Origin of the sequence: Rhodococcus sp. 14-2470-1a (assembly GCF_002259425.1) — a bacterium.
In the GTDB taxonomy this organism is placed as follows: domain Bacteria; phylum Actinomycetota; class Actinomycetes; order Mycobacteriales; family Mycobacteriaceae; genus Rhodococcoides; species Rhodococcoides fascians_E.
This window is the reverse complement of the sequence record NZ_NPFZ01000033.1, coordinates 230,685-344,862: the sequence shown is the minus strand read 5'-3', so window position 1 is coordinate 344,862 and position 114,178 is coordinate 230,685. Positions and strand designations below refer to the sequence as shown.

The following is a 114,178-nucleotide window of genomic DNA, read 5'->3' as shown; positions in this document are numbered from 1 at the left end:
ACTGTCTTCTCTTGCGCACTACTCCAACTTCGGAGACTTCGTGCCGGAGACCACGTCGGTCCTCGCCGAGCGTCTCGCCGAGATCGCACCGGTCGCAGGCAGCAAGATCTTCTTCACCTCGGGCGGATCCGACTCGATCGATACCGCGGCCAAGCTGGCTCGGCGCTACTGGCACGAGGTGGGCAGGCCCGAGAAGACGCTGATCGTGGGGCGGCAGAAGGCATATCACGGTATGCACGTCGCAGGTACCTCTCTCGCCGGCATTCCGGTCAACCACGAGAACTACGGCACGCTGATGCCCGACGCCAGGACTGTCGCGTGGGACGACGCAAAGAGCCTGTTGGCGCTGATCGAGGAAGTGGGGTCCGACAAGGTCGCTGCCTTCTTCTGCGAACCCATCATCGGCGCCGGTGGCGTCTACCTGCCGCCGGACGGCTACCTGGCGGAGGTCAGGCAGATCTGCCGAGACAACGACGTGCTGTTCGTCGCGGACGAGGTCGTCACCGGGTTCGGCCGGATCGGCGGATCGTGGTTCGCGTCCTCTCGGTTCGATCTCGCACCGGATCTGATGACCACCGCCAAAGGGCTCACCTCGGGATACGTTCCGATGGGCGCAGTGTTCATCGCCCCACAGATCGCCGAGCCGTTCTTCGCAGGCGGAGCCTGGTGGAGGCACGGGTACACCTACGGCGGCCACGCCGGTGCGGCCGCCGCGGCCCTCGCCAACCTCGACATCGTCGAACGCGAGAACCTCCTGCAGGAATCCGCCCGCCTGGAGTCGTCGTTGCACACCTACCTCGCGCCGCTCGCCGATCACCCGCGTGTTCAGGAAGTGCGCAGTGGGCTCGGTGCGGTGGCGGCGATCCAGCTCGCCGATCCAGCCGAAGCATTGCCGTTCGTCAAGACACTCCGCGAGCACGGAGTGTCCGGCCGCGCAGCCGGACAGGGAGCCATGCAGATCTCGCCGGCGTTCGTCATGACCGACGCCCAGGTGCAGGAGCTCGCGACTCGAATTCTCAGCGCGCTCGGCTGAATTTCGCCCGAAGGCGCTGCCCGCGAGTCGGTGTGGGCAGCGGCGGTGGCGGTTCGGTTTCCGCAGCCTCGGCGAACCGACGGTGCAACTGCGAGCGCACCTCGTCCGGTGCGTAGGCGCGGCGAGTGCGCTCCGACTTCACGACGAGTGCTCCGGTTGCCGCAACACCGACGACGCCCGCAAGGCCGAGTACCTTCCACAGCTTCATCGCCTCACCGTACTGGGATCGGGGGCCGGGAGTGGAGCCGGCAGGAACGACCCAGGAAGACCGGGAGTGGAGCCGGCAGGAACGACCCAGGAAGGCCGGGAGTGGAGCCGGCAGGAACGACCCAGGAAGGCCGGGAGTGGAGCCGGCAGGAACGACCCAGGAAGGCCGGGAGTGGAGCCGGCAGGAACGATCCCTTTACGCTGGGTGTCATGACTGTTTCGTCGATTTCGCTCGACACTGCTGTCGATGCCACTCGGACCGGTGACATCTGGATCTTCCGTGGGCATTCGGCGGCCGATCGTGCGATACAGACGTTGACCAACAGTCCGGTGAACCACGTCGGAATGGCCGTGGTCGTCGACGATCTACCCCCGCTGATGTGGCATGCCGAGCTGGGGAAGACGCTGCAGGACATGTGGACGGGCAACTTTCAGCGCGGGGTCCAGTTGCACGACCTACGGGCGGCGGTGCTGCAGTGGTCCGACAAGTACGCGCAGCGATGCTGGCTGCGGCAGTTGAGTGAGCCCGTGACCCGCGAGCAGGAGGATGCGCTGATGCGCACCATCGCGCGGATGGACGGAACAGCGTTCCCGACGACGGCGAAGTTGGCGGGCAGTTGGTTCAAGGGACGGGTACCGACGTTTCGTCGCCGATCCCGCGAGGACGAGGCCGCCGGATCCGCGGCCCTCGAAACCGCGTATTGCGCGGAAGTGGTTGCGATGACGTACGACTCGATGGGGTTGCTGACGGGCAACAAGAAGGCGAACTGGTTCGACCCCGGAAAGTTCTGGAGCGGCGATCGGCTCCCTCTCGTGCCCGGCGTCACGCTGGGCGACGAGATCTTCGTCGACGTGTCCGCTGTCACACGGTGATGGTGTTCTCCGAAACGGTGCGGCCGCCCAGCTCGATCCAGTCACCGTCGCGACCGGTGACGAGAACGGAACCGCGTCCCTGAGCGACGACGAGTCCTCGTCCGAGTACTCCGGTGATCCAGACTGCCGCCGAGCCGGTGGCCTCGTCCTCGGCAATTCCCATGCTGGGTGCGAACATTCGTGACCTGATGTGCCCTGCGCCTTCGTCCGTCCAGGCCCAGGCGTAGTGGTGATCCTCGGTGAACGACGCGGCATCGAGTTCGTCGACGTCGGCAGCGGAGTCCAGGTGATGCTCGACGAAGTGGGGCGTCCACTCGGGCTTGGCTCTGACCCAGGACACGTCACCGTCGTAGCGGACCGCGAGATCGGAAGCGGGAACGGTCAACACGTTGATCGGGGTGCCCTGTGCGCGCAGCCACCACGACAGTCCGACCGTGGGATGCCCGGCGAACGGCAGTTGCTGCGCCGGGGTGTAGATGGTCGCCTCGGCGCGAGCCGGATCGCTGGAACTGCGGCTGTAGAAGACGGTTTCGCTGAATCCCAATCGATGCGCCAGTGCCTGTCGTTCGTTCTCGGGGACGTCCTGGGCGTCGACGATTCCCAGGGGATTGCCGTGGTTGCCGTCCTGATCGGTGAACACTCGCACTACCGACACGTCGATACCCATGGCGGCAGAGTCTACGCGAGCGCCGACGAGGACTCCGGGCGAAAGGTGTTGCCGATGAGTTGGCCTAGACTGATCGGTATGTCCGATCAGAGTTATCAGCCGACGCTGTCGCAGTTGCGCGCATTCGTGGCGGTGGCCGAGCACCGTCATTTCGGTACCGCGGCCGCACGGCTGAAGGTCAGCCAGCCGACGCTCTCGCAAGCGCTCGCATCGCTGGAGCAGGGACTCGGCGTCCAGCTGGTCGAGCGCAGCACGCGAAAGGTTCTGGTGACCACTGCAGGCAATCAGCTCCTGGGGCGGGCACGCGCCACTCTGGAAGCGGCCGACGGCTTCGTCACCGAAGCGTCCGGCTTGGGCAGCACGTTGGCGGGCCCGCTCAGGTTGGGCCTCATTCCCACCGTCGCGCCGTACGTTCTGCCTGCCCTGCTGCCGGCGATCGCCGCCGAGTATCCGGATGTCGTGCCGTTCATCGTGGAGGACCAGACCGAACGACTGCTCGCCTCGCTGCGGAGCGGTGCGATAGAGGCTGCCGTCGTCGCCTTGCCGACCGAAGAGAACGGTCTGGTCGAAATCCCTGTGTACACCGAGGACTTCGTCCTGGTCGTGCCGCCTGCCCACGACCTTGCGGGCCGAACCGGGCTCGCGCTGAACGTACTCGCGGGGCAGCCCATGTTGCTCCTGGACGACGGGCACTGCCTTCGCGATCAGACACTCGATCTGTGTCGATCCGTCGACAGCGCGCCGATGTCGAGCGACACGAGAGCCACGTCTCTGGCCACCGTCGTGCAGTGCGTCGCAGGCGGTCTCGGCGTGACACTCGTCCCGCGTTCGGCGGTGCACGTGGAAACGGGCAGGGGAGCACTCGGTATCGGAGAGTTCGCGGACCCCAAGCCCGGTCGCACCATGGGACTGGTCCACCGAGCCTCGAGTGCGCGCGGCGACGAGTATCGAGCGATCGCAGACCTCATCTCTCGCATCGGTGCTCGGGTAGCCGGCCCGAATCAGCCCGCCTGAACCACGATCTCGTCGAACACGATCTCACCCGCGGCATTCGATTCCTCGAGGTCGATCGTCCCGACGAGCGACCATCCCTGGTCTCCGTTGGGATCTTCGATGATCTGTCGCACCGTCGTCTCGTCCTTGCCGACGACGAGATCGAACAGGGCCGGGCCCCGCGCCGACGGGCCGGTGCCCATCTCGCCGTACTCCTCGAAGTACGGTTCCAGATCGAATTCCCAGTCGGGGCCGTCGTCGAGCTCGTCGAGAGCATTCCATCGGCGCCCGGCAGCGAGTTCGATGCGCTTGAAGACGGCGTTGCGGACCATGACTCGAAAAGCCCTGGGGTTGGCGGTGATCGGTTTCGGAGAATCCCCGCCGTACGCCTCCGGCCTGGTCTCCGGTTCCTCACCGGGGTCGGTCAGGTTCTCCCATTCGTCGAGCAGGCTGGAGTCGACCTGACGGACCAGCTCGCCCAACCATTCGGTGATGTCCTGCACCTCCTCGGTCCTGGCCTCGGGGGGAACCGTCTGGCGCAGTGCCCGATAGGCATCGGCGAGGTAGCGGAGAACGAGTCCCTCGGAGCGGCTGAGCCCGTAGTGACTGATCAGTTCCGCGAACGTCATGGTCCGTTCGATCATGTCGCGGACGACGGATTTCGGTGACAACGCAACGTCGTTCAACCAGGGGTGGCCTCCCCGGTAGATCTCGAACGCGGGGACGAGGAGCTCGGCCAAGGGCTTGGGCCACGTCACCTCTTCGAGGAGTTCCATCCGCTCGTCGTACTCGATGCCGTCGGCTTTCATCTGCGCTACTGCCTCACCGCGTGCGGCGTGCTGCTGAGCCATCAAGATCTGGCGTGGGTCGTCCAACGTCGATTCGATGATCGACACGACGTCGAGGGCGTGTGTTGCGGATTCCGTGTCGAGCAGTTCGAACGACGCCAGCGCGAACGGAGACAGCGGCTGATTGAGCGCGAAGTCCGGTTGCAAATCCATCGTCAAGCGGGCGTACTTCCCGTCGGCATCCGGCTCGGCCGATTGCTCGACGATCCCGGCGGCAACGAGCCCTCGGTAGAGGGTGATCGCCCGAAGGATGTGTTTGCGCTGGGCGGGGCGAGTCTCGTGACTGTCCTCGAGCAGATGGCGCATCGCGGTGAAGCAATTGCCGGGCCGAGCAATGACATTGAGAAGCATGGAGTTGTTCACCGAGAATCGGGACGTCAGCGGTTCCGGGCTTGCCGCGACGATTCGCTCGAACGTCGGCTCGCCCCAGGACACGAACCCGTCCGGTGCCTTCTTGCGTTGAACGCGCTTGAGCTTCTTGGGGTCGTCACCGGCTTTGGCGACCAGACGCGCGTTCTCGATGTCGTGTTCCGGCGCCTCGACGACGACGGTACCGAGGGTGTCGTATCCCGCGCGGCCCGCGCGGCCTGCGATCTGATGGAACTCGCGGGCGCGGAGTTGGCGGGTGCGAATTCCGTCGTACTTGGTCAGCCCGGTGAACACCACCGTTCTGATCGGGACGTTGATGCCGACGCCGAGAGTGTCGGTCCCGCAGATGACCTTGAGCAGGCCGTCCTGAGCGAGTTTCTCCACGAGTCGTCGATACTTGGGGAGCATCCCTGCGTGGTGGACCCCGATGCCGTGGCGGACCAGCCGAGACAGCGTCTTGCCGAATCCCGTCGTGAAGCGGAACTGGCCGATCGCATCGGCGATCTGGGCCTTCTCCTGCTTGGACGCGACGTTGACGGACGTCAGAGCCTGAGCGCGTTCGAGAGCAGCTGCTTGTGTGAAGTGGACAACGTACACCGGGGCGAGGTGTGTCTCGACGAGTTCCGCGATGGTCTCGCTGATCGGTGTGGTGACGTACGAGAACATCAGGGGCACCGGTCGTTCCGTCCCGGACACCACCGTGGTGACCCGGCCCGTGCGCCTCGTCAGATCGTCCCGGAAGAACGAGACGTCACCGAGGGTGGCGGACATCAGAAGAAACTGTGCGTTCGGCAGTTCGATCAGGGGGACCTGCCAGGCCCAACCGCGATCCGGCTCGGAGTAGTAGTGGAACTCGTCCATGACGACCTGCCCGATGTCCGAGTCCGCGCCCTGGCGTAGCGCCAAATTCGCGACGATCTCCGCGGTGGCGCAGATGATGGGCGCTCCCGCGTTGACCGAGGCGTCACCTGTCATCATCCCGACGTTCTGAGCTCCGAAGATGTCGCAGAGCGCAAAGAATTTCTCGCTGACGAGAGCTTTGATGGGTGCGGTGTAGAACGTTCGCCGCCCTGCTGCCACGGCCGCGAAGTGAGCACCGACGGCGACCATGGACTTGCCCGATCCGGTAGGCGTGGCCAGGATGACGTTGGATCCCGACACCAGCTCGATCAGCGCCTCTTCCTGCGCCGGGTACAGCGTCAGGCCGCGCTCGGCCGTCCACTCCTGAAAGATGTCGAACAGGGTGTCCGGATCCTGCGCCTCGTCGGTGGTGGGATCGGGGACGAGATCGAAGAGGAGCACCCCTACAGGTTATGGGTCGACGGGGACGTCGATGTCACCGGAGTCCTTCGAGCCCGGCCGTCACGTGGCGCTGCGCTCGTCCGAGCCCATCGCGCCGAGCACGGCCAGACGCGTACTCGCACTGCCGGAAATCATGTCCTCTCCGACCCCGGTCGCGAGAAGGTGTCGCCACCGCGCCTCGTCGAACTCGAGCGTCGTCGTCTCCTCGAAGAACGCTTCGAGGACGCGGAGAAATCGAATGGGGTCGTCCCGAAACGGGAAGTGACCGGATCTGCGGAACACTTCGAGCTTCGACCCGGGCATCGCTGCGTGAGCGAGGCGCGCGTGGCTGATCGGAATCACCGAATCCTCGTCACCCCAGACCAGGAGGACAGGCAGGTTCTCGGTGAGATAGCAACGATCGAGCATCGTCACCACCTGTCCTCGCCAGTCGACGACAGCGCGAAGGGTGCGTAGATACGCCTCGGACGCAGTCGGATCCGGGAGTCCGCTCAGTACACGGACGAGGTCCGGTGTGTCGTGCAGCAGCCCGCCCGGTCGAAGCGGTGATCCGTTGACTCGGCCCACGACCGACCCCGCGAGCTTCACCAGCGACAACGCACCGGGGATGCGCAACAGCTTCACGGCCTCGCTGACGAGGGGGAGCGACGCGATCCTCAGGATCGGATGCACGTCCTTCGTCACGCCCCCGGACGCCACCAGGACGAGACGGTCGACCATGTGCGGGAACTGGTACGAGAACTGCATAGCGACGCCGCCGCCGAGCGAATGCCCGACCACCGTCACGTGCTCGATGCCGAGCACCGACAGGAGATCCCGCATTCCGTTGGCGTACGCGGCGACCGAATAGTCCGCGCGCGGTTTGTCCGATCGACCGTGCCCGAGCAGATCGGGTGCGATGACGGTGTAACTCTGAGCGAGGTGGGGGATGACGTCGTTCCACGTCTCGGAGTTGTCGCCGATGCCGTGAATGAGCAACAGCACCGGGCCCTCGCCCGCGATCCGGTAGGCGCGCCTGTATCCGTGCACGGTGCGGAAGGCGAGCCGCGGTGCAGTGTCCGGCACCGGACGCAGCTTGCGTGTGCGCGGATTGCTCATCTCGCCTCCTTCGTCCGACGAACTCCGTCCTGCCGGGGCAGGGATGTCGCTTAAGACTCTCGCACGAGTTCGCGGCATCGGCGAGATATCGAGCGGATTTACAGTTACAGGTATGTTTCGGCTTGTCGGGGGCTGTTCGTTACACCGAAAAGGGCGGCGTCAGGCGTGAAACATCACACCCGACACCGCCCGTGAAGAATCGATCACCGACAACCGGTCAGGGGTTGTCGTGGCCCTCGTCCGAGGAGTCCGCGTCGGTCGGGGAGCCGGACTCGGTGCCGAAACCGGTCTGCTCGGCGAGGAACTTCTCGAATTCAGCACCCAGTTCGTCACCGCTCGGAAGGTCCTGATCCTTCGCCAACAACGTCGACTGCTGCTCCTGGGCTGCGACGTACGTGTCGTACTGACGCTCGAGCGCGTGGACGACCGACTGGACTTCCTCGTTGCCGGTGATGTGCTCGTCGACCTGTTCCTTGACGCGAGCCGCAGCCTGCCCCAGCGCGACGAGGGGGAGGTCGAGCTCGCCGGCGGTGCTGACGTTCTCGAGCAAGGTCTCCGCGGCCGCCGGGTAATCCGTCTGCGCGAGGTAGTGCGGAACGTGAACGGAGAAGCCCATGGACTCGTGACCGTGCTGGGCCATCCGTAGTTCGAGCAGCGAGGAGGCGCTACCGGGAACCTGCAGCTCACCGGACCAGCTCTGATCCTCGGGAACCAAATCCTTGTTGGACGAATGGGCCGTCACACCGAGCGGGCGGGTGTGCGGGATCGCCATCGGGATCGAACCGAGACCGATGGTGCGACGGACCCCGAGTTGCTCGGCAAGAAGGCGTACCGCAGTGGTGAACTTCTCCCACCGCAGATCCGGTTCCATCCCGGACAACAGGAGGAACGGCGTGCCGGTGTTGTCCTTGACGGCGTACAGATTGAGCTCGGGAGCGTCGTAGTCCGAGAAGTGATCGGACTTGAAGGACATCGTCGGGCGCCGCGACCGATAATCGATCAGCTCGTCCACATCGAACGACGCGACCAACTCCGTTTCCAGCGTCTCCCGCAGATGCTTCGTCGCCAACTTCACCGCATGACCGGCGTCGGAGAATCCTTCGAGACCGTGGACCAGGATCGGCCCCACTCCGTCGCTGGAAGAGATCTGTGGAGCCGGAAACTCCAGCTCGTACATACTCGACTTCTCGTCCATGCCGGACCCCTTTCGCTAGTTCGTTCGAGGCCCGGTGCGCGAGGAGGACGCCGAAACCGACTTCGAGACAGGATACTCGTGCGGTTCGGGCAGTAGCACCGGAAGTCGCTTTCACGACACCCACTCCCCAATGAACACCTCCCGTCGTGTCGTTCATTCCCTGTGACCGCTGGATGAGACTTCGGTCAGCCCTCGAAACTCTCGAGCGCGCGGATCTTGTTGGTGACGTCCAGGGCCGCGACCTTGTACGCCTCCGACAAGGTGGGGTAGTTGAACACGGCGTCGACCAGGTAATCGACGGAGCCACCGCACCCCATGACTGCTTGGCCGATGTGGATCAGGTCGGTGGCTCCCGAACCGAAGATGTGCACCCCCAGCAGCGACCTGTCCTCCGTCGACACGAGCAGCTTGAGCATGCCGTAGGAGTCGCCGGCTATCTGGCCTCGCGCCAGCTCCCGATAGCGCGAGACACCTACCTCGTACGGGACGGAGTTCTTCGTCAGCTCCACCTCCGTGGCGCCTACGTAGGAGACTTCGGGAATCGAGTAGATTCCGATCGGCTGTAGGTCCATCAGCCCTTTGCTCGGTTCACCGAACGCGTGGTACGCGGCCAGTCGTCCCTGATCCATCGATGTAGCGGCCAATGCAGGAAAGCCGATGACGTCCCCGACCGCATAGATGTGATCGACCTTCGTCTGAAAGTTGTCGTCGACGAAGATGCGGCCCCGCGCGTCGGCTTCGAGTCCCGCGTTCTCCAGTGACAGTGCATCGGTCAAACCCTGGCGTCCCGCCGAGTACATGACGGCCTCGGCCGGTATGCGTTTTCCGCTGGCCAGTGTGGTCACCGTGCCGGACGGTCCGACGTCCACTGCCGTGACTGCTTCACCGAAACGGAACGTCACCGCCAGATCACGCAGATGGAACTGCAGCGATTCCACGATCTCGCGGTCGCAGAAGTCCAGCATGGTGTCTCGTTTCTCGACGACGGTCACCTTCGTGCCGAGTGCCGCGAACATCGACGCATATTCGATACCGATGACACCCGCACCGACCACGACCATCGAAGCGGGTATGAACTCGAGGTTCAGAATTCCGTCGGAATCGAGGACTCGGTAGTCGTCGAACTCGATGTCCGCGGGACGCGCCGGGGCGGTGCCCGTGGCGATCACGACATTCTTCGCCTTGACGGTGATCCGCTCGCCACGCTGGTCGTCGTCGATGTCGACGGTGTGGGCGTCCAGGAAACGACCCGTGCCGGTGATCAGTTCGATTCGGTTCCGCAGGAGCTGCGAGCGGACGACCTCGATCTCCTTGCCGATCACGTGGGCCGTGCGAGCAAGCAGATCCGCCGGAGTGATGTTCGCCTTGACACGGTAGCTGGCACCGTACAGCTCTCTCTGATTCATTCCGGTGAGGTACAGGACGGCCTCGCGCAGGGTTTTCGACGGGATGGTCCCAGTGTTCACACAGACACCGCCGAGCATCTTTCCCTTCTCCACCATGGCAACCCGTTTGCCGAGCTTTGCCGCCGCGATGGCGGCCTTCTGCCCACCGGGTCCCGAGCCGATCACCACGAGGTCGTATTCCATCGATGCAGACATGGGTCATGAATACTCCGCGTGCGCGAAGTTCGGATGCCGCTCCGGTCACAAGCACGTGAACACCGAACAGTTCGGCATGTACGAATGTCGCTACTCCTGCATGGGTTGTGGAAGTGTGATGTCAGGACATTTCAACCCGAGTGTGGAGGAAGCAATGCCGCAAACAGTGCGTGCCGTGGTCGCGAAGGCGAAGGGTGAGCCGGTCTCGATCGAGCAGGTCACCATTCCTGATCCCGGGCCCAACGATGTCGTGGTGAGGATCGCCGCGTGCGGGGTGTGTCATACCGATCTGCATTACCGCGAGGGTGGCATCAACGACGAGTTCCCGTTTCTGCTCGGCCACGAGGCCGCCGGCACCGTGGAAACGGTCGGGGACGCGGTCACCCACGTGGAGGTCGGGGATTTCGTGGTGTTGAACTGGCGCGCGGTGTGTGGTGAATGCCGGGCCTGCAAGAAGGGCAAGCCGTGGTACTGCTTCGACACCCATAATGCGTCGAAGAAGATGACCCTGGCCGATGGCACGGAGCTTTCGCCGGCGTTGGGTATCGGTGCGTTCGCGGACAAGACGTTGGTGCACGAAGGGCAGTGCACGAAGGTGAATCCGGAGTCCGATCCTGCGGTGGTGGGGTTGCTCGGGTGCGGTGTGATGGCCGGGCTCGGTGCGGCGATGAACACCGGCAACGTCTCGCGTGGTGATTCGGTGGCGGTCATCGGGTGTGGTGGTGTCGGTGATGCGGCGATCGCGGGTGCGAAGTTGGCGGGGGCGACGACGATCATCGCTGTCGATCGGGACAAGGGAAAGCTCGAGTGGGCGAAGGATCTCGGTGCCACGCACACCGTCGATGCGTCGGCGGTCGATGCGACGTCGGCGGTGCAGGAGCTCACCGGTGGGTTCGGTGCGGATGTGGTGATCGATGCGGTGGGTCGTCCGGAGACGTGGAGGCAGGCGTTCTATGCGCGTGATCTGGCGGGGACGGTGGTGTTGGTGGGGGTTCCGACGCCGGAGATGACGCTGGAGATGCCGTTGATCGATTTCTTCTCCCGTGGTGGGTCGCTCAAGTCGTCGTGGTACGGCGATTGTCTGCCGGAGAGGGATTTTCCGTTGTTGGTGGATCTGTACGAGCAGGGTCGGTTGCCGCTGGAGAAGTTCGTGACCGAACGGATCGGGATCGAGGACATCGAGGCTGCGTTCGAGAAGATGCACAAGGGCACCGTCCTGCGATCGGTGGTCGAACTGTGAGCCTGCGTATCGACAAGGTGGTGACCTCGGGAACCTTCGCTCTCGACGGAGGTGAATGGGATGTCGACAACAACATCTGGCTGATCGGCGACGACAGCGAAGTGGTGATCGTCGATGCGGCTCACGACGCTCGCCCGATCATCGAGGCCGTGGCGGGCCGGACGGTGAAGGCGATCGTGTGCACACACGGCCACAACGATCACGTCACCGTGGCGCCGGAGCTCTCCCGCGAGCTCGACGCGCCGATCCTGCTCAACCCGGCCGACGACGTGTTGTGGGAGCAGACCCATCCCGGACTCGCGCACTCCACGCTCGAGGACGGTCAGCGAATCTCCGTGGCAGGTACGGAGATCCTGGCGCTGCACACACCGGGACACTCGCCGGGCTCGACGTGCCTCCACGTGCCCGAGGCACGTCAGTTGTTCTCCGGGGACACCCTGTTCTCCGGCGGGCCCGGTGCCACCGGACGGTCGTACTCCGATTTCCCGACCATCATCGGCTCGATCCGGGATCGGTTGTTCGCGCTGCCCGCCGACACCCGTGTGAACACCGGACACGGTGACGGAACGAGCATCGGCGACGAGTCCCCGCACCTCGAGGAATGGATCAAACGCGGAAGCTGAGCCCCCGCCGTGTTCTCCCGGGTATCTCGGCGGACACGGGCGTGCCTTACGTCCGGTTCCACCCTCCGAATGAGAGGGTGGATCCGGACGTCTTGCCTGAGGTGAACCGGCGAGATTTCCGGTACTTTCCGTGGCCAAAGTCTGGAGGCTCTTCCCGTGGTGCGTCGTAACGCAGGACATCGACCGACTCTTCTCGGGATCGGCATCTGCGCCGCCGTGACACTGGCTGCGTGCGGGTCCGACGTGTCCGGTACCGCCGAGCCGGCCGGCACCAGCGGGTCACCGTCGGTATCGGCCGAGGCCACGGACCTGAACGCGCTGTTGGTCGATCCGTCGGTGTTCCCCGCCCCGTACGAGGCCATCGTCCTTCCGCCACAGGCAATTGCGCAGGCATCACCGGACCTGACGGGAATCCCCGCCGGCGCCGAGGTGAGTCCGGCCGGTTGCAAACCGAAGGAAGTCCGACCGGGCGAAGCCGCCCTGATCGTCGGCACCGACAACACCGATCGCGCCACGATCTCGGTGGAACTGACCGCAACCGACGAGCCGTTGTCGGTACGGGAATCGCAACTTGCCGAATGCGCCGAGGTCCAGGCAACGAAATCCGGTGCAACGTCCACCATCCGCTCGACGGTCGTCCCAGCCCCGCCGATCGACGCCGACGACACCCTCGCTGTCCGCCAGACAGTGTCGTCGGGAACGGGTTCGGACACGGTGACACAGTCGATGTTGACGTTGCTCGCCCAGGTCGGAGATGTCAGGATCGCAGCGACCTACATGTCCTTCGAGCAGGGCGCGACCGACGGCGCGACGTTGGACGAGGTCTTCACCGCAGCGGTGCAGAAGGTGAAGGCCGGCTAGCACATCCCACCGACGTCACCCGTGCCGTCCCTTCTCGGATCGGCCCTCGACGCAGGTGGTTGTCCACAGGGTGCCCGTCATCCACAGGCTGTCTTTCGCCCCAGGTCGGAACCGAGACTCGGAGTTCGGCCCGGGCACGCTGTGCAGCATGACAACCGACTCCGGAACCCACCGACACCCGCCGATACCCGAGCGCATCGTCGGGCCGGGTGAACTCATCGCCGCGATCCCGGCCTTCCTTGGATTCACGCCCGAGCGTTCGCTGGTGTTGATGTGCCTCGACGTTCTTGCCGGGTCGACCCTGGAAGTCCAGACCGTGATGCGCCACGACCTGACCCTGCCGGACCGGTCCGAAGGGCAGTCGCTCTTCGAGTCGGGTGTGACCGAGGACATGCAGAGCGTTATCGAGCACTTCGCTGAGATGTGTGCCCAGTATCAGGTCAGGGCCGCACTGGCAGTCATCGTCGACGATCGCGGTGTCACCGTGGACGGACGGTTCAGGGGCCTCGCACATCGATTGTCCGACCAGCTGCGAGCTCGGGGGGTCGAACTCACCGAAGTGTACCTGATCGCAGAGGTGACCCGGGGGAGCCGGTGGAGGTCCGCGATCGGCGTCATGGAATACGGGTACCTCACCGACCCCAGAACATCGCCCGTTGCACTGGCATACATGCTCCAGGGTCGCGGAGTACACGAATCCCGCACCATGCTGGCAAGAACCGTTCGGCCGGTGGACGATCCGCTGTCGCGGACAGTCGCACGGACACTGGCGTCGGGCGCTGTCGTCGACGTCGGCAGCGACCGCGGACGTCTCCACTCGATCGTCGAACAATTGGAGGAATGGTCGGGGTACTCTCCCGACAACCCTGCCGTGGTCACTCTGCCGCCGGAACGGATCGCGGAGTTCGGAGCGGCGGTCCAGCACGTCATGGTGCGCGACAGCGTCCTCGCACTGGCGCTCACCGGTGTCGCCGGGCTGGCCGAACAGTTGTGGACTCTGCTGATGCGCACGTTGCCCGCGCCGGAACGGGCATGCCCGGCAACGCTGTTGGCGTTCAGTGCCTATACGCGGGGCGAAGGCGCGCTGGCGTCCGTTGCGCTCGACATCGCCCACCAGGCGGACGAGAACTACTCGCTCGCTCACCTGCTGAGCCGCTCGCTCGCCGCAGGCGCGCGGCCCTCGATGATCCGGGAGGTGGCGCTCAGCGGATATGCAGTGGCCGAGCTGTGCGGAGTCGCGCTCCCGCCGCCGGTGGACTGACCTGTACCGAAATGCCCCTACCGGATGTTACGACCGTGCCGAATGCGCTCGATCGCCCAACTTCTGGAGGAAGTTCCACGCATCGGCGACGATGACATCGAGGTCGGTCCTCTGCGGCGACCATCCGAGTTCGGTGGTGGCGCGTTCGCTCGAAGCGATGAGAACCGCCGGATCACCTGCCCGGCGCGGCGCGTTCTCCACCGCAATGGGCAGTCCGGTGACGCGCTCGCAGGCGTCGATGACCTCGCGTACCGAAAAACCTTGACCGCTGCCCAGATTGAGGATCGTGTGCGATCCCGGCGTTGCCGACTCGAGTGCGAGGATGTGGGCATCGGCAAGATCGAGGACGTGGATGTAGTCACGCACCGCGGTGCCGTCGGCAGTCGGCCAATCCGTTCCGAACACCGAGATCTTGGCCCGCTGACCGAGGGCGGTCTGCAGAACCAGCGGAATCAAATGCGTTTCCACGACTCGGTTCTCGCCGAAACCCGCATACGCGCCCGCGACATTGAAGTACCGCAGGCTGGTCGCGGCCAGGCCGTAGGCGTTCGAGTACGACGTGATGGCGTGGTCGATGGCCAGTTTGGTTGCGCCGTACGGATTGGTGGGCGCGGTAGGCATCGACTCCGTGATCGGAGTTCGCTCCGGCTCACCGTACGTCGCGGCCGTGGACGAGAAGACGAGCTTCGGTGTGCCCGACTCCCGGATCGCCTCGAGCAACGCGAGCGTGGTCACCACATTGCCCGACCAGTACCGATCGGGCGCCACCACGGACTCTCCGACGAGAGACTGCGCAGCGAAGTGCAGAACTCCGTCGAACCGGCCGTCGCCGAGAATCGACGACGCGACATCCTTGATGTCCGCCTCGACGAACTCGGCGCCTGCCGGAACCGCATCCCGATTGCCGGTCGACAAGTTGTCCACCACCACGACCTCGTGGCCGCGTTCGATCAGGACGGCAGCGCACACGCTGCCCACGTACCCGGCTCCACCGGTCACCAACAACTTCACGTCCGTGACTCCGCTCAGACCTGCTTCACCTGGACGGCGTGAGCCATCTCCTCGGAAATATCGATGCCGTCGTGGCCCGGGACCGTGATCGTCACCGTGCCGGGCTTGGCCTCCACCGTCACACGCGCGTCGGGCACGACGCCTGCATCGCGCAGCTGCGCGATGACCTCGGGGTCGGACTGGACGTGCTCCGCGAGACGACGGACGACCACGGCCGTTGCGTTCCCGTGGGGCAGATCGGTCAACCTGATCAGGTCCTCCGGCGCGGCAGCCGGCTGACCGAGCCCGAGTTCGGCCAAGCCGGGGATCGGATTCCCGTAGGGCGAGGTCGTCGGGTTGTTCAGCACGGCCACGAGCCGACGCTCGACTTCCTCGCTCATGACGTGCTCCCAGCGGCACGCCTCGGCATGGACGTCTTCCCAGCGCAGACCGATCACATCGACGAGCAGCCGCTCGGCGAGCCGATGCTTGCGCATCACTGCGACGGCAAGGCTGCGGCCCTTCTCCGTCAGTTCCAGGTGGCGGTCACCCGCGACCGAAAGCAGCCCGTCTCGCTCCATTCGAGCGACGGTCTGGCTGACGGTGGGACCGCTCTGTTCGAGGCGTTCGGCGATACGTGCCCGCAGCGGTACGACGCCCTCTTCTTCCAAGTCGTAAATCGTCCGGAGGTACATCTCCGTGGTGTCGACCAGATCCTTCACACTCAACCCCTTCGTCGCAACGGATTCTACCGTTGATCGGCGCATAGTGGCGCCGTAGGCCATGTGCCCGCGTGCCGCGAATTCGTACCCGCCGGTAACCGACTACAACACCGAGGGACGCTCGCACAGTCCCGGCGGGACAAGTAGCGTTGCGTTTCATGGCAGATCAGGCGACGGCATCGCCACCACGAACTCCGGTGGCAGGCGACGACATCGTCGTCTGGAGCGCGGATTACCTCTCCTATCGGTGGAGTGCGGATCATCCGATGAACCCCACGCGTCTGGATCTGACGATGCAGCTCGCGCGCCAGATCGGTGTTCTGGACGGAATAGAACTCGTCGAACCCACTGCGGCTCCGGACGAGGAGCTGCTCCGAATTCACACACCCGCCTACATCGAGGCGGTCAAACGTGCGCCGGAGAAGGGTACGGCGTTGGTGGACCCGGATCACGTGGAACACGGACTGGGATCGGACGACAACCCGGTGTTCGAGAAGATGCACGAAGCATCCGCGATGCTCACCGGTGGGTCACTGACCGCGGCACGGGAAATCGCGGCCGGACGGGCACGGAGGGCCGTGAGCATCGGCGGCGGCATGCACCACGCCATGGCCGACTGGGCGTCCGGATTCTGCGTCTACAACGACGCTGCGGTCGCCATTTCGTGGTTGCTCGACAACGGTTTCGACCGTATCGCCTACATCGACGTCGACGCCCACCACGGTGACGGTGTGCAACAGGCGTTCCTCGGTGATCCCCGAGTGCTGACGGTGTCTCTTCACCAACATCCCGCGACGCTGTGGCCCAACACCGGATGGTCGAGCGAAGTCGGCTCGGGACCGGCCGAAGGGACCGCGATCAACATTCCGCTGTTGCCTGGAACCGGAGACCGGTTGTGGCTGCGCGCGTTTCATGCGATCGTGCCGGGGGCCATCTCGGCGTTCCGCCCGCAGATCATCGTCAGCCAGTGCGGCGTGGACAGCCACCGGGAGGACCCGTTGGCCGACCTGGCGTTGACCGTCGACGGTCAGAATGCGGCATTCCTCGCCATGCGTGACCTCGCGGACAGGTACTCCGAGGGACGGTGGCTCGCGGTCGGCGGAGGTGGTTACGGTCTCGTGCGCGTCGTGCCCCGTGCGTGGACGCATCTGATCGCTGCCGCTCTGGGCCGAAGCATCGACCCCGGCCTCGCTCTGCCCGAGCGGTGGCGTGACCGTGTGCGCGCCATCGCTCCGAGTGTCGATCTACCGCAAGTGATGGGAGACGGTGGCGACATCGACTATCCACCGTGGGACGGCCCGGGCGGCGCCGTGGCGGGGAGCGTCGAGGCCGCCGATCGTGCTCTCGAGCGTGTCGACTCGGCGATCATCGCCACCCGGCGAGCAAGCTTTCCCCTGCTCGGCCTCGACCCGGAGGACCCTCGTGACTGAACCCACCGCCAAAGAGCGCGAACGAGAACGTGCCGAGACATCCTTTCCCAAGCACTGGGTCGCCGACGTGTTGGCATCCGACGGGGGAGTGGTCCACCTGAGGCCGATCGTCCCGTCGGACGCGGATGCTCTCGTCGCCTTCCATGGGCGCCTCTCCGAACGCACGCGCTACCTGCGTTACTTCGGCCCCTACCCGACGATGCCGCAGCGAGACGTTCTGAACTTCACGACGGTCGATCATCACGCCCGAGTCGCGTTCGTGGCGATTCTCGGTGACGACATCATCGCCGTCGGTCGCTACGAGCGTCTGCCCGAAGGTGACGGCAATTCCGCCGAGGTCGCCTTCGTCGTCGCCGATTCCCACCAGGGCCGCGGACTCGGACCGATTCTGTTGGAGCATCTCGCCGGAGCGGCGGCCGAGAACGGAGTGACGATGTTCGTCGCCGAGGTTCTCGCCGAGAATCGAAACATGGTCACGGTGTTCCGTGAGGCCGGGTACCAGGTCTCACGCAGCTTCGAAGGCGGCGTTCTGCGGCTCGAGTTCGCGATCGACCCCAGTGAAGCTCTTCTCTCCGTGCGAAATTCACGCGAGCGAGCAGCCGAAGCACGCAGTGTGAGAAACGTGCTGAGCCCGACGTCCGTTGCCGTGATCGGCGCGTCGACCGACAGTTCGAAAGTCGGCAACGCGGTGCTCGCGAACCTGCTCGCCGGCGGTTTCACCGGGCCGGTCTACCCGGTCAACGCCGACCACCGATCGGTTCGCGGAGTTCGGGCCTACCCGACGGTCCACGACATTCCGGATTCGGTGGACCTGGCGATCGCTGCGGTGCCTGCGGATTCGATCGACGAGGTGCTCGACGACTGTCTCGACAAGGGCGTGAAGGCGCTCGTGGTCGTATCCGCCGGATTCGGAGAGTCCGGTCCGGAAGGGCAGGAGAACGAACGTCGGCTCGTGCGCTCCGCGCGGGCCCACGGCATGCGGCTGGTCGGACCGAACGCTCTCGGTGTCGCCAACACCGACCCCGAATTCGCGCTGAACGCGACGCTCGCACCGTCCCTTCCCATGCCGGGTCACGTGGGGTTCTTCTGCCAATCGGGCGCACTGGGAATCGCTATTCTGGATCAGGCGACGAAACGCAGTCTGGGGTTTTCCACCTTCGTCTCGGCAGGAAACCGTGCCGACGTCTCCGGTAACGATCTACTCCAGTACTGGGATTCCGATCCAGCGACGGAAGTCGTTCTGCTGTATCTCGAAAGCTTCGGTAATCCAAGGAAATTCACCCGAATCGCGCGGCGGGTGGCGCGGTCCAAGCCCATCGTCGCCGTCAAGAGCGGGCGCGGTGCGATCCCCCCGGCACTCGCCACCGGCCCCGACATCGACGATTCGATCGTGAAAGCGCTGTTCGAACAGGCAGGCGTCATACAGGTCGACACCATTGCGCAGCTGTTCGACTGCGCAATCCTGTTCGGTTTCCAGCCTCTGCCCACCGGGCCACGTGTTGCGGTCGTCGGCAATTCCACCGCACTCGGTGTCCTCGCCGTCGATGCTGCACGAGCCGAAGGACTGCACGCGGGAGCGCCCATCGATGTCGGACCTCAAGCGGGCCCACAGGAGTTCGCGGCGGCTGTGTCCGGCGCGTTGCAGGCGGGAGACGTCGACTCGGTGATCGTGGTCTTCGTGCCTCCGGTCGCAGTGACCGTCGAGCCCTTCGCCGAAGCGCTGGGCGACGCCGTCCGCGGCGCAGACAAGCCTGTCCTGACGACTTTCCTTGCAACCGAGGGTATTCCCGACGTGCTGGCGGTCCGAGGAGAGCAGGGGCAACCCGTGCGGGGATCGGTTCCGTCGTACTCCAGCCCGGAGCGTGCCGTGACAGCACTCGCGAAGGCGTGGCGCTACAGTGCGTGGAGAAGTAGGCCGGCGTCCACGCCGATCCGACCGAACGGCATCGACTCCGAACGCGCCTCGGCGTTGGTCCGTGGCTGGATGTCCGCCGACAAGGATCGATGGCTGTCGGATTTCGAATCTGCAGAACTGCTGTCCTGCTACGGAATCGAGGTCGTGGATTTCCGATCCGTCACCGACGAGGCCGAGGCGGTCGCCGCAGCGGAAGAACTCGGCTATCCCGTGGCCGTCAAGGCAACCGGGGAACTGTGGAAGCACCGGCCGGACCTCAGCGGAGTTCGTCTCGATCTTGCCGGCGCGGACGCGGTGCGTATCGCGTACCACACCCTCGCGCACGAGACGGGCGAACCACTCCTGCAGGTGCAGCGTATGGCGCCCAAGGGAATCGGCTGCGTGGTGCAGGTTCAGGACGACCCCAGCTTCGGGTCGCTCATCTCCTTCGGGCTGGCCGGCGTCATCTCGGACCTGCTGGGAGACCGTGCGTATCGCGTGCTCCCACTGACCGAGGACGAAGCCGTACAACTGATCGACGCGCCCAAAGCCGCGCCCCTGCTGTCCGGTTACAGAAATGCGGTCCCCGTGAACAAGAGCGCGCTCGTCGACCTCGTTCAGCGGGTCTCGGCAATGGCCGACGACATCCCCGAACTGCGGGAACTCGTCTGCGAGCCGGTCCTGGCGTCGGCGCGCGGGGCGGAGATCATCGACACACGACTGCGCGTCGGACCCGAACCCACCCGAGCAGATCTGGGCCCGCGTCGCCTGCGGTGACCACCGCGAGGTGAACACAAGCAGTAGCCGCTCCGAATGCACGAGCATTCGGAGCGGCCACTGCTTTGGGTGAGTCAGCGGGGCGACTCACCGCTGCACCACCTGACTTGGGGCTGGAGATCAGCTCGCGTAGGAGCGCAGCTTCTCGGCACGATCTCCTTGACGCAGTTTCACCATGACCTCACGCTCGATCTGGCGAACACGCTCCCGCGAAAGACCGAAAAGCTTACCGATCTGGTCGAGAGTGCGCGGCTGACCGTCGTCGAGGCCGTAGCGAAGCCGAATGACCTGCTGCTCGCGTTCGTCGAGCGTTCCCAGCACAGTCCGCACGTCGGTGTGAAGGAGCCCGGCGATGACAGCGTTCTCGGCCGACGTGGCCTCGGAATCTTCGATGAAGTCGCCGAGTGGCGCCTCCTCGTCGGTACCGACCGGCATGTCCAGGCTGACCGGGTCACGGCTGTGATCGAGAAGGTCTGCGATCTTCTCCGCGGGAATTCCGGACTCGTTCGACAGTTCCTCGTCGGTAGCCTCGCGGCCGAGCTGCTGATGCAGCTCGCGCTTGATCCGGGCCAGCTTGTTCACCTGCTCCACCAGGTGAACAGGAAGCCGGATCGTGCGGCTCTGATCAGCCATGCCGCGCGTGATGGCCTGGCGGATCCACCACGTGGCGTACGTGGAGAACTTGAACCCCTTGGCATAGTCGAACTTCTCCATCGCTCGAATCAGTCCCAGGTTGCCTTCCTGGATGAGGTCGAGCAGAGGCATACCGCGTCCGGTGTATCGCTTGGCGAGCGACACGACCAGGCGGAGATTGGCCTCCAGAAGGTGGCTACGGGCTGCACTTCCGTCGCGCACGATGATGGCGAGATTCCGCTTCTTGGCGGCGGTCAACCGCTTGGTGTTCTCCAGCACGTTCTTCGCGTACAACCCCGCCTCGATCCGCTTGGCGAGATCCACTTCCTCATCCGCGGTCAGCAGAGCTGTGCGGCCGATTCCGTTGAGGTAGACGCGGACCAAATCTGCGGCCGGGCTCTGGGCGTCGAGGTCGGCATCGCTGGGGCGCGGGCGGGTCGTGGTGCTGGGGCTGGTCATGACTTGCCTCCTGATCGGTGGTGTCTCATAGTGCTCAACGTCCGGAAGACTTCGATAAGTTCCCGCGCTCCACCCTCTGATACCCGCCTGACCAGGCTCTATCCCTTACTCGTCCTGAGAAGTTGCTGAGAAGCTTCTCTCGGTCGGAACTTGCCCCGACACGGCCCGAAAGCTTCGGGGCCTGATCAGGCCGTGACGAAAGAGATCGACCACCAAAGCCGTGGCTGCAGGCGTCAGGTCCTCCGGTTCCGCGTCGTGCGCGATCGCGAGCAGTTCGACCAACTCGGCCAGCGGCAATCCGCCCGGTGACATTCCAGCGAGCAGGGCAGCGCCCAGGTCGTCGATCTCGTGTTGCCAGTTGGGTCCGTTGCCGCGGTGCACGCGGGTCACCACCGGCGACCACCCCTCGTCTCCGGGCAGCGACACCTTCTCCAGTGCCGTCGCCGGATCCAGCTCGAAGACGGCAGTCTGGACGTCGTTCTCGCGTAGCCACGTCAATCGAGCGAAGTAGTCGATCGCCTCGTCGCCCAGCGGATCGTCGAACGCGTGCCGCAGGTCCTCGGCGAGAACATCGGTGGGAAGGTCGGTTCGGCGTAGATAGACGAACCCGAACCCGATGCCCGTCACGTCGGCCGATTCGAAGTGATCGAGCCACGCCTCGGCCTGGACCGCTCCGGCTCCATCTCGCGGATCGACGCCGCCGTCCTTCATCCACGTCCCCACGTACAGAGCCGGATCGGCGACGTCACGTTGGAGGATCCACGCGTCGACGCCGTGCTCGGGCAACCAGGACGCCACCCGCCGTCGCCAGTCTTCGCCGTCGACGTGAATCCACGACGCGAGGACGGCAGCCGTGCCTCCGATGACGAGATGCGTCGGGGCCTGCTCGATCATGAGCCGGCTCGCGCCGTCCAGGTCGATCCCCGAGTCCCGATAGCTGTGGCTGACCGTGCCGAGCCCGACGACGAACGGCGGATTGGCGACGATTCGATCGAAGACACGTCCCTTCACCGGTTCGAACCACGACCCGCGAAGAAGCTCGACATCCATGTCGTTGAGAGCGAACGTGGCCGCGGCCAACAACATCGACCTTTCGCTGATATCGGTCCCGGTCACCGAGTCCGCATAGTGTGCCGCGTGGACGGCCTGCACCCCGCAGCCTGTTCCGACATCCAGAACCGACGGGACCGGTGTCGTCGGAGTCCCGCGCAACAGGGACAGAGACGCCTGGCCGACTCCGAGGACGTGGTCGGGTGCAGTCGGGGCGTCTCGCATGCTGCCGTCGAGATCGGACACGACCCAGCGGGTGCCCGATCCGGTGTCGAGCGGCCTGATGTCCACGGCAGCCCGAACCAGACCCGGGCCGCTGCGCCCGACGATCCCCGCCGCGACAGCGTCGTCCAGCGGCAGTGGTGCCAGTGCCGCCGACGCATCCGCCTCGGGAACGTCGTCGACGAGAAGAAACAGACGAATGAGCACGCCCAGATCCCCGAGCGCACGGGACGCCCGCCGAACCGGAACCGGCTCACTGCGACCGAGTGCGGAGTGAGCGTCGACGCCGAGGGCGTCGAGCAGGGCATCAGCGGAGTACCCGACCCGCAGGAACGCGTCGCGCAGCGGTGGGCAGGCCGAGAGCAGCGGTGCAGTCACATCGCTCAGTCTCTCAGGACGGAGCGAGCGTTCAGTCCTCGCCTGCCTCGATCACGTGGTGCGCGCGCGCCTCGATCGCGGGGTCCTCCTGTCGGTGGCCGTCGTAGCGACTCACCTCGTCCTTCGTGCGAGGCGGTCGATCGTTGGCGATCAACACCGCCATCCACGGAAGCGGGATGGACACACCGACGATCGCCATGGCAATCCACGGGTTGGCCCAGATGCTGTAGGAAACGGCGGCGAGCACCAGCGCGGGGATCCGAAACGACATGATGAACATGTACTTCTTCACGCGAGCACGATGCTGTTCTTCCACCGACGTTCGTGCTTCGGTGATCAGTGCGGGGTGACGGGCCGAGCCGCTGTCCGCCGGGTCGGAGAACCCGGATGTTCGCGTCATACCTCCACTGTGTCACTACGTTGCTCGGATTGCACTGAACGGTAGGTGGTCGTGGCTCGCTCCGGTGCGGAATAATCGGGGCATGAGCACTCAGACCAAGGAACGTCCCGATATCGCGCCGGACGAGACCACCGACGACGACCGGCCCAAATTCTTCCACTACGTCAAGAAGAACAAGATCGCCGAGAGCGCGGTCATGGGTACCCACGTGGTCGCGCTGTGCGGCGAGGTGTTTCCCGTCACCAAGTCGGCCAAGCCTGGTTCGCCGGTGTGCCCCGACTGCAAGAAGGTCTACGACGGCTTGAAGAAGGGCGACTGATCCGACCTTTCCGACCCACCGTTCTGCTGTGCAGACGGATGGGTCGGGCCGGTCTCGGGCGAGTCCGCGTGCGGCTCGGGTTCTGCTTGGGAGAACCCGGCCCGCTTGGGTCGTGACCGGTCGCCGGTCAGGCGGATGGGGCCGGTGGCGAGACGCCAGGCGACGGCGGACACTGCCCCCGACTCCTCGTAAGCGGCCTGTGCGGCGAGCCACTCCCTCATCTGCTCGATTCTGGTGGCGCGCGCCGGAAAGAACTCCTGGATGGTCGCGTTGAATTCGGCGCCGAGCACCACGGCGAAGCCGAGAAAGAACGTGAAGAGCAGGAATGCGATCGGGGTCGCCAGCGCGCCGTAGGTGTAGCCCGTCCCGGTGACCCAGGTGAGATAGAACCGCAGCACGGCGCTCGCGATCATGAAGAAGACACCGGCCAGCAACGCGCCGCCCAGAAGTCGATGCCAGGGCAGAGACGTGTGCAACGCGACCTTGTACAGCGTGGTCAGCCCGGCGATCAACAGCAGGCCGACTGCCGGGTAGTAGAGGATGTCGATCAGTTCGCTACCGATCTCGAACCACGAATCGGGTAGCAACGCTTGAACGTACGTCGGCCCCAGTGCAACGGGCGGAAGCACGAACACCGCGACGATCAGGAAGGCGACGTACAGCAGGAGCGCGAAGATGCGCTGCCACACCGGATTGCGGGCGTCCTGCTGACCGTGGGCCTCGACGATGGAATCGACGAACGTCGAGATGGCCGACGACCCCGCCCACAGCGACAGAACGAAACCGCCCGAGACGATCTCGCCCCGACCTTGCTGCAGAATGTCCTGCACGGTCGGTTCGATGATGCCGTCGACGACGCTGTCGCTGAACAGCGTGCTGCTGAACGTGATGATCTTGGACTCGATGATGTCGATGGTGTTCGGACCGAACCATCCCGCGACGAATCCGAGACTTCCCAGGACGCCGAGCAGCAGGGGCGGCAGAGACAGGGTCTGCCAGAAGGCCGCGGTCGCGGACTTGCTGAATATCGAGTCGTCCCATGCCTTGCTCAGTGTGCGCAAGGTCACCACCCACACCAGCCGCACGGGGTGGCGTGCCGACAACTGCTCGGTCGGCGAGGGGGAAGCCGTCGATTCGCTCATGGTCACTCCAGCATTCCTGACGCCGGGCACGAGCGCTCGTTCCACCCCGCCCGCAGCCCTTCGGCGTGTCGTACGACTCCCTCTAGCTCGGCGATGAGGAATCGGTCGGTGCCGAGAGTTAGGCTCCACGGCGGACACTGCAAGGCGAGGCGAGAGCGCGAGGACATTCATCGATGCCAGGAATCGGCGGCCAGTGAGCGCTGACATGACCGACACGACAGACCCGATCGACGCCTCGACGGCACCCGCAGCAGGTGGTGCGCCGCTGCGCGCGTGGCAGAGGCGTGCTCTGACGAAATATCTGGTGTCCTCTCCGAAGGACTTCTTGGCGGTCGCGACGCCCGGTGCAGGTAAGACGACGTTCGCGCTGCGTGTGGCATCGGAGTTGCTCGCTCACCGGACGGTCGATCAGGTGACCGTCGTCGCACCGACGGAGCATCTGAAACATCAGTGGGCCGAATCCGCGGCACGAGTCGGCATCGCGCTGGACTCGCGGTTCTCCAACTCGACCGGTCAGACGTCGAGCGATTACCACGGTGTCGTCGTCACGTACGCGCAGATCGCGTCGCACCCGTTCAGGCACCGGGTCCGCACGGAGAGTCGTAAGACGCTCGTCATCCTCGACGAGATTCACCACGGCGGCGATGCGAAGAGTTGGGGTGAGGGCATTCGGGAGGCGTTCGGTGACGCCACTCGTCGCCTCGCGCTGACCGGAACTCCGTTCCGCAGCGACGACAGCCCCATCCCGTTCGTGAACTACGAGCCGGATCAGGACGGTCTGATGCGCTCGCGCGCGGACCATGCGTACGGCTACTCGGACGCGCTCGCCGACGGCGTCGTGCGGCCCGTGGTGTTTCTGGCGTACTCGGGCGAGGCGCGGTGGCGCGACAGCGCGGGCGAGGAGTACACAGCCCGTCTGGGCGAGCCTCTGAACGCCGAGCAGACCGCTCGTGCGTGGCGTACCGCGTTGGATCCTCAGGGTGACTGGATGCCTGCGGTCCTGCTGGCGGCCAACACTCGTCTCGGCCAGTTGCGCGCCGGTGGCATGCCCGACGCGGGCGGCCTGGTGATCGCGACGGATCAGACGGTCGCTCGCGCGTACGCGAAGTTGATCGAGGTCATCACCGGCGAAACTCCGTGCATCGTGCTGTCCGACGACCCGACTTCCTCCGCTCGGATCGCGGAATTCGGCAAGAGCGATCAGAAGTGGATGGTTGCGGTGCGGATGGTGTCCGAGGGTGTGGACGTTCCGCGTCTTGCCGTCGGGGTGTACGCCACCAGCGCGTCCACGCCGCTGTACTTCGCACAGGCCATCGGTCGATTCGTGCGATCCAGGCGGCCGGGGGAGACGGCCAGCGTCTTCCTCCCCTCGGTGCCTGTTCTCCTCGATCTGGCGAGCCAGCTCGAGGCGCAACGTGACCACATCCTGGGCAAGCCGCACCGCGAGAAGGACGGTCTCGACGACGACCTCCTGGCGGACGCGAACAAGCAGAAGGACGAGCTCGGCGAGGAAGAGAAGGCCTACACGTCACTCGGCGCCGACGCCGAGCTGGACCAGGTCATCTACGACGGATCCTCGTTCGGGACGGCGACGTTCTCCGGCAGCGACGAGGAAGCCGACTACCTCGGGCTTCCCGGATTGCTCGACGCCAAGCAGATGCGAGATCTGCTGCGGCAGCGGCAGCAGGAACAGATGGAGAAGCCGGCGGCTCCGGTTCCGGCGGTCCCACCGCCGGTCGTGTCGGACCGTGTGTCGACGGCGGGGCAGCTGGCCGCGCTGCGGCGCGAACTCAACTCTCTGGTTGCGGTGTACCACCACCGCACCGGGAAGCCGCACGGCGTCATTCACGGCGATCTACGACGTGTGTGTGGTGGCCCTCCGACGGCCATGGCCACGGCGGATCAGTTGAGCGAGCGGATAGCTCAGTTGCGCAAGATGTGACGAGACCGGTGAACCTGCGACCTGGACCGAGAAGAACGGGTGGCCGCTGATGCGGCCACCCGTTCTCGGTGTCGATGTTGTTGTCGGCAGTTTTTACCGGCCCTACACCGTGGAGCCCGATTCGGTCATCACCGTTGCGTTCACTTCACGCAGACGGTCTTCGTGCTCCTTGGCGTGGTGACCGCAGAAGAGAAGCTCTCCTCCGGTCGCGAGCACAACACGTGCGCGAGCCCCTGCACCGCACCGGTCGCACCGGTCGGCAGCTGTCAACTGTGGGCTGGTCAATGTTCCGGGCATGACTCCTCCGTACTGGCGTTCGGTGTCACCCGATTGCCTGGGGCCGGTCCGCCGCGTCGGTATGGCGCGGTCCGTACACTCTTTCAGACGATTGGCAGTCACGTGTTGTTCCCGCGCGCGTTTCTTTGTGTTGTCACTAACACGAAACACGAGGAAACCTGCTGGCCGTGCGTGTGCAGCCTCGGACTGTTCGCTCACAGCTGATTTCGGTACCCCGCAGAACGGCCGCGCCTGGAACAATCGTCGATCGTGAGTGACACCTCGGAAACCTTGCTGCACATCTGCACTCTGGCGGACTGGCTGTCGGTTCGAGAGTCGCCGGGGATCGAGCCGGAGTCGCTGTCGGCCGTCGGTTTCGTGCACCTGTCGACGCCCGCACAGGTGCACTTGCCGGCGAACCGACTGTTCGCCGGCCGAGACGATCTGATTCTGCTCGTTCTCGATCCGGCACGACTGGGGTCACCGGTGCGCTGGGAGCCGGGCGTCCCGGGTGACCCGGACGCCATGGTCTTTCCTCACCTGTACGGGCCGCTGCCCACGTCGGCCGTGACCTCCGTCGTCGAATACCTGCCGGGCGACGACGGCACCTTCACACCGCCGCACCTGTAGATCTGCCGGACCAGGGAATCACTGCGCCGTTCACCGTGGCCGTGACCGGGCGAGGATTGCAGCCTGCACGCGCGAGGTGACTCCCAGCTTGGTGAGCACTCTCGACACGTGCGTCTTGACCGTGGTCTCCCCGATGAAGAGCTCACGGGCGATCGCCGCATTGGACATGCCGTCGCCGAGGCACCGCAGCACATCGTGTTCGCGCTCGGTCAGCTCGGTCAACCCAGGAGGTCCGACCTTCGGAACATCGCGGCCGCCCGCTGCGAACGCGTCGATCACCGTCCGAGTGACTTCGGGCGCCAGCACACCGTCGCCGGCGTGAACGGCAGCGATGGCGTCGAGCAACGCGTCGGCGGACACCGATTTCAGAACGAAGCCCGACGCGCCCGCCTCCAGAGCACGGAACACGTAGTCGTCGATGTCGAACGTCGTGAGGACGAGAACACGGGCTAGATCGTTTCCGACGACGGCGGCGGTTGCCTCGATCCCGTCGATGCCCGGCATTCGAATATCCATCAGCACGACATCCGGCGTGTGCGCCCGCGCCTGGTCGATGGCGTCCTGTCCGTCGACTGCTTCGCCGACCACCGTGTATCCGGGCGCGGAGCCCACGATCATCGCCAGGCCCGAGCGAATTGCGGCATGGTCGTCGGCTATCAGTACTCGGATCACGGTGTCGACGCCCCGGGCGTGGTCGACAGGGGCAGAACGGCTTCGACGACCCACCTACCGCCGTTCGAGCCGGCACGGAGGTCACCGCCGAGAAGTTCGGCCCGCTGTGTCATGTTGGTCAGCCCCGCTCCAGTGTGTCCGGTCGTGTGCGTCGATGCTTCGGCCGTGGACGGTAGCGCGTTGACGACTTCGATTCGGAGACTGCCGTGGTCGCACCGGAGGTCGAGCTCGGCCGGTTGGCCCGGCGAATGAACCACCGCGTTCGTCAACGCTTCCTGCACGATTCGAAACGCGGCGTGATCGACCGCCGCCGGCACGGACCGTGATGATGGTGCGCCCGGTGCGAAGTCACCGCTGACGGTGACCTCGGTACCACTGGCACCTGCGGAGGCGACGAGCCTCCCCAACTCGGCAATCCGTCCGGGGGAGCGGGTCTCGTCCACGCCTTCACCCCCGTTTCGCAGCAGTCCGATCATCGCTCGCATCTCGGTCAACGCATCGGTGCTGTTGGACCGGATGGACGACACGACGTCCGCAACACTGTGGTCCGCGACACCGTGGCTAGAGCCGGTGGAGACCACGGGCGAGTCGGCACAGCCTCGAGCTGCGACGATGCGCAGGGCTGCCTCGGACTGGATCGCGATAGCCGACAGATGCCCCGCGACGACGTCGTGCAGATCACGGGCCATCCGCGAGCGTTCCGCGTCGATCGCCGCGCGCCTGTCCAACTCCGCGATGACGGTCATGGCCTCGGCTCGCTCGCGTTCACTGTGCGCGATCTCCTTGTGCTGGCGGATGTTCAACGCCCACCCGAGCGGCGTGCCGAGGAACACCGCAGCGCCGCCCAGGGCGATGACGACCTCACGCCAATCCGTCGTGAGGACGAGAACGACGGTGCACACCACCACGGTCAGAAGCACGGACAAGCGGACGATCCACACCGCCTGGCGTCTGCTGCCGTAGAGCGCGACGCAGTACACGAGGTCGGTCATGATCAGCCAGATCGGCAGCGACGCTCCCACGAGCAGATCCAGCGTGAACGGAAGCGCGGCCGTGCCGAGCGCGAGAACGGGTGCACGCCGCCTCCAGAGCGTGCACACACACAGCAAGGCGAGGATGCCGACCCTGACCCACAGCGGTGGAGGGTTCTCGACCGGAAGGAAGCTGAAGATGTTCGCCCAATACAGGACGATACCCACCGACAGGTACGCCGCCACGACGAGCACGTCTTTGCTCGTCGCCGATAGTTCCGACCAGCGAAGCATCACACCATCACAGCACACTCACCGCGCATCCACGTCCGACGAAGGGATGACCTTCGGTCGCCGGAACAAAGACGAAGCCGCCGTTCCCGAACGGGGAACGGCGGCTTCGTCGAAGGCGAACTGTCAGTCGAGGTAGTCGCGGAGAACCTGCGACCGCGACGGATGACGAAGCTTCGACATCGTCTTCGACTCGATCTGCCGGATACGTTCACGAGTGACGCCGTAGACCTGACCGATTTCGTCGAGCGTGCGGGGCTGTCCGTCCGTGAGGCCGAAACGAAGCCGAACGACACCGGCCTCGCGCTCGGACAAGGTCTCGAGGACGGACTGCAGCTGGTCCTGAAGAAGGGTGAACGACACCGCGTCGACGGCCACAACGGCCTCGGAGTCCTCGATGAAATCACCGAGTTGGCTGTCACCCTCGTCGCCGATCGTCTGATCGAGCGAAATGGGTTCACGCGCGTACTGCTGGATCTCCAGCACCTTTTCCGGCGTGATGTCCATTTCCTTGGCGAGCTCCTCGGGAGTGGGCTCGCGGCCCAGGTCCTGAAGCAGCTCACGCTGGATACGGCCGAGCTTGTTGATGACTTCCACCATGTGCACCGGAATACGGATGGTGCGTGCCTGGTCGGCCATGGCGCGCGTGATGGCCTGACGGATCCACCACGTCGCGTAGGTGGAGAACTTGTAGCCCTTGGTGTAGTCGAACTTCTCGACGGCACGGATCAAGCCCAGGTTTCCCTCCTGGATCAGATCCAGGAACGCCATTCCCCGACCGGTGTAGCGCTTCGCGAGCGATACCACGAGGCGAAGGTTGGCTTCGAGCAAATGGTTCTTTGCGCGGTTACCGTCCCGGCAGATCCACGTGAAATCGCGACGTGCCGCAACGGGGAGCTTCTCGCCCTTCTCGGCGAACTCGCGCATCTTCTCGGTGGCGAACAAGCCTGCCTCGATGCGTTTGGCGAGCTCGACCTCCTCCTCGGCGTTGAGGAGCGCGACCTTACCGATCTGCTTGAGGTAGGCGCGAACGGAGTCGGCCGACGCCGTGAGCTCCGCATCCTTTCGTGCCTGGCGAAGAGCCTCGGACTCCTCCTCGTCCCAGACGAAGTCGCCGGACGCCTTGTCCTCGGCGGTCGGCTCGGAAGTGGCGTCGTCGTCGGCGTCGTCTCCGGCTGCCACGACCTCGACCACATCGTTGGCGGCCGCAGCGATGTCGCCGTCGGAGATGTCGATGTCATCGATGCCGGGAGCGTCGTCGTCCCCGTCGGCGACCGGTGCTGCGTCGCCTGCCTTCTTGGCTGCGGCCTTCTTCGCCGGAGCCTTCTTGGCGGCCGCGCGCTTCGCGGGAGCCTTCTTCGCCGCAGCTTTCTTGGCCGGAGCCTTGGTTGCCGGCGCTGCCGGTGCCGCTTCTGCAGGGGCAGCGGTCGCGGAAGCGACGGCGGCCTCTCTGACGGTGCCGTTCGGTGCCTCCGCAGCAGGTGCAGGGTTCGCAGACTCTGTTGCTGAATCTACGGTCTGACGGATATCGGTGGCTGCCACGTACGCCCTTTCGTGACGGTGTCGTGCGGCGTCACGCCAGAGTGGTTTCCGGCGGAGAGGTCTTGTCGATTGTGCCGGCGTGCAGACCGGCATCAACCATTGTAACGACCCGTCGGGAGTTTGTTACCGAGCCAGTGCCGTATCGGCCGCTGTGTCGGCGGCGAGAGCTGCACCGACGATTCCCGCGGTGTTCAACAAAGTGGCCGCCACCACGGGCGTTCTGTTGGTCAGGTGCGGAATCCACTTCTCGCTCTTGCGGCTGATTCCGCCGCCGGCGATGAACAGATCCGGCCACAGCAGCGCTTCGAACGTCGCGAGAACCTTCGAGACCTCCTTGGCCCACTCCTTGTACGACAGGTCCTTGTTCTCCTTCACGGACGATGCCGCTCGGTGCTCGGCTTCCTTGCCGTCGACCTCGAGGTGACCGAACTCGGTGTTCGGCAGAAGTACCCCGTTGTGCAGAACTGCGGAGCCGATGCCCGTGCCGAACGTCAGCAGAATCACCACGCCGTTCTTGTCCTTGCCTGCGCCGTATCGGTCCTCGGCGACACCCGCGGCATCCGCGTCGTTCAGCACGACCACATTGCTGTGCCCCAACGCCGACGCGAACAGCGACTTCGCGTCGGTATCGATCCACGACTTGTCGATGTTGGCTGCGGAACGTGCAATTCCTCCGGTCACGACGGCCGGCAGCGTGACGCCCACGGGCCCGGTCCACTCGAAGTGAGCGGCGATCCGGGCAACCACCTCGGCCACTGCCTCCGGCGTCGACGGTTGCGGCGTTTCGATCTTGTACCGATCGCCGACCAATTCACCGGTGACCAGATCGACGATTCCACCCTTGATGCCACTGCCGCCGACGTCGACGCCGAAACCCTGCCGCTGCCGCGCGTCCGTCGGCGTGGTGACGGATCCGGGTTGGATCACCGGATCGGTCTGTGTGTGCGGGCCTGACTGAGTCATGTGGAGTTCACTCCTGATCATCGGGGCATTTACTCGTGCACGTGCGGTGAAAAGCGTAGCCAAGCTGCGTACATCGACACTAGTGCCGCGACGGTGATTCGGCGGGTGTGACGCAGTCCGCACCGGCGACCGAGTGGTGCGATTCCCGCACACTGTGATCCGATGGAGAGCGTGCCGACTGCATCCGATGACGCCTTCCATCCGACCTCGACGTCCGCTGCGCCCACCCCTCGGGTGCCCGACTCTCGCGTTTCGGAGGCGGATCTGACTGCACTGTCGACGATGGCACGTGACGTGGCTCGCGCAGCGGCGGCGCATGTTCGGACTCGGCGACCGCAGGTGTTCGGGCCGGGTGCACCCGCGGAGACGTCCGATTCCGGACACTCCGTCCACACGAAGAGCACTCCCACCGACCCGGTCACCGTCGTCGACACCGAGACGGAACAGCTTCTGCGGTCTCTGCTCGCCGAGTTGCGGCCGGACGACACCATTCTCGGCGAGGAAGGCGGTGGCCAGTCCGAATCGGTCGCTGGAGTTCGATGGGTGCTCGATCCCATCGACGGCACCGTCAACTTCCTCTACGGCCTCCCCGCATACTCGGTGTCGGTCGCCGTCCAGATCGACGGTGTGAGCGTCGTGGGGGTCGTCGTGGACGTCGCCCGTGACGTTCTCTACAGCGCATCACGGGGACACGGCGCCACGGCGGAGTACTCGGACGGCTCGGTGGAACAGCTCACGTGCAACCCCACCTCGGACGTCGCACTGGCGCTCGTCGCAACAGGTTTCGGCTACGGCGCGGCCAGGCGACGGGTGCAGGGCGCGATCATTGCGGAACTACTCCCGCGTGTCCGCGACATTCGCCGCGTCGGTTCGGCTGCACTGGATCTGTGCATGGTTGCCTCCGGCGCCGTGGATGCTCATTTCGAACACGGTCTGAGCCCATGGGACTGGGCCGCAGGATCGCTCATCGCCGAAGAGGCGGGCGCGACGGTGATCGCGCCGAGTCCGACGTCGACATCACTCGACGGCGCAGTGACCGTCGCCGTCGCACCGGGAATCGCACGAGAATTCGTGGCTGCACTCGGCGACGTGGGTGCGTTGGACGCGATCTCCGGCGCCGACGACGCCTGATCTGCGACGGACCGAGCGGCGAAAGACGCTGCGGCAGTCGAGATCCGCTCGGTCGGCGGACGCCGAGCGGATCCGGCTCAGCAGCGCGCGGTGCGCGCTGCTTCGAGCAGGCTGATGTCCAGCGGTGCAGGCGTCGAGCCCGGCGTCACGCCGGCCAGCGACTGCAGGACCGACTCGGCGTCGTCGTTGGGCTGCAGATTCTTGAAGTACGTTCCGAGCGCGAGATCGACGGTGTCGTCGGCGCGTGAATCCTGAATCAGTTCCGCGCAGGGGGCTGCGAGCCACACGGCACTGGCCGCTGCTCTACCGTTCTCGCCGAACCGAATCTGGCCCTGGCACTGCATGTTCTGATCGACGTACACGGGATCGTTGCCGACCTGTACGTCCGGTGCACTCGCGAACCCGTACTCGCTCAAGTCGGCGGCGACGGTCGCGGCCTGTCCGCGCTCGCCGTTCGCGTTGAACACTCGGACCTTGGTGGCGGACAGGGCTGCGGGCTCGGTGTCCAGAAGCGTCTCGCGATCGATTCGCTCGCCCAGTGCCACCGGGACTGTTCCGTCGTCGGCAGGGGCCGTCGACGGTTCGTTGCACTCGACGGTGGTCGCGACGGTCTCACCGGAGGTGAACACGCGGATCCACGTGAACACGCCGAGTAGTGCCAGTACGGCGAGCACCGCGACGATCGGCAGTGCTCGGCGTCGCCGGAAGGGCCGCCCACGATCGTCGAACGATGAGCCCTCGGTGATCAGTGAAACCACGGTGTCGATGCGCCTTTCGTTCGCGAGGATCGAACGCGCGGGCACACGAGGGTTCGGACCCGTGCTTGCGCGCGCCAGCCCACTGTAGTGCTCACCCGAGGAAGTGGTCCCTCGCAGGCATGGAATGCCCGGCGTGTCCGAGGTGTTCAAGGGGTTTGTCAGGTGATTGTGGAGGAAGACGGTGAGGCGGTTTCGTCGATGTCGTTCGCTTCGGCTATTGTCTGGCGGCCCCGGTGCTGAGAAATCCGAGCAGTCACCGTGGTGGACGGCAGCGCTGTGTCGATGTCTCGATCGTGTTTCAACCTGGGACGTTCGGGCATTACCCGGGTAGTTTCTCGGGCACCTTGCATCGAGGTCGTCCGTTGTAGAGCAGTACCAGCGGTGTTCGGCCTGCATGTCCGGGCGAGCAGCACCCACAAATGAAGAGAACAGCCGCAGAGAATCAGACACGGTGGAGGCGGCTCGGGAGCAGGCCGAAGGCAACGATCGGCACGTGTCCACCCGCACAACACGCACGAGGACGAGGGGTAACAGAAGACAATGGCAACCGACTACGACGCACCGAGAAGAACAGAATCCGACGATGTGTCGGAGGATTCGCTCGAGGAGCTGAAGGCACGCCGCAACGAGGCGCAGTCCGCGGTGGTCGACGTGGACGAGTCGGACACGGCGGAGTCGTTCGAACTCCCGGGTGCCGACCTGTCCGGCGAAGAGCTGTCGGTCCGGGTGGTTCCGAAGCAGGCCGACGAGTTCACCTGTTCGAGCTGCTTCCTGGTCCACCACCGGAGCAGGCTTGCGAGCGACGCCAACGGCGTTCTCGTCTGCCGTGACTGCGCAGCGTGATTTCGGACGACAGGAATCGAACGACCTAGCTGAACCACGCCGACCGACGAGGTCACATGAATCAGGTGGTGCAGACGATGCGGCCGAGAGCGCTCAGGCGTGATCTCCGGGGGTGGGCCGCGTCAGAGCCGATACCAGCGCGTCGGGGCGTGAGGTACTGACCAACCAATAAGGTGTGGGATCGTCCGGATCATCGAGAACGACGAGAACCATCTGTTTGACCCAAGTGCGGTGTTGAACGAAGGCGAGAGGATCCAACTGCCTTCCCAGTGCCGCACTTTTTGCTGTCGCGGGCACGACAGCCGCGCGTGCGATCACGTCCAGCGGTAGGTGTGCCTTTCCGACGCGGAGCTCGCCGTCTCCTGCTGCGTCCCTCTCGACCTCGACCCGCATGCGGCTGAGCCAGATCAGAGCCCAGATCGGAAACGGTAGGACCAGGACGTACGGGAGCCAGGCCCTGAGACCCGGGGCGCCCATGTGCACCTCGGCAGCCAGCAGGACCCCTACGGCCACGGCAACCGGCCACCACCACAGCGGCACCCACAGTTTCTCGGAGTGCACTACGCGCCGACCGTCTCCGCGGTCGGGCGAAGCGTCGGGATGCAGGTCGCGGCGTGAGTTCTGTGACACGTACTCCAGAGTAGCTGGCGCCCGTACGGCGAGCGGTCGGTGCTCCGCTCGGGAAAGTTCCGCCGGAAGACGTACGAGGCCGAGTTCGGTCCGGGGTCGGCGCGTAGTCTCAGTGCACGTGAGTGACGATTTCAGCAGTGACGGCACGTTCGGTGCCGCGATGTCGGCGGATGCGCCCCTCGGGTCGGTCCGAGTGGTCCGTCTGGACAAAGAGTTACCCCTTCCGGTTCGCGCGCACGCAGGCGATGCGGGGGTCGACCTGCACATCACCGCAGACACCTCGATCGCGCCGGGGGAGCGTGTGGTCGTCGGCACCGGTATCGCGGTCGCACTCCCGTTCGGCACAGTCGGTCTCGTTCATCCCCGTTCGGGTTTGGCTGCGCGGTCGGGGCTGTCCATCGTCAACGCGCCGGGCACCATCGATGCCGGTTATCGAGGCGAGATCAAGGTCTGCCTGGTGAACCTGGATCCGCGCGAGGCGATCGACCTGGTCCGCGGTGATCGCATCGCCCAGTTGTTGGTGCAGCGCGTCGAACTCGTCACCTTCGCCGAGGTCGAGTCTCTCGACGAGACCAGTAGAGGTGACGGAGGCTACGGGTCGAGTGGTGGTCATTCCAGTCTGACGACCTCCGCGCCGACGGCAGACACATCGAGTCGAGAGGGAGTGAGCTGATCATGTTCGGACGTCGCAAGAAGGACGCAGACGCGGCGGGTGCCCCCAACGAGAACACCCGGGCCGACGACGCAGCGAGCGGCGCGGGCGGTCGAGATGCCGACGAGGCACTCGATCCACAGGATCGTGCCGCCGATCAGGGTCCGTTCGACCTCGAGGAACTCGACGAGGACCGCGAGACCCTTGCGGCGACTCGGTTGGACCTCGGTTCGGTTCTGCTGCCACTTCCGGCCGGCGGTCAACTTCAGGTGGAGATGACGCAGGCCGGTGCGCCGCAGGCCGTCCACGTGGTGACCCAGTACGGCCGCATCACCATCGCGGCGTACGCCGCCCCCAAGTCGCCGGGACAATGGCGCGAGGTCGCCGCGGACCTGGCAGGTTCGTTGCGAGGAGATCAGTCGGTGGTCTCCGTCGAGACCGGGCCCTGGGGACGGGAACTACACGGCGTCACCGCGAACGCGGACCTGCGTTTCATCGGCGTCGACGGGTACCGGTGGATGGTTCGTTGCGTTCTTGCAGGCCCGTCGGGCGCTGTCGGTGCCGATTCGCCGCTCGTGGCGATCGCTCGCGACGTGCTGTCGCAGACGGTCGTCGACCGAGGCAGCGATCCCCATCCGGTTCGCACGCCCCTCCCGGTAGTTCTCCCTCAGGCTCTGCTGGCGCAGTTGGCGGCCGCTCAACAGCAACAACAGGCCGCCGCACAGCAAGCAGGGACACAGCAAGCAGGGGCACAGCAAGCAGGGGCACAGCAAGCAGGGGGCCAGGTGGCGCCGCAGGCCGAGCCGCCGAACCCTGTCGGACCCACGGAAGGTCCCCGGCGTGGTACCTCCGGATCGGCGATGCAGCAGTTGGGTTGACGGAACGGTCGGTGGAGCGGCTCACACGCCGAGGGCCGACAGCCCCTCCACCGCCCGTCGACCGAGAACGGACGGATCCGCACCGATCTCGGTCAGCGTGACCGTCGCCAGCGACGATCGGGCGATGGCGCCGTGCCAGGCGATCGCCACGTCGTGTGGATGAACTGGATCGTCGACGGCCGCCACGATGGACGTTCTGATCGTCGATCGGGCGAGTTCGGACAGGTCCGGCGCCGTGTAGACAGCCGCTTCGTCGAGCGCCGACGGCAGATCCGGCCACTGCGAGGTCCACGACCGGCGCAGTGTCGAAGCGAGCCACGCGGGAGACGTGGCCGCCATGGCGTCGATGACAGCGCCGAGTCCGTCGTTCCGCAGCGCTGTCGCGGTGTACACCGCGCTGAGGGCGGCGGGCGCACCCTGCGCCGAACCGAGCCACGGAGGTAGCGCCGCCAGGATCCCGAAGACGTGCTCGGGATTGCGCAGAGCCCACGACGCCGCCACCGCAGCACCGATCGACACACCGCCGACGATGATGCGGCCGTACTGCAGGGCGGCCTCGTCGAGAGCGGCTTCGTACGACTCGACGACCCGGGTCGGGTCCGGTTCGACGGCGGTGGTGCGCGTCCCGGCGAGGGCGAGCGCGTCTGCGAACGCCTCGGCAGCGAATGCTGCGTCGGAACCGGTGCCGGGCAGGACGACGGCGTGCGCGGGCCAGGTATCCATGAATCGGAATTGTCCACGTCCGTCCGACATTGTCGACTCCCGAGGGGGCCGCGCGAGTCGTGAGCCCGAACGCAGCGCCGCGCGCTTGGACTTAATCGGCGCGCCGGGGTTACAGTGGCCAGGAGCCACGCCGCATGACGTGGCACAACTTCGTAGATGCTTTCAGGAGCGCACCATGGCACCCGCTGCCGCAGGGTATTTCCGCAAACTCACCCGGAAATTGACCGAGGACGTCGACAGCCTCGACGCACAGGAGATGGCGGAGTCGTCGGAAGCGTCCGGCGCTCAGCGCGCGTGTGATTGTTCCCGCGGTGACGAAGTCACCATGCTCGGACGTCTGCGCAGTGTGGAGGCCTGCTCCAAGGCCGCGAACGCCAACATCGAGGCGGAGTTCTTCGACGGAACCGACCCGGTGACGCTCGTATGGATCGGTCGTCGGAAGATCCCGGGCATCGAGCCGGGCAAGACCGTGCTGATCCGCGGCAGGGTAGGGGTTCGCGACGGCCGAAAGATCGTCTACAACCCGTACTACGAACTGCGCGACGACTCCTGACGCCCTTGCCGCCGTGCGCAGCGGACGGTGTGGCACCCTCGACATCGTGACCGAGAGCGACAGGCCAGAAGACGAGGAACGCAAGCAGACCATCCTGGAACAGATGGGTGGGCTCAGTGGCCTGATGGCGTCGACGCTGCCCGTCATCGCCTTCGTCCCGGCCAACAGCTTCTTCGATCTGACGGTGGCCATCTGGACCGCGCTGGGCGTTGCGCTCGCCGTCATGGTGTGGCGACTGGCCACCAAGGCGCCGGTTCAACCCGCGATCTCCGGATTCTTCGGGGTCGGTATCTGCGCGTTCATCGCGTACCGAACCGGAGATGCCAAGGGCTACTTCCTGTTCGGCATCTACACTTCACTTGCCTACGCCGGTGCATTCGTGCTGTCGATGATCGTCCGGTGGCCGCTCGTCGGCGTCGTCTGGGGGTATCTGAACGGCAAGGGCACCGCGTGGCGTCGCAGCAGTCGCGCCGTGGTCTCCTACGACATCGCGACGTTCGCCTGGGCGGTGGTGTTCGGCGCGCGGTACCTCGTGCAGTCGCAGCTCTACGACGCCGACCAGACGGGGTGGCTCGCAGCCGCCCGTATCGGCATGGGCTGGCCGCTGACAGGCGTCGCGCTGTTGGTGACGTTCTGGGCCGTGCGCCGGGCCGACAGGGCGCTCGACGACGAGTCCGCCGAGCACCGAGAGATCAAGTAGCTCAGCGGTAGTGGCGCGTCACCCCAACTTGGACAGACCCACGGCGACACGCAACTCGTCCTCGACTTCCTTGGACGCGACGAACAACAATTCGTCGCCTCCCTCCAGCGGGTCGTCCTGCTGCGGAACGATGACTCGACCACCGCGCAGAATAGTCACCAGTGCGGCGTCGCGGGGCAGCGAGAGCTTGCGCACCGGCTTACCGGCGAGCGCCGTGTTCTCCGGAAGCGTGACCTCCACCAGGTTCGCCTGACCTTTTCTGAACGTCATCAGGTGAACAAGATCGCCCACCGACACCGCTTCCTCGACCAGCGACGCCAGCATTCGCGGGGTGGACACCGCGACGTCCACGCCCCACGATGCGTCGAACAGCCACTCGTTACGAGGATCGTTGACCCGCGCGACAACACGGTTGACGCCGAACTCCGTCTTCGCCAGCAGGCTCAGGACGAGGTTTGCCTTGTCGTCGCCCGTGGCCGCGATGACGACGTCGTACTGCTCGAGACGTGAGGCCTCGAGCAGTGCCAGTTCGCAGGCGTCGGCGAGAACCCATTCCGCCTCGGGAATCGCGTCGCGGTCGAGGTGATCGAGTTTGCGTTCGAGGAGCATGACGCTGTGCTCACCGCGAATGAGTTCGCGAGCAATGGATCTGCCGACAGCTCCGGCGCCGGCGATGGCAACTCTCATGGTGTCCTCAGTCTCAGTCTCAGTGTCGTGTCGAGGGCGAACGTGGGGTGAGGCGTCAGTCGTCGGACGGTGGGGGATTGGACGCGAGCGCAATGGCTTCGGCGACCGTTCCGGACACCGCGGCCACGTAGATCTCGTCGTCGGACTGGATGACGGTCTTCTTGTCCGGTAGCAGTCCGGTGCCGAACCGAATGATGAACGCAGCCCGCGACCTCGTCGACTCCTCGAGGACGGATACTTTTCTCCCGATCCACCCCTCGTCGAAATCGAGCAGCACGACGGCGACGTTGCCCGACGGGTCACGCCATTTCGTCGTCGGATCGTCCCGCAGGAGGTTGTGCAGGAAACGGTCGGTCGCCCACGGCACGGTGGCCACCGTCGGAATTCCGAGCCGCTCGTACACCGCGGCGCGTTTGGCGTCGTAGATCCGTGCGACGACCCGCTCGACACCGAATGTCTCACGGGCCACGCGTGCGGAGATGATGTTCGAGTTGTCGCCGGACGACACTGCGGCGAACGCCTCGGCCTTCTCGATGCCTGCCTTCGTCAGAACGTCGCGGTCGAAGCCCATTCCGATGACTCGATGGCCGTCGAACGCGGGATCGAGTCTGAGAAACGCCGTCTCGTCACGGTCGATGACGGCCACCTCGTGGCCGATTCTCTGCAGAGCACCGGCCAGCGACGCGCCCACCCGCCCGCATCCCATCACCACTACGTACACAGATCCAACTCCATTCGGATTCTTTTCTCGGCGCTCGCTCTGCACCAACGTAACGGTCGGGGACGCACGGATCGAGCGTCGGGATGCATCGGCCGTTGCCGAGTTGGACAAATCGGGTTGCGTGTCGAGCAATTCGGCCAGTTCGGGTGCACCGATGTCGTGATTCGATTCGGACGGCTTACGCTTTCACGGTGTCCAAGCTCTCGACCGCCGCGAAGCGGCTCGTGCTCGGTAGACCGTTCCGAAGCGACAAGCTCGGTCACACCTTGCTCCCCAAGAGGATCGCGCTGCCGGTGTTCGCCTCCGACGCCATGTCGTCGGTGGCGTACGCACCGGAGGAGATCTTCCTCGTGCTGTCGGTCGCCGGCATCTCCGCGTACGCCTTCACTCCGTGGATCGGGCTCGCGGTGTGCGTCGTCATGGCCGTCGTCGTCGCAAGCTATCGACAGAACGTGCATGCTTATCCGTCGGGCGGTGGTGACTACGAGGTCGCGACGGTCAATCTCGGGCCGACCGCCGGACTCACGGTGGGAAGCGCGCTGCTCGTCGACTACGTGCTGACCGTCGCGGTATCGGTGTCGGCGGCAGCGTCGAACATCGGCTCGGCCATCCCGTTCGTGGCCCAGCACAAAGTACTGTTCGCGGTTCTGGCGATCGTGCTGATCACGTCGATCAATCTGCGCGGCATCCGCGAGTCCGGAGCCGCGTTCGCTGTGCCGGTCTACGCGTTCATGATCGGGATGTTCGTGATGCTCGGATGGGGCCTGTTCCGCGTCTACGTGCTCGGGGACGAACTGCACGCCGAATCCTCGGGCTTCGAGCTGAAAGCCGAGGATTCCCACCTCTACGGCATCGCGTTCGCGTTTCTGATCGCCCGAGCCTTCTCGTCGGGTTGCGCGGCGCTCACCGGAGTCGAAGCGATCAGCAACGGTGTGCCTGCCTTCCGCAAGCCGAAGTCACGCAATGCGGCGACGACGTTGCTCATGCTCGGCGGGATCGGCATAGCGCTGTTGATGGGAATCATCCTTCTGGCCGAGAAGATCGGCATCAAGTACGCGCTCGAGCCGAGCGAACAGCTCGTCGGAGCGCCGGACGGCTACCAGCAGAAGACCCTGATCGCACAGCTCGCCGAAGCGGTCTTCCACGGGTTCCCGATCGGGTTCTTCTTCATCACGGTCGTGACCGCACTCATTCTCGTTCTGGCCGCCAACACCGCGTTCAACGGATTTCCGGTGCTCGGTTCGGTTCTCGCCCAGGATCGGTATCTTCCGCGCCAGTTCCACACCCGGGGTGACCGGCTGGCGTTCAGCAACGGAATTCTCTTCCTGTCCGCTGCCGCGATCGCGTTCGTCGTCGTGTTCGACGCCGAAGTGACCAAGCTCATCCAGCTCTACATCGTGGGTGTCTTCGTGTCCTTCACCCTGAGCCAGACCGGCATGATCCGGCACTGGACGCGGTTGCTGCGTGTGGAACAGGATCCCGAACAGCGTCGCCGGATGTTCCGTTCGCGCATCGTCAACAGTGTCGGCCTCGGGCTCACCGCCACGGTCCTCGTCATCGTGCTCATCACCAAGTTCGCGGCCGGAGCGTGGATCGCCATCGTCGCCATGTTCGCGGCGTTCGGACTGATGAGCCTGATCCGCAAGCACTACGACACGGTCGCCCGTGAACTCGAGGACGAGGAATGGGACGGTGTGCTGCCCAGCCGCACGCATTCGATCGTGCTGGTGTCCAAGCTGCACATGCCGACCCTTCGTGCGTTGGCGTACGCCCGCGCGACCCGCCCGGACACCCTGGAAGCGATCACCGTCAACGTCGACGAGCCGGACACCCGTCAACTGGTCAAGGAGTGGGAGGCCAGCGATGTCACCGTGCCACTCAAGGTGGTCGAATCCCCGTACCGGGAAATCACCAAGCCGGTCCTCGACTACGTCAAACGCGTACGACGCGACTCGCCGCGCGACGTGGTGACGGTGTTCATACCCGAATACGTCGTCGGTCACTGGTGGGAGCAAATTCTGCACAACCAGAGTGCACTGCGCCTCAAGAGCCGGCTGCTGTTCCAACCGGGAGTGATGGTGACGAGCGTGCCCTGGCAGCTGCAGTCGTCGGCGAAAGCGAAGCGCGAGAGCATCGAGAACGCGCCCGGCGCGTCGCGCCGCGGATACGAACCCCCGAGCGGACACGGCCGATGACCGACAGCTGGTTCGGCTCGACTGTCGAGGTCACTCTCGGTGCACCCGGGCACGGAGGATTCTGTGTGGCCAGGCACGACGGACGCGTGATGTTCGTCCGACACGGCCTGCCCGGGGAGATCGTGCGGGCGAAGGTCACCGAGGATCGGGGTGGGTCCTACTGCCGCGCCGACGCCGTCGAGATACTTGCCCCGTCGGCCGATCGCATCACTCCGCTGTGTCCCATCTCCGGTCCCGGCGGCTCGGGATGCTGCGACTGCTCCCACATCGACCAGTCCGCGTCGCGGGCCATGAAATCGGCCGTGGTGGAGGAACAACTGCGTCGGATCGGCGGTATCGACCGTGCAGTGACCGTCGAGGAACTGCCGTACACCGGCGACGGCACCGGCTGGCGGAGTCGTGTCCGACTGGCCGTCGACGCGGGCGGCCGCCCCGGCTTCCATCGATACCGCAGCGCCACCGTCGTCCCTGCCCTGAGCTGTCCGCAGGTCGTCGCAGGCGCATTCGACGGTCTCACCGACTCGACATGGCGTCCGGGCTCGGAGCTCGTGGTTGCCGTCGGCAGCTCGGGAGAGCGGCACGTCGTCGAGATATCACCTGCATCCGTGTCGCGCACGGGTCGACGATCCCCCGGCCGACGTGGCGCATCTGCCCGGCGGGCTGCATCGTCGGCCCCACGTCCGGAGCGGGCGGTGGTCGGTAGCGGACGAGTACACGAATCTGTGTCCGGTCGTGACTGGGAACTGGACGCAACCGGATTCTGGCAGGCGCACCGAGGCGCCGCGCAGGTCTACTCCGACGTGGTGACCGAGTGGGCCGACGCCAGGCCCGGTGAGGTCGCGTGGGATCTGTACGGGGGAGTCGGAGTCTTCGCGTCGAGCCTGGCGACAGGAGTCGGCGCCACCGGCCAGGTCGTCAGTGTCGAGTTCTCGCGTAAGGCCTCGGCGGACGGAGCCCGTGCGCTCGCCGATCTCGAGCAGGTGCGATTCGTGCCCGGACGAGTCGAACGCACCGTCCGTGCGCTTCCCGCGCCGAACGTCGTCGTGCTCGACCCACCTCGATCGGGAGCGGGCAAAGAGGTCGTGGCAGCAGTCGCGGCATCGGCACCCGGCCGCGTGGTGCACATCGGCTGCGACCCTGCATCCTTCGCCCGCGATGCCCGGCTGTTCGTCGACGCCGGATATCGACTCGAACAGGTGCGTGCGTTCGACGCATTTCCTCTCAGCCATCACGTGGAGTGCATCGGCTTGCTCGTGCGAGAAGGTGGCACACCGTAGAGGTCGTGGGCTCGGTAGATTGAGCCGCGTGAAAAAGCGCCTCTCTCGTTTCCGTTGTGCCCGTACCGTGTCGATCATCGCCGCCGCGGCCGTTGTGGGTCTTGCCGTGTCCTGCTCGTCGACAGCAGACGACGCGGCGACCACCCCTGCGCCAGCGGGCGCTGACGAGGCGTTTCCGGTGTCGATCGACACCAAGTTCGGTGACGTCACCGTGCCCGAGCGTCCGCAGCGTGTCGTTGCCTTGGGATGGGCCGACGCGGAAACCGCGCTTGCACTCGGCGTGCAGCCGGTGGGCGCGAGCGATTGGCTGGCGTTCGGAGGCGACGGTGTGGGCCCGTGGGCCGACGGGCTGTACGACAGTTCCCCCGAGATCATCGGCACCCAGGAGCCGTCCTACGAGGCGGTCGCGGCTCTCGAACCGGACCTGATCCTGGACACCAAGAGCTCCGGCGATCAGGATCGGTACGACAAGTTGACCCGGATCGCGCCGACGGTGGCTCTTCCCGACGGCGCGGACAACTACCTGACCACCGTCGAGCAGCAGGTGACCATGGTGTCGGCGGCGCTGGGTGAATCGGAGAAGGGCGCCCAGCTGTTGGCCGACCTGGACGGTCGGTTCCAGACCGCAGCGGCGGAGCATCCGGAATTCCAGGGCAAGACCATCACGGTCGGAGCCTTCAGCGGAACCGGATACGGGGCGTACATCTCCGACAGCACGAGAGTCGTGTTCATGAAGAAGCTCGGTTTCGTGTCGAACCCCACGGTCGACGCGTTGACGGCGACGAGGACCGGCTCGACCGGATTCTCGGTGCCCGTATCGGACGAGGAACTGAACACGCTCGACGCCGACGTCGTGGTGATCTTCCCGGTACAGCGATCGGCCGACGACGTGACGAGTAATCCTCTCTTCCAGCAGATCCCTGCCGTTCGGGACGGACGCTCGCTGGTGTTCGACGATCCCGACGTGGCCAAGTCCTACTCGACCAATTCGATTCTGTCGGCGACGTACGCCCTCGACACTGTTGTTCCGCTGATCGCGGAGCGGGCCGAACGCTGACCGGACGGAGCTCCGGTCACCGAGCTTCGACGACGGCGACGGACGTGGCTGCGGCGGGTTTCGGGGCGCGGATGCGCTGGGAGCCGCAGGTGCACCGCTGGTAGGTGACGGTGCCTTCGCTGGTGTTGTGGCTGCTCTCGGTGGTCCAGGTGTGGGTGTGTGCGGTCATACCGACAACTGTGCTGTAATGGTCTTGTGCATATCAACCCTTACGGAACGTATGCGGTGCAACTAGGAGTCGACCTGCTCAATTCGCCGCCGACGTCGGCGGACGAGCTCGGGCATCGGTGCATCGAGGGTGGACTCGTCCTCGACGCACCGGCAACCGATGCGGACGTCACCGCCACCGTTGCGTTTCTCCGCGAGTGGGAGGCGGTGATCGACGCCGATACCGAACAAGCACGGGCGGACATCCTCAACGGACTGCTCGCGCAGGCGTCGGCGTACCCGCGCTTGACCAACCATGCGGGCGACGGATGGCACATGCACTACCGCGACCCGGACATCGATCTCGGATCGGTGGTGCGGGCGTTGGTCAGCGTCGGGACGGCACTGCATCTGACCGGTCGCGGAATGAACAGGCTGGGCAGGTGCGCGGCGGAGGACTGCGTACGAGTGTTCGCCGACGTGTCGCGGACCGGCAGGCAACGGTACTGCGGCACTGTGTGTTCCAACCGAGACGCCGTACGGCGACACCGAGCCAAGGCCGCCCCCGCATGACGAGAAGATCAGGTCTTGCGGTTGTACAGACGCATCGTGATCGGCCCGAACACGAGTAGGAAGCCGCCACACATCGCGGCAGTGACCGCGAGCTTGGTGGCGTCCGGTTCCCCCGACATCAACGACCGGATGGACGTGACGAGGAAGCTCACCGGATTGACCTCGACGAACGCGCGGAGCCACCCCGGCATGGTCTGGGGGTCGACGAAGATGTTGCTGGCGAACGTCAACGGAAACAGGATGAACATCGACACGCCCATGACCGCGGCCTCGGTGCGCACGATCATCGCGATCATCGTCCACACCCAGGAGAGACAGAACGAGAAGATCAACAGCAGTGCGATCGAGGCGACGACGCCGAGGAGACCGCCGTCGGGCCGAAACCCGATCACGAGACCGAGGATCAGCACGATGACCGACGCCAGTGAGTAGCGGACGACGTCACCGAGGAGCGCGCCCACCAACGGTGACGGGCGCCAGATGGGTAGCGATCGGAACCGATCGAACACGCCCTTCTCGATGTCCTTGTTCAACGTCACGCCCGTGTACATCGTGATCATCACGACGGTCTGCACCAGAATTCCCGGCAACAGGAACTGGATGTAGGCGGTGGTGGATCCGGCGAGAGCGCCTCCGAACAGATACGTGAACAGCAACGTGAACATGATCGGGAACATCGTCACGTCGAACAGTTGCTCGGGGACGTGCTTGATCTTGAGGAGCGCTCGCCACCCGAAGGACAGTGAGCTGGCGACGGCGTTCGGCCGCGGGGGTCGTGTTGCGCCGCTTCGTAGTACGTCCGCGACCGCGGCCTGCTCGGACGCGTCCTTCGACAGCGTTGTCATGATGATGTCTCTGTTCTCTCGGTGGCGTTCGTGCGGGCGGACTCGTCGTCCGCGGGGTGGCCGGTCAGCGCGAGAAACACTTCGTCGAGGCTGGGTTGGCCGATGGCGAACGAGGCCACCGCGATTCCCGCGTCCTCGAACGCGGGCAGAGCGGCAGCCACCGACGACGTCCGGTCCAGCCGAGCCGACAGCGCGACCGGATCTGCTTCCTCGGTCACCGACTCGGACAGAATCGTGCGAAGAATCGCTGCGGCCTCGGAGCGTCGAGCGGGATCCAGCACTCGCACGTGCAGCGAGCCCGCGCCGACCGACGCCTTCAGTTCGCCGGTGGTGCCTTCCGCGATGACCTTGCCGCGGTCGATGACCGCGATCCGTCCGGCCAGTTGATCGGCTTCGTCGAGGTACTGAGTGGTGAGCAGAACCGTCGTGCCGCCACCGACGAGAGCGCGGACGATGTCCCACACCTGATTGCGGCTGCGAGGGTCCAGGCCGGTCGTCGGCTCGTCGAGGAAGATCAGCTCGGGAGTGACGATGATGCTCGCAGCGATGTCGATCCGACGCCGCATACCGCCCGAGTACGTCTTCACCTGGCGAGACCCGGCGTCGGCGATCCCGAACGCGGTGAGCAGCTCGTCCGCTCGCGACCGCGCCGCCGGACGCGAGTATCCGTAGAGCCGGGCCAGCAGGATCAAATTCTCGGTACCGGTCAGATCCTCGTCCAGCGAGGCGAACTGGCCGGTCAGCGAGACTTTGCCGCGAATGGCGTCCGCCTCGGAGGCGACGTCGTGGCCGAGGACGCGCGCCGACCCGCCGTCGATCGGAAGGAGGGTCGCGAGCATTCGGATCGTGGTCGTCTTGCCTGCTCCGTTGGGGCCGAGGACACCGTATACACCTCCACTCGGAACCGACAGGTCTATTCCGTCCACCGCAGTGTTGTCGCCGAAGCGTTTGATCAGGCCCGATGTCTCGATCGCAGGCATGTGTCCCATTCCTCCAAGATTGTCCGAATCGACCTCGAAGTGCAATCGATTATCCCGCGCAGCCATCCGCGGCGCAGGGTGTACCGAATATGTTGTGCGGCGGGAAAACGCGGAGGTTTCGGTGTGAGAGCAACATGAGCACTACTCTCTTGATCAATGAACGCGATCAGAGTCGAATTCGTTGGGACATCGTCACGGTGAGCACGGACCCCACGCCGGGCTCGCAGTACCAGGGGCCACCGGATTCAGAAGACGACCCGTCGGCAGAACAAGGTGCGGCCTGTGCTGTGCCCAGTGCGCAGTTGCGCAACCTGCGAGCAGACGAGATGGAGCGGCTCCGCCGGCTGATGGCCGCGGTCGCCGGTGGTGACCAACGCGCCTTCGGCGAGTTGTACGACGCCACCAGCGCACGTGTCTACGGCATGGTGCTGCGTGTCCTTCGCGACCCGGGGTACAGCGAGGAGACGACGCAGGAGGTGTTCCTCCAGATCTGGAAGTCGGCACCCAACTACGACCCCAACCAGGGAAGCCCCCTGGCGTGGATCATGACGTTGGCGCACCGGCGCGCGGTGGACCGCGTGCGGTCCGAGCAGTCCGGGACCGACCGTGAAGCTGCGTACGGGGCGATCAGCCACACCCCGGAACACGACGAGGTGCTCGAGGCCGTCACCCAGCGACTGGAATCCGACGCCGTGGTTGCGTGCCTCGACACACTGACCGATACGCAACGCGAGTCGGTACGAATGGCTTATTACAGCGGTTGGACATACCGCGAAGTGGCGGAGCGGCTCGGGGTCGCGGTTCCGACGATCAAATCGCGAATACGGGACGGACTGATCAAGTTGAAGACATGTCTGGGGGTGACACCCTCATGAGCGAAGCAACGCGACAGCGGCTGCTCGACGCCGCCGAGGTGTACGCCCTCCATGCGGTGAGCGCCGCCGAGGAAGCCGACATCGAACGTGACCGTGCGGCGGTGGACGACACCGCCCGTGTGCAGTTCAACATCCTTGTCGGCGAGATACAGGAAACTCTTGCGCTGGTGTCCGTCCTGGATGCCGCGGAACCCCCGGCTCAGCTGAGAGATCGCGTGCTGCAAGAAATTCCGCGCATCACGCAGGACGTCGCCGAACCCGCACCCGCGACGGTGACCACTCTGCGCGGACACCGAGATCGCCGCGCCAAGCAGGAGCGGAGGGGGCGGAACGGCCCAGGGGCAAGTCGGTGGCGTACCACGATGCTCGCCGCAGCGGCAGCAGTCGTCGTGGCCGTCGGCGGCGGAGTGGTCGCCACCCAGGTACTGGGCAACGACCCGGCACCGACCCAGGCGGAACAGATCGTGGCAGCGCCGGACGCACGTGAGACCACCGCCGAGTTCCCCGGTGGCGGCACGGCGAACATCTCCTACTCCCGTGAGTCGGGTTCGCTCGTCGTCACACTCGACGGCGTTTCCGCACCCGCGGCAGGCCAGGACTATCAGATGTGGTTCGTCGACGGCACGCCTCGGTCGGTCGGTCTGGTGACGACCGAACAGTTGGCCGACGGCGACGGCACTGTAATCGACGGCATGGGCGCGGCAACGAACTTCGCGTTCTCGCTCGAGCCCGCAGGCGGATCTCCGCAGCCGACAGAGGTTCTGACGATGGTGACACTCGACGCGTGACGCGTCGACGCCGGTCGAGTTCGATGTGGGGCCTCAGCGCCCCACATCGAACTGCCCGAGAGATTTGATCGCGGTGTTCATCTGCATGTACGCACCGGTCGCGAGGGTGGTGAGAAGCTCCAGCTTCACCGACGGTGCCGACTCGGACAACGCTTCGAAGTCTCGAACCGACATCACGGCGACCGACAACGGGGTGTCCGCCCGGAAATCGAGCAGGAACTCCGTTCGGGCCAGAAGGGGCATCTCGCCGAAACTCATCCCAGGCGACAGCGTCGAGATGCGGTGATGTCGGCCTCCCGGTGAGGTGAACGACGACGACACCTGCCCGGCCAGTACGAGAAACAACCCGGCGGCCGGTTGTCCGCTGGTCACGACGGTGTCGCCCCTTGCGTAGGTGTGCACGGTGAAGGCGGGTTCGACAGCGGCGTATTCGGCCGGGGTCAAGCCGTCGAGCACTGGGTGGTCCCGCAGGGCGATACGGTCGGGTTGGCGAGGTCCGACGCAGTACTTGTCGAGCAGAATCTCCTCGGCCCATTGAATGGCGGAACCCAGGTCGGCGAAGACGCGGCCGGATGCGCCGCCCGGATCGATGCTCGAACTGGTGCGACCCAGAACACCCGCAGGGTCGACGAGCGAGGCCCTGCAACCATGCTCGGACAGGTGACCGAGCACGCTGTCGAACATTCCGCGCGCCACGTCACTGACCTCGTCGACGCCGCGGACGTCGATGACCAACGCATCGAGCTGTTCGTCGAGGTTTCCGATCTCGCGAACCGCGGTCTCCGCCCCGGAGAACAACAGATCGCCGTGCAGCTCGTACACCCGAGCGCGGCTGCCGAACCGAGCGAGAGCGGCCTGCTCGACGTCGCTTCGTCGGCGACGCGACGGGGCCTCACCGACGGTGTACTTGCCGCGGATCGCGGACCGGGCCGCGCGCGTGACGTGCAGGAAGTGAAGTTCGAGCTTGCGTGACAGTTCTCGGCACGCCGCGACGCCGCGCACGCTGTTTCCGTGCGGGTCGAGCCGGGGGGAGTAGACCGCGATTCCCATCTGGCCGGGCAGGACGGCCAGAATGCCGCCGCCCACCCCGCTCTTCGCCGGCATCCCCACTCGTGCGACCCAGTCGCCCGCACCGTCGTACATCCCGCACGTCGTCATCACACTGAGGACGCGCTCCACCAACGCCGGTGCGAGTGCACGTTCCTTCGTGCGCGGGTTTGAGCCGTTGTTCGCCATGGTGGCAGCCATCATGGCGAGGTCGACCGCGGTGACGTCGATGGAGCACTGGCGGAAGTACAGATCCACTGCGGCGTCGGGATCGTCGGTGATGATGTCGAACGAGCGCAGCATGTATCCGATCGCACGGTTCCGGTTGCCGGTGCGGGCCTCGGAGCGGTACACCGATTCGTTGAACGTCAGCGAGCGACCCGCGTACCGGGAGTAGGCCTGACGGATTCGTTCGAACCGATCCGCGGCCGACTTCCCGGCGATCAGCGACGCCGAGGTGATGGCTCCCGCATTGATCATCGGATTGCGTGGGCGTTCGGTGATCGGATCGAGACTGATCTCGTTGAACGGTTCACCCGACGGCTCGATGTCGATCTTCTGCGCGACGGCGTCCTCACCCCGGTCGGCGAGGGCCAGTCCGTAGGTGAAGGGCTTCGAGATCGACTGGATCGTGAACAGCGTCGACGTGTCGCCCACCTCGTACACGTACCCGTCGCTCGTCGCCAGGGCGATCCCGAAACCGTCGGGCGCGACCGCGGCGAGTTCGGGGATGTAATCGGCGACGCTGCCCGAGGTGTCGTCTCGGCACGCGTCGAAGACGTGTTGGAGTATTCGATCCACGACGCTCGACATGAGGCAACCCTATGCTCCGACCTCGGGGTTCGGTGTGATCATCGACGCGTGGGCGTGATGGTCGTGTTGCCCGGAGGTCACAGTATTGTCGGAGTCGGTACATGATTCTGCGGTGGTCGCGGTACGGCATCGGCGGTGTCGGTACGGCGTCTACGTTTCGCTACGTAGACTGTTCTGATCGAAGAAGTGTCGAGCCATCGACATCGAAGTACCGCACGTGTTGCCGAAGTTTCCGGCCGGAGGGAGCGATCTCGTTGGGTGTTCTAGCGCGCGTTCAGTCGCCTGAGGACCTGCGCCGTCTTTCGCCGGCGGAGGTGGTGGATCTGGCCGAGGAGATCCGTGAATTCCTCGTCGAGACGGTGTCGGCCACCGGAGGTCATCTGGGTCCCAACCTGGGTGTCGTCGAGCTGACGTTGGCCGTCCACCGCACGTTCGATTCTCCGCGTGACCCGATCATCTGGGACACCGGCCATCAGGCGTACGTGCACAAGATGGTCACCGGCCGCACCGCCGAGTTCGCGTCGCTCCGCAAGCAGGGCGGACTGTCCGGCTACCCCTCGCGCGCCGAGAGCGAACACGACTGGGTCGAGTCCTCGCATGCGTCGGCGTCCTTGTCCTACGCGGACGGGCTGGCCAAGGCTTTTCAGCTGACCGGGCAGAGCGACCGCCACGTCGTCGCCGTCGTCGGTGACGGTGCGCTGACGGGCGGGATGTGTTGGGAAGCACTCAACAACATCGCGGCGGGCAAGGATCGTTCCCTCGTGATCGTCGTCAACGACAACGGTCGCTCCTACGCTCCCACCATCGGCGGATTGGCCGAACATCTGGCCGCCCTACGCCTGCAGCCGGGCTACGAGCGCATTCTCGACAACGGACGCCGCATCGTCCGCAAGATTCCGTTGTTCGGCAAGACGGCGTACGCGATGCTGCACGGCATGAAAGCGGGCGTCAAGGACGCCATCAGCCCTCAGGTCCTGTTCACCGACCTCGGCATCAAATACCTGGGACCGGTCGACGGTCACGACGAGCAGGCCATGGAGTCCGCCTTGCGCCGAGCCAAGGCATACGGCGGCCCGGTGATCGTGCACGCAGTCACTCGCAAGGGTATGGGGTACGCCCACGCCGAGAACAACGTCGCCGACCAGATGCACGCCACCGGCGTCATCGATCCCCTGACCGGGCTCGCCCGCAAGCAATCGGCTCCCGATTGGACGTCCGTGTTCTCGGCCGAATTGATCGACCGTGCGGCCGAGCGTGAGGACATCGTCGCGATCACCGCGGCCATGGCGGGTCCCACCGGCCTCGCGGCGTTCGGGGAGAAGTACCCCACCCGTATGTTCGACGTCGGGATCGCCGAACAGCATGCAATGACGTCGGCGGCAGGCCTTGCGCTCGGTGGCCTGCACCCCGTCGTCGCCGTGTACTCGACGTTCCTCAATCGCGCCTTCGACCAACTACTGATGGACGTTGCGCTGCTGAATCTGCCGGTCACTCTCGTTCTGGACCGCGCCGGTGTCACCGGTGCCGACGGTGCCAGCCACAACGGCATGTGGGACATGTCGTTGCTCGGGATCGTTCCCGGCATGCGGGTTGCCGCACCACGCGACTGCGCCTCTCTCCGTGAGGAACTCGGCGAGGCACTCGCGGTGAGTGACGGGCCCACTGCCCTCAGGTTCCCGAAGGGCGCTGTCACGGCGGACATCCCGGCGCTCCGACGTCTCGACGGTGTCATCGACGTGTTGGCCGAGCCTGATTCCGCGGGCCGAGACGTGCTCATCGTGGCCGTCGGCGCCTTCGCAGGACTGGCGCTCGAGACGGCTGCCGCTCTGGCCGAGCACGGTGTGTCGGTGACCGTAGTCGATCCACGATGGGTGCTTCCGGTCCCGGAGGCCCTGCTGAAATTGGCCGAGGAGTACAAACTCGTCGTGACCCTCGAGGATTCGGGGGTGCACGGAGGCGTCGGATCGACGGTGTCCGCGGCGGTCCGGGCAGTCGGTGTGGACACCGCGTGCCGCGACATCGGAGTTCCGCAGCGATTCCTGGATCACGCGTCACGCGAGCAGATCCACCGTGAACTGGGGCTCACGCCGGAAGACCTGACGCGCCGCATCGCCGGGTGGCTCGGGTCGAACTGAGGCGTCAGTCGGCGTGTTCACCGATGGTGGGCGCCCACTGACTGATCCGCACGTCGGCCACCAAGCCGGCACGGTTGAACGGATCGTGTGCGAACAACCGGGCGACGGCGTCGCGGTCGGGGCATTCGACGATGAACATTGCGCCACTGTGGTCGGCCAGCGGCCCGGACGACCTGATGGTTTTTCGGCGAACCATCTCGTGGATCCACGCTCGGTGGTCGGTTCGGTGGTCGTCTCGGCCGCCCGACGTTTCCGGCGTGTACGTGTATTCGACGACGAACATCGGCATGATGCGCCTCCTGACCGGAGTTACAGAACCATGTCCTCGAGCTCCATGCCCTTCGTTTCGCGGATCTTGAACTTGACGAAGAAGAAGGACACCAGCGCGAAGAACGCGAAGAACGAGTAGATGAAACCGAGGCCGATCGACTGAGTGAGCGGCGGGAACGCCAACGTGATCGCGAAGTTCGCTACCCAGTTGGCTGCAGTGCTGATACCGAGAGCAACCGCACGCATGTTGTTGGGGAACATCTCTCCCAACATCACCCACATGATCGGACCCCAGGTGGCGGCGAAGAAGATGACGAACAGGTTGGCGCCGATCAGCGCGATCGTTCCCCACGGCGTCGGGAGTGTCAGGTCGTCTCCGGTGCCGACGGCCTGAGTGAACGACACCGCAGCGAGCACCAGTCCCACGAACATTCCGACGGAACCGATCTGAAGCAAGTTCTTACGGCCGAATCGGTCGACGAACAGGATCGCCACGAACGTCATGGTGACGTTGATGACGGATGTGATCACCGAGGTGACGAACGACTGATTCTCGCTGAAGCCCACGGACTTCCACAGTGTCGTCGAATAGTAGAAGATCGCGTTGATGCCCACGAACTGTTGCAGGACCGCCATCGTGATGCCGACCCAGACGATCGGCTGCAGACCGAACTTCGGTCCGCGAATGTCGCCAAACGACGACTTCGCTTCGCGCCGCAGCGTCAGCCGGATTTCCTTCACGCGCTCGTTCGGGTTCACCTCGCCGGAGATCTCCCCGAGAATTCGGGCTGCTTCCCCGTCGAGGTGCTTGCCGACCAGATAACGAGGGGACTCGGGGATGAGCGTGGCCAGAAAACCGTAGACGAGCGCGGGTACGACGCCGACGAGGAACATCCATCGCCACGCCTCCATACCGAACCACAGATCGTTCGACGGCCCACCCGCGGCGTTCTGCAGCACCGCGTCGGACAGCAACGCGGCGAAGATGCCGACGGTGATGGCCAACTGCTGCAGCGACGCGAGACCACCGCGATAGCGTGCGGGCGCGATCTCGGAGATGTAGGCAGGCGCGATGACCGATGCGATTCCGATTCCGAGTCCGCCGAGCACTCGCCACAACATCAGATCGGGGATGGAGAAAGCGAAACCGGAACCCACCGACGAGATGGTGAACAACGCCGAGCCCAACAGCATGACGCGTTTGCGTCCCCAACTGTCGGCGAGCCGTCCGGCGAACCACGCACCGACTGCGCATCCGAGCAGCGCGATCGCGACGGCGAATCCGGTGACGAACGAACTGAGGCCGAAGTTCTCCTGGATCGAGTCGACCGCGCCGTTGACGACCGACGAATCGAAACCGAAGAGGAAGCCACCGACCGCTGCCGCGACGGTGACTCCGATGACTTTCGCGGTATGGCGTTCTGTAGGTTGCGTCATGACGAACCCAGCTTTCTGACGAGCCAGCGTCGGTGGTGGTCATCGACATCATGGACCTGCTCCAGCCGGTCGGTGGCTGAAATCAGCGGATTTCATCCGAAGGGTTACCCCAGCGCGGAGGGTCGGGTTCCTTCAGCCGAGTCGATCCGCGAAGGTGGTCGACGCGTGGTCGGCATCGGCTCCCGGCACGAGGGTGCCGTCGCGCATGGCTCTCCCGTAGGCGCCTGGCACGGGGACCTCGACAACCCAGTGTCTGCCGTGGAGTGTGGCCACGTGGGTGCGGACCATGTCCACCATGCGTTCCTCTCGTGGTCCGCCGAGGTCCGGGACTTTGCCTGCGGGTGTGCCTTCGGCCAGTTCGACGAGTGTCCGCGCAACGTCTCGTGCCGCGACGGGCATGCACCGCATACGTGGTACGACGACGAGCGGACCGAGCGTGGTTCGCTCGACGAGTTGCTCGGCGAATTCGTGAAACTGCGTTGCGCGCAGGATGGTCCAGGGAATGTCGCCGTCTCGAATCGCTTGTTCCTGCGCGACTTTTCCCGCGTAGTACGAGTACGGCGCCTCGTCGACGCCGACGATGGAGAGCGCCACGTGATGCCGCACGCCCGCATTGTGCTCCGCCCGAAGGAGATGTGCGGTAACGCTCGTGAAGAACCGGACGGATTCCTTGGCAGACATTGTTCGCGTCGAGGCAACGTCTACGACGACGTCGACCCCGGCGAGAGCGTCGTCGAGGCCGGTTCCGTCGACGAGGTCCACGCCGTTGGAGCGGGTGAGCACGAGAACGTCGTGATCGCGTCCTCGTGCGAGGTCGACCACGTGCTTGCCGACGACGCCGGTTCCACCTGCAACTGCGATCTTCAGTGTGTTCATGTCCCTCTCGACGGCACAGCCCGCCGAAATGTATCGCGACGTAACGGCAATCTCAGTGCTCGGCTACGGCGACGCCTGCCGCGACCCGAAGAAAGTCGAGCTTGTCTGCATCTGCCGTGCCCGTCGCAGCGGTGTAGACGACAAGCCGGAGGTCGGTGCCGGGTGCGGTGAGAACGTCGCAGTCGAGGGTGATGTCCCCGACGGTCGCATGGTGGATCGTCTTGCGATCGGTGGCATGCTCGGCGGCGGTCCCCGAGCGCCACAGTGCATCGAAATACGATTTCTGCGTACGTAATTCGGTGATCAACGCAAGCAGCGGTGCGTCGCGTGGGAACCGGACGGCTGCGATTCTGAGGTCGGCGACGAGTGCCGTCGCGAGATGCTCCAGGTCTGCCGTCGACGACGCGGGTGGATAGGCGGCTCGGCCGCGATCGTCGCTCCCGAACATCACCCGAACCAGGTTTCGGTGCGTCACGTCGATCGCCGTCGGATTGCCTTGCAGTGAGCTCCACATCGGGTTCCACGTCAGAAGGTCCCAATCCGCCGCGAACACGGCCACAGGCGTGTCCGCCAGGCGGCCGACGAGGCGCGCAATGCCGGGACCGACGTGTCGATCGATGCTTCCCGGGCCCGGTGGCAACAGGCCAGCGCAGCGGTACAGGTGATCTCGCTCGGCGCCGTTCAACTGCAAGGCTCGTGCCAAAGACGCGGTGACCTGCGCGGACGGCGTCGTGGCGCGGCCTTGTTCGAGTCGGACGAGGTAGTCGACGGACACTCCGGCCAGCTGTGCCAACTCTTCACGGCGTAGACCCTCGGTCCGCCGCCTCGGGCCCGTCGGCAGGCCTGCATCGACAGGTGAGAGTCTGTCCCTCCATCCGCGCAGGACTTCACCGAGGTCGGATGCCGTGTCGCTCATCGGTCCATCATCTCCCGCTTCGGCGGATGCATCCTGGTACTGCTGATCCCACCGTCTCACCGGGTGCTGGTTGTACTCCTGTGCCGGTGACAGCGTGGGTGCCATGACCCACAGTTCCGCACACACCATTGTCATGACCGGAGTCAGCCAGGGGATCGGCGCCGTAGCAGCCTCGAGGTTGCTTGCCGACGACCCTCATGCACACCTCGTCGTGGTCGGGCGCAGACCTGGCCTGACCTCTCCTCGGGTCACGTTCGTGGACGCCGACCTCGCTGACGTCGAGGCGACGAGAACGGCGGGCCGTCACATCGGCGCGCTGGTGCAGAACGGTTCGATCCCGAAACTCGACAGGTTCGTCGGAAACGCGGGCATCCAGTACACCGATGCCGTCACGACGACGGTCGACGGTCTCGAAGCGACCTTCGCGGTCAACGTAGTTGCCAACCACGTACTTCTGACCCAGCTCCGGTCCCACCTGACGGATTCCTCGCGCATCGTGATCACCGTCAGCGACACGCACTTCGGGGATCTCCGGCACAATCTCGCGCTGGTTCCGGCGCCCGTGTGGTCGGCTCCGGACGTCCTCGCGCGTCCCGGTGCCTTCGCCGAACCGGAGTCGGCCGCAGCCGGGAGAACCGCGTACTCGACCAGCAAACTTGCGGCGGTCCACCTCGTTCATGCATGGGCTGACGCCCTCGAACCGGGCGTCGACATCATCTCGTTCAACCCCGGTCTGGTCCCGGGGACCGGCCTGGCCAGACATGCAGGCAGGGGAGCGCAGCTGATGATGCGAGCGCTGGGTCCAGTGCTTACTCTGACGCCACTGGCCACCACGTCCACGCAGGCAGGTGCGGCACTCGCTGACCTGGTGTCCGGCCGAACGCTCGCTCGCAGCGGCGACTACGTCGACCGCAACCGCGTTGTGTCGTCTTCCGCGGAGTCCTACGACCCCGCACGCGAATCTGAGCTCATGGCTTTTCTGGGCACGCTGTAACGCCGGCGAGATCGAAGTTGTGTACATGGTTCACGGTGACGACGTACACAACTTCGATCTCGGACTTCCGTCAGACGTTCGCGACGCCGTCGGCGAGGAATCGCCTGCCGGTCACCGCTTCCGAGGTGCCGGTTCGATCGAGGTACGGAGTGATTCCGCCGTTCCAGAATCCGAAGCCGCCGCCGAGGAGCAGGCAGAGGTCGATGTCCTCCGCCGCGGCTACGACGCCTTCCTCCAACATGATGTTGATCTCGTCGGCGAACGCTCGGCGGGTTCGATCCAGAACCTGCTCTGCCGTCGACGGTGAATCACCCTGCGGCCACAGCGCTGCCACCTCGGGGTCGACGATCTGGCCTTCGGGTCCGTAGGTCCAGACGCCGGGCTTCTTGGCGTCGACGAGTGCGCGGAATCCGGCGGAGTCCTTGAACCGCTCGGGGTACGCCTCGGCGAGGGTCTCCGCGGTGTGCAGGGCGACGGCCGGTCCGACCAATGCCAGCAGGGTGAGCGGGCTCATCGGCATGCCGAGCTCGGCGACCGCCCCGTCGGCGACGTCGAAGGGCGTGCCCTCGTCGATCGCGGCGATGATCTCGCCGGATGCGCGGGTGACGAGCCGGTTGAAGACGAATCCGGGCAGGTCGGCAGAGAGCACGGCCGACTTCTTGAGCGTCTTGGCCGTGGCGAATGCCGTTGCCAGCGTGGCATCGTCGGTCTTCTCGCCCTTGACGACCTCCAGTAGCGGGAGGACGGCGACGGGGTTGAAGAAGTGGAAGCCCACCACGCGCTCGGGGTGCTTCAGATCGGCTGCCATTTTCGTGATCGACAGCGACGAGGTGTTGGTGGCGAGAATCGTGTCGGGAGAGACGAATTCCTCGACCTCGGCGAACACCTTCTTCTTCACGTCGAGATTCTCGAACACGGCCTCGATGACGAAGTCTGCCTGTGCGAACGCCGCCTTGTCGATGGAGCCGGAGACCAGTGCTTTCAATCGGTTGGCGGCATCCGGGGACAGACGCTTCTTGCCGAGCAGCTTGTCGATCTCACCGTGAACGTAGCCGACGCCCTTGTCGATGCGCTCCTGGTCGATGTCGGTGAGGATCACCGGAACCTTCAGCTGCCGGACGAAGAGCAGAGCGAGCTGGCTGGCCATCAGACCTGCCCCGACGATGCCGACGCCGGAAATCTTGCGCGCCAACGACTTGTCCGGTGCACCTGCGGGTCGCTTGGCCCGCTTCTGTACGAGATCGAATGCGTAGAGGCCTGCACGCAGTTCGTCTTTCACGAGCAGAGTGGACAGTGCCTCGTCCTCGGCAGCGAATGCGGCGTCCAGCGAAGCCGAGTCGTTGATGTCGGTGTTCTTGGCGAGCTCGATCAGCTCGACAGCAGCGACCGGACCGGGAGCGAAGTTACCGGTCTTGCCCGCGACGATGCCCTTGGCGCGGGCAACGGCTTCATCCCAGGCCTGGCCACGGTCGATCTCGGGACGGGCGGGAGTGATGTCGCCCTTGATGACCTGGGCTGCCCATGCCAGCGACTGCTCGATGAAGTCGGCGCCGCCGAACACGGCGTCGGCGATACCGAGATCGAGCGCCTGCTGCGGCTTGAGGGTTCGGTTCTGGTTGAGCGAATTCTCGATGATCACCGTCACGGCGTTCGATGCGCCGATGATGTTGGGCAGCAACTGAGTTCCGCCCCATCCCGGAACGAGTCCGAGGAACGCCTCGGGCAATCCCAGTGCTGCCGCGTTGTCGGCGACGGTGCGGTAGTGCGAGTGCAGGCCGACTTCGAGGCCGCCGCCGAGCGCAGCACCGTTGATGAATGCGAACGTCGGGATCTCGGATTCACGCAGGCGCCGGAACACCTTGTGGCCGAGCTGACCGATCTGGAGCGCCTCGTCCTTGGTCTTGATGTTCGGTACACCATTGAGGTCGGCACCGACCGCGAAGATGAACGGCTTGCCGGTCACTGCGATCGCGACCGGGTTCGCGGCGAACGCCTCGTCGAGTGCGGCGTCGAACTGCGTGAGGCCGCCGGGGCCGAACGTCGACGGCTTGGTGTGGTCGTAGCCGTTGTCCAGCGTCACGAGGGCGATCGAGCCTTCGAGGCCGGGGACGGAGATGATCTTGGTGAATGCGTTCGTGACTACCTCGTCGGTGAACGCAGTGGTGATGTCGCTCATTTGGCTGCTCCTGCCGTCTGGGTCGTTCCTGCAGGCTTCACTCCCGCGTAGTCGGAGTGGTTCGGGTTCTCCCAGATGACGGTGCCGCCCATACCGAGGCCGATGCACATGGTCGTCAAGCCGTAGCGGACGTCGGGACGCTGCGCGAACTGACGCGACAGCTGTGTCATGAGGCGCACGCCGGAGGATGCGAGCGGGTGGCCACACGCGATGGCGCCGCCCCACTGGTTGACGCGGGGGTCGTCATCGGCGATGCCGTAGTGCTCGAGGAACGCGAGGACCTGGATGGCGAAGGCTTCGTTGATCTCGAACAAGCCGATGTCGGAGATGCTCAATCCGGTTCGGCCGAGCAGCTTTTCGGTCGCCGGGACCGGTCCGATGCCCATCACGGCGGGGTCGACGCCTGCGAACGAGAAGCCGACCATCCGCATGCCGATGTTCAGTCCGAGCTCGTGCGCAGTGTCTTCACCTGCGAGAATCGCGGCGGTGGCACCGTCGTTGAGACCTGCTGCGTTTCCGGCGGTCACGCGGCCGGCCGGACGGAACGGAGTCTTGAGCTTCGCCAGGTCTTCGACGGTGGTTCCCGGACGAGGTGGTTCGTCCTCGGTGGCCAGACCCCATCCGGCGGCAGATTTGGTGGCGACAGGGACGAGGGTGTCGGCGATGTAGCCGGCCTTCTTGGCGGCGTCGTACTTCTCCTGGCTCGCCACGGCGTAGGCGTCGGTGCGGTCCTTGGTGATCGACGGGAAGCGGTCGTGGAGGTTCTCGGCGGTGTTGCCCATGACGAGAGCACTCGGGTCGACGAGCTTGTCCGCGAGGAACCGCGGGTTCGGATCGACGCCCTCGCCCATCGGGTGACGACCCATGTGCTCGACGCCGCCTGCGATCACGACGTCGTACTGGCCGAAGCCGATGCCTGATCCGGTGGTGGTCACCGACGTCATGGCGCCCGCACACATGCGATCGATGGCGAAGCCGGGCACGCTGCGGGGAAGGCCTGCCAGCAGGGCGGACGTGCGGCCGATGGTCAGGCCCTGATCGCCGGTCTGTGTGGTCGCGGCGATGGCGACCTCGTCGATCCGCTCGGGAGGAAGGTTGGGGTTCTTGCGGAGCAGTTCGCGGATGGCTTTGACGACGAGGTCGTCGGCGCGAGTGTCGGCGTAGATGCCTTTGGGGCCTGCCTTGCCGAACGGTGTGCGGATGCCGTCGACGAACACGACATTCCGCTGTGAGCTGGTGGACGCGGGTACAGACACGCTTCGATCCTCCCGACAGATGCGGACATGGACCCGACCGACGCCGGGTTGACGCCCACTGTAGCGGGTATTACCCGTCGGTAACTTGAGGAGGGGTCAAAGCGGCCGTGAGCACTGGGACGACGAGCTCACGCTGCCAGGGACGGGCCCCGCCGTCGGCCAGCTCGTGCTCGATCGCACCCGCGGCGTCGGTCGACGTCAGCGGCTTCCAGTCCCACACGAGCCGGCGCAACAGATCGGGAAGCAGCAGATTCTCGACGGGAACCGACACGCGCTCGCTGAGTTCCGTCATTGCCGCTCGCGTCGCGGCGAGCCGATCGGCGGCATCCTGGTCGCGGCGAGCCCACCGATTCACCGGGGGAGGACCGTCGAACGGTGCTGCCTTGGGCGGCAGGTCGGAGGCGGGCAGTGCGCGTGCCCGGCCGAGCGCGCCCAGCCATACTTTCGCGGACCGGCGCTGGCGGGGGCCGCCGAAGACAGGTAACGCCTTCAACTCGTTCTCGTTCTTCGGATCCGAGGTGGCGGCGGCGACGATGGCCGAGTCCGGCAGAACCCGTCCCGCGGCGATGTCGCGGCGGCGAGCGATCTCGTCGCGCGCCTGCCACAGTTCACGCACCGCCGCGAGGACACGCTGAGATTTCACCGCATGGATACCCGATGTCCGGCGCCAACGGTCGGTCTTCGGCTTCGGGGGACCGAGGGTCAGAATGTGTGCGAACTCCTGCGCCGCCCACTCCGTCTTGCCTTGGCTTTCGAGTTCGGCGGCCATCGCGTCGCGCAGTTCCAGCAGTACTTCCACATCCAGTGCGGCGTAGTTCAACCACGTGTCCGGGAGTGGCCGCGTCGACCAATCGGCGGCGCCGTGCCCTTTCTGCAACGAGAGGCCGAGCGTTCTCTCGACGATCGCGCCGAGTCCGACGCGCTCGAAGCCTGCCAGACGGCCGGCAAGTTCGGTGTCGTACAGCGTCGTCGGGACGAGGCCCAGTTCTTCGAGGCCGGGAAGATCCTGGTCGGCCGAGTGCAACACCCACTCCAACGGGTTGATCACCTCGGCCAAGGCGGTGAGCTGCCCGGTGACCGGTATCGGATCCAGCAGGACCGTTCCCGCACCGCGGCGGCGAAATTGCAGCAGGTACGCACGCTGGGAGTAGCGAAAACCCGACGCACGTTCGGCGTCCACTGCGAGCGGACCGTGACCGCCCGCCAGTGCAGCCGCGGCCTCGGCGACGCCGGCGACGGTGTCGACGACCGGGGGGACACCGTCGGCGGGCGCGAGCAGAGGAACGGCAGGCGGAGGACCGTCCGTTACATCCGACGGTTCACTGGAACTTGTCGCTGACATGAGAGGTGACTCTAAGCCCAAACGAGCGGACCGCGTGCGAACTCACGATCCAGTTCGGGTCGCGTCACCGTTTCTCGGCTGTGCTCCGTAACTCGGTGATCCCGGCCGGAGGCAATCCGGCGGCGTAGGCCAGGACCTCGCAGAACGCCTCCACGTGTGACGCGAGCTCCACCGATCCCGCCGTCCACGACGCGCGGAGCTCGAGTTGATGCGCCTTCGGGGGCCCGGCGATGTCCCCGTACCTGACGGAACTGGTCGATGTGACAGTCCCACCCAGCGCGGTCACCGGCTCGGCACGACTACCGAGAGCATCGACCAGCCAGCTCCACCCGACCTCGGGAAGCAGTGGGTCCGACGCGAGGGTCTCGTCGACGTCGGCCTGGATGTAGGCGACGAGGCGCATGGTGCCGTTCCACGCCTCGTCACCGTCCGGGTCGTACAACAAGATCAGTCGGCCGAATGCGTCACCGTCGGACTGCTCGCCGACGTCCTCACCGACAGGGTGCTTGACCTCGGCGCCCACCGCATAGCTGTACGGCGCGAGACGCTGCGGCGGTCTGATCGGGCCGACTTCGATCGAGGGGTGCACGACTGCCCGGTGCATCGCCTCGACAGCCGATCGAAACGGCGCAGGCTCGGCAGCGGATCCGGGTGTGGTCACGTCACCGGACGTTAGACTTCTCACGTTCCCGTTCGTCGGAGGCGCGCCGAAGTACCAGCACGGACCTGCATAGAGGCGTCGACCGTGAGGCGTGGCAGCATGGACTGCAATGAACACCGTCACGCCCAGCACCGACACGCCGTCCTCGCGTCGCCACCTTCCCGACGCGCCCCTGTTGGCCGCCGCCGCGGGCCGCGTCCCGACGCGCCGACCCGTGTGGTTCATGCGTCAGGCCGGGCGTTCTCTACCCGAGTACCGCACGATCCGGGCCGGGATCGGAATGCTGGAATCCTGCTTCGACGCAGAGCTGGTCACCGAGATCACGATGCAACCGGTCAGGCGGCACGGCGTCGACGCCGCAATTCTCTTCTCGGACATCGTCGTGCCGCTCAAGGCCGCAGGCATCGACCTCGACATCGTCGCCGGTACGGGCCCGGTGGTGGCGAATCCGGTGCGATCGCGTGCCGATGTCGATGCACTACCGCAGCTGAGTGCCGACCAGGTACAGCCGGTAGCGGACGCCGTTGCTCTGCTGACGAAAGAGCTGGGCGAGACAGCGCTGATCGGCTTCGCCGGCGCCCCGTTCACGCTCGCCTCGTATCTGGTCGAGGGCGGGCCCAGCCGAAACCACGAGAAGACGAAGGCGTTGATGCGGTCCGACCCGCAGACCTGGCACACGTTGCTGGACACACTTGCCGACACCACCATCACGTTCCTGACGGCACAACTCGCGGCCGGAATCGATGCACTCCAGCTGTTCGACTCCTGGGCAGGGGCACTCTCACTCGCCGATTACCGTGAATTCGTCCTTCCGCACTCGACCAAGGTGTTCGACGCGGTGAGCTCGGCCGGTGTCCCGAAGATTCACTTCGGAGTCGGTACGGGGGAACTGCTCGGCGCAATGGGCGACGCGGGTGCCGACGTGGTCGGCGTCGACTGGCGGATCCCACTCGACGACGCGATCACCCGCGTCGGGGCAGGAAAAGCTCTGCAGGGCAACCTCGACCCGGCGGTGCTGTTCGCGGGTTGGGACGCCGTCGAGACCGAGGTGAGGCGAATCGTTGCGGAGGCGGATCGTGCGCTCGCGGCGGGGGCCACCGGGCACGTGTTCAACCTCGGCCACGGAGTCCTGCCGGACACCGACCCCACGATCCTCACCCGTGTCGTGGAGCTGGTGCATTCGCTGTGACGGTGTCGGCGCCTCGCGCCGCGGTGGTCGGCGGCGGAATCACCGGACTGGTCGCTGCTTACCGACTGCGCTGCAGCCTGGGCCCGGACGCGGAGATCACCGTCGTCGAGGCATCCGAGCGGCTCGGCGGAACGTTGCGGACGGCACGCATCGCCGGTGGTTCACTCGACGTGGGTGCGGAGGCCTTCATCGGGCGACGGCCCGAGGTTCCCGCTCTGCTGGACGAGCTCGGCCTGTCCGAGCAGTTGGTGCATCCGGCGGGTAGGCGACCACTGTTCTACGCGGGCGGTGCGTTGCATCCGATGCCACCGGACACCTTGATGGGAATCCCGTCCGACGCTGTCGCGCTACGCGGAATGGTCGACGACGAGACCGTGCGGAGGATCTCCGCCGAATCCGACTCGCCGATGACCTGGAACGTGGGCGAAGACGTCAGCGTCGCCGAGTTGGTGGGTGGTCGGTTCGGCGATCAGGTGCTTCGTCGATCCGTCGATCCCTTGCTCGGCGGGGTGTACTCCGGACTGTCGGACTCGATCGGCGTACGGGCCGCGCTGCCGACGTTGGCCGCAGCACTCGACGCAGGAGCGAGCAGCTTGACGGCTGCCGTGAAGCGGGCACTGCCCCCGCCCAGCTCCGGACCGGTGTTCGGTGCACTCCGCGACGGGTACGGAGTACTGGTCGACGCGCTGGTATCGACGACGAACGCTCGAACTGTCATGGGTACCGAAGTCGTGTCGATCCGGGGAGAGCGGCGTGGCTGGCGCGTCGACCCCATCGGTCACGTGGACGTCGTGGTTCTCGCCGTACCTGCCCCGGCTCTCGCACGCATCCTCGCGGACACAGTTCCTGACGCCGCGGACGCCGCCGCGGACATCGAACTCGCGTCGTCCGTCGTGGTGGCCATGTCTCTACCACCGGGGACCGCACTGCCGGACAACTCGGGTGTCCTCGTCGCCACCGACGCAGGACTCTCGGTGAAAGCGTTCACTCTCTCGAGCCGGAAGTGGACGCACCTGGGGGAGCGGGAAACACCGCTGCTGCGTGCGTCTCTCGGCCGTTTCGGCGACACTGCAGCGCTGGAGATGACCGACAGGGAACTCGTCGACATCGCCACGCAGGATCTGCGTACGGTCACCGGCTTGGACGTCGCACCGGTCGAGACCGTGGTGCAGCGCTGGCGAGGCGGGCTACCGCAGTACGCGCCGGGGCACGTCGAGCGAGTCGCCGAGATCGACGCCGCCGTCCGTGACGTCCCCGGGCTCGCCGTCGCCGGTGCCTGGAGCCACGGCGTCGGAGTCCCCGCTTGTGTCGCATCCGCCACCAGAGCGGCCGCCGCCGTATCCGAGGTGGCACGATAGGGCGCATGGCACGCCTCGACTACTCAGCGCTCAACTCCACACTTCGCTACCTGATGTTCTCGGTGTACAAGGTCACCCCAGGAGTCCTGGGCGACGACCGCGCCGCCGCATCGAAGGAAGCCCGGGTGTTCTTCGAGAGCCAGGAAGAGAAAGGCGTCGCAGTACGCGGCGTCTACGACATCGCCGGGATGCGCGCCGATGCCGACTTCATGGTCTGGACGCACGCCGAGCGCATCGAGGACCTGCAGGCCACGTACTCCGACTTCCGTCGGACCACCGCGCTGGGGAAGGCAAGCACCCCGGTGTGGAGCAACTCCGCACTGCATCGCCCGGCCGAGTTCAACAAGAGTCACGTGCCGGCGTTCATCGCCGGTGAGGACCCGGGCGCCTACATCTGCGTCTATCCGTTCGTCCGCTCCATCGACTGGTACCTGCTGCCCGACGAGGAGCGTCGTACGATGCTCGCCGATCACGGCATGGCCGCCCGCGGCTACAAGGACGTCCGCGCCAACACCGTGCCGTCGTTCGCCCTCGGGGACTACGAATGGATTCTCGCCTTCGAGGCACCGGAACTCGACCGCATCGTCGACCTCATGCGCGACCTGCGTGCCACCGAAGCACGGCGCCACGTACGCGAGGAGACACCGTTCTTCACCGGACCACGCGTCGACGTCGAGGCACTCGTGGCATCCCTGCCATGATCGAGGCGGTCATCTTCGACTTCTCCGGCACCCTCTTTCGGCTGGACGAGGACGACTCGTGGTTCGACGGTGTCACCCACTCGGACGGCGCTCCGGTGGACGGGCATCACGCGGCGGAGTTGATGCGCCGTATGACCGCACCGGTCGGGGAGGTCGTGCAGTTCGACGACATCACCCGCCACGCGTGGCGGAACCGCGACCTGGACCCGGCACTGCACCGGCAGGCATATCTTCACGTTCTGAAGGAATCCGGAATAGACCGACCGGAGCAGGCGGAATCCGTGTACGGCCGCGTCGTCGACGCAGCCAGCTGGACGCCGTATCCCGACACGGCCGAGGTGGTGAAAGCCCTTGCCGCGAGGTCTATCTCGGTCGGTGTCCTGAGCAACATCCCCTTCGACATCAGGCCGGCGTTCGCGCAGCTCGGCATCGAAAAATACGTCGACAGGTTCACGCTGTCCTTCGAGGTCGGAGTCGTCAAACCGCAACCGGAGATCTTCCGCATCGCCGTCGACGGTCTCGGGGTCGACCCGACACGAACCCTGATGGTCGGGGACAGTGAAGAAGCCGACGGCGCTGCACGCGCCATCGGATGTTCGTTCGCGCTCGTCGACCCCGTTCCGACGACCGAGCGACCCACTGCATTGCTGGATGCTGTGAGAAGCCGCGGCATCGACCTGTGAGTGCACAGCACATGGCCCACTGGGGCATGTTCCGGGCCGACGCGGCGCACGGTGAGATAACCGGGATCACGCCCGACGCAGGCGATTCGAGCCCGTCACCCGTTCTGGGGAATCTTCCCGGATCGGTACGTCACCGCTCGCGCGTCACCGGACCGGCCGTGCGACGAGGGTGGCTCGAAGACGGGCCGGGTCCGAGCGAGCATCGCGGAAGCGATCAGTTCGTCTCCGTGACCTGGGACGAGCTCACCGACCTCCTCGCCGACGAACTCCGGCGGGTCATCGACCGGTACGGAAACACTGCGATCTACGGTGGGTCCTACGGGTGGGCCAGTGCCGGGCGCTTCCATCACGCCCAGTCCCAGGTTCATCGCTTCCTGAACTGCCTCGGTGGTTACACCCGGTCCGTGAACAGTTACTCCACCGGCGCCACGTCCGTGGTCATGCCGCACGTCGTCGGAGCGCACTGGAAGTTGTTCTCACGGTCGACATCCTGGAAAGTCATCGCGCGCGAGACCGACCTCCTGGTCGCGTTCGGCGGAGTGCCGGTGAAGAACACGTCCGTCAATCACGGCGGCACATCGAATCACCCCACCGAATCCGCACTCGCGGAACTCCGGGCTCGCGGCGGAAAAATCGTCACCGTCAGTCCGCTACGAGACGACATGTCGGGCGCTGCAACGTGGCTCGCGCCGCGTCCAGGCTCGGATGTTGCAGTGATGCTCGGGCTGGCTCACGTACTGGCGACCGAGAACCTGCTCGACCGAGAATTCCTGGACGAGTACACCACGGGATACGACGCGTTCGAGCACTACCTCCTCGGTGACACCGACGGCACACCGAAGTCCCCCGCATGGGCGTCCGAGAAATCCGGGCTGGCCCCCGAGGTGATCACCGAACTCGCCAGGTCGATGGCGTCGCAACGCACCTTGCTGACGGTCACCTGGTCCCTGCAGCGAGTGCGAAGCGGTGAGCAAGCCCCGTGGATGGGATTGACGCTGGCATCGATGCTCGGCCAGATCGGCATCCCGGGTGGGGGATTCGGCCACGGCTACGGCTCGATGAACGAGCCTGGTCTCGCACCGGTGCCGTACCCGTTGCCGACCCTTCCGCAGGGGCTGAATCCGGTCACGTCCTTCATTCCGGTGGCCGCGGTCTCGGACATGCTGCTCCGGCCCGGTGCCGAGTTCGACTACGACGGCAGGCGACTGACGTACCCCGACATCAAGCTCGTGCACTGGGCGGGGGGCAACCCGTTCCATCACCACCAGGACCTGGGACGACTGCGGCGCGCACTGGCGCGTCCGGACACCATCGTCGTGCATGATCCTTACTGGACGCCGATGGCCAAACACGCGGACATCGTCGTTCCGTCGACCACGTCGCTCGAACGTGAGGATCTGAGTTGCACCCGCAACGATCCGCTGCTCGTGGCCATGCACCGCGCCGTACCTCGATACGCCGATTCGCGTGACGACTACGACACCTTCGCGGCGTTGTCCGAGAAGCTGGGCGTGGCAGAGACATTCACCGAAGGTCGGTCGTCCCGGCAGTGGGTCGAGCATCTCTACGACCAGTGGCGCGGTTACCTACGCGCAGCCGGCGTCGACACCCCGGAGTTCGACGACTTCTGGCACACCGGTTCGTTCCGGATGACCACCGAGGACGACCTCACCCTGCTCGCCGACTATCGGGCGGACCCTCGACGGAACGCCCTGCGTACACCGAGCGGGAAGATCGAGATCTTCTCCGAGACGATCGCGGGCTTCGATTACGCCGACTGCATCGGACACCCGGCCTGGTTCGAACCGGACGAATGGTTGGGCGGCGCACGAGCTGCGACGTATCCTCTGCATTTGATCGCCAATCAGCCCCGCACTCGATTGCACAGCCAACTGGATCACGGTGCTACCAGCCAGGCGTCGAAAATCGGAGGGCGAGAGCCGATTCGGATCCATCCCGCCGCGGCTGCCGCGCGAGGGATCGCCGCGGGCGACGTGGTGAAGGTGTTCAACGACCGCGGAGCCTGCCTGGCCGGTGTGATCATCGACGACGCCATGATGGACAGCGTCGTACAACTGTCCACCGGTGCGTGGTACGACCCGCTCGACCCTGCCGATCCCGTCACGCTGTGCAAACACGGCAACCCGAACGTGCTGACGCCCGACGTCGGCACATCCTCGCTCGCACGAGGATCGACGGGTCAGCACGTTCTGGTGCAGATCGAACTCTACGACGGTGACCTGCCGCCGATCACCGCGTTCGATCCTCCCGAACTACTAGACAGAGCAGCAGTCAGAACACGATCCGACTGATCGTCTCCGCCACGAGCGCAGGCTTCGCCTCACCCTCGATCTCCAGCGTGCTGGTGGCGACGACCTGCAGAGCCCCACCGGACACTTCGTCCACCGATGTCAGCGTCGTCTGCAAGCGGACGTGCGAACCCACCTTCACCGGATTGACGAACCGAACCTTGTTGGAGCCGTAGTTGATTCCGAGTTTCGTGTTCTCGATGGTGTAGATCTGCCAGTTGAGCAGCGGAACGAGAGACAAACTCAAGTAACCGTGGGCGACCGGCGCACCGAACGGGCTTTCCTTCTTCGCGCGTTCGACATCGACATGGATCCACTGATGATCACCCGTGGCATCGGCGAACGTGTTCACCCGTTCCTGCGTGATCTGCAGCCAGTCACTGCTACCGAGGTCCTCGCCGACCGCTGCCTTCAATTGCTCAGGTGAAGTAAAAGTGCGCATGGTCACAGTATGCACGCGAGGGGACGTACTCCGCGTGTCACCTCGGTACGTAGCTGTCCGAAGCCGATCGCCGCCGCACTTCGTTTGTGTCAGGTCATCGTACGTCGACTGCGGCGTATGGAAATGCAGCGACGAGATTGTCCTGAATCTCTGCGAGATTGGGAATCGGACGATACTCGGTGCGAAGGGCCTCGATGTGCTCCGCATCCCATGCGAGGTCGGACGAATGCTGAACCGCTTTTCCATCGAATGCGGAGTAGTAGTCCTCGAACTTGTAGCCCTTGCCGCCTATCTCCTGCGTCAGCTCGATCCACGCATTCGGGATACCGTACGAGTCCGCGACGATGAGTCCGTGCAGGCTCGTGGACATCACGAACTCACAGGACGTGATGTCCGCGACGACCTTGGACGGCTTCCTCGACGGATCGATCAGCATGATGTTTCCCTCACGTGCGAGGGTCTGAACGACTGTGTCGCTCTTGTGCATCCAGTGATAGACGAGGCCGACTCGACCGGGCACCTGTTGCGAGGGCGGGTAGACCCTGCTTGCCAGAAGGCCCGGATCTCCGACTGCGATATAGCGGTCCTGGTCGACACGCCCCAGGGTGAGTTGCCCTCGTACGGCGTAGATATCGTACCCAGGATTGCTGAAGTTTCTCTCGGTGGTTCCCTCGCGCACTCCGAAACCGGAACCCCATATCTTCAACGTCTTCGGCGCGTTCATGAGCTGGACCATCTCCAGCGTCGAACCGGCGCCGGTGAACTCGCTGCCCTTCGGCCGTCTCCACGCACATTTCCGACCGAACAGAGACTTCACCAGCCCCGGGGTCAACTCGTCCCCGAAGTTCGGTCGAAGGCCGGTGAGTTTGAGCTGACGCCACCAGAATGTCTTGATCGCCGCAGTCATAGCGGAAAGATACCGCAGAGTTTTCAAGGCCGTGCGGTACTCGATCCGGCTGTAGTCGGCTTCGCGGCGTGAGCCGAACCCGGGCACGAATCCCGCGCGCCTACCGTGCGTCGGCTGCTGGGCTGAAGGTCAGCGAGATGGAATTGATGCAGTAACGCTGATCGGTGGGCGTCGGGTAACCCTCGCCCTCGAAGACGTGTCCGAGGTGACTGTGGCAGTTCTTGCAGATCACCTCGATGCGACGCATTCCGAGCGAGTTGTCCTCGTTCAGAATCACGGCGTCGCTGTCGGCCGGGTCGAAGAAGGACGGCCAGCCGCAGTGGGACTCGAACTTCTCGGTACTGCGGAACAGTTCCGCGCCGCATGCGCGGCATTCGTAGATACCTTCGGTGGTCGTGTCGGTGTATTCGCCGACGAAGGGGCGCTCGGTCCCGGCTTGCCGCAGAACCGCGTACTCCTCGGGGGAGAGTTTCTCTCGCCACTGCGCGTCGGTGAGCTGTACTGCTGGGGCAGGATTCTTGTCCGTCGCTGAACTCATGCCTTCACGCTAATACTATCCGCCGGACTTCGTCGTCTCCGCAGGTCGCGGGTCGTCCAGCGGATACTCTGGTTCGATTCCCCGGTCGAGTCGGCCGTCCTGCCTGGCGGCGTAGTAGCGCCCGACGAGCACGCCGAAGATGACGATGATCAGCAGGCTCCATCCGAAGGTGGTGCGCATGTAGTCGAATGCTCGTCCCGTGGTGTAGAACCGGCCGGACAGCCAGCGGTCGTAGCAGGTGAAGCCGTAGATCGCGAGCCAGGCAGGCCAGTTCCGGAGCACCGAGTTCTTCAGGACGACCGTCATCAGAAGCGGGAACAGCATCATCGAGTAGTACATCTGGCCCAGCGAACCCAGAAGCCAGTGTGCGGTGAGGACAAGGCCGGACGTGGTGGCGACGAAGAACAACCGGTCCTCGCGGCAGTACTTGTAGAGAATCCACAAGGAGGCCAGAACCATCAGTCCGAGAACGCCGCGGATTCCGAAGATCAGTACCTCGGGCAGACCGTAGTAGCGACCGTTTCCGACGACGGCGCTGTTGAAGTAGTCCCTGGACTCGAGCAGGTACGGGACGGTGCGGTTCACGAAGTCCATGGGGTCGACGGACAGCGGCCACGCGATCGCGGTGAAGACGAGAGGGATGGCGATTGCGGTGACGAACACCTTCCACTGTCTGGTCATCAGCGGAATGATCAGCAGGGGAACGAGAATGGGCTTGACCACGATCGTGAGACCGATCGCGACGCCTGCCCACAGGTCTTTCCGCTTCAACAGGAAACCGATGAACGCGACTTCACCGAGCAACACGAAACCGTTGAAGTTGGTGAACACCAGAGTGTTCGTCACTGTTTCACTGGCGAATGCGGCGAAGAGCAGGACCGGCGCGACGACGGAGTTCAGGCCGTAGCCGAAGATGCGCAGCAGAATGTACAGAGCAATCAGGATTGCGATGGTGCTGGCGAAGATGAACAGCCACCGCGAGCGTTCCGGGTCGATCACAGCGACGGGGGAGAGCAGCATCGTGGCCCCGGGCGGGTACAGGTAGTGCGGATCCACCGAATCGAAGTTCGCCGTGTAGACCGGCTGCCGGTTGAGAAACGCCAGTGCCGCGCGATACACCGGGGTGAAGTCGTCGGTGATGTCGCCGTTGATCGCTCGAACCAGGACCCGGTTGAGCACCGTCATGACGGCCAACGGCCACAACGCAAACTTGACTACTTCTGCGGTGGACCGGCCGGTTCGTGGCTCGAGGAAGCTAAGTGACACCTACGGAACGGTACATTGACCGCCCTGTCGGACCGACGTCAGACACCCCGGCCGTGACAACCCCCTCGGGCCTTGTTCCCGCCCTCGACCGCCCACGGCGTCTCATGCAGGGCACACGCTGCCGTCCGGCGGCAGGGCCGCGTCGGCGACGTAACCGGCGACCGCGGACTGAGCGCACGCCGAACCACCTACCGTGGGGTGACCCGCGCCCTGCCATGTCATCGACGCCGCCTGCGTACCCGTCGTCGCGATCATTCCGGAGACTGCAGCGAAACCTCCGTTGCCGACGACGGGATCCGCCGCGCCGCTGAGCAACAGCACCGGAATCGGTAGTTCCGAGGGCAGCGGCGCTGCGGGAGCCGTCGGCCAGGACGCACAGGCGAGTGCGGCCAGAGCCGCGTCGGTGCCGAAGACGGGATACAACTCCGACCATGATCCGGTGGCGTCGCGCACCGCCTGGGGCGACGGCCACTGCTGTCCGTCGGTGCAGCGGGCGACGAACTGCCCGTCCGTGCCGTAGGCGTCGGCAGCTCGGTCGGCCAACTGGGTCAGGGCTGCGGTGTCACCGGAACGTGCAGCAGAGAGTGTGGTGGACAGTGCGAGTGCGCGCTGCGTCGGATCGCCCGCCGACGATGCGAGGGCATAGGCGATTCCGTCGAGCAGCGCGTGGGTGGACAGCGGCCTCAGGGCCCCCGATCGTGCGCGCTGCACCAGCTCGGCAACGGCCGCACGGGGATCCGGGCCGAGCGAACAGTCGAGCGCGACGCATCGCCCGGCGAAGGCGGTGAAGGCAGCTTCGCGTCCCTGGGTCTTCTGTTCGGCAACGGTCATCTCATCCGCGCCGAGTCCGGTGGGCGAGTCGAGTACGAGTCGGGAGAGGCGGTCCGGGTACTGCGCGGCGAATGCCAATGCGGTGGACGCACCGTTTCCGGTGCCGATGAGTCCGACGCTGTCCACGCCCCACGTGAGTCGCAGTCGTTCCAGGTCGTCCGCTGCATACGACGTCGCGAAGGCCAGTTCCTGTGGTTGCAGAAGGTCGGTGCATTCGATGGTCGCGTCCCGGCCTGCGGTGACGGCTCGATCGACGGTGTCACCGCCTGCTCCGGCGAACTGTCCCAGATCCGCCAGGGCTGCGCGGGCGTCGAACTTGGTGCAGTCCACCGCAGTGGATCGGCCGATGCCGCGTCGGTCCACCGCGACCACAGGATTGGTTGCCAGAAGGGTCGCGCCCTGCCCTGCTGCCATGTCGGCAAGCGTCTCGATCGACGCGCGGTCCGCCCCTGACGTCAGCACCATCGGGGGAGCGTCGGCAGGCGTCCGATCCAGGCGAGCACGCAGCGCACCGACGGAGAAGGACCCGAACATCTCACCGGACGCGTCGACGGGCGCCTCGAAATCCGCGCATTCGAGGATCAGGCCGGGGGTACGAGGGGCGTAGCCGTATCGACCGAGGGTGTCCGACGTGCAGTCCTGCCAGGACAGATCCGTCACCGGAACCTGCAGTGCAGGAGGCTCCGGCGCGGGGTCCTCCGATTCGGTGTCGGCGGGCTGGCCCGGTGAGTTCTGCTCGACCGCCACGTCGGGTCGACCGGACGGCCCGGCCCCGCACCCGGCCGCGAACAAAGACAGACACACGACGAACACCAGCAACGATCGATTCTGCGTCACGCTGCGAGGCTATCTAGTTCCCGCACCGCGCGGTCGGCGACCCATCCGACCAGGCGGTCGGCGACACATCCGACCAGGCCGGTCAGTGTTCGGTTCGGTGCTTGACCCACCTGGTCAGCAGTGTGCCGTCGTCGTCGGCGACGACGTGCGCCCTCGTCATGCGCCGGACCGCGCCGGATGCGGAGTGCGAGATCCTGCCGGCAGACCCCGCCACGAGGAGAGGCGACACCGTGAGGCAGACGTCGTCCACGGCGTCGTCGGCGATCAGCTGGCCGAACAGTCCCGGGCCACCCTCGCACAGGACGCGGTGAAGACCGAGACCGTCCAGCGCGCCGAGTAGGTCGCCGGTCGTCACGGTCGTCTCACCTGCCTCGACGATCCGGGCTCCGGCGTCGGACAGTGCCTTCTTCTTGTCGGCGGACGCGGCTGCAGTGGTCACGACGATCGGAGTGACGGTGGTGTCGGTGAACACTCGCGCGTCGGGGTCGAGTTCGGCGGAGGCCGTCACGACCACGACTGGGGGGAGTTCGTCCAACCCGCGGTCGACGCGTGCCCGGCGGGTGTCGTCGGGCAGGGAGACGCCTCCGTAATTTTCGGCGCGCACGGTTCCGGCGCCGACGAGGACCGCGTCGGTCAAGGACCGTAGGACCCCGAAGACTGCCTGGTCGGCGGGCGTCCCGAGGCCGGCGGACACGCCGTCGGCCGTCACTGCTCCGTCGATGCTGGCCACGAAGTTCGCCCGAATCCACGGGCGCCGGGGTCGAGGGGGATAGGCGTACAGGCGCGACAGGTCGGCCTCGTCCAGCCGGCCCTTCGCGACGCGTGACACATCGCTCTCGGATGTGAAGTAGGTCGCAATATCCAGTAGCTGCATAAGGTAGATAACACCACGTCGCTACGCTCGTTCAATGCCTGCACGTCTTGTCGATCGAAACCCCGTCGTTCCATCCGATCAGTTGATCGCTCAAATGGTTCCGCCGGCCATGTTCGACGACGTCAGCTTCTCGTCGTACATTCCCGATCCGAACGAGCCGAGCCAGGCCGAGGCGGTCGCGAAGGCTGAGGCGTTCGCGCAGAAGGTCACCAAGATCCGCGGAAAGGGTGGCAAGCGCGGCCTCTTCGGCAAGAAGACCCCGGCAACCGGCGCGGGCCTGTACCTCGACGGCGGGTTCGGCGTCGGCAAGACCCACCTGTTGGCGTCGATCTTCCACAGCGTGCCCGAGCCCAAGGCATTCGGAACGTTCGTGGAGCTGACACATGTGGTCGGGGCGCTCGGCTTCAACCAGGCACTCGATCAGCTGTCGAACCACAGTGTCCTGTGCATCGACGAGTTCGAACTCGACGACCCGGGTGACACCATGCTGGTGTCCCGTCTGCTGTCCGAGCTCTCCGCACGTGGAGTGTCCATCGTCGCGACGTCGAACACTCTCCCCGGACAGCTGGGCGAGGGCAGGTTCGCTGCCGAGGACTTCATGCGCGAGATCAAGAAGCTCGGGTCGATCTTCGAGTCGATTCGTGTCGACGGCCCCGACTACCGACACCGCGACCTTCCGCCTGCTCCCGATCCCACCTCCGAGTCCGAACTGGTCGAGCGCGCGAACCACGTCGAGGGCGCAACTCTCGACGATTTCGACGAGTTGCTCGCACATCTGAGTACGTTGCACCCGTCGCGGTACGGCAAGCTGCTCGACGGCGTCGAGGCGGTCTTCTGGAAGAACGTGCACCCCGCTGCCGACCAGGCGGTCGCACTCCGACTTGTCGTGTTGGCCGACCGCCTGTACGACGCGAGCATCCCGGTGACGGCGTCCGGCGGAAAGCTCGACGAAATCTTCACCGAGGAGATGTTGGCAGGCGGGTATCGCAAGAAGTACCTGCGTGCCACCTCGCGCCTGCTCGCACTGTCTCGTTTCGCAGCCGTCGGCTGACGTCAGAGGACTCGTTCGAACACGAAATCATCGTGTACCTCGGCACCGACGGTGAACGTCTTGGTGCCCACACGGTGGAACCCGTGCTTGGCGTAGTAGCGCTGAGCTCGCGCGTTCTGCTGGTTGACGCCCAACCAGATTCCAGCGCAGCCGAAGTCGAACGCCAACGCCACGGTCGCCGCCATCAGTGCCGCCGACACTTCGCTGCCGTGATGACCCGGTAGGACGTACATCTTGGACAGTTCCATCGTCGGCGATGTCGACAGGACGGCGCTGATCGAGGGGTCGGCCGGCTCGCCGCGAATCAGCATGGCGTACCCGACGATCGAGTTGTCTTCACGCGCGGCGAGAATCGTCCGATCCGGATCGTCCAGGTAGTCGGCGAACCGTTCGTGGGAGAGCACCTCGCCGATGAAGGCTTCGATCGACTCCTTGGTCGACCCGGGTGGACAGGCCAGCGGAAACGTCACGGCGGCGACGTCGGCGAGTTGTTCGGCTTCCCAGATTCCGGCTCGGCCCACGATCACGGTCACAGTCGGTCCACCGCCTCTTTGGCTTCGCGCAGCGGCAACCCGGTGCGGGACCGCAGGAGTTTGATCGCTGCGAGCGAGTTTCCCTCGTGTTTGAGCGTGCGAAGCGTCGGTTCGATGTCGGCCCACAGGACCCCTGTCGATGCGAGCGGCGCCGGGGGTTTCGTCGAGTCCGTGCGCTTGCCCGGACGTTTACGAGCCAGCAGCCACGCAGCGAGAACCGCTGCGTCGATCAGAACGAGTGCAACGACGAACCATCCCCAGGTGGGCATGAGACAAGTAGAACATTCGAGCAGTTTCCTACCGCACGGGGACTCGCCGACGCGATTACCGGGCTGTGCCGAACAAGGGTGACGCGTGCTCGAACGATCGCTCGGCGACGCGGTGCTTGGCTGCGGACAGGTCGTGGCCTGCACCGTCGATCTCGAGCAACTCCGTCGGCCCGGGGATCGATGCGATTGCCAGCCTCAGCTCGTCGGGTGTGCCGAATGGATCCTTCGTGCCCGAGACGAACAGGGTGGGGATATCTATTCCGGGTAGGTGCGCGGTACGTGCCTTGTCGGGTTTGCCCGGCGGATGCAATGGATAGGACAACAGCAGCGCACCGACGGCGGAGAGCCCCTCCGACACCGTCATCGATGCCTGGCGGCCTCCATAGGAGTGTCCTCCCACCACGAGAGGCGCTGCGGTGAGGCTGCCGAGATATTCGACCGCGAGCACCACACTGTTTCGATCGGCCGCGGACTTCGACGGATGCGGTGGGCCGGACGGCTTCGCCTGCCGGAACGCCAGATCGAACCGCAGAACCGTCACCCCGTGCGCGGACCATGTGGTGGCGACGTCGACGAGGAACTTGGCCGAGCAGTCACCGCCGGCCCCGTGCGTCAGTGCGAGTGCGGCCACCTCCGGCCCGTCGGGCCGATGAAGATACCCACGAACTCCGTCGACACCGTGCACTTCGTGGGTGTCGGTGGGCGCCTCAGACATCCGGCGTCGAGTCCTCCTTCAGGCCGCCGTTGTCGTCGACCATGTCTGCGAATGCCGTCCCGGACACCATGCCGTCCGTTCCGGGCAGCGTGACTGTCGGCCGTGCGCCGGGTTCGTACTGGGCATCGATCTCCGCCGCGTCGGACTTCGCCTTCTCCTCGGTGCTCGGATCCGTGGTCGGTGTGACACCTTCGGCGCCACTGTCTGCCTCGTTCGTACGGTCGGCCATCGGTGGGGTTCCTTCCGGTCGGGGATATCCCTCCAGAGTGCACGTGTATGACCTGAATCACCACCCCTGCACGGGTCCAGACCACAAATGCCCTCCAGCACGGGGCTGAAGGGCATTCTCGGATGGTGCGCGATACTGGGATTGAACCAGTGACCTCTTCCGTGTCAGGGAAGCGCTCTCCCGCTGAGCTAATCGCGCAGGCGAACATCGAACGAGCGGATGACGGGATTCGAACCCGCGACCCTCACCTTGGCAAGGTGATGCGCTACCACTGCGCCACATCCGCATGTGCATCGAACGCTACATCCGAGGACGGATCCAGCGGGCGATGCGGTGAAACCACCGACATTCAGTCGGACGAAAAGAACCCCGGCACAAGACCGGGGTTCTTCGCGTGGTGCGCGATACTGGGATTGAACCAGTGACCTCTTCCGTGTCAGGGAAGCGCTCTCCCGCTGAGCTAATCGCGCAGGTACTTGCATCGAAGACGGCTGCCTCCGACACACTGCGAGGTGGAGACGGGAATCGAACCCGTGTGCACGGCTTTGCAGGCCGTTGCCTCACCACTCGGCCACTCCACCATGGGCCAGGCGTTCTCTCGATTGCCCTTGATCCGAATCGGCACAAGCTCTCGCTGATTCGGCCCTGAGATTGTTCCAGCCTCGAGCGGATGACGGGATTCGAACCCGCGACCCTCACCTTGGCAAGGTGATGCGCTACCACTGCGCCACATCCGCGTGCCCCGCGGAACCGTTACCGTCTCCGTGGTGCGGTGAAAACACTAGACCAACTTCTGGCGAACTCACAAATCGCCTTGTCAGTGCCGCTGTCGGTTGCTCGAGTGGCGTCACTGTCGGGTCGGGGGCGAGCGCCGACACGGGGAAGAGTCTGTACGGAACGCTCGACGAACAGGGCGATTCGAGTATCCCGCGGTACGCATGTTAATGTTCTGCCTCGTTCGAGAGGCGTACATCGCGGTCGGACGATGACGGTCCCGTGGCTCAGTGGAAGAGCGTCCGCTTCACACGCGGAAGGTCGCTGGTTCGATCCCAGCCGGGACCACTCGAAGCAAACAACGAGCCCCCGCACCAAGCCCCACGCACCGAGCGTGGGGCTTGTGTTGTCTCACGCGCCGGTAACCTGATGCGGTGACTGCAGACGATCGCGCCGAAACCGCGCACGACGACGGCGTATTCGACCGGGTGTCGGAACGACGACGCCAGTTCCGTGCCAAGATCAGAGCCAATCCCACTCTCGATCTCGCGTACCGAATCACGGTCGCCGTGGTCGGGCTGATCGTGCTGGGGCTCGGAATCCTGGCGATTCCGTATCCGGGTCCCGGGTGGCTGATCGTCTTCGCGGGCCTCGGCATTCTCGCGTCGGAATTCACGTGGGCGCATCGGCTCCTGAAGTTCGCGCGCAAGCACTACGACCGATTCATGGAGTGGTTCTCGCACCAGTCCGTGTTCGTCAAAGGGCTCGGTGTACTGCTGACCACGGCCGTCGTGCTGGTGACGTTGTGGTTGCTCGGTACGTTCTCGCTCATCGGCGGGTGGTTCGGTCTCGACTGGAGTTGGCTGTCCAGTCCACTGTGACGACGCGTCCGCGATGTGACGGCGAACGTGCACCCGAGAGCCGATAGGCTGTCCTCGGTCTCACCGACCGCCGCTATCCACTTACACCGGGATCTTCCCTGCGAGGATCGACCAAGGAGTACATCGCCGTGACCATGCCCGTAACCGCCGTCTCGCCCGCCCGCATCATGGTGCCGGCCGGAACGACTGCCGGAACGGCACTTCGGGACACGGGCTTGCCCAACAAGGGACCTGACGCGATCGTCGTCGTGCGTGACGCCGACGGCAAGCTTCGCGATCTGTCCTGGGCTCCCGACGGCGATGCCGAGGTCGAGCCGGTGGCCGCGAACACCGAGGACGGCCGCAGTGTCATCAGGCATTCCGCCGCGCACGTCCTGGCGCAGGCGGTCCAGGACCTGTTTCCCGGTGCGAAGTTGGGCATCGGCCCGTTCATCAAGGACGGCTTCTACTACGACTTCGACGCCCCGCAGCCGTTCACTCCCGAGGACCTGACCGCGCTCGAGAAGAAGATGAAGCAGATCGTGAAGGCCGGCCAGCGATTCTCGCGTCGCGTCTACGACTCGATCGATCAGGCCCGAGAGGAACTGGCGAACGAGCCGTACAAGCTGGAACTGGTCAACGACAAGTCCGGCATCGACGATCCCGAGATCATGGAGGTCGGCGGCGGAGAGCTGACCGCGTACGACAATCTGAATCCGCGGACGGGGGACCGAATCTGGGGCGACCTGTGCCGCGGCCCCCATATACCGACCACCAAGTACATCCCTGCGTTCAAGTTGACCCGCAGTTCCGCCGCCTACTGGCGCGGCAACCAGGACAACGCCGGTTTGCAGCGCATCTACGGAACCGCGTGGGAATCTTCCGAGGCTCTCGATCGCCACCTGGAGCTGCTGGCCGAGGCGGAGCGCCGCGACCACCGCAAGCTCGGGTCGGAGCTCGACCTCTTCAGCTTCCCGGACGAGCTGGGATCCGGGCTCCCGGTGTTCCACCCCAAGGGCGGCATCATCAGAAACGAGCTGGAGAACTATTCCCGGCAGCGGCACATCGAAGAGGGATACGACTTCGTCAACACCCCGCACATCACCAAGGGGCACCTGTACGAGGTGTCCGGCCACCTGGACTGGTATCGCGACGGGATGTTCCCGGCCATGCATCTCGACGCCGAGCTCGACGAGAGCGGTGCTGTGCGCAAACCCGGCCAGGATTACTACCTCAAGCCGATGAACTGCCCGATGCACAACCTGATCTTCCGCTCGCGGGGGCGCTCGTATCGTGAACTGCCCTTGCGGTTGTTCGAGTTCGGAACCGTGTACCGCTACGAGAAGTCCGGAGTAATCCACGGACTCACCCGCGTTCGAGGTCTGACCCAGGACGACGCCCACATCTTCTGCACTCGTGCGCAGATGCGCGACGAATTGACCACGACGCTCGAATTCGTTCTCGGTCTGCTCAAGGACTACGGGCTCGACGACTTCTATCTGGAGTTGTCCACTCGCAACCCGGACAAGTCGGTCGGCAGCGACGAAGTGTGGGAGGAAGCGACCAACACGCTCGCCGAGGTGGCAGCCGCGTCCGGTCTCGATCTGGTTCCCGATCCGGGTGGCGCGGCGTTCTACGGCCCGAAGATCTCGGTTCAGGCGAAGGACGCACTGGGTAGGACATGGCAGATGTCCACCATCCAGCTCGACTTCAACCTGCCCGAGCGCTTCGAGCTCGAGTACACCGCTACCGGGGGAAGCAAAGAACGCCCGGTGATGATTCACCGAGCACTGTTCGGCTCGATCGAGCGGTTCTTCGGTGTACTCACCGAGCACTACGCGGGTGCGTTCCCGGCGTGGCTGTCCCCAGTGCAGGTCGTCGGTATCCCGGTGGCAGAGGTGCATCAGGATCATCTGTTCGCTGTGGTGGCCGAACTGAAGAAGCGCGGAATCCGGGCAGAGGTCGATGCGTCGGACGACCGCATGCAGAAGAAGATCTTCAACCAGACCGCGCAGAAGGTGCCGTTCATGCTCCTCGCCGGCGAACGTGACGTGGAAGCCGGAGCGGTCAGCTTCCGGTTCCGCGACGGCACTCAGGTCAACGGAGTCGCGACCGACCGAGCTGTCGAGCTGATCGCGGACTGGATCAGCTCGCGCAACAACGCATCTCCCACCGCAACCCTCGTCGCCGAGACCTCAGGAGTGAGCTGACCATGCCCGACAAGGACGCGGCGATCGTCGACACCGGTTTCGGTGACCCCGATCGACTCCAACGTCTGTGGACGCCGCACCGCATGTCCTACATCACCGAAGCTCCCGGTGAGAACAGCAAGTCCAGCGAACCGTTCTCGGACATTCCGAAGATGAGCGACGAGGACGGGCTCGTGGTCGCGCGAGGCGAGCAGGTGTACGCGGTGCTCAACCTCTACCCGTACAACCCCGGGCACACGATGGTCGTCCCGTACCGGCGCGTCGCTGCGTTGGAGGATCTGACGCCCGCCGAGAGCGCCGAGCTCATGTCGTTCACTCAGCACGCCATCAGGACCATCAAGCGCGTGTCCAACCCGCACGGTTTCAACGTCGGACTGAACCTGGGTGCGGCAGCCGGAGGATCGTTGGCCGAGCATCTGCATCAGCACATCGTTCCCAGGTGGGGCGGCGACGCGAATTTCATCACCGTCGTCGGTGGAGCGAAGGTCATGCCGCAGCTGCTGCGTGACACGCGGGCTCTGCTGGCGTCGGCCTGGGCCGAATGAACATACGTCGAAAGGGGGGGTCGCGGTGCTGAGCATTCTCGGTAGGACTCCGATGTCCAAGGTGACGGCACCGCTCGGTCGAGCGCTCAACGCCACCGGACTGACTCCCAATTCGGTCACGCTGATCGGCACCGTCGTGACGGTGGCTGCCGCCGTGACGATGTTCCCGGCCGGGTACCTCTTCTGGGGCACGATGGTGATCACGCTGTTCGTGCTGTTCGACATGCTCGACGGTGCGATGGCGCGCGCACGCGGTGGCGGAACGAAGTACGGAGCGGTACTCGACGCGACCTGTGACCGCGTCGCGGACGGCGCGATCTTCGCCGGCCTCGCCTGGTGGGCGGTGTACAGCGAGCAGGACAAGCTGCTGCTGATCGCAACTCTGGTGTGCCTCGTGACGTCGCAGGTCATCTCCTACGCGAAGGCGCGCGCGGAAGCCAGCGGTCTGTCGGCGGACGGTGGATGGATCGAACGGCCCGACCGCCTGGTCATCGTTCTGGTCGGTGCAGGACTGACCGGAATCGGTCGGCACTACGACGTTCCCTGGCTCGACAGCCTCATCTACCCGGCAATGTGGGTTCTCGCCGTGCTCAGCGTGGTCACGGTGTTCCAACGAGTGCTTGCCGTGCGCCGCTCCGAGGGCGCCAGGGACATCATCAGCAAGGAACCTGCGGCCACGACCGACGGCGACGCGAAGACCGATACGCCGTGACTCTCGGCGAGCGCGTCGGCGACGCGGGGTACGCCGCGGGCTGGCGCCTGGTGAGATCGCTTCCGGCCGGGCTGGCGACCCGACTGTTCGACGCCGGAGCGGACGTCGCGGCCCGTCGGGGCGGCGGCCCGGCTCAACTCCGTCGAAACCTCTCACGCGTGCTGGGCACCACAGCGGACCAGGTGCCCGACGAGCTAATCCGTGCGTCGTTGCGCTCCTACGCCCGATACTGGCGAGAGGCATTCCGCCTTCCGTCGATGGACCTCGATGAGTTGGCGGCGTCGCTCGATTCGAGCATCCACGGCCAGGAACACCTGAACGCTGCGCTCGCCGACGGTCGCGGCGCGGTGCTCGCGCTGCCGCACAGCGGAAACTGGGACATGGCCGGTGTGTGGCTGGCACGGACTCACGGCACCTTCGCGACCGTCGCGGAACGGTTGAAACCCGAATCGCTCTACCAGCGGTTCGTGGCCTACCGAGAAAGCCTCGGTTTCGAGATCTTCCCGCTCAGCGGAGGGGAGGTGCCGCCGTTCGCGGCGCTGTCGGAACGTCTGCGGGAGAACAAAGTCGTCTGCCTGCTGAGCGAACGCGATCTGGCCAGGCACGGTGTGCCCGTCACGTTCTTCGGGGAGCCGACACGAATGGCGGCGGGCCCGGCTCGCCTCGCGATCGACACAGGCGCGCACTTGCTGCCCGTGCACTGCTACTTCGACGGCGATGCCTGGGGCTTCTCCATCTCACCGCGCATCGACGTGGGCGGGGGAGTCGAGACCGCCACGCAGCAGCTCGCCGACCGCTTCGCCGACAACATCGCGACCTATCCCGCCGACTGGCACATGCTCCAACCTCTGTGGATGGACGACCTGTCCGATTCGCGGCGAGCACGGATCGAGGGCACGTGAAGATCGGGATGGTCTGTCCGTACTCCTTCGACGTGCCGGGTGGAGTTCAGGCACACGTGCAGCAGCTCGCCGAGGTGTTCATCGAACGGGGTCACCGAGTGAGCGTCCTCGCACCGGCGTCCGACGACACCGAACTACCCGACTTCGTCGTCTCCGCGGGTGAGGCCCTGGCCATTCCGTACAACGGCTCGGTGGCAAGGCTCCGGTTCGGGCCGGTCACCTACTCGCGCATTCGGAAGTGGATCGCCGAGAACGACTTCGACGTCCTGCACATTCACGAACCGAATGCCCCGAGCCTGTCGATGCTGGCGCTCAAGGCCGCCGACGGCCCGATAGTGGCGACCTTTCACACTTCCACCACGAAGTCGTTGGTACTCAGTACGTTTCAGGGTGTTCTCCGTCCCTACCACGAAAAGATCAGCGGACGGATCGCGGTATCCGAACTCGCCCGCCGGTGGCAGGTCGAGGCACTCGGCAGCGATGCCGTCGAAATCCCCAACGGTGTCGACGTACCGGCCTTCCGACGCGCACCGCTGCTTCCCGGGTATCCCCGAGCCGGCGGCACCGTACTGTTCCTCGGCCGCTTCGACGAACCACGCAAAGGCATGGCGGTGCTGCTGCGCGCGCTTCCGACACTCGTCGAGCGACACCCCGACGTCGAGATACTCGTCGTCGGACGCGGTGACGAGGACAAACTACGAAAGGAAGCGGGCGCGGCAGCGTCGCATCTGCGGTTCCTCGGGCAGGTCGACGACGAGGAGAAGGCGTCGGCGATGCGGAGTGCCGACGTGTACTGCGCCCCCAACCTCGGCGGCGAGAGCTTCGGGATCGTGCTCGTGGAGGCGATGGCGTCGGGTACCGCTGTGGTGGCCAGTGAGCTCGACGCGTTCCGGCGGGTCCTTCGCGACGGCACCGCCGGCCTGTTGGTGCCGATCGACGACGACGTCGCCCTCGCCGATGCCGTCGACGCGGTGCTGTCCTCGGACGATGTCAGGGACCGCGTGGTGCAGGCGGCGACCCGGGCTGTGGCGGAATACGATTGGCCGGTCGTCGCCGAGCAGATCATGCGGGTCTACGAGACCGTGACCGTCGGGGGACAGAAAGTGCGGGCGGCGAGCTGATGACACTGTCCGCGTTGACGATTCTGATCGTCGGTCTCGTCGCGGTACTGGTCCTGGTGATCGGGCTGTGGGCCTATGCGACGGCCAACCGCCTCGATCGGCTGCACGTCCGCTCGGACCTGTCGTGGCAGTCGCTCGACTCCGCACTGGCGCGCCGCGCCGTGGTGGCCAGAGCCGTGGCGTCGGCGACCAGGGCCCAGCTGGAGGACAGTCGGCGATTGGCGGCGCTGGCCGACGCCGCCGAACGCGCCGACCGCGCACATCGTGAGGCGGCCGAGAACGCGGTGTCGGTGGCGCTGGCGGCGCTCGATCCTGCCGATCTGCCCCCGCAACTGGTAGCCGAGCTCGCCGACGCCGAAGCCCGGGTGCTGATCGCGCGCAGGTTCCACAACGATGCGGTGCGAGACACGTTGGCGCTGCGCACGACCGCGGCGGTTCGTGCACTGCACCTGGGCGGAACTGCGCCCCTGCCGACGTACTTCGAGATTGCCGAGCGGTCGGCGTCCGACACCTTCGGGTCCGAGGGGCGAGCGGTGCAGCGCACCTCGGCGAGAGTCGTTCTCGTCGACGAACGAGGCCGGGTGCTTCTTCTGCGCGGCCACGATCCGACGGTTCCCGACGTGTATTTCTGGTTCACCATCGGCGGCGCCGTCGAGTCCGGCGAGAGCCTCCGCGAGGCCGCTGTCCGTGAGGTCCGGGAGGAAACGGGTCTGGGCGTGGCGTCGACCGAGTTGAAGGGGCCGATGTGGCGGCGTGTGGCCACGTTCCCGTTCAACGGAGTGCTCCTGCGGTCCGAGGAGCTGTTCTTCGCGTCGAGGACTCAGGAGTTCGAGCCCGAACATTCGGGATTCACCGACTTCGAGCGTCGAACGGTGACGGGCCACAAGTGGTGCACCGAGGACGACATCAGGTCACTCGCGGCGATCGGCGAGACGGTGTATCCGCAGGATCTCGCCGAACTGCTCGACGAGGTCAACATCGTGCTTGCGCGTAGAACCGAACCGGACGTACGCGCTATCCGCTGAGGCCGACGGACACGGCGGAACGGAGCGCTCGGTCAGGGGTCCAGCAATTCTCGACTGGCTATGGGAACAAATGCCAGTTCGGTCTACTCTCGGGCACGCCTCGCTTCGAGGTAGTCCCGTGTTCCCTCAGCTGCAGGAGAGTCCTTTGAGTACGCCCATCGTTCCCGCATCAGACGTCGAAGACAACGGCCGGGGGACAGCACGCGTCAAGCGCGGCATGGCCGAAATGCTCAAGGGCGGCGTGATCATGGACGTGGTCACCGCCGATCAGGCCAAGATCGCCGAGGATGCAGGGGCCGTGGCGGTCATGGCGCTCGAACGTGTTCCGGCGGACATCCGCGCGCAGGGTGGTGTGTCGCGGATGAGCGATCCGGACATGATCGACAGCATCATCGCCGCGGTGTCCATCCCCGTCATGGCGAAGGCGAGGATCGGCCACTTCGTCGAAGCGCAGATACTCCAGAGTCTCGGCGTCGACTACGTCGACGAATCCGAGGTGCTGACCCCGGCGGACTACGCCAACCACATCGACAAATGGAACTTCACCGTCCCGTTCGTGTGCGGCGCAACCAATCTCGGCGAAGCGCTGCGTCGGATCACCGAAGGCGCAGCGATGATCAGGTCCAAGGGCGAGGCGGGTACCGGCGACGTGTCCAACGCGACCACGCACATGCGCAAGATCCGCGACGAGATTCGCCGACTCACGTCGCTGCCCGAAGACGAGCTGTACGTCGCGGCAAAGGAACTTCAGGCTCCCCACGACCTGGTCGTGGAGGTCGCACGTGCGGGCAAGCTGCCCGTGACCCTGTTCACGGCCGGCGGCATCGCTACGCCGGCTGACGCTGCGATGATGATGCAACTCGGTGCGGAGGGCGTCTTCGTCGGATCCGGAATCTTCAAGTCCGGCAACCCGAAGGAGCGTGCCGAGGCGATCGTCAAGGCGACGACCTTCCACGACGACCCCGACGTCCTCGCCAAGGTCTCGCGTGGCCTGGGTGAGGCCATGGTGGGCATCAACGTCGACGATCTTCCGGTTGCTCACCGTTTGGCCGAACGCGGCTGGTGACGTCTCAGGCCTGGAGTATCGCGGGCCGGTCCGGGTGATCCCAGCGGACCACGACGTCCGCAGTCGGTGCCTCGTCGTAGAACTCGAGCAGCGGTGCAACCGTCCATGCGTCGGCCTCGGGGGTCCGGCGCCGCATGGTGGCTTCGCTGATCTTCAGGTGCACCGTCACCGCTGCATCGGGAATGCGTCCGAGGGCCGTCGGACCGGCGATCAGCAGAACATGGTCGGGAGCCGCGTCGACGAGGCTCGCCCTCGCGGACCGATCGGCCACCTCGTCCCAGAGCCGGGGTAGGAACGTTCCTCGGCCTCCGGGACGCATCGGGGCAACGACCTCACGCTCCACCGCGGCGAAGTCGAACCAGGCTGTCCGATAGGTCAACTCGTCGGTCCGAGAGTACTCGAATCGCAGTGAGGCGGGCCGCACGTAATCGTGGAGATCGATCACGTCACAACGCCGTCCGGACGCGCCCACGAGGTCACGGACCGTCCCGGCGAAATCGACCGGACCAGCAGCGTCGACGCCGTCGATCACACCGATTGCGCGGCGGCCGTGGGGAATTCGATCGGCCACTGCCCGGGCGAGTAGTTCCGGGAAAATCGGCACAGGCGTCGGCAGGTCTCGGTTCGGCACCGGTTCATCTTGCCTGTTTCCGCGCTTGTTAGCCTTCACCAGCAGCGACGAGAGGTGAACAATGGCCAGTATCGAGGACATTCTCGAATTGGAACGTATCGAGAACGACATCTTCCGTGGTCGAACCTTCCCGAGCATGTTGCAGCGGACGTTCGGCGGGCAGGTCGCCGGGCAGGCTCTGGTGTCGGCCGTCAACACAGTCGCCGACGACTACCGCGTGCACTCGTTGCACGGTTACTTCATCCGGCCGGGCAACCCCACGGAGCCGACCGTCTACATGGTCGAGCGCATCCGTGACGGCAGGTCCTTCTGTACGCGCCGTGTCACCGGAATTCAGGACGGCAAGGCGATCTTCACCATGTCCGCGTCGTTCCACGTCGACGACGACGGCATCTCGCACCAGGACACGATGCCCCGCGTCGTCGATCCGGAGACCTTGCCGGACCCGCGCACCCTTCCGGAGTTCGACAATTCGTTCTACGAGGAGTGGAAGGAATGGGACATCCGCAAGGTCCCCGATGAGCAGACCGAGAAATACCCGAGCCTCGCCGCCCAGCAGCGAGTGTGGTTTCGTTACCGCGATCGGTTGCCGGACAATCAGGTGTTCCACGTCTGCGCGCTCGCGTACATGTCCGACATGACCCTGATCGGCTCGGCGAAGGTCCCACACCCGGGCGTGGCGACTCAGACGGCGTCACTCGATCACGCGTTGTGGTTCCTGCGCCCGTTCCGCGCCGACGAATGGCTGCTGTACGACCAGACGTCGCCGTCCGCGGACTTCGGGCGTGCGCTGGCACAGGGCCGAATTTTCGACCGGCAGGGTCGCATGGTCGCCGCCGTAGTGCAGGAAGGTCTGATGCGCTTCGAGCGGGATCGAACGAAATCGGCCACCGATCCGTTCAAGCCCAGGTGACCGGGCCTCGCATCGGTGTACTCGCGTTGCAGGGCGACGTCCGAGAACACCTCGCTGCGCTGAGCTCGAGCGGCGCCGAGGCAGTCGCGGTACGCCGGCCCGCGGAGTTGGACGGCGTCGACGGACTCGTCGTTCCCGGCGGCGAATCGACGACGATGAGCAGGCTTCTGACGGTCTTCGAACTGCTCGAACCGCTGCGTGCCCGGCTGCGTGACGGACTACCCGCTTACGGATCGTGTGCGGGAATGATCATGTTGGCGAGTGAAGTTCTCGATACCAGAGAGGACGCCCAGCATCTCGACGCCCTCGACATCACCGTGCGGCGCAATGCCTTCGGTCGTCAGGTCGACTCCTTCGAAACCGATCTCGAGTTCGCTGGAATCGACGGCGACCCCCTGCGCGCGGTGTTCATCCGAGCGCCGTGGGTGGAACGCGTCGGCGACGGCGTGGAGGTCCTCGCCACCGTTCCCGACGGTCCCGCCGCGGGTCGCGTCGTCGCGGTGCGCCAGGGGCCCGTCATGGCCACCAGCTTTCATCCCGAGGTCACCGGTGACCGTCGCGTACACGGACTCTTCGTCGACCTCGTGCGTGGGGTCTGAGCGGCGACGTTCGCACGTTTGCGGACGTGTATGGAGTCGGTGCCGGTCGAGCACGCGTAAACTACGAACACTTGTTGTAAGTACGAAAGGGGCTCCATCGCATGAGCGGCCACTCCAAATGGGCCACCACCAAGCACAAGAAGGCGGTGATCGACGCCAAGCGTGGCAAGTCGTTCGCCAAACTCATCAAGAACATCGAGGTGGCGGCCCGCACCGGTGGTGGCGATCCCACAGGTAATCCGACGCTGTTCGACGCCATCCAGAAGGCGAAGAAGACGTCGGTTCCCAACGACAACATCGAGCGTGCGCGCAAGCGCGGCGCGGGCGAGGAAGCCGGCGGCGCCGACTGGCAGACCATCATGTACGAGGGCTACGGACCCAACGGTGTGGCGGTGCTCATCGAGTGCCTCACCGACAACCGCAACCGCGCCGCGGGCGAGGTTCGGGTGGCGATGACCCGCAACGGCGGCAACATGGCGGACCCGGGATCGGTGTCGTACCTGTTCTCGCGCAAGGGTCTGGTGACGTTGGAGAAGAACGGTCAGTCCGAGGACGACGTCCTGATGGCGGTTCTCGACGCCGGTGCCGAGGAAGTCACCGACAACGGCGACACCTTCGAGATCGTCAGTGAGCCAACCGATCTCGTTGCAGTCCGAACGGCGCTGCAGGAGGCCGGGATCGACTACGATTCGGCCGAGGCCAGCTTCCAGGCGTCGGTGAGCGTTCCCGTCGACGTCGACGGTGCACGCAAGGTGTTCAAGTTGATCGACGCGCTCGAGGACAGTGACGACGTTCAGAACGTCTACTCCAACGTCGAACTGTCGGACGAGGTTCTCGCGCAACTCGACGAGGACTGACCCGTCGGCGGCCGGTCGGGTGTCGCACACGCCCGCTCGGCCTGCCCTCCGCTACGCTATCGAACAACAGTTCGTAAGCGGAAGGTGAACACGTGCGAGTGATGGGCGTCGACCCAGGCTTGACCCGGTGCGGGTTGAGTTTGATCGAGGGCGGTTCGGGGCGCAGTGTCATCGCATTGGACGTCGATGTCGTGCGCACTCCGGCGGACATGGATCTGGCGCAGCGTTTGCTCCGAATCTCCGAGGCCGCGGAGTATTGGCTCGATACTCATAAGCCTGACGTCGTCGCCGTCGAGCGCGTGTTCGCGCAACACAACGTGCGCACCGCGATGGGCACGGCGCAAGCCGGGGGAGTGATCGCGCTCGCCGCAGCCCGCCGAGGCATCGACGTCTGCTTTCACACTCCCAGCGAGGTGAAAGCCGCGGTCACGGGCAACGGTAGTGCGGACAAAGCGCAGGTCACAGCCATGGTCATGCGGATTCTCGGACTGCAGACCGCACCGACTCCCGCCGACGCGGCCGATGCTCTCGCTCTGGGTATCTGTCACTGCTGGCGCGCGCCGATGATCGCAAGGATGGCGAAGGCCGAGGCGATGGCCAAAGAACAGCGGCGAAAGTACGAGGTACGGCTGGCCGAGGAGCGTAAAGCACGGGCAGCCGCGGCGAAGAAGAGCGCCCGAGCCGTAGCGGCTCGGGCTGTCGGAGAGGCGGGCGTCGGATGATCGCATCCATCCGCGGGGAAGTACTGGACATCGCGCTCGACCACGCAGTCCTCGAAGCGTCCGGGGTCGGATATCGAGTCAACGCGACACCCTCGACACTCGCGTCGTTGACTCGGGGATCCGAGTCCAGACTGCTGACGACCATGATCGTCCGCGAGGACTCGATGACCCTCTACGGGTTCTCGGACACCGAGTCACGGGACCTGTTCGTACTGTTGCTGACGGTGTCCGGTGTCGGGCCTCGTATCGCGATGGCCACCCTCGCCGTGCTCGATCCGGCGGCGTTGCGGACCGCCTTGGCGGACGGCAACGTCACTGCGTTGACGCGTGTACCCGGGATCGGAAAACGCGGTGCCGAACGGATGGTCGTCGAACTGCGGGACAAGGTCGACGCCATCGTCGGCGGAGGGGGAGCGTCCGCGACGCCGACCGCAGGCGCGAGCGGCGGCGCGGTGCACGATCAGATCGTCGAAGCCCTCACCGGACTCGGATTCGCGGTCAAACAAGCCGAGGACGCGACAGCATCCGTACTGGCCGCTCAGCCCGACGCGTCGACGTCGGCTGCGCTACGCTCCGCGCTCGCGTACCTGGGTAAGACGAGATGACCGACGACGCCGACCTCGAGGACTCACAGGTGACCGCGGAGGTCACCGCGGACGACGTCGACGTCGAGACCAGTCTGCGCCCGAAATCGCTGACGGACTTCATCGGTCAGCCGCGAGTGCGTGAGCAACTCCAACTCGTCCTGACCGGTGCGAAGCTTCGTGGCGGCACACCCGATCACATCCTGATGTCGGGCCCACCCGGGCTCGGCAAGACGTCGATGGCGATGATCATCGCCCAGGAACTGGGTACGTCGTTGCGACTGACGTCGGGGCCCGCGCTCGAACGGGCAGGTGATCTCGCCGCCATGCTCAGCAACCTCGTCGAGGGCGACGTGCTGTTCATCGACGAGATCCACCGAATCGCGCGCCCGGCCGAGGAGATGCTGTACCTCGCCATGGAGGACTTCCGTGTCGACGTGGTGGTGGGCAAGGGGCCGGGCGCCACCTCCATCCCTCTCGAAGTCGCGCCGTTCACTTTGGTCGGAGCCACCACCCGATCGGGCGCCCTCACCGGACCGCTGAGGGATCGCTTCGGCTTCGTCGCGCACATGGACTTCTACGAACCCGAGGAACTGCAGCGGATACTCGTGCGCTCGGCAGGCATCCTCGGCGTGCCGATCGACGCGGCAGGATGCGCCGAGATCGCCGGACGCTCGCGCGGTACCCCACGTATCGCGAACCGCCTGCTTCGCCGAGTGCGCGACTACGCCGAGGTGCGCGGGGACGGCACCGTGACCAAACAGACGGCGCAGGAAGCGCTCGTCGTCTACGACGTCGACCAGTTGGGTCTGGACAGGCTGGACCGAGCGGTTCTCAGCGCGTTGATCCGGAGCTTCGGAGGCGGGCCCGTCGGCGTGTCGACACTCGCGGTCGCCGTCGGAGAGGAACCGTCGACGGTGGAAGAAGTGTGTGAGCCGTTTCTGGTACGCGCGGGCATGGTTGCACGGACTCCCCGTGGACGGGTGGCGACGGCAGCAGCGTGGCAGCATCTCGGTCTCGTGCCCCCACCGGACCTCGCCATCGGCGGTATTTCCGTGCGAACGAACGAAGCTCAGCAGGGATTATTCGAGTAATTGCCCGGCAAAGCTCAGGAGCCGGACAAGTCGGCAGTGAGGTAATGGCACACTGGACCCGACGCACGGCACTCCGAATGCGCGCGACGAGCTCGCTATCGGACGCCGACACGACAAGAACAACGACACCTCTTAGGACTGACGTAGAAGATGGAACTGCTATTTCCGCTGCTGATCGTGGCGCTGCTCGTACCGATGTTCCTCAACGTGCGCAAGCAGAAGAAGGTCCTCGCCGACACCCAGGCATTGCAGGACTCGCTGAAGGTCGGTGACGAGGTCGTGACGACCGCAGGCCTCTACGCCCGCGTCGCGCTGGTAGAAGAGGACACCGTCGACCTCGAGATCGCCGACGGCATCATCACCACCTGGTCCCGGGCAGTCGTCCGTGAGGTTCTCCCACCGGAGACCGACGACGAGTTCGACGATCGTTCAGGCGACGCGATCACCGCACCCGACGACCTGTCCGGTGTGGAAGGTGCAGGACCGTCGCTCGACAAGACCGTGTCGTCGCAGCCCTCCGCCGACGACACCGTCGAACAGAGCACGCGTCGCCTCGACAAGGAGTGACTTCGCGATGATCTCAGCCGCTGTCGGACACGGTCCGGCAGCGGTTTCGCGTGCAAGGGTCCAGGCGCCCGGTATGCCCTGAACCTCCCGCGAGTCACCTCTCGTCACCTCACCCTCAAACGCCAAGAGGAGAATCACACACCGTGGCACCTTCAAGCGGATCGGTGCATCCATCCCGCTATCTCGCCGTGTTCGGCGTCCTGATGGCCGTTGTGTACGCCTTGGTCTTCTTCACCGGAGACAAGTCCCCCGAGCCCAAGCTCGGTATCGACCTCGAAGGCGGTACCCGTGTCACGTTGACGGCGCGGACGCCGGACGGCAGCGCGCCGAGCCGTGAGAGCCTGATCCAGGCACAGCAGATCATCACCACTCGCGTAGACGGTCTCGGTGTCGCGGGCTCGGAGGTGCTCATCGACGGCGAGAACCTCGTCATCACCGTTCCCGGTGACGACAGCTCGCAGGCACGCACTCTCGGCCAGACCGCGCGGCTGTTCATCCGCCCGGTGATTCAAGCTGCACAGCCCGCGGCAGGCGCCCCCGCGGGAGGAACCGAGCAGGCCCCGGCAGGTGGAACACCCGCCGAGACGCCCGCTGCCGACACTCCTGCGCCGTCCGGAGATGCGGTGCCTCAGGGTCGCCCGTTCCCGGCACAGGATCCCAGCGCGGTCGATCCGACACCCGCGCCCACACCCGCCGACCCCGCCGAGGATCCTGCTGCGGAGGACCCGGCTGCGGACGAGCCCGCGGGCACCGAGGCCGAGCAGGCCGCCGACCAGATCGCCGAGGCGAAGGCGCTTCGTCAGAGCGAGGACCCTCAGGTCCAGCAGGCTGCCCTCGCGACGATCGACTGCAACGCTCCCGACCCGTTGCAGGGCAACGACGACCCGGCCTTGCCGTTGGTCGCATGCTCCACCGACGGTGCCGCCGTGTACGTCCTCGGGCCGAGCATCATCGACGGTCAGCAGATCTCCGATGCGACCTCCGGATTCAACTCCCAGCAGTCGCGTCACGAGGTCAGCCTGAGCTTCGATTCCGAAGGCAGCAACACGTGGGCGCAGTTCACCGGAGCCAACATCGGCAGCCAGGCTGCGTTCACGCTCGACTCCAAGGTCGTCAGCGCGCCGGTGATCCAGGGCGCGACGCCAGCCGGTAGCGCAACGTCCATCACCGGACAGTTCACCGCCCAAGGTGCATCGGACCTCGCGAACACCTTGAAGTACGGATCGCTTCCGCTGTCCTTCGCGTCGTCGGAAGCCGAGACCGTGTCCGCGACGCTGGGGCTGGCTTCGCTCGAAGCGGGTCTGCTCGCCGGAGCGATCGGCCTCGCGCTCGTGTTGGTCTACTGCCTCGTGTACTACCGTGCGCTCGGATTTCTCACCGCACTGTCGCTGGTGCTCGCGGGTGCGATGGTGTACGGAATTCTCGTTCTGCTCGGCAGATGGATCAACTTCACCCTCGACCTTGCCGGCATCGCCGGTCTGATCATCGGCATCGGCATGACGGCCGACTCGTTCGTCGTGTTCTTCGAGCGCATCAAGGACGAGATCAGGGAAGGCAGAAGCTTCCGATCCGCCGTTCCGCGAGGTTGGACGCGTGCACGCAAGACGATTCTGTCCGGTAACGCCGTGAGCTTCATCGCCGCCGCGGTGCTCTACGCCCTGGCCGTCGGTCAGGTGCAGGGCTTCGCGTTCACGCTCGGCCTCACCACGATCCTCGACGTCATGGTGGTCGTCCTGGTCACCTGGCCGCTGGTCTACCTCGCGTCGAAGTCCAAGTTCTGGTCCAAGCCCGGCGTGAACGGGCTCGGCGCCGTCGCGCAGATCGCGCAGGAACGCAAGCGCGCCGCCGCACGTGCCATGGCAAGCAAATCCGCATCCGATGCTGCGACGAAGGGGGCCTGAGATGTCCGATTCATCCGAGAACACCGAGGGCACCGGGTCGGTCCTGCTGCAGGACTCCGGCGTCGATCAGAGCGCGCAACCCGCGCGTGGTTGGCTGTCGAGGCTGTACACGGGAACGGGCGCGTTCGAGGTCGTCGGTAGGCGCCGGTTCTACTACATCCTCACCGCGGCGCTCGTCCTGGTGTGCCTGCTCAGCATGGTCTTCCGTGGGTTCACCCTCGGAATCGACTTCGAAGGCGGAACCAAGATTCAGGTTCCCGCCGACGGCGGTGTCACCTCCGAGCAGGTGGAGACGGTGTTCACCGACGCTCTCGGGTTCGGCCCCGAAGCAGTGCAGACCGTCGGCTCCGGCGCGGCTGCCACGGTGCAGGTGCGTTCCGAGGCACTCGACGCAGGACAGGTCGACCAGGTGCGTCTTGCACTGTTCGACGCCTTCCAGCCGGTGGACAGCACCGGAACGGCGAGCCCCAACGCCATCAGCTTCTCCGACGTCAGCGAGACGTGGGGTGGGCAGATCACGCAGAAGGCACTGATCGCGCTCGTCGTGTTCCTGGTCATCGTCAGTATCTACATCGCGATCCGATACGAGAGGGACATGGCGATAGCAGCACTCGCCGCACTGTTCTTCGACCTGCTGGTCACCGCCGGTGTGTATTCGCTCGTCGGGTTCGAGGTCACGCCCGCGACGGTCATCGGCCTCCTCACCATCCTCGGGTTCTCGCTGTACGACTCCGTCGTGGTCTTCGACAAGGTCGAGGAGAACACGCGCGGAATCCTTCACCTGGGCCGGAAGACCTACGCCGAGCAGGCCAACCTGGCCGTCAACCAGACCCTGATGCGGTCGATCAACACCACCGTCATCGGCGTTCTGCCGGTGTTGGCGCTGATGATCGTCGCCGTCTGGCTGCTCGGTGTCGGCACACTCAAGGACCTCGCGCTCGTCCAGCTCGTCGGCATGATCGTCGGCGCGTACTCGTCGATCTTCTTCGCGACGCCGTTGCTGGTGTCCATCAAGGAGAAATGGGGTCCCGTCGCGGCCCACACCAAGAAGGTGTTGGGCAAGCGTGCCGAGGCCGCGAAGCGCGTAGGGTCGGACACTCCGGTCGTAGCAGGGTCGGGCACAGTCCCCGACGCGCCGGTGACCCCTCGGGTGGGCTCGCGGCCTACCGGAAAGCGTGCCAAGAAGAGGCGTTGATGAACGTGCGAGTCCAGAGGTCGCGGACGACGGCAGCGGTGGCGGTCGTCGCCGTCACAGCAGGCGCTCTCGCAGGGTGCTCGACGGCAGAGGACCAGGTCCCGTCCATCGGATACGCCGTCGACACGGTATTGACCACGTACAACGCCAATACGGTCGACGGCGCCGCATCGGCGGCCCGGCAGGCGTTCCCTCGGGTCCAGACCGGCTTCGGCTACGTCGGACCCGAAGGCGAAGCGCTCTCGGACAACGACGTGGGCGGGGTGTCGGTCGTACCGGCCGACGTCCTCACGGTGTCGTACACGATCGCGCCGCAGGCGACGTACTCCGACGGCGTCCCGATGACGTGCGACGACCTGGTGCTGACATGGGCAGCGAACAGTGGGCGCTTCGTGGCGGGGGAGAACGACCTGCCCCTGTTCGACGCTGCGTCGAGCGCGGGATACCGAGACATCGAACGAGTCGACTGCATCCCGGGAAGCAAGGACGCCACGGTCGTCTACCGTGCGGGTCGGAACTACGACGGCTGGCGGTCCTTGTTCGGCGCAACCGATCTTCTGCCCTCCCATGTGGCAGCTCGCGTCGCCGGGGTCCCCAATGTCGTCGACCCGATCCTGTCCGGCGACCTCGCGGCGGTCGGGAGGATCGCCGAGTTCTGGAACACGGGCTGGAATCTCGTTCCAGGACAGATCGACACGTCCCTGCTGCCGTCCAACGGGCCCTACCGCGTCGACTCCTACACCCAGGAGGACGGCCTCGTACTCGTCGCCAACGAGTCGTGGTGGGGGGTTCCGCCCGAGACCGACCGCATCGTCGTATGGCCGAAGGGAACCGACGTCGCCGCACGCGCAACCGAGGGCGACCTCGAGGTCGTCGATCACGGTGCAGGCGGCGACATCCCATCGGACGGCTTCGAGCGCACCGACTTTCCGTCCCACGGCGTGGAGCAATTGACGTTCGCGACCAGCGGTTCGCTCGCGGCGTCCGCTGCGCGCCGCGCAATCGCAGCGTGTGTGCCGCGGGAGCAACTGTTCGACGGCGTCGGCCACCCCGGATACGACGAGTCCGCAGGCATCGGCTCGGCCGTCGTCGATTCCCGACTCGTCCGTCCGAGCGCGCTGCTCTACGGACCGGTGGCCGCTACCGCGGACGGCCGTTACCGGCAAGCGGACGTCGCGGCGTCGACGACCGAGCGAAACAACGCCGATCTGGACAGCCTCACCGTTCGAGTCGGCTACCTCGCACCCGATCCACGGCGCGCACGGATCGTCGCCGACATCGCGGCCGCATGCGCGCCCGCCGGGATCACCGTCACCGACGCAGGGTCTCCGGACTTCTCGCCGAGTGCACTACGCACGGGGGCGGTCGACGCCGTTCTCGGAGCCACTGCGTCGGCCTCGGGACCGTCGGGAGCGGTGTCCGAGGAAGCGGCGCGCTACAGCGTGCACAGCGGGAACGGCAGCAACGTCGGTGGATTCACCAACGGCAGAATCGATGCGATCGTCGACGAGCTGGCGACGGCGCCGTCGGATGGGACCGTGCTGTCTCTCGCGACCGAAGGGGAACGGATCCTCTGGAACGAGATGCCCTCGCTTCCACTGTTCAACCAGCCTCGAACGTTGGCCGTGGCGGACGGTATGACCAACGTCGTCGTGAATCCGACGGTGGCGGGTGCAGGGTGGAACATGGATCGTTGGATACTGCTCAGGTGAACAGAGTTTCCGAAGAGAGAGCGTCGATCGCGTCGGACCACATCGACCGACTCACCCGATGGGCCGACGATTTCCCGGTCGACGGGGTGCGGTTCGCCGATCTGACGCCGGTGTTCGCAGATCCAGACGGTCTGAAGTCCGTGGTAGCGGCACTGGCCGAGGCCGGTTCGGGAGCCGACCTCGTTGCGGGAATCGATGCGCGCGGCTTCTTGCTGGGCGCGGGTGTCGCGTTGGAACTCGGCACCGGCATTCTCGCGGTCCGCAAGGCAGGCAAGGTCCCGCCACCCGTGGTGGCGCAGAGCTACGAACTGGAATACGGGTCGGCGGAACTCGAGATCCCGGCCGACGTCGACATCTCGGGCCGGAAGGTCCTGATCGTCGACGACGTCCTCGCCACCGGTGGCACCATCGCGGCCACCGCAGAGTTGTTGCGGGCCTGCGGCGCCGAGGTCGTCGGTGCTGCGGTCGCGCTCGAGATCGCGGTCCTCGAGGGTCGAGGCAAGTGCGAGGGCTACCCGCTTGTCTGCCTTCGGCAGGTCTGAGGACTAAAGTTGGTGAACACTGCTGTTGTCGAAGATCCGTAACCGAGGTCGGTGTCGGTCGACCGAGGGGCCATGAGCCAAGCGAACGAGAGCAGACCACGCGGCAGGAGGCGAACATTGTGACCCGTTACCTCGACCAACCCTTGCCGGATCGACCTGCGTCCGAATCGGAATCGGGAAAGGCGGCTACTGCGGACACTCCGCAGGCGACACCGGACTCCGCTCCGCTGGTCGTCGGAAAGGGCTCGGCACCCGCCGTCCCTACGTCCGCGTCCCGACGCGTCCGCGCCCGCTTGGCCAGGCGCATCACGGCCGGCCGCAACGCCGCGGTCAAGCCTGTCCTCGAACCGCTGGTGAGTCTGCACCGTGAGCTTTATCCGAAAGCGGATCTCGCGTTGCTCCAACGGGCATACGACGTCGCGGACGAGCGCCACGCCACCCAGATGCGCAAGTCCGGGGACCCGTACATCACGCACCCGTTGGCGGTGGCGAACATTCTCGCCGAACTGGGCATGGACACCACGACGCTGGTCGCGGCTCTCCTGCACGACACCGTCGAGGACACCGGCTACTCGCTGAAACAACTCACCGACGAGTTCGGTGAGGAAGTAGCGCACCTCGTCGACGGGGTGACCAAGCTCGACAAGGTGGTTCTCGGCACCGCGGCCGAGGGCGAGACCATCCGCAAGATGATCATCGCAATGGCCCGCGATCCTCGCGTTCTGGTCATCAAGGTGGCCGACCGCCTGCACAACATGCGCACCATGCGCTTCCTGCCGCCCGAGAAACAAGCACGAAAGGCGAAAGAAACCCTCGAGGTCATCGCGCCACTCGCACACCGTCTCGGCATGGCGACGGTCAAGTGGGAACTCGAAGATCTCGCATTCGCGATTCTGCACCCCAAGAAGTACGACGAGATCGTTCGACTCGTCGCCGATCGTGCACCCTCCCGCGACACGTACCTCGAAAAAGTGCGCGCCGAGATCAACGCGTCGCTGTCGGCCTCCCGCATCAGTGCGGCCGTCGAAGGACGACCCAAGCACTACTGGTCGATCTATCAGAAGATGATCGTCAAGGGTCGCGACTTCGACGACATCCACGATCTGGTGGGCGTACGCATTCTGTGCGACGAGATCCGCGACTGTTACGCCGCCGTGGGCGTCGTGCACTCGCTGTGGCAGCCGATGGCCGGCCGGTTCAAGGACTACATCGCGCAGCCTCGCTACGGCGTCTACCAGTCGCTGCACACCACGGTCGTCGGCCCCGAAGGCAAGCCGCTCGAGGTGCAGATCCGCACGAGAGACATGCATCGCACGGCCGAGTTCGGCATCGCCGCGCACTGGCGGTACAAGGAGACGCGCGGCAAACACGGCAACGACAACGCCGAGGTCGACGACATGGCGTGGATGCGCCAATTGCTCGACTGGCAGCGGGAGGCAGCGGATCCGGGCGAATTTCTGGAATCGTTGCGCTACGACCTGGCCGTCAAGGAGATCTTCGTCTTCACACCGAAAGGTGACGTCGTCACGCTGCCCGCGGGGTCGTGTCCCGTCGACTTCGCGTACGCCGTGCACACCGAGGTGGGTCACCGCTGTATCGGAGCCCGCGTCAACGGTAGATTGGTGGCGCTCGAACGCACGCTCGAGAACGGCGAGGTCGTCGAGGTGTTCACCTCGAAGGCCGTCACCGCCGGGCCGAGCCGCGATTGGCAAGGCTTCGTCGTCTCGCCCCGCGCGAAGACGAAGATCCGCCAGTGGTTCGCCAAGGAGCGCCGCGAGGAAGCACTCGAAGCGGGCAAGGACGCCATCGCGAAAGAAGTGCGCCGCGGCGGACTACCGCTGCAACGGTTGATGAACGCCGAGTCGATGTCCACGATCGCGCACGAACTGCGCTACGTCGACGTCTCGGCGCTGTACACCGCGGTCGGCGAGAGTCACGTGTCCGCGCAGCACGTGGTGCAGCGGTTGGTTGCTCACCTCGGCGGCGTCGGAGACGTGGAAGAGGAACTGGCGGAGCGGTCCACACCGTCCACCATCCCGACTCGTCCGCGTCAGGTCGGTGACGCCGGTGTGCTGGTGTCCGGCACCGAAGGGATCGTCGCGAAGCTGGCCAAGTGCTGCACCCCGGTGCCGGGCGACGAAATCCTCGGGTTCGTCACCCGCGGCGGGTCGGTCAGTGTCCACCGAACCGACTGCACCAACGCGAAATCGCTGGGCGAGCAGTCGGAACGGTTCATCGACGTCGAATGGGCCCCGTCGGCATCCTCGGTGTTCCTCGTCGCGATTCAGATCGAGGCGCTGGATCGGCATCGCCTGCTCTCGGACGTCACCAAGGCACTCGCGGACGAGAAGGTCAACATTCTGTCCGCGTCCGTGGCCACATCGGGGGACCGGGTGGCGATCAGCAAGTTCACCTTCGAGATGGGCGACCCGAAGCACCTGGGCCACGTCCTGAACGTCGTGCGCAACGTCGAAGGGGTGTACGACGTCTATCGCCTGACGTCGGCTGCCTGACCCCCACGTGAGTGGAAATGTAGGTCAGGACCTACATTTCCACTCACGGTCACTGAGCGGCGACGACCGACTCGATGGTGACCGCCGCGTTGGGTGGTCCGTCGTTGCCCGGTGTGGAGACTCCGGCCGCTGCCACCGCGTCCAGCGTCGCCAGTCCGGCGTCGTCGATGGTTCCGAAGACGGTGTACTGCGGAGGAAGGACGGAATCCTCGTAGACCAGGAAGAACTGGCTGCCGTTGGTATCGGGTCCTGCGTTCGCCATGGCGACGGTGCCGCGGGGGTAGACGACCGGGCTGGACAGCGCCGCGTCGCCGGCCGGGAACGCCGTCGTCGGGTACTCGTTGGCGAACTCGTAACCGGGGCCACGGTTTCCCTGTCCGGACGGATCCCCGCACTGCAGGACCTGTAGCCCTTCGGTGGTGGTCAGCCGGTGACAGACGGTGTCGTCGAAGTACCCCTGCGTGGCAAGTGACGTGAAACTGTTGACGGTGCAGGGCGCTTCGGAGCGGTCGAGCGACAGGCCGATGGGGCCCTGGCTCGTCGTCACCGCAACGTCGACCAGCCCGACGGTGGACACTCCGTACTGCTGCGGCGCGGTGTTCTCGCGAATCGCGGGCGTTGCCTCCGGGTACTCGCAGGTGGTGCTCGACACCTCCTGCGCAGGAACCGGGGGGAGGACTCCGAACAGGCTCAGATCCAGCGGCGGCTGAGTGGTCGGGGCCGCGGCACTGGTCGTGGCCGACGCGGACTCGGTCGTCGCTGCGGTACCGGAGTTGTCCGACGAGCAACCTGCCACGAGGAGAACGGACGCGCCCGACGCGGCGAGCACCGCTAACGTGCGCTTCACAGGTCGCTCACGACACTGGTGATGTCCACCGGAAGTGCAGGCTTGCCGTCCGCGGCTCCACCTTCGACGCCCGCCGCAGCGACCTTGTCCAGTGTCTGCAGACCGGTCTCGTCGATGGTGCCGAACACCGTGTAGGCGGGCGGCAGCGTGGAGTCGCCGTAGACGAGGAAGAACTGGCTGCCGTTCGTGCCGGATCCCGCGTTGGCCATCGCGATCGTTCCGCGTGGGTAACTGATCGGCTCGTCGGCGGCCGGGTCGCCTTCGGCGTACTGATCGGCCGGGAACTCGTCGGCGAACTGGTAGCCCGGTCCGCCCATGCCGGTGCCTGCGGGATCGCCACATTGCAGAACCTGCAAACCAGCGCCTGTGGTGAGTCGGTGGCACTGCGTGCCGTCGAAGTAGCCCTGGTTGGCGAGAGAGACGAAACTGTTCACCGTGCACGGTGACTGCGGATTGTTCAGCGTCAGGCCGATGTTGCCCTGCGTCGTCTCCATGCTGTAGCTGAGTGCTTCGTCACTCGTCGGCACGCCGTCGGTGCGCGGAGGAGTGTTCTCCTTCGCGGCGGGCTGTGCGGCCGCGGGGTAGCTGCAGTCGACGGTCTCGGGGAGCGGCTCGGCGCGGCCGTCGGCGATCAGTGTGTCGCCGTTGGGCGTCGACGACGCCGTCGTCTCGGGCTCGTCTCCGCCGCGAGTGAGGGCGAACACGACGGCAACCGCACCGACCACGACCACCACACCCAGCACCGATCCGGCGATGGTCAGCTGTTTACGCTTCTTCGCTCGTTCGGCTCGGCGTTCGAGTTGTCGCTCGAGCTTTCTCTTCGCTGCCTCGCGCCGCTGCTCGTTGCTGGGCAATTGCGTGTCCTCCCGCTTGTGTCGTCCGCCGGCTCGGCCTACGTCTCTTCCCGCCGGTCGGCGAGCCGAAACCGACCGTGAGTGAGTGTGCCATTACATCCTGAGAAGTTTCCGCTTGGCATGGCGGCGTCGTTCCGGGGGCGGACTGCGCACACGCAGGTGGACACGGTCCAACTAGGGTGGAACGGACCTTGGCGTACGAAAACTAGGAGCGGCAGCTGTGCTCGTCACCGGATTCCCGGCGGGAATGTTTCAGACGAACTGTTACGTGCTCGCCCAGGAGGGCTCGTCGGACTGCGTCGTGGTGGATCCCGGGCAGGATGCGACGGAACCGCTCCTGCGGTTTCTGGGTGAATCCGGGCTCACTCCCGAAGCGGTGTTGCTCACCCACGGTCACCTCGACCACACCTGGTCCGTGGAACCGGTGTGCGAGAAGTTCGGTATTCCTGCCTACATCCACGACGAGGACAGGTTCATGCTGTCCGATCCACTGCGTGGCACCGGCCCGACCCTCGCCGCTCTGCTCGGCGACGCGGAGTTCCACGAGCCCGAACGTGTGGTCGACCTGAACAGTGGGACCTCTCTCGAACTGGCAGGCATCGAGTTCGGTGTGCTTCACACGCCCGGCCACACGCAGGGGTCGGTCGTGTTCACCATCGACGTCGAGACACCGGACGGCACACTGGCGATCGCGTTGACCGGCGACACGCTGTTCGCGGGGTCCATCGGGAGAACCGATCTTCCCGGAGGTGACCACGAACAGTTGCTTCGCTCGATCGCGACGACGCTACTGCCGCTCGACGACGCCACCGTGGTGCTGCCGGGACACGGCGGGCAGAGCACCATCGGCCAGGAACGCGCCTCCAATCCCTTTCTCGTTGGACTCGCAGGCCCCGAACAAGGAAAACTGTGACCGTGAGCAAGCCGAGTACCTTTTCTGCGCCCAAGGGCATTCCCGACTACGTCCCCCCGAATTCCTCGGAGTTCGTCGCCGTCCGTGAGGGGTTGCTGACCGCGGCTCGCAACGCCGGGTACGGGCACATCGAACTGCCCATTTTCGAGGACACCGGGCTGTTCGCACGCGGTGTCGGCGAGTCGACGGACGTCGTGAGCAAGGAGATGTACACCTTCGCCGATCGGGGCGACAGATCCGTCACCCTGCGTCCGGAGGGAACTGCAGGCGTCATGCGCGCCGTCATCGAGCACGGCCTCGACCGGGGAGCTCTCCCGGTGAAACTTGCCTACGCAGGGCCGTTCTTCCGCTACGAACGCCCGCAGGCGGGACGCTATCGACAGTTGCAGCAAGTCGGGGTCGAAGCCATCGGAATGGATGATCCTGCGCTGGACGCCGAGGTCGTCGCCGTGGCGGACAACGGTTTTCGGTCGCTCGGTCTGACGGACTTCAGGTTGGAGATCACGTCGCTGGGGGACGACACCTGCCGCCCGCAGTATCGAGAATTGTTGCAGGAGTTCCTCTTCGGCCTTCCGCTCGACGAGGCCACCCGCACGCGCGCTCGGATCAACCCGCTTCGAGTCCTCGACGACAAACGTCCGGAAGTGCGCGAGATGACGTCGGACGCCCCGCTGATGCTCGACCACCTGTCCGACACTGCGCGGGCGCACTTCGACGAGGTGCTCGCACACCTCGACGCGTTGAAGGTTCCGTACGTCGTGAACCCGCGGATGGTCCGCGGACTCGACTACTACACGAAGACGACGTTCGAGTTCGTCCACGACGGACTGGGCGCGCAATCCGGAATCGGCGGCGGTGGCCGATACGACGGGTTGATGGCGCAACTGGGTGGCCAGGAACTGTCCGGCATCGGATTCGGGCTCGGCGTCGACCGAACCATGCTTGCCCTCGCAGCCGAGGGGAAGTCGGCCGGATCTCCCGCGCGCTGCGCCGTGTTCGGCGTTCCGCTGGGATCGGACGCGAAAGCGCGCATCGTGGCGATCGCAGGCGAACTGCGCGGCAAGGGAATCAGCGTCGATCTCGCCTACGGCAATCGTGGTGTCAAGGGCGCCATGAAAGCCGCCGATCGTTCCGGCGCACAGTTCGCCTTGGTTCTCGGCGACAAAGAGCTGGCCGACGGTAACGTCGTGGTCAAGGAATTGTCGACCGGGGAGCAGCACGACGTGGCACTGTCCGAGATCGTGTCGCACCTGGAGGCTCGACTTGGCCGGTGACGAGCGCGTCGACCTGGATCTGATACCTACCGAGCTGATCGTTCCCCGGCTCAGGAAGGTCGCGATCGGTGCGCTGGTGTTCGGTGTCCTCGTCGCCGTGATCACCTCGTTCTTTCTGCCTACCACCGTTGCGGTCGTCCTCGGCGTCGTCGTCGGAATACCGGCTGCGGCGTCGGCGTGGGTGGGCATCCGACGTCGAACATGGCTCGACGGCAACATCGTTCACGCCCGCGGTGGGGTGCGTACCCGCGCTCTGTCGGTGCCGAACTTGGTGTCGGCGGAGCTGCAGGTCAGAACGGCGCGGATAGATCAGATCTCGCTGCGCCTGTACGACGGCAACGTGAAACTGACTCTCGCGTTGGCGCTCTACACGAACGGCGGGGGCCGTGAGCTCCCCATTCTGTCGCTCCGCAAGCTCGCCGACGCATTGTGGACGAGTGAACTGGTGCCGGCTGCAGCGATCGCCTCGCTTCTCGTCGACCAGTTGAAAGCGGAAGCCCGCGACGCCGGGCTGGGGGAGCGGCCGCTCTATCGAGCGGCGGAGCTCGTCAAGGCGGCGGGCAGAACCCCTCTCGCCACCCTGACCGACCGTGAGGTCGCCGAGCTGGGCAACTAGCGGCTACGTGACCAGGAACGCATCGAGGACGACGGATTCTGCGGAGCGGGTGCCCGACGTGACGACCAGGGCGCGGTTCAGGTAGGTGAATTGCGGTACCGCCGTGGAGATTTCGAGAGTGCCACGGAAGTAGTAGGTCGCGGGGTCGACTTCTTCGGTTCCGGCGAGCGACTCGATGACCTCGGCCGGGCCGAACTGAAGACCGCGGAACGACAACGCGAGGTGACCGCCCTCGGCGAGCTCGAGAGTGATGTCTGCGGCGAACTCGGTGCGGCCGTCGACGCGCGTCACCCCGGCAAGGGACGTCGAAACAGCAACCGTCCCTTCGATGTCCGGTCCTGGAGCGGCGCCGCCGAGGATGGGCGTCACCACTCGTTCGCCGTCGGGTACCGAGCCGACGGCGATGGGGCTTCCCAGGCTGAGTCCGAGGCGGAGGATGGGTTCGAGTGTGGGAACGATCGGTGCGGTCACGCCTCCACCGTAGCGGCAGCCCCGATGCTGCCGTCCGCGTGACGCTCGTTCTCGGCGGCGCCGACCCGCTTGACACCGATGTAGAACACATGTTCGACTGTGTGCATGCGATGGGCGGGACAGACACTCGGCGCCGCGGACGACGGCGCACTGCCCGGTCTCGAGCGTGCCGGCCTGGTTCGCAGCGTGCAGACGCCCGAATTCGAGGGCATCACGTTCCACGAGGTGCTGTGCAAGAGTGCGCTCAACAAGATCGACGGTGATTCGCTTCCGTTCTCGTGGACGGTCAATCCTGCGCGCGGGTGTTCCCACGCGTGCACGTACTGCTTCGCCAGGCCCACCCACGAGTACCTCGACCTCGACGCCGGCAGCGATTTCGATTCGCAGATCGTCGTGAAGACGAACATTGCCGCGGTGCTTCGCAGAGAACTCGCGCGTAAATCGTGGAAGAGGGAGCCGGTTGCATTGGGCACCAACACCGACCCCTACCAGCGCGCCGAGGGGCGATATCGGCTGATGCCCGGCATCATCGGCGCACTCGTTGAATCCGGCACGCCGTTCTCGATCCTGACGAAGGGAACGCTGCTGCGGCGGGATCTGCCCTTGCTCGCCCTTGCCTCTCGCCAGGTCGACGTGCACATCAACATCAGTCTCGCCATTTTCGACGCCGGCCTGCAGAAGCAGATCGAGCCGGGCACGCCGAGCCCCAAGGCTCGTCTCGAGCTGATCAGAGCAGTCCGCGACGCAGGGTTGCCGTGTGGTGTCCTGGTGGCACCGGTGATTCCGTTCCTCACCGACGGGGCACGGCAGCTCGAGTCCCTCGTCGAAGCGCTCGCCGACGCAGGAGCGACCTCGGTGTCCGCGATGCCGATGCACCTGAGGTCGTCGACGAAGGACTGGTTCATGTCGTGGTTGGCGGAACATCACCCAGCGTTGGTTCGTCGCTACCGTCAGCTGTACGGGCACGGCGCATACGTGACACCCGAGTACAAGGCGTGGCTGCGAGGACGTATCGATCCTATGTTGGAGCGCCACGGATTCGATGTCGGCGACGCACGTTCCATGCCCAAGAACGTTCCCGTCGAACCGGATTCGCCTGCGTCGGAGGCGCGCGACCCGGCGCTCACCCTGTTCTGAGAACGCTCGTGTCTCGGGCTGTCACCGTGTGAGGGCGGCCGGACTGTTCAGGTCGCGGGCGGAGAACGTGTCGCAGGCACCGACCTGCCCGGTCCTGTACCCCGCCACGAACCACGCCTGACGCTGCTCCGAGGACCCATGGGTCCAGCCCTCCGGGTTCACCCGACCGCTCGACGCTTGCTGGATCCGGTCGTCACCGACCGACGACGCTGCCGACAGCGCATCGCGAACATCGGTGTCGGTGAGAGGTTCCAGGAAGGGTTGGCCGGTGTTCGGGTCAGGGATCAGCGCGGCGTGATGTGCCCAGACACCGGCGTAGCAGTCGGCCTGCAGCTCCACCCGAACCGCACCGGATTCGGCGCCCTGCGGATCGGCCTGTGCTCGTCCGATGTCGCCCAACTGATTCTGAATGTGATGGCCGACCTCGTGGGCGACGACGTATTCCTGCGCCAGCGGGCCACCGCTGGATCCGAACCGGTCGACGAGGACCTGGAAGAAGCTGGTGTCGAAGTACGCCGTCGAGTCGGCGGGGCAGTAGAACGGTCCGACCGCACTGGTCGCATTGCCGCAGCCGGTGTTGATCGAGCCGCTGAACAGTCGTACTGCGGGCTCGACGTAGTCCACTCCGGTCTGGGTGCCGAGCTCGGACTGCCAGACATCGTCGAGGCTCCCGATCGTCCCGACGATGCGGCAATCGACGTCACTGTTGGCGTCGGCCCCTGTCTGGCACTTGTCGAGCGAACCGTCGGTCCCGGCGGATTGCGACGAACTGTCCGTTCCGTCGGTCAGCTGCCCCAGGATCGATCCCGGGTCTCCGCCGAACAGCAGCGCCAGCACCAGAATCACCAGACCGCCCGCACCTCCTCCGAGCGCGATCTTGCCGCCTCGGCCACCGCCACCGGAGGACACACGCTTCGAGTCGAGTCGAGCGCCTTCTCTGAACGTCATGCCTCGTCATCCTTCCAGGAAGAACGTCCCCCCGGGCGAGTTGCACGGCCCGATCCGACGTTTGTCGAACTGCAGCTTCCCATGCCTGAAGCGGTATCGCGTTTCCTGTCCGGACGTCGCCTCCGTAGGATTGGTGACCGACGAACACGCTTTGTTCCATTTTTGTGAAAGGACACCAGTGCTGCGCACCCACCTCGCCGGCTCACTTCGATCCGAGCACGTCGACCGAACTGTCACCCTGACGGGGTGGGTTGCGCGTCGCCGCGATCATGGCGGTGTCATCTTCATCGACCTTCGTGACGCATCGGGCGTCGCCCAGGTCGTGTTTCGCGAGGGCGATGTGGCCGAGAAGGCGCACCGCCTGCGCGCCGAGTACGTCGTGAAGGTCACCGGCAAGGTCGAGGGTCGCCCCGAAGGCAACCAGAACTACGAAATCCCCACCGGTGCGGTCGAGGTCGATGCCACCGACATCGAGGTTCTGTCGGAAAGCGCGCCGCTTCCTTTCCAGCTCGACGATCAGCCGGGTGAGGAAGCGAGGCTGAAGTACCGCTACCTGGACCTGCGTCGAGAAGGACCCGGCCACGCAATCCGGCTGCGATCGCAGGTCAATGCTGCGGCGCGTGGTGTCCTGGCGCATCACGAGTTCGTCGAAGTGGAGACACCGACGCTGACGCGGTCGACGCCCGAAGGCGCCCGCGACTTCCTGGTCCCTGCACGCCTTCAGCCCGGTAGTTTCTACGCGTTGCCGCAGAGCCCGCAGCTGTTCAAGCAGCTGCTGATGGTCGGCGGTATCGAGCGGTACTACCAGATCGCCCGCTGCTACCGCGACGAGGACTTCCGCGCCGACCGCCAGCCGGAGTTCACTCAGCTCGACGTCGAGATGAGCTTCGTCACCCAGGACGACGTCATTCTGCTCGCCGAGGAGATCCTCGCCGCGCTGTGGAAGCTCGTCGGACACGACATCACGTCGCCCATTGCGCGCATCACGTATGCCGACGCGATGCGTCGCTACGGTTCGGACAAGCCCGACCTGCGGTTCGACATCGAACTGGTCGAATGCGCGGACTTCTTCTCCGCCACGGAGTTCCGCGTGTTCCAGGCGCCGTACGTCGGCGCCGTCGTCATGCCGGGCGGGGCGTCGCAGCCGCGCAAGCAGTTGGACAAGTGGCAGGAGTTCGCGAAGCAGCGCGGGCACAAGGGTCTGGCCTACGTTCTGGTCGGCGAGGACGGGACTCTGGGCGGACCGGTCGCGAAGAACCTCACGGACGAAGAACGGGACGGAATTGCCGCCCATGTAGGCGCGAAGCCCGGTGACGCGATCTTCTTCTCCGCCGGCGCCGTCAAGTCCTCGCGAGCTCTCCTCGGCGCTGTCCGAGGCGAAATCGCGCGCAAGCTCGACCTCATCGATCCGAAGGCATGGGCGTTCGTGTGGGTCGTCGACGCACCGCTCTTCGAGCCGACGTCCGACGCCACCGCGAGCGGCGACGTCGCGGTCGGCTCGGGTGCCTGGACCGCGGTTCACCATGCATTCACATCGCCGAAGCCGGAATCCATCGATACCTTCGACACCGATCCGGGCTCGGCCCTGGCGTACGCGTACGACATCGTGTGCAACGGAAACGAGATCGGCGGCGGAAGTATTCGTATCCACCGCAAGGACATTCAGGAACGAGTGTTCGCGATCATGGGCATCGGCCACGAGGAAGCGCAGGAGAAGTTCGGCTTCCTGCTCGACGCGTTCAGCTACGGCGCGCCTCCGCACGGCGGAATCGCGTTCGGGTGGGACCGCATCACCGCGCTCCTGGCAGGCGTCGACTCCATTCGCGAGGTCATCGCCTTCCCGAAGTCCGGCGGTGGCGTGGACCCGTTGACGGATGCCCCGGCAACGATTACCCCGTTGCAGCGCAAGGAATCCGGCATCGATGCCAAGCCGGAGAAGATTGCACAGGAGAAGAAGGACGACACTACGGACGCGCCTTCCGCGGAATAGAAGCCCACCGCAGCAGAAACCCCCGCAGCCGCCGGAGCTGCGGGGGTTTTTCTGTTCGAAGGCCTACGCCGGCGAGACAGCTCCCGCGGACAGGACGCGGTACGCGTAGGTCACCGCGATCACGCTCGTGGGAACGGTGAACAGAAGCCCCAGCCCACAGGGCACTGCTCCGACGATGTTGATTCCGGCCACCGCAAGGTACAGCAGGACGAGCTTGCCCGGGCTGACACCGAGCAACCTGATGTTGGCGGTCAACGCAGTCACCGCCGATGCACCACGGTCGATGATGAAATGCGGACCGAACCAGATCAAGATCCCGAGAAGCAGACTGATCGACAGGGATGCCAGGGTGGGCAGCGACGGGGCCACGGCACTGATCAACGAGACGACGACTCCGAACAGGGTCAGCTGCACCAGGTTGGGCAGACGCCAGAACTCGCCGAAGCCGGGCCTCGCACCGTCCAATTCCAGCAACGCACCCCGGATGAGCAGGGCCCCGGCGAAGAATCCGATGACGCCGGCCACGAACGTGATCACGAGCAGGCCGACCGAGAATCCTCCGTCGGCGGTCGGAGCGAACATCGTGTTCTCGTACTCGGTCGAGCTCGAGATACTGGCGATGATGATGGCGAACAACACGACGTAGCCCAGGACGGTCACCGCCGCGAAGACCCCCATGAAGCCGAGCCACACGCCGATGTTGGCACCGAACTTCTTCCAGCCGTAGCTCAGAGCCGCGCCGACACCCAGCGACGTCGGTGGCGTGTAGTGCGGGTGCGAGAAGGGCGGCGATGCGTAGGGCCCTTGCGCGTACGGCGGTGGAGATTGGGACCCGTCCCAGGGTTGTGTCGACGGGTACGTGGGATAGCCACCGCCGGACGGCCCGTAGTCAGGCTGTTGGCCGTACGCGGGCGGCGGCCCGTAACCCGGTTGCGACTGGTTGTATCGAGGCTGGCCTGGATACGTGGGCTGGCCCTGATACGGGGGCTCCCCTGGGTACTGGGGCTGCCCTGGATACGGGGTCTGTCCTGGGTACTGGGGCTGCCCTGGATACGGGGGCGGTGTCGGATTTCCGGGCTGCTGAGGGTAGCCGCCGAGGCCCTGCTGCCGAGGGTCGTACGGTTGCTGGGTGTACCCCTCTTGCGGGTTCTGATCCTGCGGTGCGCCCTGCTCTGGATCCGGGGCGCCGACCCCGGTGTTGCTCGTACCGCCGCCGTCGTGGTCGTTCAACATCTCCCTCTCGCCGGAATCTTCCTGTCTGTCGTCGCCTGGACCGGCCCGTGTTCGGACGGTGGACCCAGGCGACGACAGAACAATACGGCGAGTGACCGACGATTTCGATACCGAGCAGTCTGATGCTCGAAATCGCGCCGGGATCTAGACCGCAGCCGTGCGGGACACGATGCGATACGCGTAGGTCGACGCGATGGCGGAGATCGGGATGGTCACGAGCAACCCGAGGAAGCACGGGATGGCTCCGAGGATGTTGATCCCGATGATGGCGAGGGCCAAGAGGAACAGTTGTCCTGCGTTCGAGGAGATCGCTCGGAAACTGGACTTGATGGCGGCGACGGCGTCCTCGTTGCGGTCGATGACGAATTGCAGTGTCCACCACGACAGGAAGGTCAGAACGAGACCCGGGATGACGAGCAGGACGAACCCGACCAGAACCATGATGGCGACGAGAACACTGGCGATGATGATCGAGGCGACGTTGGCGAACTGGAAGAAGGACCCGATGGCGGGCTTGTTGCCGTCGACCTCGTGCAGAGCGCCACGGATGAACGCGGCATTGATGATGTACCCCACGATCGCCGAGACGACGGTGCCGATGATCGACCAGATGCCGAACAACGCGGACACGTCACCCGAATTCCCCGAGCGACCGAAAACGAGGTTCAAGATCACCTGAACGACTGCGGCGATGACGACGATGCCGATCCAGACGCCTGCATTGTCCTTGAACTTGTTCCAGCCGAACGAGAGCGCATCACCGACGTTCAGCGTGGGCGGCAGGCCGACGCCGTGTCCGCCGTAACCCTGGCCGCCGTAACCCGGGGATGGCGGATAGTTGCCGGGCGGTGGTGGGTAGTTGCCGGGCGGTGGTGGGTAGTTGCCGGGCGGCGGGGGATAGCTGCCCGGAGGTGGCGGGTAGTTTCCGGGCGGTGGTGGGTAGGCGCCGGACGGTGGCGGATAGTTTCCGGGCGGCGGGGGATAACTACCCGGAGGCGGTGGGTAATTGCCCGGAGGCGGTGGGTAATTGCCCGGAGGCGGTGGGTAATTGCCCGGAGGCGTGTTACTGCCCGGGTGACCGGACTGCTCGGGATTGTTGTCCTTGCCGTCCTGGGGTCCGTTCGGTGGGTTCTCGCTCACGATGTCTCCTCATCAGTGGTCGATCGATTGTGCCGCACCGATCCGCGTCTGCGGACCGAACCGGCAGGTGAATCGAAGGGTGAAACGCAGCGAGCGGGCCCGCCGATGTGGAGGCGGGCCCGCTCGCTGATCGTTCAGCGGGTCACTTCGTGGTGATGACCTGGGTTCCGCCGGCGATCTCGTCGTGCTTGCCCTGCTTGGTCGGGCTGGAATTGATGGTCACCGCGATGACGATGTATGCAATGAACACCAGGAGTCCGCCGAGAAGGGGGACGACATTGAGAAGCATGAAGGCGTTGCGTTTCGCAGCCTCTGCCTGAGTTGGGTTGCCTCCGGCGACTCCCACCGTGCGCAGTCCCAGCAACTGCTTGCCGAAGGTTTGTCCGCGGGACGATTCGAGGAAGACGAAATACGAGAATCCGAGGACTGCGGAGATGATTCCGAAGAGGAGGCTGCCGAAGAACCCGGATGGAAGAATCACGTAGAAGACCGCGAGCACGATTCCGACGATGATGCCGTCGATGAGACGTGCGCCGAAACGTAGTCCGAGGCTCCCTGGTTGCCCGCCTCCGGGCAACTGTGAACCGGACCCGTATGCGGCGTTACCGCCGACCGGCGGCGGCGGGTAGTTGCCCGGAGGTGGTGGGTAGTCGCCGGGGGGAGGGTAGCTACCGGGAGGCGGATATCCACCGGCGTTTCCGGGAGGCGGGTACCCGCCGGCTGGGTTCTGGGGATACTGAGGCTGATTCGGATCCGAACCGTACTGAGGTCCGTTGGGCGGGTTCTCGCTCACTGATGTTCCCCTCGACTGACGTGATGTTGAGTCGTTGACAAATGTCTGGATTTCGACGCTGAGCGAACCGCACCCGGGGGTGCGTGTCAAGCACTACGCGCCCACCGCCCGTTTGGTTTCGTCGTCGATTCTCCACCGAGCGGGCACAGCTGAGGACCTCTAAGGTTGGTGGTTCTTACCGATTCTAGATTTGTGAGGGGCTCGCCGTGGGCATCAAGGTCGCTCTGGAACATCGAACAAGTTACTCGTTCGACCGCACGGTCCAAGTGTTTCCGCACGAGATCCGACTGCGGCCTGCGCCGCATTCTCGGACGCCGATCGAAGCGTATTCGCTGAAGATCGAACCTGCCGAGCATTTCGTGAATTGGCAGCAGGACGTGTTCGGAAACTTTCTGGCACGCGTCGTTTTTCCGGAACGAACCGATCACATGTCGATCACTGTCGGGCTCGTCGCCGACATGGCCGTCATCAACCCGCTCGACTTCTTCGTCGAGGACTGGGCGGAGCATTTCGGTTTTCAGTACGACAAGGCGGACCTGCCGGATCTGGAGCCGTATCTGCGGCCCGTCGACGAGGACGAAGAAGGAAGTGGCCCAGGGCCGGTCGTGTCCACGTGGGTGGAGAAGTTGGAGGCGGCGGCACGCGAACGCGGTGACACGCTGCGCACCATCGATTTTCTGGTGATGGCGAACCAAGCCGTCCTCGGCGACGTCGGCTACTCGGTGCGGATGGAACCGGGTGTGCAGAGCCCTGACCACACGCTGACCACAGCTGTCGGTTCGTGTCGAGACTCGGCGTGGTTGCTGGTGTCCGTTCTGCGCCAGATGGGATTGGCCGCGCGGTTCGTGTCCGGGTACCTCGTGCAGCTCGCGTCCGACGTGAAGTCTCTCGACGGTCCGTCCGGGCCCGCAGCCGACTTCACGGACCTCCACGCGTGGACGGAGGTCTACCTCCCGGGTGCGGGGTGGGTCGGGATGGACCCGACCTCCGGATTGTTCGCGGGCGAAGGCCACATCCCTCTGTCGGCGACGCCGCACCCGTCCACGGCGGCAGCCATTTCCGGCGCCACGAGCAAATGCACTGCAGAGCTGGACTTCTCCAACACCGTGGTTCGGGTACACGAGGACCCGCGCACGACACTGCCGTACACCCAGGAGCAGTGGGACGCCATCCGGCGGACTGCATCGACGCTCGATGCCCGCATGAGTGCGCAGGACATTCGATTGACGGTGGGAGGTGAGCCGACGTTCGTCGCCATCGAGAATCAGGACGCGCCCGAATGGAACACCACCGCCGACGGTCCGCACAAGCGAATCCTGGCCAGCGCACTCGCCGAGCGTCTGCGCACCATCTACGCACCCGACGGGTTGGTCCAACGCAGCCAGGGCAAGTGGTACCCCGGTGAGCCGTTGCCGCGGTGGCAGGTCGGTCTGTA

At 65.4% G+C, this 114,178-nt stretch carries 110 protein-coding genes and 6 tRNA genes (2 of these 116 only partly in view); 59 read left to right on the top strand and 57 right to left on the bottom strand.

The features are described 5' to 3' along the window. A protein-coding gene (locus tag CH292_RS23765) for an aspartate aminotransferase family protein (protein ID WP_019664084.1) crosses the window boundary here: on the top strand, positions 1-1,033 show its 3' portion. It extends 227 nt beyond the left edge of the window; only the last 1,033 of its 1,260 coding nucleotides appear in the window; the start codon falls outside the window, past its left edge; its stop codon occupies positions 1,031-1,033. Here the strand turns inward: CH292_RS23765 and CH292_RS23760 are convergent. Continuing rightward, positions 1,017-1,241: a hypothetical protein gene (locus CH292_RS23760; RefSeq protein ID WP_094655863.1), complete on the bottom strand. Its 225-nt coding sequence runs from the start codon at positions 1,239-1,241 to the stop codon at positions 1,017-1,019. The genes CH292_RS23765 and CH292_RS23760 overlap by 17 nt on opposite strands. Positions 1,242-1,450: 209 nt before the next feature. Between CH292_RS23760 and CH292_RS23755 the strand changes: the two genes are divergently transcribed. Then, the gene (locus tag CH292_RS23755; RefSeq protein WP_019664082.1) at positions 1,451-2,113 is read left to right on the top strand and encodes a hypothetical protein; all 663 of its coding nucleotides are present in this window, start codon (positions 1,451-1,453) and stop codon (positions 2,111-2,113) included. Here CH292_RS23755 and CH292_RS23750 read toward each other — a convergent pair. Next, positions 2,103-2,780 carry a PhzF family phenazine biosynthesis protein gene (locus CH292_RS23750; RefSeq protein ID WP_094655862.1) on the bottom strand — a complete coding sequence of 226 codons (678 nt, stop codon included), beginning with the start codon at positions 2,778-2,780 and terminating at the stop codon, positions 2,103-2,105. The genes CH292_RS23755 and CH292_RS23750 overlap by 11 nt on opposite strands. Positions 2,781-2,858: 78 nt before the next feature. Between CH292_RS23750 and CH292_RS23745 the strand changes: the two genes are divergently transcribed. Then, on the top strand, positions 2,859-3,794 hold the full coding sequence (locus CH292_RS23745) for a LysR substrate-binding domain-containing protein (protein WP_019664080.1): 936 nt from the start codon (positions 2,859-2,861) through the stop codon (positions 3,792-3,794). On the opposite strand, the gene CH292_RS23740 is transcribed toward CH292_RS23745, so the two are convergent. From CH292_RS23740 to sthA, 4 genes are all read right to left on the bottom strand, one after another. After that, the gene (locus CH292_RS23740; protein WP_094655861.1) at positions 3,782-6,292 is read right to left on the bottom strand and encodes an RNA helicase; all 2,511 of its coding nucleotides are present in this window, start codon (positions 6,290-6,292) and stop codon (positions 3,782-3,784) included. The two genes, CH292_RS23745 and CH292_RS23740, sit on opposite strands and share 13 nt — an antisense overlap. Before the next feature lie 60 nt (positions 6,293-6,352). Then, positions 6,353-7,390, bottom strand: coding sequence for an alpha/beta fold hydrolase (locus CH292_RS23735; protein ID WP_020110196.1), 1,038 nt, complete (start codon positions 7,388-7,390; stop codon positions 6,353-6,355). Positions 7,391-7,607: 217 nt separating this feature from the next. Beyond that, the gene (locus CH292_RS23730) at positions 7,608-8,585 is read right to left on the bottom strand and encodes a proteasome assembly chaperone family protein (RefSeq protein ID WP_019664077.1); all 978 of its coding nucleotides are present in this window, start codon (positions 8,583-8,585) and stop codon (positions 7,608-7,610) included. 185 nt (positions 8,586-8,770) lie between these two features. Further along, positions 8,771-10,186, bottom strand: coding sequence for a Si-specific NAD(P)(+) transhydrogenase (gene sthA / locus CH292_RS23725; RefSeq protein ID WP_094655860.1), 1,416 nt, complete (start codon positions 10,184-10,186; stop codon positions 8,771-8,773). A 154-nt stretch (positions 10,187-10,340) separates the two neighbouring features. Between sthA and CH292_RS23720 the strand changes: the two genes are divergently transcribed. From CH292_RS23720 to CH292_RS23705, 4 genes are all read left to right on the top strand, one after another. Then, positions 10,341-11,426, top strand: coding sequence for an S-(hydroxymethyl)mycothiol dehydrogenase (locus CH292_RS23720; RefSeq protein ID WP_094655888.1), 1,086 nt, complete (start codon positions 10,341-10,343; stop codon positions 11,424-11,426). Beyond that, positions 11,423-12,049, top strand: a complete 627-nt coding sequence (locus CH292_RS23715) for an MBL fold metallo-hydrolase (RefSeq protein ID WP_019664074.1) — start codon at positions 11,423-11,425, stop codon at positions 12,047-12,049. Before CH292_RS23720 ends, CH292_RS23715 begins: the two co-directional genes overlap by 4 nt. A 216-nt stretch (positions 12,050-12,265) precedes the next feature. Continuing rightward, positions 12,266-12,910: a DUF5642 family protein gene (locus CH292_RS23710; protein WP_094655859.1), complete on the top strand. Its 645-nt coding sequence runs from the start codon at positions 12,266-12,268 to the stop codon at positions 12,908-12,910. Between the two features lie 148 nt (positions 12,911-13,058). After that, positions 13,059-14,171, top strand: coding sequence for a DUF4192 domain-containing protein (locus tag CH292_RS23705; protein WP_094655858.1), 1,113 nt, complete (start codon positions 13,059-13,061; stop codon positions 14,169-14,171). A 27-nt stretch (positions 14,172-14,198) separates the two neighbouring features. Here the strand turns inward: CH292_RS23705 and galE are convergent, their stop codons facing one another. Next, positions 14,199-15,182 (bottom strand): UDP-glucose 4-epimerase GalE, encoded by a 984-nt coding sequence (gene galE, locus CH292_RS23700; protein WP_094655857.1) that lies wholly within the window; start codon positions 15,180-15,182, stop codon positions 14,199-14,201. A gap of 14 nt (positions 15,183-15,196) precedes the next feature. Beyond that, entirely contained in the window at positions 15,197-15,883 is a 687-nt protein-coding gene (locus CH292_RS23695; RefSeq protein WP_019664070.1) for a metal-dependent transcriptional regulator, read from the bottom strand. A 158-nt stretch (positions 15,884-16,041) separates the two neighbouring features. Here CH292_RS23695 and CH292_RS23690 point away from each other — a divergent pair, with 158 nt between their 5' ends. Both CH292_RS23690 and CH292_RS23685 read left to right on the top strand, forming a co-directional pair. Beyond that, the gene (locus CH292_RS23690; protein WP_179278049.1) at positions 16,042-17,313 is read left to right on the top strand and encodes an acetoin utilization protein AcuC; all 1,272 of its coding nucleotides are present in this window, start codon (positions 16,042-16,044) and stop codon (positions 17,311-17,313) included. Continuing rightward, positions 17,306-19,984, top strand: a complete 2,679-nt coding sequence (locus CH292_RS23685; protein WP_020110191.1) for a bifunctional GNAT family N-acetyltransferase/acetate--CoA ligase family protein — start codon at positions 17,306-17,308, stop codon at positions 19,982-19,984. The genes CH292_RS23690 and CH292_RS23685 overlap by 8 nt, the downstream gene beginning before the upstream one ends. A 120-nt stretch (positions 19,985-20,104) precedes the next feature. Here CH292_RS23685 and CH292_RS23680 read toward each other — a convergent pair whose 3' ends face one another. The 3 genes from CH292_RS23680 to CH292_RS23670 all read right to left on the bottom strand — a co-directional run bounded on the left by CH292_RS23680 (position 20,105) and on the right by CH292_RS23670 (position 23,126). Continuing rightward, the gene (locus CH292_RS23680; protein WP_019664067.1) at positions 20,105-21,076 is read right to left on the bottom strand and encodes a sigma-70 family RNA polymerase sigma factor; all 972 of its coding nucleotides are present in this window, start codon (positions 21,074-21,076) and stop codon (positions 20,105-20,107) included. 105 nt (positions 21,077-21,181) lie between these two features. Continuing rightward, positions 21,182-22,726, bottom strand: coding sequence for a class I SAM-dependent methyltransferase (locus CH292_RS23675; RefSeq protein ID WP_094655855.1), 1,545 nt, complete (start codon positions 22,724-22,726; stop codon positions 21,182-21,184). 31 nt (positions 22,727-22,757) lie between these two features. After that, positions 22,758-23,126 (bottom strand): DUF3099 domain-containing protein, encoded by a 369-nt coding sequence (locus CH292_RS23670; protein WP_094655854.1) that lies wholly within the window; start codon positions 23,124-23,126, stop codon positions 22,758-22,760. Between the two features lie 82 nt (positions 23,127-23,208). Between CH292_RS23670 and CH292_RS23665 the strand changes: the two genes are divergently transcribed. Next, complete coding sequence (locus tag CH292_RS23665; protein ID WP_019664064.1) at positions 23,209-23,445, top strand: DUF3039 domain-containing protein; 237 nt, start codon at positions 23,209-23,211, stop codon at positions 23,443-23,445. Here CH292_RS23665 and CH292_RS23660 read toward each other — a convergent pair. Next, positions 23,418-24,587 carry a YihY/virulence factor BrkB family protein gene (locus tag CH292_RS23660; protein ID WP_373454697.1) on the bottom strand — a complete coding sequence of 390 codons (1,170 nt, stop codon included), beginning with the start codon at positions 24,585-24,587 and terminating at the stop codon, positions 23,418-23,420. The genes CH292_RS23665 and CH292_RS23660 overlap by 28 nt on opposite strands. 205 nt (positions 24,588-24,792) lie before the next feature. Between CH292_RS23660 and CH292_RS23655 the strand changes: the two genes are divergently transcribed. Beyond that, a complete protein-coding gene (locus CH292_RS23655; RefSeq protein WP_020110188.1) occupies positions 24,793-26,529 on the top strand; it encodes a DEAD/DEAH box helicase in 1,737 nt (578 codons plus the stop codon). Positions 26,530-26,631: 102 nt separating this feature from the next. Here the strand turns inward: CH292_RS23655 and CH292_RS23650 are convergent, their stop codons facing one another. After that, the gene (locus CH292_RS23650; RefSeq protein WP_019664061.1) at positions 26,632-26,826 is read right to left on the bottom strand and encodes a hypothetical protein; all 195 of its coding nucleotides are present in this window, start codon (positions 26,824-26,826) and stop codon (positions 26,632-26,634) included. 249 nt (positions 26,827-27,075) lie between these two features. Here CH292_RS23650 and CH292_RS23645 point away from each other — a divergent pair, with 249 nt between their 5' ends. Continuing rightward, on the top strand, positions 27,076-27,435 hold the full coding sequence (locus CH292_RS23645; protein ID WP_019664060.1) for a DUF952 domain-containing protein: 360 nt from the start codon (positions 27,076-27,078) through the stop codon (positions 27,433-27,435). Positions 27,436-27,465: 30 nt separating this feature from the next. On the opposite strand, the gene CH292_RS23640 is transcribed toward CH292_RS23645, so the two are convergent. The 4 genes from CH292_RS23640 to ppgK form a co-directional block, all read right to left on the bottom strand. Continuing rightward, positions 27,466-28,107 carry a response regulator transcription factor gene (locus CH292_RS23640; protein ID WP_020110187.1) on the bottom strand — a complete coding sequence of 214 codons (642 nt, stop codon included), beginning with the start codon at positions 28,105-28,107 and terminating at the stop codon, positions 27,466-27,468. After that, positions 28,104-29,372: a sensor histidine kinase gene (locus CH292_RS23635; RefSeq protein WP_094655852.1), complete on the bottom strand. Its 1,269-nt coding sequence runs from the start codon at positions 29,370-29,372 to the stop codon at positions 28,104-28,106. Before CH292_RS23635 ends, CH292_RS23640 begins: the two co-directional genes overlap by 4 nt. A 123-nt stretch (positions 29,373-29,495) precedes the next feature. Continuing rightward, positions 29,496-30,911 (bottom strand): RNA polymerase sigma factor, encoded by a 1,416-nt coding sequence (locus CH292_RS23630; protein WP_019664057.1) that lies wholly within the window; start codon positions 30,909-30,911, stop codon positions 29,496-29,498. Between the two features lie 123 nt (positions 30,912-31,034). Beyond that, the gene (gene ppgK / locus CH292_RS23625; RefSeq protein ID WP_033189653.1) at positions 31,035-31,874 is read right to left on the bottom strand and encodes a polyphosphate--glucose phosphotransferase; all 840 of its coding nucleotides are present in this window, start codon (positions 31,872-31,874) and stop codon (positions 31,035-31,037) included. 234 nt (positions 31,875-32,108) lie between these two features. On the opposite strand from ppgK, the gene CH292_RS23615 reads away from it, so the two are divergent. After that, on the top strand, positions 32,109-33,005 hold the full coding sequence (locus CH292_RS23615; protein WP_094655851.1) for an inositol monophosphatase family protein: 897 nt from the start codon (positions 32,109-32,111) through the stop codon (positions 33,003-33,005). A 77-nt stretch (positions 33,006-33,082) separates the two neighbouring features. On the opposite strand, the gene cei is transcribed toward CH292_RS23615, so the two are convergent. After that, positions 33,083-33,763, bottom strand: a complete 681-nt coding sequence (cei, locus tag CH292_RS23610) for an envelope integrity protein Cei (protein ID WP_026347598.1) — start codon at positions 33,761-33,763, stop codon at positions 33,083-33,085. 540 nt (positions 33,764-34,303) lie between these two features. Between cei and CH292_RS23605 the strand changes: the two genes are divergently transcribed. After that, on the top strand, positions 34,304-34,606 hold the full coding sequence (locus CH292_RS23605; protein ID WP_019664051.1) for a DUF4193 domain-containing protein: 303 nt from the start codon (positions 34,304-34,306) through the stop codon (positions 34,604-34,606). Positions 34,607-34,699: 93 nt separating this feature from the next. Here CH292_RS23605 and CH292_RS23600 read toward each other — a convergent pair whose 3' ends face one another. Beyond that, on the bottom strand, positions 34,700-35,212 hold the full coding sequence (locus CH292_RS23600) for a DUF3093 domain-containing protein (protein WP_094628234.1): 513 nt from the start codon (positions 35,210-35,212) through the stop codon (positions 34,700-34,702). Positions 35,213-35,396: 184 nt separating this feature from the next. On the opposite strand from CH292_RS23600, the gene dut reads away from it, so the two are divergent. After that, complete coding sequence (gene dut / locus CH292_RS23595; protein WP_027498542.1) at positions 35,397-35,909, top strand: dUTP diphosphatase; 513 nt, start codon at positions 35,397-35,399, stop codon at positions 35,907-35,909. Positions 35,910-35,911: 2 nt separating this feature from the next. After that, the gene (locus CH292_RS23590; protein WP_094655850.1) at positions 35,912-36,766 is read left to right on the top strand and encodes a DUF3710 domain-containing protein; all 855 of its coding nucleotides are present in this window, start codon (positions 35,912-35,914) and stop codon (positions 36,764-36,766) included. A gap of 21 nt (positions 36,767-36,787) precedes the next feature. On the opposite strand, the gene CH292_RS23585 is transcribed toward CH292_RS23590, so the two are convergent. Beyond that, positions 36,788-37,489, bottom strand: a complete 702-nt coding sequence (locus tag CH292_RS23585) for an alpha/beta hydrolase (protein ID WP_033189735.1) — start codon at positions 37,487-37,489, stop codon at positions 36,788-36,790. Between the two features lie 175 nt (positions 37,490-37,664). On the opposite strand from CH292_RS23585, the gene CH292_RS23580 reads away from it, so the two are divergent. Together CH292_RS23580 and CH292_RS23575 are read left to right on the top strand one after the other, a co-directional pair. Next, positions 37,665-38,042 (top strand): OB-fold nucleic acid binding domain-containing protein, encoded by a 378-nt coding sequence (locus CH292_RS23580; RefSeq protein ID WP_019664046.1) that lies wholly within the window; start codon positions 37,665-37,667, stop codon positions 38,040-38,042. A gap of 103 nt (positions 38,043-38,145) precedes the next feature. After that, positions 38,146-38,742 (top strand): DUF3159 domain-containing protein, encoded by a 597-nt coding sequence (locus CH292_RS23575; RefSeq protein WP_256982632.1) that lies wholly within the window; start codon positions 38,146-38,148, stop codon positions 38,740-38,742. 18 nt (positions 38,743-38,760) lie between these two features. On the opposite strand, the gene CH292_RS23570 is transcribed toward CH292_RS23575, so the two are convergent. Next, positions 38,761-39,429: a TrkA family potassium uptake protein gene (locus CH292_RS23570; protein WP_019664044.1), complete on the bottom strand. Its 669-nt coding sequence runs from the start codon at positions 39,427-39,429 to the stop codon at positions 38,761-38,763. A gap of 55 nt (positions 39,430-39,484) precedes the next feature. Then, complete coding sequence (locus tag CH292_RS23565; protein WP_179278048.1) at positions 39,485-40,150, bottom strand: TrkA family potassium uptake protein; 666 nt, start codon at positions 40,148-40,150, stop codon at positions 39,485-39,487. Between the two features lie 191 nt (positions 40,151-40,341). Between CH292_RS23565 and CH292_RS23560 the strand changes: the two genes are divergently transcribed. From CH292_RS23560 to CH292_RS23550, 3 genes are all read left to right on the top strand, one after another. After that, on the top strand, positions 40,342-42,345 hold the full coding sequence (locus CH292_RS23560; RefSeq protein ID WP_019664042.1) for an APC family permease: 2,004 nt from the start codon (positions 40,342-40,344) through the stop codon (positions 42,343-42,345). Continuing rightward, complete coding sequence (locus CH292_RS23555; RefSeq protein WP_020110176.1) at positions 42,342-43,622, top strand: class I SAM-dependent RNA methyltransferase; 1,281 nt, start codon at positions 42,342-42,344, stop codon at positions 43,620-43,622. Before CH292_RS23560 ends, CH292_RS23555 begins: the two co-directional genes overlap by 4 nt. Before the next feature lie 67 nt (positions 43,623-43,689). Continuing rightward, a complete protein-coding gene (locus CH292_RS23550) occupies positions 43,690-44,679 on the top strand; it encodes an iron-siderophore ABC transporter substrate-binding protein (protein WP_094655848.1) in 990 nt (329 codons plus the stop codon). Positions 44,680-44,695: 16 nt separating this feature from the next. On the opposite strand, the gene CH292_RS28995 is transcribed toward CH292_RS23550, so the two are convergent. After that, on the bottom strand, positions 44,696-44,848 hold the full coding sequence (locus CH292_RS28995) for a hypothetical protein (protein WP_167336895.1): 153 nt from the start codon (positions 44,846-44,848) through the stop codon (positions 44,696-44,698). Positions 44,849-44,874: 26 nt separating this feature from the next. Between CH292_RS28995 and CH292_RS23545 the strand changes: the two genes are divergently transcribed. After that, complete coding sequence (locus tag CH292_RS23545) at positions 44,875-45,399, top strand: CGNR zinc finger domain-containing protein (RefSeq protein WP_033189656.1); 525 nt, start codon at positions 44,875-44,877, stop codon at positions 45,397-45,399. An 8-nt stretch (positions 45,400-45,407) separates the two neighbouring features. On the opposite strand, the gene CH292_RS23540 is transcribed toward CH292_RS23545, so the two are convergent. After that, entirely contained in the window at positions 45,408-46,244 is an 837-nt protein-coding gene (locus CH292_RS23540; RefSeq protein ID WP_019664037.1) for an ABC transporter permease, read from the bottom strand. Continuing rightward, complete coding sequence (locus CH292_RS23535; RefSeq protein ID WP_170945344.1) at positions 46,241-47,233, bottom strand: ATP-binding cassette domain-containing protein; 993 nt, start codon at positions 47,231-47,233, stop codon at positions 46,241-46,243. The genes CH292_RS23540 and CH292_RS23535 overlap by 4 nt, the downstream gene beginning before the upstream one ends. A 125-nt stretch (positions 47,234-47,358) precedes the next feature. Between CH292_RS23535 and CH292_RS23530 the strand changes: the two genes are divergently transcribed. Both CH292_RS23530 and CH292_RS23525 read left to right on the top strand, forming a co-directional pair. After that, positions 47,359-48,099, top strand: coding sequence for a sigma-70 family RNA polymerase sigma factor (locus tag CH292_RS23530; RefSeq protein ID WP_019664035.1), 741 nt, complete (start codon positions 47,359-47,361; stop codon positions 48,097-48,099). Continuing rightward, a complete protein-coding gene (locus CH292_RS23525) occupies positions 48,096-48,887 on the top strand; it encodes an anti-sigma factor domain-containing protein (RefSeq protein ID WP_019664034.1) in 792 nt (263 codons plus the stop codon). Before CH292_RS23530 ends, CH292_RS23525 begins: the two co-directional genes overlap by 4 nt. A 33-nt stretch (positions 48,888-48,920) precedes the next feature. Here CH292_RS23525 and glsA read toward each other — a convergent pair whose 3' ends face one another. Next, on the bottom strand, positions 48,921-50,747 hold the full coding sequence (glsA, locus tag CH292_RS23520; protein WP_020110173.1) for a glutaminase A: 1,827 nt from the start codon (positions 50,745-50,747) through the stop codon (positions 48,921-48,923). 254 nt (positions 50,748-51,001) lie between these two features. Here glsA and dxs point away from each other — a divergent pair, with 254 nt between their 5' ends. Next, positions 51,002-52,882, top strand: coding sequence for a 1-deoxy-D-xylulose-5-phosphate synthase (dxs, locus tag CH292_RS23515; RefSeq protein ID WP_094655847.1), 1,881 nt, complete (start codon positions 51,002-51,004; stop codon positions 52,880-52,882). A gap of 4 nt (positions 52,883-52,886) precedes the next feature. On the opposite strand, the gene CH292_RS23510 is transcribed toward dxs, so the two are convergent. The 4 genes from CH292_RS23510 to CH292_RS23495 form a co-directional block, all read right to left on the bottom strand. After that, positions 52,887-53,171, bottom strand: coding sequence for a YciI family protein (locus CH292_RS23510; RefSeq protein ID WP_019664031.1), 285 nt, complete (start codon positions 53,169-53,171; stop codon positions 52,887-52,889). A gap of 20 nt (positions 53,172-53,191) precedes the next feature. Beyond that, positions 53,192-54,589: a sugar porter family MFS transporter gene (locus CH292_RS23505; RefSeq protein WP_094655846.1), complete on the bottom strand. Its 1,398-nt coding sequence runs from the start codon at positions 54,587-54,589 to the stop codon at positions 53,192-53,194. A gap of 132 nt (positions 54,590-54,721) precedes the next feature. Continuing rightward, a complete protein-coding gene (locus CH292_RS23500; protein WP_094655845.1) occupies positions 54,722-55,465 on the bottom strand; it encodes an SDR family oxidoreductase in 744 nt (247 codons plus the stop codon). 52 nt (positions 55,466-55,517) lie between these two features. Continuing rightward, entirely contained in the window at positions 55,518-56,486 is a 969-nt protein-coding gene (locus CH292_RS23495; protein WP_256978481.1) for a helix-turn-helix transcriptional regulator, read from the bottom strand. Between CH292_RS23495 and CH292_RS23490 the strand changes: the two genes are divergently transcribed. After that, positions 56,485-57,375: an SDR family NAD(P)-dependent oxidoreductase gene (locus CH292_RS23490; RefSeq protein WP_176458840.1), complete on the top strand. Its 891-nt coding sequence runs from the start codon at positions 56,485-56,487 to the stop codon at positions 57,373-57,375. The two genes, CH292_RS23495 and CH292_RS23490, sit on opposite strands and share 2 nt — an antisense overlap. Positions 57,376-57,445: 70 nt before the next feature. Here CH292_RS23490 and CH292_RS23485 read toward each other — a convergent pair whose 3' ends face one another. The 4 genes from CH292_RS23485 to CH292_RS23470 form a co-directional block, all read right to left on the bottom strand. Next, positions 57,446-59,551 carry a 3-hydroxyacyl-CoA dehydrogenase NAD-binding domain-containing protein gene (locus tag CH292_RS23485; protein WP_094655844.1) on the bottom strand — a complete coding sequence of 702 codons (2,106 nt, stop codon included), beginning with the start codon at positions 59,549-59,551 and terminating at the stop codon, positions 57,446-57,448. Further along, positions 59,548-60,807 carry an acetyl-CoA C-acyltransferase gene (locus CH292_RS23480; protein WP_020110166.1) on the bottom strand — a complete coding sequence of 420 codons (1,260 nt, stop codon included), beginning with the start codon at positions 60,805-60,807 and terminating at the stop codon, positions 59,548-59,550. Before CH292_RS23480 ends, CH292_RS23485 begins: the two co-directional genes overlap by 4 nt. A gap of 70 nt (positions 60,808-60,877) precedes the next feature. After that, positions 60,878-62,149 (bottom strand): ribonuclease D, encoded by a 1,272-nt coding sequence (locus CH292_RS23475; protein ID WP_037142402.1) that lies wholly within the window; start codon positions 62,147-62,149, stop codon positions 60,878-60,880. Between the two features lie 64 nt (positions 62,150-62,213). Continuing rightward, positions 62,214-62,810: a DUF3000 domain-containing protein gene (locus CH292_RS23470; protein ID WP_019664022.1), complete on the bottom strand. Its 597-nt coding sequence runs from the start codon at positions 62,808-62,810 to the stop codon at positions 62,214-62,216. 109 nt (positions 62,811-62,919) lie between these two features. Here CH292_RS23470 and hemE point away from each other — a divergent pair, with 109 nt between their 5' ends. From hemE to CH292_RS23445, 5 genes are read left to right on the top strand one after another with little or no spacing between them, the layout of a single operon-like run. Continuing rightward, positions 62,920-63,999 (top strand): uroporphyrinogen decarboxylase, encoded by a 1,080-nt coding sequence (gene hemE, locus CH292_RS23465; protein ID WP_033189660.1) that lies wholly within the window; start codon positions 62,920-62,922, stop codon positions 63,997-63,999. Next, on the top strand, positions 63,996-65,357 hold the full coding sequence (locus CH292_RS23460; protein WP_094655843.1) for a protoporphyrinogen oxidase: 1,362 nt from the start codon (positions 63,996-63,998) through the stop codon (positions 65,355-65,357). The genes hemE and CH292_RS23460 overlap by 4 nt, the downstream gene beginning before the upstream one ends. 5 nt (positions 65,358-65,362) lie before the next feature. Continuing rightward, complete coding sequence (gene hemQ / locus CH292_RS23455; protein WP_019664019.1) at positions 65,363-66,058, top strand: hydrogen peroxide-dependent heme synthase; 696 nt, start codon at positions 65,363-65,365, stop codon at positions 66,056-66,058. Further along, entirely contained in the window at positions 66,055-66,741 is a 687-nt protein-coding gene (locus CH292_RS23450; protein WP_020110162.1) for an HAD family hydrolase, read from the top strand. Before hemQ ends, CH292_RS23450 begins: the two co-directional genes overlap by 4 nt. A gap of 11 nt (positions 66,742-66,752) precedes the next feature. Beyond that, positions 66,753-69,053: a molybdopterin-dependent oxidoreductase gene (locus tag CH292_RS23445; RefSeq protein ID WP_179278060.1), complete on the top strand. Its 2,301-nt coding sequence runs from the start codon at positions 66,753-66,755 to the stop codon at positions 69,051-69,053. Here CH292_RS23445 and CH292_RS23440 read toward each other — a convergent pair. The 6 genes from CH292_RS23440 to CH292_RS23415 form a co-directional block, all read right to left on the bottom strand. Next, the gene (locus CH292_RS23440) at positions 69,034-69,492 is read right to left on the bottom strand and encodes a MaoC family dehydratase (protein ID WP_027498535.1); all 459 of its coding nucleotides are present in this window, start codon (positions 69,490-69,492) and stop codon (positions 69,034-69,036) included. The two genes, CH292_RS23445 and CH292_RS23440, sit on opposite strands and share 20 nt — an antisense overlap. A gap of 94 nt (positions 69,493-69,586) precedes the next feature. Beyond that, entirely contained in the window at positions 69,587-70,399 is an 813-nt protein-coding gene (locus CH292_RS23435; RefSeq protein WP_143545551.1) for a polysaccharide pyruvyl transferase family protein, read from the bottom strand. Positions 70,400-70,499: 100 nt separating this feature from the next. Continuing rightward, on the bottom strand, positions 70,500-70,937 hold the full coding sequence (gene msrB / locus CH292_RS23430; protein WP_020110158.1) for a peptide-methionine (R)-S-oxide reductase MsrB: 438 nt from the start codon (positions 70,935-70,937) through the stop codon (positions 70,500-70,502). A gap of 15 nt (positions 70,938-70,952) precedes the next feature. Further along, the gene (locus CH292_RS23425) at positions 70,953-72,203 is read right to left on the bottom strand and encodes a glycosyltransferase family 87 protein (RefSeq protein WP_019664014.1); all 1,251 of its coding nucleotides are present in this window, start codon (positions 72,201-72,203) and stop codon (positions 70,953-70,955) included. A 102-nt stretch (positions 72,204-72,305) separates the two neighbouring features. Continuing rightward, positions 72,306-73,871, bottom strand: coding sequence for an alpha/beta hydrolase (locus CH292_RS23420; RefSeq protein ID WP_094655841.1), 1,566 nt, complete (start codon positions 73,869-73,871; stop codon positions 72,306-72,308). 82 nt (positions 73,872-73,953) lie between these two features. After that, positions 73,954-74,745 carry a pyrimidine reductase family protein gene (locus CH292_RS23415; protein ID WP_094655840.1) on the bottom strand — a complete coding sequence of 264 codons (792 nt, stop codon included), beginning with the start codon at positions 74,743-74,745 and terminating at the stop codon, positions 73,954-73,956. A 34-nt stretch (positions 74,746-74,779) separates the two neighbouring features. Between CH292_RS23415 and zapE the strand changes: the two genes are divergently transcribed. Then, on the top strand, positions 74,780-75,796 hold the full coding sequence (gene zapE / locus CH292_RS23410) for a cell division protein ZapE (RefSeq protein WP_019664011.1): 1,017 nt from the start codon (positions 74,780-74,782) through the stop codon (positions 75,794-75,796). Positions 75,797-75,798: 2 nt separating this feature from the next. On the opposite strand, the gene CH292_RS23405 is transcribed toward zapE, so the two are convergent. The 9 genes from CH292_RS23405 to CH292_RS23365 all read right to left on the bottom strand — a co-directional run bounded on the left by CH292_RS23405 (position 75,799) and on the right by CH292_RS23365 (position 78,279). Further along, a complete protein-coding gene (locus CH292_RS23405) occupies positions 75,799-76,329 on the bottom strand; it encodes a GNAT family N-acetyltransferase (protein ID WP_094655839.1) in 531 nt (176 codons plus the stop codon). Continuing rightward, positions 76,326-76,598 (bottom strand): hypothetical protein, encoded by a 273-nt coding sequence (locus CH292_RS23400; protein WP_019664009.1) that lies wholly within the window; start codon positions 76,596-76,598, stop codon positions 76,326-76,328. Before CH292_RS23400 ends, CH292_RS23405 begins: the two co-directional genes overlap by 4 nt. 55 nt (positions 76,599-76,653) lie before the next feature. Continuing rightward, positions 76,654-77,313, bottom strand: coding sequence for an alpha/beta family hydrolase (locus tag CH292_RS23395; RefSeq protein WP_094655838.1), 660 nt, complete (start codon positions 77,311-77,313; stop codon positions 76,654-76,656). Further along, entirely contained in the window at positions 77,306-77,542 is a 237-nt protein-coding gene (locus CH292_RS23390) for a hypothetical protein (protein WP_094628128.1), read from the bottom strand. Before CH292_RS23390 ends, CH292_RS23395 begins: the two co-directional genes overlap by 8 nt. Before the next feature lie 123 nt (positions 77,543-77,665). Then, positions 77,666-77,740: transfer RNA gene (locus tag CH292_RS23385), tRNA-Val, on the bottom strand. Between the two features lie 16 nt (positions 77,741-77,756). Further along, positions 77,757-77,828, bottom strand: a tRNA-Gly gene (locus tag CH292_RS23380). Positions 77,829-77,937: 109 nt separating this feature from the next. Then, a tRNA-Val gene (locus CH292_RS23375) sits at positions 77,938-78,012 on the bottom strand. Positions 78,013-78,052: 40 nt separating this feature from the next. After that, positions 78,053-78,123, bottom strand: a tRNA-Cys gene (locus CH292_RS23370). Between the two features lie 84 nt (positions 78,124-78,207). Beyond that, a tRNA-Gly gene (locus CH292_RS23365) sits at positions 78,208-78,279 on the bottom strand. Between the two features lie 253 nt (positions 78,280-78,532). Here CH292_RS23365 and CH292_RS23360 point away from each other — a divergent pair. The 9 genes from CH292_RS23360 (at position 78,533) to pdxS (ending at position 86,697) form a co-directional block, all read left to right on the top strand. Then, positions 78,533-78,604 (top strand) — tRNA-Val (locus CH292_RS23360). Between the two features lie 140 nt (positions 78,605-78,744). After that, positions 78,745-79,137: a TIGR02611 family protein gene (locus CH292_RS23355; RefSeq protein WP_179278059.1), complete on the top strand. Its 393-nt coding sequence runs from the start codon at positions 78,745-78,747 to the stop codon at positions 79,135-79,137. Positions 79,138-79,271: 134 nt separating this feature from the next. Further along, positions 79,272-81,326: a threonine--tRNA ligase gene (thrS, locus tag CH292_RS23350; RefSeq protein ID WP_094655884.1), complete on the top strand. Its 2,055-nt coding sequence runs from the start codon at positions 79,272-79,274 to the stop codon at positions 81,324-81,326. A 2-nt stretch (positions 81,327-81,328) separates the two neighbouring features. Beyond that, positions 81,329-81,871, top strand: a complete 543-nt coding sequence (locus tag CH292_RS23345; protein ID WP_019664004.1) for an HIT domain-containing protein — start codon at positions 81,329-81,331, stop codon at positions 81,869-81,871. 25 nt (positions 81,872-81,896) lie between these two features. After that, the gene (gene pgsA, locus CH292_RS23340; RefSeq protein WP_019664003.1) at positions 81,897-82,583 is read left to right on the top strand and encodes a phosphatidylinositol phosphate synthase; all 687 of its coding nucleotides are present in this window, start codon (positions 81,897-81,899) and stop codon (positions 82,581-82,583) included. Beyond that, positions 82,580-83,485 (top strand): phosphatidylinositol mannoside acyltransferase, encoded by a 906-nt coding sequence (locus tag CH292_RS23335; RefSeq protein ID WP_094655836.1) that lies wholly within the window; start codon positions 82,580-82,582, stop codon positions 83,483-83,485. The genes pgsA and CH292_RS23335 overlap by 4 nt, the downstream gene beginning before the upstream one ends. Beyond that, positions 83,482-84,606 carry a glycosyltransferase family 4 protein gene (locus CH292_RS23330; RefSeq protein WP_019664001.1) on the top strand — a complete coding sequence of 375 codons (1,125 nt, stop codon included), beginning with the start codon at positions 83,482-83,484 and terminating at the stop codon, positions 84,604-84,606. Before CH292_RS23335 ends, CH292_RS23330 begins: the two co-directional genes overlap by 4 nt. Continuing rightward, on the top strand, positions 84,606-85,631 hold the full coding sequence (locus tag CH292_RS23325) for an NUDIX hydrolase (protein WP_019664000.1): 1,026 nt from the start codon (positions 84,606-84,608) through the stop codon (positions 85,629-85,631). The genes CH292_RS23330 and CH292_RS23325 overlap by 1 nt, the downstream gene beginning before the upstream one ends. 118 nt (positions 85,632-85,749) lie before the next feature. Continuing rightward, positions 85,750-86,697, top strand: a complete 948-nt coding sequence (gene pdxS, locus CH292_RS23320) for a pyridoxal 5'-phosphate synthase lyase subunit PdxS (protein WP_019663999.1) — start codon at positions 85,750-85,752, stop codon at positions 86,695-86,697. Positions 86,698-86,701: 4 nt separating this feature from the next. Here the strand turns inward: pdxS and CH292_RS23315 are convergent, their stop codons facing one another. Then, positions 86,702-87,268 carry a hypothetical protein gene (locus CH292_RS23315; RefSeq protein ID WP_020110150.1) on the bottom strand — a complete coding sequence of 189 codons (567 nt, stop codon included), beginning with the start codon at positions 87,266-87,268 and terminating at the stop codon, positions 86,702-86,704. Positions 87,269-87,389: 121 nt separating this feature from the next. Here CH292_RS23315 and CH292_RS23310 point away from each other — a divergent pair, with 121 nt between their 5' ends. The 12 genes from CH292_RS23310 to CH292_RS23255 all read left to right on the top strand — a co-directional run bounded on the left by CH292_RS23310 (position 87,390) and on the right by CH292_RS23255 (position 100,527). Continuing rightward, positions 87,390-88,241 carry an acyl-CoA thioesterase II gene (locus CH292_RS23310; RefSeq protein ID WP_019663997.1) on the top strand — a complete coding sequence of 284 codons (852 nt, stop codon included), beginning with the start codon at positions 87,390-87,392 and terminating at the stop codon, positions 88,239-88,241. After that, entirely contained in the window at positions 88,238-88,840 is a 603-nt protein-coding gene (gene pdxT / locus CH292_RS23305; RefSeq protein WP_020110149.1) for a pyridoxal 5'-phosphate synthase glutaminase subunit PdxT, read from the top strand. Before CH292_RS23310 ends, pdxT begins: the two co-directional genes overlap by 4 nt. Positions 88,841-88,941: 101 nt before the next feature. Continuing rightward, a complete protein-coding gene (locus CH292_RS23300) occupies positions 88,942-89,697 on the top strand; it encodes a YebC/PmpR family DNA-binding transcriptional regulator (protein WP_019663995.1) in 756 nt (251 codons plus the stop codon). A 92-nt stretch (positions 89,698-89,789) separates the two neighbouring features. Next, a complete protein-coding gene (gene ruvC, locus CH292_RS23295; protein ID WP_019663994.1) occupies positions 89,790-90,419 on the top strand; it encodes a crossover junction endodeoxyribonuclease RuvC in 630 nt (209 codons plus the stop codon). Further along, positions 90,416-91,024 carry a Holliday junction branch migration protein RuvA gene (gene ruvA, locus CH292_RS23290; protein ID WP_019663993.1) on the top strand — a complete coding sequence of 203 codons (609 nt, stop codon included), beginning with the start codon at positions 90,416-90,418 and terminating at the stop codon, positions 91,022-91,024. The genes ruvC and ruvA overlap by 4 nt, the downstream gene beginning before the upstream one ends. Continuing rightward, positions 91,021-92,097 carry a Holliday junction branch migration DNA helicase RuvB gene (gene ruvB / locus CH292_RS23285; RefSeq protein WP_020110147.1) on the top strand — a complete coding sequence of 359 codons (1,077 nt, stop codon included), beginning with the start codon at positions 91,021-91,023 and terminating at the stop codon, positions 92,095-92,097. Before ruvA ends, ruvB begins: the two co-directional genes overlap by 4 nt. Positions 92,098-92,247: 150 nt before the next feature. Further along, a complete protein-coding gene (yajC, locus tag CH292_RS23280; RefSeq protein ID WP_019663991.1) occupies positions 92,248-92,664 on the top strand; it encodes a preprotein translocase subunit YajC in 417 nt (138 codons plus the stop codon). Between the two features lie 143 nt (positions 92,665-92,807). After that, positions 92,808-94,565 carry a protein translocase subunit SecD gene (gene secD, locus CH292_RS23275; protein WP_026347585.1) on the top strand — a complete coding sequence of 586 codons (1,758 nt, stop codon included), beginning with the start codon at positions 92,808-92,810 and terminating at the stop codon, positions 94,563-94,565. A 1-nt stretch (position 94,566) separates the two neighbouring features. Then, positions 94,567-95,760 carry a protein translocase subunit SecF gene (gene secF, locus CH292_RS23270; protein WP_094655835.1) on the top strand — a complete coding sequence of 398 codons (1,194 nt, stop codon included), beginning with the start codon at positions 94,567-94,569 and terminating at the stop codon, positions 95,758-95,760. Continuing rightward, positions 95,760-97,472 (top strand): ABC transporter substrate-binding protein, encoded by a 1,713-nt coding sequence (locus CH292_RS23265; RefSeq protein WP_094655834.1) that lies wholly within the window; start codon positions 95,760-95,762, stop codon positions 97,470-97,472. The genes secF and CH292_RS23265 overlap by 1 nt, the downstream gene beginning before the upstream one ends. Further along, on the top strand, positions 97,469-98,014 hold the full coding sequence (locus CH292_RS23260; RefSeq protein WP_094655833.1) for an adenine phosphoribosyltransferase: 546 nt from the start codon (positions 97,469-97,471) through the stop codon (positions 98,012-98,014). Before CH292_RS23265 ends, CH292_RS23260 begins: the two co-directional genes overlap by 4 nt. A gap of 143 nt (positions 98,015-98,157) precedes the next feature. Beyond that, complete coding sequence (locus CH292_RS23255; protein ID WP_026347584.1) at positions 98,158-100,527, top strand: RelA/SpoT family protein; 2,370 nt, start codon at positions 98,158-98,160, stop codon at positions 100,525-100,527. Positions 100,528-100,576: 49 nt separating this feature from the next. Here CH292_RS23255 and CH292_RS23250 read toward each other — a convergent pair whose 3' ends face one another. Together CH292_RS23250 and CH292_RS23245 are read right to left on the bottom strand one after the other, a co-directional pair. Next, positions 100,577-101,374, bottom strand: a complete 798-nt coding sequence (locus tag CH292_RS23250) for a peptidylprolyl isomerase (RefSeq protein WP_256978477.1) — start codon at positions 101,372-101,374, stop codon at positions 100,577-100,579. Continuing rightward, on the bottom strand, positions 101,371-102,228 hold the full coding sequence (locus tag CH292_RS23245; protein WP_094655831.1) for a peptidylprolyl isomerase: 858 nt from the start codon (positions 102,226-102,228) through the stop codon (positions 101,371-101,373). The genes CH292_RS23250 and CH292_RS23245 overlap by 4 nt, the downstream gene beginning before the upstream one ends. Positions 102,229-102,448: 220 nt before the next feature. On the opposite strand from CH292_RS23245, the gene CH292_RS23240 reads away from it, so the two are divergent. The 3 genes from CH292_RS23240 to CH292_RS23230 are packed head-to-tail and all read left to right on the top strand — an operon-like array spanning position 102,449 to position 105,031. Beyond that, on the top strand, positions 102,449-103,141 hold the full coding sequence (locus tag CH292_RS23240; protein WP_094655830.1) for an MBL fold metallo-hydrolase: 693 nt from the start codon (positions 102,449-102,451) through the stop codon (positions 103,139-103,141). 2 nt (positions 103,142-103,143) lie between these two features. After that, positions 103,144-104,415 carry a histidine--tRNA ligase gene (gene hisS, locus CH292_RS23235; protein ID WP_027498531.1) on the top strand — a complete coding sequence of 424 codons (1,272 nt, stop codon included), beginning with the start codon at positions 103,144-103,146 and terminating at the stop codon, positions 104,413-104,415. Then, complete coding sequence (locus CH292_RS23230) at positions 104,405-105,031, top strand: hypothetical protein (protein ID WP_019666416.1); 627 nt, start codon at positions 104,405-104,407, stop codon at positions 105,029-105,031. Before hisS ends, CH292_RS23230 begins: the two co-directional genes overlap by 11 nt. 3 nt (positions 105,032-105,034) lie before the next feature. On the opposite strand, the gene CH292_RS23225 is transcribed toward CH292_RS23230, so the two are convergent. After that, positions 105,035-105,502: a DUF3237 family protein gene (locus CH292_RS23225; RefSeq protein ID WP_019666415.1), complete on the bottom strand. Its 468-nt coding sequence runs from the start codon at positions 105,500-105,502 to the stop codon at positions 105,035-105,037. 105 nt (positions 105,503-105,607) lie between these two features. On the opposite strand from CH292_RS23225, the gene CH292_RS23220 reads away from it, so the two are divergent. Continuing rightward, a complete protein-coding gene (locus CH292_RS23220; protein WP_033189673.1) occupies positions 105,608-106,639 on the top strand; it encodes an Rv2578c family radical SAM protein in 1,032 nt (343 codons plus the stop codon). A gap of 21 nt (positions 106,640-106,660) precedes the next feature. Here CH292_RS23220 and CH292_RS23215 read toward each other — a convergent pair whose 3' ends face one another. Continuing rightward, complete coding sequence (locus tag CH292_RS23215) at positions 106,661-107,587, bottom strand: neutral zinc metallopeptidase (RefSeq protein ID WP_019666412.1); 927 nt, start codon at positions 107,585-107,587, stop codon at positions 106,661-106,663. 178 nt (positions 107,588-107,765) lie between these two features. On the opposite strand from CH292_RS23215, the gene aspS reads away from it, so the two are divergent. Beyond that, complete coding sequence (gene aspS, locus CH292_RS23210; protein WP_094655829.1) at positions 107,766-109,577, top strand: aspartate--tRNA ligase; 1,812 nt, start codon at positions 107,766-107,768, stop codon at positions 109,575-109,577. Positions 109,578-109,640: 63 nt separating this feature from the next. Here the strand turns inward: aspS and CH292_RS28675 are convergent, their stop codons facing one another. The 3 genes from CH292_RS28675 to CH292_RS23195 all read right to left on the bottom strand — a co-directional run bounded on the left by CH292_RS28675 (position 109,641) and on the right by CH292_RS23195 (position 112,743). Continuing rightward, a complete protein-coding gene (locus CH292_RS28675) occupies positions 109,641-110,810 on the bottom strand; it encodes a hypothetical protein (protein ID WP_094732666.1) in 1,170 nt (389 codons plus the stop codon). A gap of 144 nt (positions 110,811-110,954) precedes the next feature. Continuing rightward, positions 110,955-111,950: a hypothetical protein gene (locus CH292_RS23200; protein ID WP_094655828.1), complete on the bottom strand. Its 996-nt coding sequence runs from the start codon at positions 111,948-111,950 to the stop codon at positions 110,955-110,957. A gap of 142 nt (positions 111,951-112,092) precedes the next feature. After that, on the bottom strand, positions 112,093-112,743 hold the full coding sequence (locus tag CH292_RS23195; protein ID WP_256978475.1) for an RDD family protein: 651 nt from the start codon (positions 112,741-112,743) through the stop codon (positions 112,093-112,095). Positions 112,744-112,949: 206 nt separating this feature from the next. Here CH292_RS23195 and CH292_RS23190 point away from each other — a divergent pair, with 206 nt between their 5' ends. Continuing rightward, positions 112,950-114,178: the 5' portion of a DUF2126 domain-containing protein gene (locus tag CH292_RS23190; RefSeq protein WP_020110138.1), read on the top strand. Its footprint extends 2,170 nt past the window's final position; only the first 1,229 of its 3,399 coding nucleotides appear in the window; the start codon lies at positions 112,950-112,952; its stop codon lies beyond the right edge, outside the window.

What these genes read in the sequence shown, in the direction of transcription:
- CH292_RS23760 (WP_094655863.1), bottom strand. Translation starts at nt 1,241, where the DNA reads ATGAAGCTGTGGAAGGTACTCGGCCTTGCGGGCGTCGTCGGTGTTGCG.
- CH292_RS23755 (WP_019664082.1), top strand. Translation starts at nt 1,451, where the DNA reads ATGACTGTTTCGTCGATTTCGCTCGACACTGCTGTCGATGCCACTCGG.
- CH292_RS23750 (WP_094655862.1), bottom strand. Translation starts at nt 2,780, where the DNA reads ATGGGTATCGACGTGTCGGTAGTGCGAGTGTTCACCGATCAGGACGGC.
- CH292_RS23745 (WP_019664080.1), top strand. Translation starts at nt 2,859, where the DNA reads ATGTCCGATCAGAGTTATCAGCCGACGCTGTCGCAGTTGCGCGCATTC.
- CH292_RS23735 (WP_020110196.1), bottom strand. Translation starts at nt 7,390, where the DNA reads ATGAGCAATCCGCGCACACGCAAGCTGCGTCCGGTGCCGGACACTGCA.
- CH292_RS23730 (WP_019664077.1), bottom strand. Translation starts at nt 8,585, where the DNA reads ATGGACGAGAAGTCGAGTATGTACGAGCTGGAGTTTCCGGCTCCACAG.
- sthA (WP_094655860.1), bottom strand. Translation starts at nt 10,186, where the DNA reads ATGTCTGCATCGATGGAATACGACCTCGTGGTGATCGGCTCGGGACCC.
- CH292_RS23720 (WP_094655888.1), top strand. Translation starts at nt 10,341, where the DNA reads ATGCCGCAAACAGTGCGTGCCGTGGTCGCGAAGGCGAAGGGTGAGCCG.
- CH292_RS23705 (WP_094655858.1), top strand. Translation starts at nt 13,059, where the DNA reads ATGACAACCGACTCCGGAACCCACCGACACCCGCCGATACCCGAGCGC.
- CH292_RS23690 (WP_179278049.1), top strand. Translation starts at nt 16,042, where the DNA reads ATGGCAGATCAGGCGACGGCATCGCCACCACGAACTCCGGTGGCAGGC.
- CH292_RS23680 (WP_019664067.1), bottom strand. Translation starts at nt 21,076, where the DNA reads ATGACCAGCCCCAGCACCACGACCCGCCCGCGCCCCAGCGATGCCGAC.
- CH292_RS23670 (WP_094655854.1), bottom strand. Translation starts at nt 23,126, where the DNA reads ATGACGCGAACATCCGGGTTCTCCGACCCGGCGGACAGCGGCTCGGCC.
- CH292_RS23665 (WP_019664064.1), top strand. Translation starts at nt 23,209, where the DNA reads ATGAGCACTCAGACCAAGGAACGTCCCGATATCGCGCCGGACGAGACC.
- CH292_RS23660 (WP_373454697.1), bottom strand. Translation starts at nt 24,587, where the DNA reads ATGAGCGAATCGACGGCTTCCCCCTCGCCGACCGAGCAGTTGTCGGCA.
- CH292_RS23655 (WP_020110188.1), top strand. Translation starts at nt 24,793, where the DNA reads ATGACCGACACGACAGACCCGATCGACGCCTCGACGGCACCCGCAGCA.
- CH292_RS23650 (WP_019664061.1), bottom strand. Translation starts at nt 26,826, where the DNA reads ATGCCCGGAACATTGACCAGCCCACAGTTGACAGCTGCCGACCGGTGC.
- CH292_RS23635 (WP_094655852.1), bottom strand. Translation starts at nt 29,372, where the DNA reads ATGCTTCGCTGGTCGGAACTATCGGCGACGAGCAAAGACGTGCTCGTC.
- ppgK (WP_033189653.1), bottom strand. Translation starts at nt 31,874, where the DNA reads ATGACTCAGTCAGGCCCGCACACACAGACCGATCCGGTGATCCAACCC.
- CH292_RS23605 (WP_019664051.1), top strand. Translation starts at nt 34,304, where the DNA reads ATGGCAACCGACTACGACGCACCGAGAAGAACAGAATCCGACGATGTG.
- dut (WP_027498542.1), top strand. Translation starts at nt 35,397, where the DNA reads ATGTCGGCGGATGCGCCCCTCGGGTCGGTCCGAGTGGTCCGTCTGGAC.
- CH292_RS23590 (WP_094655850.1), top strand. Translation starts at nt 35,912, where the DNA reads ATGTTCGGACGTCGCAAGAAGGACGCAGACGCGGCGGGTGCCCCCAAC.
- CH292_RS23585 (WP_033189735.1), bottom strand. Translation starts at nt 37,489, where the DNA reads ATGGATACCTGGCCCGCGCACGCCGTCGTCCTGCCCGGCACCGGTTCC.
- CH292_RS23580 (WP_019664046.1), top strand. Translation starts at nt 37,665, where the DNA reads ATGGCACCCGCTGCCGCAGGGTATTTCCGCAAACTCACCCGGAAATTG.
- CH292_RS23575 (WP_256982632.1), top strand. Translation starts at nt 38,146, where the DNA reads ATGGGTGGGCTCAGTGGCCTGATGGCGTCGACGCTGCCCGTCATCGCC.
- CH292_RS23570 (WP_019664044.1), bottom strand. Translation starts at nt 39,429, where the DNA reads ATGAGAGTTGCCATCGCCGGCGCCGGAGCTGTCGGCAGATCCATTGCT.
- CH292_RS23555 (WP_020110176.1), top strand. Translation starts at nt 42,342, where the DNA reads ATGACCGACAGCTGGTTCGGCTCGACTGTCGAGGTCACTCTCGGTGCA.
- CH292_RS28995 (WP_167336895.1), bottom strand. Translation starts at nt 44,848, where the DNA reads ATGACCGCACACACCCACACCTGGACCACCGAGAGCAGCCACAACACC.
- CH292_RS23540 (WP_019664037.1), bottom strand. Translation starts at nt 46,244, where the DNA reads ATGACAACGCTGTCGAAGGACGCGTCCGAGCAGGCCGCGGTCGCGGAC.
- CH292_RS23535 (WP_170945344.1), bottom strand. Translation starts at nt 47,233, where the DNA reads ATGGGACACATGCCTGCGATCGAGACATCGGGCCTGATCAAACGCTTC.
- CH292_RS23530 (WP_019664035.1), top strand. Translation starts at nt 47,359, where the DNA reads ATGAGCACTACTCTCTTGATCAATGAACGCGATCAGAGTCGAATTCGT.
- CH292_RS23525 (WP_019664034.1), top strand. Translation starts at nt 48,096, where the DNA reads ATGAGCGAAGCAACGCGACAGCGGCTGCTCGACGCCGCCGAGGTGTAC.
- glsA (WP_020110173.1), bottom strand. Translation starts at nt 50,747, where the DNA reads ATGTCGAGCGTCGTGGATCGAATACTCCAACACGTCTTCGACGCGTGC.
- CH292_RS23510 (WP_019664031.1), bottom strand. Translation starts at nt 53,171, where the DNA reads ATGCCGATGTTCGTCGTCGAATACACGTACACGCCGGAAACGTCGGGC.
- CH292_RS23505 (WP_094655846.1), bottom strand. Translation starts at nt 54,589, where the DNA reads ATGACGCAACCTACAGAACGCCATACCGCGAAAGTCATCGGAGTCACC.
- CH292_RS23500 (WP_094655845.1), bottom strand. Translation starts at nt 55,465, where the DNA reads ATGAACACACTGAAGATCGCAGTTGCAGGTGGAACCGGCGTCGTCGGC.
- CH292_RS23490 (WP_176458840.1), top strand. Translation starts at nt 56,485, where the DNA reads ATGACCCACAGTTCCGCACACACCATTGTCATGACCGGAGTCAGCCAG.
- CH292_RS23495 (WP_256978481.1), bottom strand. Translation starts at nt 56,486, where the DNA reads ATGGCACCCACGCTGTCACCGGCACAGGAGTACAACCAGCACCCGGTG.
- CH292_RS23485 (WP_094655844.1), bottom strand. Translation starts at nt 59,551, where the DNA reads ATGAGCGACATCACCACTGCGTTCACCGACGAGGTAGTCACGAACGCA.
- CH292_RS23475 (WP_037142402.1), bottom strand. Translation starts at nt 62,149, where the DNA reads ATGTCAGCGACAAGTTCCAGTGAACCGTCGGATGTAACGGACGGTCCT.
- hemE (WP_033189660.1), top strand. Translation starts at nt 62,920, where the DNA reads ATGAACACCGTCACGCCCAGCACCGACACGCCGTCCTCGCGTCGCCAC.
- hemQ (WP_019664019.1), top strand. Translation starts at nt 65,363, where the DNA reads ATGGCACGCCTCGACTACTCAGCGCTCAACTCCACACTTCGCTACCTG.
- CH292_RS23450 (WP_020110162.1), top strand. Translation starts at nt 66,055, where the DNA reads ATGATCGAGGCGGTCATCTTCGACTTCTCCGGCACCCTCTTTCGGCTG.
- CH292_RS23445 (WP_179278060.1), top strand. Translation starts at nt 66,753, where the DNA reads ATGGCCCACTGGGGCATGTTCCGGGCCGACGCGGCGCACGGTGAGATA.
- CH292_RS23440 (WP_027498535.1), bottom strand. Translation starts at nt 69,492, where the DNA reads ATGCGCACTTTTACTTCACCTGAGCAATTGAAGGCAGCGGTCGGCGAG.
- CH292_RS23435 (WP_143545551.1), bottom strand. Translation starts at nt 70,399, where the DNA reads ATGACTGCGGCGATCAAGACATTCTGGTGGCGTCAGCTCAAACTCACC.
- msrB (WP_020110158.1), bottom strand. Translation starts at nt 70,937, where the DNA reads ATGAGTTCAGCGACGGACAAGAATCCTGCCCCAGCAGTACAGCTCACC.
- CH292_RS23415 (WP_094655840.1), bottom strand. Translation starts at nt 74,745, where the DNA reads ATGCAGCTACTGGATATTGCGACCTACTTCACATCCGAGAGCGATGTG.
- zapE (WP_019664011.1), top strand. Translation starts at nt 74,780, where the DNA reads ATGCCTGCACGTCTTGTCGATCGAAACCCCGTCGTTCCATCCGATCAG.
- CH292_RS23400 (WP_019664009.1), bottom strand. Translation starts at nt 76,598, where the DNA reads ATGCCCACCTGGGGATGGTTCGTCGTTGCACTCGTTCTGATCGACGCA.
- CH292_RS23395 (WP_094655838.1), bottom strand. Translation starts at nt 77,313, where the DNA reads ATGTCTGAGGCGCCCACCGACACCCACGAAGTGCACGGTGTCGACGGA.
- CH292_RS23390 (WP_094628128.1), bottom strand. Translation starts at nt 77,542, where the DNA reads ATGGCCGACCGTACGAACGAGGCAGACAGTGGCGCCGAAGGTGTCACA.
- thrS (WP_094655884.1), top strand. Translation starts at nt 79,272, where the DNA reads ATGCCCGTAACCGCCGTCTCGCCCGCCCGCATCATGGTGCCGGCCGGA.
- CH292_RS23345 (WP_019664004.1), top strand. Translation starts at nt 81,329, where the DNA reads ATGCCCGACAAGGACGCGGCGATCGTCGACACCGGTTTCGGTGACCCC.
- CH292_RS23325 (WP_019664000.1), top strand. Translation starts at nt 84,606, where the DNA reads ATGACACTGTCCGCGTTGACGATTCTGATCGTCGGTCTCGTCGCGGTA.
- CH292_RS23310 (WP_019663997.1), top strand. Translation starts at nt 87,390, where the DNA reads ATGGCCAGTATCGAGGACATTCTCGAATTGGAACGTATCGAGAACGAC.
- CH292_RS23300 (WP_019663995.1), top strand. Translation starts at nt 88,942, where the DNA reads ATGAGCGGCCACTCCAAATGGGCCACCACCAAGCACAAGAAGGCGGTG.
- ruvA (WP_019663993.1), top strand. Translation starts at nt 90,416, where the DNA reads ATGATCGCATCCATCCGCGGGGAAGTACTGGACATCGCGCTCGACCAC.
- ruvB (WP_020110147.1), top strand. Translation starts at nt 91,021, where the DNA reads ATGACCGACGACGCCGACCTCGAGGACTCACAGGTGACCGCGGAGGTC.
- yajC (WP_019663991.1), top strand. Translation starts at nt 92,248, where the DNA reads ATGGAACTGCTATTTCCGCTGCTGATCGTGGCGCTGCTCGTACCGATG.
- secF (WP_094655835.1), top strand. Translation starts at nt 94,567, where the DNA reads ATGTCCGATTCATCCGAGAACACCGAGGGCACCGGGTCGGTCCTGCTG.
- CH292_RS23265 (WP_094655834.1), top strand. Translation starts at nt 95,760, where the DNA reads ATGAACGTGCGAGTCCAGAGGTCGCGGACGACGGCAGCGGTGGCGGTC.
- CH292_RS23220 (WP_033189673.1), top strand. Translation starts at nt 105,608, where the DNA reads ATGCGATGGGCGGGACAGACACTCGGCGCCGCGGACGACGGCGCACTG.
- CH292_RS23215 (WP_019666412.1), bottom strand. Translation starts at nt 107,587, where the DNA reads ATGACGTTCAGAGAAGGCGCTCGACTCGACTCGAAGCGTGTGTCCTCC.
- CH292_RS28675 (WP_094732666.1), bottom strand. Translation starts at nt 110,810, where the DNA reads ATGTTGAACGACCACGACGGCGGCGGTACGAGCAACACCGGGGTCGGC.